106 protein-coding genes, 3 tRNA genes and 1 other RNA gene (2 of these 110 cut by a window edge) are annotated in these 115,343 nt (G+C 56.6%); 40 read left to right on the forward strand and 70 right to left on the reverse strand.

Annotated elements, in window-relative coordinates; translation table 11 throughout:
• Window positions 1-807, reverse strand: partial view of an enolase C-terminal domain-like protein gene (locus FHW04_RS12055; RefSeq protein WP_031374728.1) — the 5' portion only. It extends 540 nt beyond the left edge of the window; 807 of the gene's 1,347 nt are visible here — the first part of the coding sequence; the start codon lies at window positions 805-807; its stop codon lies off the left edge, out of view.
• Window positions 804-2,165, reverse strand: a complete 1,362-nt coding sequence (locus FHW04_RS12060) for an MFS transporter (protein ID WP_031374727.1) — start codon at window positions 2,163-2,165, stop codon at window positions 804-806. Before FHW04_RS12060 ends, FHW04_RS12055 begins: the two co-directional genes overlap by 4 nt.
• A 610-nt stretch (window positions 2,166-2,775) precedes the next feature.
• Between FHW04_RS12060 and garD the strand changes: the two genes are divergently transcribed.
• Window positions 2,776-4,335, forward strand: a complete 1,560-nt coding sequence (gene garD, locus FHW04_RS12065) for a galactarate dehydratase (protein WP_069728888.1) — start codon at window positions 2,776-2,778, stop codon at window positions 4,333-4,335.
• 107 nt (window positions 4,336-4,442) lie between these two features.
• On the opposite strand, the gene FHW04_RS12070 is transcribed toward garD, so the two are convergent.
• The 4 genes from FHW04_RS12070 to syd form a co-directional block, all read right to left on the reverse strand.
• On the reverse strand, window positions 4,443-4,889 hold the full coding sequence (locus FHW04_RS12070) for a flavodoxin (protein ID WP_031374725.1): 447 nt from the start codon (window positions 4,887-4,889) through the stop codon (window positions 4,443-4,445).
• A gap of 12 nt (window positions 4,890-4,901) precedes the next feature.
• Window positions 4,902-5,681, reverse strand: a complete 780-nt coding sequence (gene truC, locus FHW04_RS12075) for a tRNA pseudouridine(65) synthase TruC (protein ID WP_089561194.1) — start codon at window positions 5,679-5,681, stop codon at window positions 4,902-4,904.
• Entirely contained in the window at window positions 5,681-6,010 is a 330-nt protein-coding gene (locus FHW04_RS12080) for a YqcC family protein (protein WP_031374723.1), read from the reverse strand. The genes truC and FHW04_RS12080 overlap by 1 nt, the downstream gene beginning before the upstream one ends.
• Window positions 6,011-6,599: 589 nt before the next feature.
• Window positions 6,600-7,148: a SecY-interacting protein gene (syd, locus tag FHW04_RS12085; protein WP_089561195.1), complete on the reverse strand. Its 549-nt coding sequence runs from the start codon at window positions 7,146-7,148 to the stop codon at window positions 6,600-6,602.
• Window positions 7,149-7,210: 62 nt separating this feature from the next.
• Between syd and queF the strand changes: the two genes are divergently transcribed.
• The 3 genes from queF to xni all read left to right on the forward strand — a co-directional run bounded on the left by queF (window position 7,211) and on the right by xni (window position 10,380).
• Window positions 7,211-8,056 (forward strand): NADPH-dependent 7-cyano-7-deazaguanine reductase QueF, encoded by an 846-nt coding sequence (gene queF, locus FHW04_RS12090; protein ID WP_089561196.1) that lies wholly within the window; start codon window positions 7,211-7,213, stop codon window positions 8,054-8,056.
• A gap of 169 nt (window positions 8,057-8,225) precedes the next feature.
• The gene (ppnN, locus tag FHW04_RS12095) at window positions 8,226-9,590 is read left to right on the forward strand and encodes a nucleotide 5'-monophosphate nucleosidase PpnN (protein ID WP_031374721.1); all 1,365 of its coding nucleotides are present in this window, start codon (window positions 8,226-8,228) and stop codon (window positions 9,588-9,590) included.
• Between the two features lie 34 nt (window positions 9,591-9,624).
• On the forward strand, window positions 9,625-10,380 hold the full coding sequence (gene xni, locus FHW04_RS12100; RefSeq protein ID WP_031374720.1) for a flap endonuclease Xni: 756 nt from the start codon (window positions 9,625-9,627) through the stop codon (window positions 10,378-10,380).
• A gap of 24 nt (window positions 10,381-10,404) precedes the next feature.
• Here the strand turns inward: xni and rlmM are convergent, their stop codons facing one another.
• The 4 genes from rlmM to FHW04_RS12120 all read right to left on the reverse strand — a co-directional run bounded on the left by rlmM (window position 10,405) and on the right by FHW04_RS12120 (window position 13,420).
• Entirely contained in the window at window positions 10,405-11,505 is a 1,101-nt protein-coding gene (rlmM, locus tag FHW04_RS12105) for a 23S rRNA (cytidine(2498)-2'-O)-methyltransferase RlmM (RefSeq protein ID WP_031374719.1), read from the reverse strand.
• Complete coding sequence (locus tag FHW04_RS12110) at window positions 11,498-11,893, reverse strand: DUF423 domain-containing protein (RefSeq protein ID WP_031374718.1); 396 nt, start codon at window positions 11,891-11,893, stop codon at window positions 11,498-11,500. Before FHW04_RS12110 ends, rlmM begins: the two co-directional genes overlap by 8 nt.
• A 50-nt stretch (window positions 11,894-11,943) precedes the next feature.
• Entirely contained in the window at window positions 11,944-12,861 is a 918-nt protein-coding gene (locus FHW04_RS12115; RefSeq protein ID WP_031374717.1) for a transcriptional regulator GcvA, read from the reverse strand.
• A 334-nt stretch (window positions 12,862-13,195) separates the two neighbouring features.
• Window positions 13,196-13,420: a YgdI/YgdR family lipoprotein gene (locus tag FHW04_RS12120; protein WP_031374716.1), complete on the reverse strand. Its 225-nt coding sequence runs from the start codon at window positions 13,418-13,420 to the stop codon at window positions 13,196-13,198.
• A gap of 209 nt (window positions 13,421-13,629) precedes the next feature.
• On the opposite strand from FHW04_RS12120, the gene csdA reads away from it, so the two are divergent.
• Together csdA and csdE are read left to right on the forward strand one after the other, a co-directional pair.
• On the forward strand, window positions 13,630-14,838 hold the full coding sequence (gene csdA / locus FHW04_RS12125; protein WP_031374715.1) for a cysteine desulfurase CsdA: 1,209 nt from the start codon (window positions 13,630-13,632) through the stop codon (window positions 14,836-14,838).
• Between the two features lie 2 nt (window positions 14,839-14,840).
• Window positions 14,841-15,296, forward strand: coding sequence for a cysteine desulfurase sulfur acceptor subunit CsdE (gene csdE, locus FHW04_RS12130; RefSeq protein WP_031374714.1), 456 nt, complete (start codon window positions 14,841-14,843; stop codon window positions 15,294-15,296).
• Here the strand turns inward: csdE and tcdA are convergent.
• Both tcdA and mltA read right to left on the reverse strand, forming a co-directional pair.
• Entirely contained in the window at window positions 15,287-16,087 is an 801-nt protein-coding gene (gene tcdA, locus FHW04_RS12135; protein WP_031374713.1) for a tRNA cyclic N6-threonylcarbamoyladenosine(37) synthase TcdA, read from the reverse strand. The genes csdE and tcdA overlap by 10 nt on opposite strands.
• Before the next feature lie 48 nt (window positions 16,088-16,135).
• The gene (gene mltA / locus FHW04_RS12140) at window positions 16,136-17,284 is read right to left on the reverse strand and encodes a murein transglycosylase A (RefSeq protein WP_031374712.1); all 1,149 of its coding nucleotides are present in this window, start codon (window positions 17,282-17,284) and stop codon (window positions 16,136-16,138) included.
• 203 nt (window positions 17,285-17,487) lie between these two features.
• Between mltA and FHW04_RS12145 the strand changes: the two genes are divergently transcribed.
• The 3 genes from FHW04_RS12145 to FHW04_RS12155 all read left to right on the forward strand — a co-directional run bounded on the left by FHW04_RS12145 (window position 17,488) and on the right by FHW04_RS12155 (window position 17,853).
• A tRNA-Met gene (locus FHW04_RS12145) sits at window positions 17,488-17,564 on the forward strand.
• Window positions 17,565-17,622: 58 nt separating this feature from the next.
• A tRNA-Met gene (locus FHW04_RS12150) sits at window positions 17,623-17,699 on the forward strand.
• Window positions 17,700-17,776: 77 nt separating this feature from the next.
• Window positions 17,777-17,853, forward strand: a tRNA-Met gene (locus FHW04_RS12155).
• Between the two features lie 110 nt (window positions 17,854-17,963).
• On the opposite strand, the gene amiC is transcribed toward FHW04_RS12155, so the two are convergent.
• Window positions 17,964-19,208, reverse strand: a complete 1,245-nt coding sequence (gene amiC, locus FHW04_RS12160) for an N-acetylmuramoyl-L-alanine amidase AmiC (protein ID WP_082097605.1) — start codon at window positions 19,206-19,208, stop codon at window positions 17,964-17,966.
• Between the two features lie 232 nt (window positions 19,209-19,440).
• On the opposite strand from amiC, the gene argA reads away from it, so the two are divergent.
• Window positions 19,441-20,781, forward strand: coding sequence for an amino-acid N-acetyltransferase (gene argA, locus FHW04_RS12165; protein ID WP_031374711.1), 1,341 nt, complete (start codon window positions 19,441-19,443; stop codon window positions 20,779-20,781).
• Window positions 20,782-20,831: 50 nt separating this feature from the next.
• Here the strand turns inward: argA and recD are convergent, their stop codons facing one another.
• The 12 genes from recD to rppH form a co-directional block, all read right to left on the reverse strand.
• On the reverse strand, window positions 20,832-22,673 hold the full coding sequence (gene recD / locus FHW04_RS12170) for an exodeoxyribonuclease V subunit alpha (RefSeq protein ID WP_089561197.1): 1,842 nt from the start codon (window positions 22,671-22,673) through the stop codon (window positions 20,832-20,834).
• A complete protein-coding gene (gene recB, locus FHW04_RS12175; protein ID WP_069728880.1) occupies window positions 22,670-26,209 on the reverse strand; it encodes an exodeoxyribonuclease V subunit beta in 3,540 nt (1,179 codons plus the stop codon). The genes recD and recB overlap by 4 nt, the downstream gene beginning before the upstream one ends.
• Window positions 26,206-29,097: a pitrilysin gene (gene ptrA / locus FHW04_RS12180; RefSeq protein ID WP_089561198.1), complete on the reverse strand. Its 2,892-nt coding sequence runs from the start codon at window positions 29,095-29,097 to the stop codon at window positions 26,206-26,208. Before ptrA ends, recB begins: the two co-directional genes overlap by 4 nt.
• 107 nt (window positions 29,098-29,204) lie before the next feature.
• Window positions 29,205-32,582: an exodeoxyribonuclease V subunit gamma gene (gene recC / locus FHW04_RS12185; protein WP_089561199.1), complete on the reverse strand. Its 3,378-nt coding sequence runs from the start codon at window positions 32,580-32,582 to the stop codon at window positions 29,205-29,207.
• 103 nt (window positions 32,583-32,685) lie between these two features.
• Window positions 32,686-33,021 (reverse strand): prepilin-type N-terminal cleavage/methylation domain-containing protein, encoded by a 336-nt coding sequence (locus FHW04_RS12190; RefSeq protein ID WP_089561200.1) that lies wholly within the window; start codon window positions 33,019-33,021, stop codon window positions 32,686-32,688.
• Window positions 32,972-33,376, reverse strand: a complete 405-nt coding sequence (locus tag FHW04_RS12195) for a DUF2509 family protein (RefSeq protein ID WP_031376187.1) — start codon at window positions 33,374-33,376, stop codon at window positions 32,972-32,974. The genes FHW04_RS12190 and FHW04_RS12195 overlap by 50 nt, the downstream gene beginning before the upstream one ends.
• Complete coding sequence (locus FHW04_RS12200) at window positions 33,373-33,900, reverse strand: prepilin peptidase-dependent protein (RefSeq protein WP_176035889.1); 528 nt, start codon at window positions 33,898-33,900, stop codon at window positions 33,373-33,375. The genes FHW04_RS12195 and FHW04_RS12200 overlap by 4 nt, the downstream gene beginning before the upstream one ends.
• Entirely contained in the window at window positions 33,897-34,367 is a 471-nt protein-coding gene (locus FHW04_RS12205) for a prepilin-type N-terminal cleavage/methylation domain-containing protein (protein ID WP_069728875.1), read from the reverse strand. The genes FHW04_RS12200 and FHW04_RS12205 overlap by 4 nt, the downstream gene beginning before the upstream one ends.
• 191 nt (window positions 34,368-34,558) lie before the next feature.
• Entirely contained in the window at window positions 34,559-35,353 is a 795-nt protein-coding gene (gene thyA, locus FHW04_RS12210) for a thymidylate synthase (protein ID WP_089561201.1), read from the reverse strand.
• Window positions 35,350-36,231, reverse strand: a complete 882-nt coding sequence (lgt, locus tag FHW04_RS12215) for a prolipoprotein diacylglyceryl transferase (RefSeq protein WP_031376191.1) — start codon at window positions 36,229-36,231, stop codon at window positions 35,350-35,352. Before lgt ends, thyA begins: the two co-directional genes overlap by 4 nt.
• A gap of 513 nt (window positions 36,232-36,744) precedes the next feature.
• A complete protein-coding gene (gene ptsP / locus FHW04_RS12220) occupies window positions 36,745-38,991 on the reverse strand; it encodes a phosphoenolpyruvate--protein phosphotransferase (protein ID WP_031376192.1) in 2,247 nt (748 codons plus the stop codon).
• A 12-nt stretch (window positions 38,992-39,003) separates the two neighbouring features.
• Window positions 39,004-39,531 carry an RNA pyrophosphohydrolase gene (gene rppH / locus FHW04_RS12225; protein ID WP_031376193.1) on the reverse strand — a complete coding sequence of 176 codons (528 nt, stop codon included), beginning with the start codon at window positions 39,529-39,531 and terminating at the stop codon, window positions 39,004-39,006.
• A gap of 684 nt (window positions 39,532-40,215) precedes the next feature.
• Between rppH and mutH the strand changes: the two genes are divergently transcribed.
• The 4 genes from mutH to FHW04_RS12245 all read left to right on the forward strand — a co-directional run bounded on the left by mutH (window position 40,216) and on the right by FHW04_RS12245 (window position 43,221).
• Window positions 40,216-40,893 (forward strand): DNA mismatch repair endonuclease MutH, encoded by a 678-nt coding sequence (gene mutH / locus FHW04_RS12230; protein ID WP_031376194.1) that lies wholly within the window; start codon window positions 40,216-40,218, stop codon window positions 40,891-40,893.
• A 99-nt stretch (window positions 40,894-40,992) separates the two neighbouring features.
• Complete coding sequence (locus FHW04_RS12235) at window positions 40,993-41,703, forward strand: TerC family protein (RefSeq protein ID WP_031376195.1); 711 nt, start codon at window positions 40,993-40,995, stop codon at window positions 41,701-41,703.
• Between the two features lie 118 nt (window positions 41,704-41,821).
• A complete protein-coding gene (locus tag FHW04_RS12240) occupies window positions 41,822-42,040 on the forward strand; it encodes a YgdI/YgdR family lipoprotein (protein ID WP_031376196.1) in 219 nt (72 codons plus the stop codon).
• A gap of 140 nt (window positions 42,041-42,180) precedes the next feature.
• Complete coding sequence (locus FHW04_RS12245; RefSeq protein ID WP_089561202.1) at window positions 42,181-43,221, forward strand: NADP(H)-dependent aldo-keto reductase; 1,041 nt, start codon at window positions 42,181-42,183, stop codon at window positions 43,219-43,221.
• 40 nt (window positions 43,222-43,261) lie between these two features.
• Here FHW04_RS12245 and FHW04_RS12250 read toward each other — a convergent pair whose 3' ends face one another.
• The 5 genes from FHW04_RS12250 to FHW04_RS12270 form a co-directional block, all read right to left on the reverse strand.
• Complete coding sequence (locus tag FHW04_RS12250; RefSeq protein WP_089561203.1) at window positions 43,262-43,711, reverse strand: GNAT family N-acetyltransferase; 450 nt, start codon at window positions 43,709-43,711, stop codon at window positions 43,262-43,264.
• Window positions 43,711-44,484, reverse strand: coding sequence for an FCD domain-containing protein (locus FHW04_RS12255; protein ID WP_031376199.1), 774 nt, complete (start codon window positions 44,482-44,484; stop codon window positions 43,711-43,713). The genes FHW04_RS12250 and FHW04_RS12255 overlap by 1 nt, the downstream gene beginning before the upstream one ends.
• Before the next feature lie 95 nt (window positions 44,485-44,579).
• Entirely contained in the window at window positions 44,580-44,897 is a 318-nt protein-coding gene (locus FHW04_RS12260; RefSeq protein WP_031376200.1) for a PTS sugar transporter subunit IIB, read from the reverse strand.
• Window positions 44,898-44,912: 15 nt separating this feature from the next.
• Window positions 44,913-46,340 (reverse strand): glycoside hydrolase family 1 protein, encoded by a 1,428-nt coding sequence (locus FHW04_RS12265; protein ID WP_031376201.1) that lies wholly within the window; start codon window positions 46,338-46,340, stop codon window positions 44,913-44,915.
• The gene (locus tag FHW04_RS12270) at window positions 46,337-47,686 is read right to left on the reverse strand and encodes a PTS sugar transporter subunit IIC (protein WP_031376202.1); all 1,350 of its coding nucleotides are present in this window, start codon (window positions 47,684-47,686) and stop codon (window positions 46,337-46,339) included. Before FHW04_RS12270 ends, FHW04_RS12265 begins: the two co-directional genes overlap by 4 nt.
• Before the next feature lie 179 nt (window positions 47,687-47,865).
• Between FHW04_RS12270 and FHW04_RS12275 the strand changes: the two genes are divergently transcribed.
• Window positions 47,866-48,198 carry a PTS lactose/cellobiose transporter subunit IIA gene (locus tag FHW04_RS12275; protein ID WP_069728871.1) on the forward strand — a complete coding sequence of 111 codons (333 nt, stop codon included), beginning with the start codon at window positions 47,866-47,868 and terminating at the stop codon, window positions 48,196-48,198.
• A gap of 8 nt (window positions 48,199-48,206) precedes the next feature.
• On the opposite strand, the gene lysA is transcribed toward FHW04_RS12275, so the two are convergent.
• Window positions 48,207-49,463, reverse strand: a complete 1,257-nt coding sequence (gene lysA, locus FHW04_RS12280; RefSeq protein WP_089561205.1) for a diaminopimelate decarboxylase — start codon at window positions 49,461-49,463, stop codon at window positions 48,207-48,209.
• Window positions 49,464-49,565: 102 nt separating this feature from the next.
• On the opposite strand from lysA, the gene FHW04_RS12285 reads away from it, so the two are divergent.
• A complete protein-coding gene (locus tag FHW04_RS12285; RefSeq protein ID WP_031376205.1) occupies window positions 49,566-50,486 on the forward strand; it encodes a LysR family transcriptional regulator in 921 nt (306 codons plus the stop codon).
• On the opposite strand, the gene FHW04_RS12290 is transcribed toward FHW04_RS12285, so the two are convergent.
• On the reverse strand, window positions 50,483-51,646 hold the full coding sequence (locus FHW04_RS12290; protein ID WP_089561206.1) for an MFS transporter: 1,164 nt from the start codon (window positions 51,644-51,646) through the stop codon (window positions 50,483-50,485). The two genes, FHW04_RS12285 and FHW04_RS12290, sit on opposite strands and share 4 nt — an antisense overlap.
• Window positions 51,647-52,013: 367 nt before the next feature.
• Between FHW04_RS12290 and FHW04_RS12295 the strand changes: the two genes are divergently transcribed.
• Window positions 52,014-52,640 (forward strand): serine protease, encoded by a 627-nt coding sequence (locus tag FHW04_RS12295; protein ID WP_031376207.1) that lies wholly within the window; start codon window positions 52,014-52,016, stop codon window positions 52,638-52,640.
• A gap of 82 nt (window positions 52,641-52,722) precedes the next feature.
• On the opposite strand, the gene lysS is transcribed toward FHW04_RS12295, so the two are convergent.
• From lysS to xerD, 5 genes are all read right to left on the reverse strand, one after another.
• The gene (lysS, locus tag FHW04_RS12300) at window positions 52,723-54,243 is read right to left on the reverse strand and encodes a lysine--tRNA ligase (protein ID WP_031376208.1); all 1,521 of its coding nucleotides are present in this window, start codon (window positions 54,241-54,243) and stop codon (window positions 52,723-52,725) included.
• Window positions 54,244-54,252: 9 nt separating this feature from the next.
• Window positions 54,253-55,351 (reverse strand): peptide chain release factor 2 gene (gene prfB / locus FHW04_RS12305; protein ID WP_122983627.1). Its coding sequence is split into 2 segments (ribosomal slippage): window positions 54,253-55,275 and window positions 55,277-55,351, totalling 1,098 coding nucleotides; the frame shifts between segments, so codons are not numbered across the junction.
• A 203-nt stretch (window positions 55,352-55,554) separates the two neighbouring features.
• A complete protein-coding gene (gene recJ / locus FHW04_RS12310; protein ID WP_089561207.1) occupies window positions 55,555-57,291 on the reverse strand; it encodes a single-stranded-DNA-specific exonuclease RecJ in 1,737 nt (578 codons plus the stop codon).
• Between the two features lie 3 nt (window positions 57,292-57,294).
• Window positions 57,295-58,008, reverse strand: a complete 714-nt coding sequence (dsbC, locus tag FHW04_RS12315) for a bifunctional protein-disulfide isomerase/oxidoreductase DsbC (protein WP_031376210.1) — start codon at window positions 58,006-58,008, stop codon at window positions 57,295-57,297.
• Window positions 58,009-58,029: 21 nt separating this feature from the next.
• Window positions 58,030-58,923 (reverse strand): site-specific tyrosine recombinase XerD, encoded by an 894-nt coding sequence (gene xerD, locus FHW04_RS12320; RefSeq protein ID WP_031376211.1) that lies wholly within the window; start codon window positions 58,921-58,923, stop codon window positions 58,030-58,032.
• Between the two features lie 102 nt (window positions 58,924-59,025).
• Between xerD and fldB the strand changes: the two genes are divergently transcribed.
• Window positions 59,026-59,544 carry a flavodoxin FldB gene (gene fldB / locus FHW04_RS12325; RefSeq protein WP_031376212.1) on the forward strand — a complete coding sequence of 173 codons (519 nt, stop codon included), beginning with the start codon at window positions 59,026-59,028 and terminating at the stop codon, window positions 59,542-59,544.
• A gap of 70 nt (window positions 59,545-59,614) precedes the next feature.
• On the opposite strand, the gene FHW04_RS12330 is transcribed toward fldB, so the two are convergent.
• Both FHW04_RS12330 and sdhE read right to left on the reverse strand, forming a co-directional pair.
• A complete protein-coding gene (locus tag FHW04_RS12330) occupies window positions 59,615-60,025 on the reverse strand; it encodes a protein YgfX (protein WP_031376213.1) in 411 nt (136 codons plus the stop codon).
• Window positions 60,000-60,266, reverse strand: a complete 267-nt coding sequence (gene sdhE / locus FHW04_RS12335) for an FAD assembly factor SdhE (protein WP_031376214.1) — start codon at window positions 60,264-60,266, stop codon at window positions 60,000-60,002. The genes FHW04_RS12330 and sdhE overlap by 26 nt, the downstream gene beginning before the upstream one ends.
• 226 nt (window positions 60,267-60,492) lie before the next feature.
• Between sdhE and ygfZ the strand changes: the two genes are divergently transcribed.
• Entirely contained in the window at window positions 60,493-61,479 is a 987-nt protein-coding gene (ygfZ, locus tag FHW04_RS12340; RefSeq protein WP_031376215.1) for a tRNA-modifying protein YgfZ, read from the forward strand.
• Window positions 61,480-61,523: 44 nt separating this feature from the next.
• Here the strand turns inward: ygfZ and FHW04_RS12345 are convergent, their stop codons facing one another.
• The 7 genes from FHW04_RS12345 to FHW04_RS12375 all read right to left on the reverse strand — a co-directional run bounded on the left by FHW04_RS12345 (window position 61,524) and on the right by FHW04_RS12375 (window position 68,530).
• The gene (locus FHW04_RS12345; RefSeq protein WP_046289226.1) at window positions 61,524-62,498 is read right to left on the reverse strand and encodes a sugar-binding transcriptional regulator; all 975 of its coding nucleotides are present in this window, start codon (window positions 62,496-62,498) and stop codon (window positions 61,524-61,526) included.
• Between the two features lie 122 nt (window positions 62,499-62,620).
• Entirely contained in the window at window positions 62,621-63,478 is an 858-nt protein-coding gene (locus FHW04_RS12350; RefSeq protein WP_089561208.1) for a phosphogluconate dehydrogenase C-terminal domain-containing protein, read from the reverse strand.
• A gap of 2 nt (window positions 63,479-63,480) precedes the next feature.
• Window positions 63,481-64,290 (reverse strand): sugar phosphate isomerase/epimerase family protein, encoded by an 810-nt coding sequence (locus tag FHW04_RS12355; RefSeq protein WP_089561209.1) that lies wholly within the window; start codon window positions 64,288-64,290, stop codon window positions 63,481-63,483.
• Entirely contained in the window at window positions 64,287-65,066 is a 780-nt protein-coding gene (locus FHW04_RS12360) for a triose-phosphate isomerase family protein (RefSeq protein WP_089561210.1), read from the reverse strand. The genes FHW04_RS12355 and FHW04_RS12360 overlap by 4 nt, the downstream gene beginning before the upstream one ends.
• A 2-nt stretch (window positions 65,067-65,068) precedes the next feature.
• Entirely contained in the window at window positions 65,069-66,814 is a 1,746-nt protein-coding gene (locus FHW04_RS12365) for a dihydroxyacetone kinase family protein (protein ID WP_089561211.1), read from the reverse strand.
• Window positions 66,811-68,133 (reverse strand): MFS transporter, encoded by a 1,323-nt coding sequence (locus FHW04_RS12370; protein WP_180217234.1) that lies wholly within the window; start codon window positions 68,131-68,133, stop codon window positions 66,811-66,813. Before FHW04_RS12370 ends, FHW04_RS12365 begins: the two co-directional genes overlap by 4 nt.
• A complete protein-coding gene (locus FHW04_RS12375) occupies window positions 68,102-68,530 on the reverse strand; it encodes a hypothetical protein (RefSeq protein ID WP_128088266.1) in 429 nt (142 codons plus the stop codon). The genes FHW04_RS12370 and FHW04_RS12375 overlap by 32 nt, the downstream gene beginning before the upstream one ends.
• A 54-nt stretch (window positions 68,531-68,584) precedes the next feature.
• Between FHW04_RS12375 and rpiB the strand changes: the two genes are divergently transcribed.
• A complete protein-coding gene (rpiB, locus tag FHW04_RS12380) occupies window positions 68,585-69,043 on the forward strand; it encodes a ribose 5-phosphate isomerase B (protein ID WP_031375748.1) in 459 nt (152 codons plus the stop codon).
• Between the two features lie 142 nt (window positions 69,044-69,185).
• Window positions 69,186-70,136 carry a transaldolase gene (gene tal, locus FHW04_RS12385; RefSeq protein WP_089561212.1) on the forward strand — a complete coding sequence of 317 codons (951 nt, stop codon included), beginning with the start codon at window positions 69,186-69,188 and terminating at the stop codon, window positions 70,134-70,136.
• A gap of 31 nt (window positions 70,137-70,167) precedes the next feature.
• On the opposite strand, the gene trhA is transcribed toward tal, so the two are convergent.
• Window positions 70,168-70,821 (reverse strand): PAQR family membrane homeostasis protein TrhA, encoded by a 654-nt coding sequence (gene trhA, locus FHW04_RS12390; RefSeq protein ID WP_089561213.1) that lies wholly within the window; start codon window positions 70,819-70,821, stop codon window positions 70,168-70,170.
• A 166-nt stretch (window positions 70,822-70,987) separates the two neighbouring features.
• Here trhA and FHW04_RS12395 point away from each other — a divergent pair, with 166 nt between their 5' ends.
• Entirely contained in the window at window positions 70,988-71,707 is a 720-nt protein-coding gene (locus FHW04_RS12395; protein ID WP_031375751.1) for a MurR/RpiR family transcriptional regulator, read from the forward strand.
• A 115-nt stretch (window positions 71,708-71,822) separates the two neighbouring features.
• Window positions 71,823-73,262: a 6-phospho-beta-glucosidase gene (locus FHW04_RS12400; protein ID WP_069728858.1), complete on the forward strand. Its 1,440-nt coding sequence runs from the start codon at window positions 71,823-71,825 to the stop codon at window positions 73,260-73,262.
• Window positions 73,263-73,300: 38 nt separating this feature from the next.
• On the opposite strand, the gene FHW04_RS12405 is transcribed toward FHW04_RS12400, so the two are convergent.
• From FHW04_RS12405 to FHW04_RS12440, 8 genes are all read right to left on the reverse strand, one after another.
• Window positions 73,301-74,044, reverse strand: coding sequence for an SDR family oxidoreductase (locus tag FHW04_RS12405; protein WP_046289229.1), 744 nt, complete (start codon window positions 74,042-74,044; stop codon window positions 73,301-73,303).
• A gap of 75 nt (window positions 74,045-74,119) precedes the next feature.
• On the reverse strand, window positions 74,120-76,993 hold the full coding sequence (gene gcvP, locus FHW04_RS12410) for an aminomethyl-transferring glycine dehydrogenase (RefSeq protein WP_046289230.1): 2,874 nt from the start codon (window positions 76,991-76,993) through the stop codon (window positions 74,120-74,122).
• A gap of 80 nt (window positions 76,994-77,073) precedes the next feature.
• The gene (gene gcvH / locus FHW04_RS12415) at window positions 77,074-77,460 is read right to left on the reverse strand and encodes a glycine cleavage system protein GcvH (protein ID WP_031375752.1); all 387 of its coding nucleotides are present in this window, start codon (window positions 77,458-77,460) and stop codon (window positions 77,074-77,076) included.
• Between the two features lie 23 nt (window positions 77,461-77,483).
• Entirely contained in the window at window positions 77,484-78,581 is a 1,098-nt protein-coding gene (gene gcvT, locus FHW04_RS12420) for a glycine cleavage system aminomethyltransferase GcvT (protein ID WP_089561214.1), read from the reverse strand.
• Between the two features lie 437 nt (window positions 78,582-79,018).
• Window positions 79,019-80,221 (reverse strand): FAD-dependent 2-octaprenylphenol hydroxylase, encoded by a 1,203-nt coding sequence (gene ubiI, locus FHW04_RS12425; RefSeq protein WP_089561215.1) that lies wholly within the window; start codon window positions 80,219-80,221, stop codon window positions 79,019-79,021.
• A 13-nt stretch (window positions 80,222-80,234) separates the two neighbouring features.
• Window positions 80,235-81,413 carry a 2-octaprenyl-6-methoxyphenyl hydroxylase gene (gene ubiH, locus FHW04_RS12430; protein ID WP_089561216.1) on the reverse strand — a complete coding sequence of 393 codons (1,179 nt, stop codon included), beginning with the start codon at window positions 81,411-81,413 and terminating at the stop codon, window positions 80,235-80,237.
• Entirely contained in the window at window positions 81,410-82,732 is a 1,323-nt protein-coding gene (gene pepP, locus FHW04_RS12435; protein WP_031375756.1) for a Xaa-Pro aminopeptidase, read from the reverse strand. Before pepP ends, ubiH begins: the two co-directional genes overlap by 4 nt.
• Before the next feature lie 59 nt (window positions 82,733-82,791).
• Window positions 82,792-83,370, reverse strand: coding sequence for a YecA family protein (locus FHW04_RS12440; protein WP_031375757.1), 579 nt, complete (start codon window positions 83,368-83,370; stop codon window positions 82,792-82,794).
• 170 nt (window positions 83,371-83,540) lie between these two features.
• Here FHW04_RS12440 and zapA point away from each other — a divergent pair, with 170 nt between their 5' ends.
• The 3 genes from zapA to FHW04_RS12455 all read left to right on the forward strand — a co-directional run bounded on the left by zapA (window position 83,541) and on the right by FHW04_RS12455 (window position 84,798).
• Complete coding sequence (gene zapA, locus FHW04_RS12445; RefSeq protein ID WP_031375758.1) at window positions 83,541-83,870, forward strand: cell division protein ZapA; 330 nt, start codon at window positions 83,541-83,543, stop codon at window positions 83,868-83,870.
• Between the two features lie 39 nt (window positions 83,871-83,909).
• Window positions 83,910-84,093: non-coding RNA, 6S RNA (gene ssrS / locus FHW04_RS12450), on the forward strand.
• A gap of 99 nt (window positions 84,094-84,192) precedes the next feature.
• Complete coding sequence (locus FHW04_RS12455) at window positions 84,193-84,798, forward strand: 5-formyltetrahydrofolate cyclo-ligase (protein ID WP_069728854.1); 606 nt, start codon at window positions 84,193-84,195, stop codon at window positions 84,796-84,798.
• Window positions 84,799-85,014: 216 nt separating this feature from the next.
• Here FHW04_RS12455 and serA read toward each other — a convergent pair whose 3' ends face one another.
• Both serA and rpiA read right to left on the reverse strand, forming a co-directional pair.
• On the reverse strand, window positions 85,015-86,253 hold the full coding sequence (gene serA / locus FHW04_RS12460) for a phosphoglycerate dehydrogenase (RefSeq protein ID WP_031375760.1): 1,239 nt from the start codon (window positions 86,251-86,253) through the stop codon (window positions 85,015-85,017).
• Between the two features lie 279 nt (window positions 86,254-86,532).
• Window positions 86,533-87,192 carry a ribose-5-phosphate isomerase RpiA gene (rpiA, locus tag FHW04_RS12465; RefSeq protein WP_046289231.1) on the reverse strand — a complete coding sequence of 220 codons (660 nt, stop codon included), beginning with the start codon at window positions 87,190-87,192 and terminating at the stop codon, window positions 86,533-86,535.
• Between the two features lie 182 nt (window positions 87,193-87,374).
• On the opposite strand from rpiA, the gene FHW04_RS12470 reads away from it, so the two are divergent.
• A complete protein-coding gene (locus tag FHW04_RS12470; RefSeq protein ID WP_009087111.1) occupies window positions 87,375-88,280 on the forward strand; it encodes a LysR family transcriptional regulator ArgP in 906 nt (301 codons plus the stop codon).
• A gap of 36 nt (window positions 88,281-88,316) precedes the next feature.
• Here the strand turns inward: FHW04_RS12470 and FHW04_RS12475 are convergent, their stop codons facing one another.
• The 7 genes from FHW04_RS12475 to tkt form a co-directional block, all read right to left on the reverse strand.
• Window positions 88,317-89,039 (reverse strand): oxidative stress defense protein, encoded by a 723-nt coding sequence (locus FHW04_RS12475; protein WP_031375762.1) that lies wholly within the window; start codon window positions 89,037-89,039, stop codon window positions 88,317-88,319.
• Window positions 89,040-89,183: 144 nt separating this feature from the next.
• Window positions 89,184-89,807 carry an arginine exporter ArgO gene (gene argO, locus FHW04_RS12480; RefSeq protein WP_031375763.1) on the reverse strand — a complete coding sequence of 208 codons (624 nt, stop codon included), beginning with the start codon at window positions 89,805-89,807 and terminating at the stop codon, window positions 89,184-89,186.
• A gap of 127 nt (window positions 89,808-89,934) precedes the next feature.
• On the reverse strand, window positions 89,935-90,816 hold the full coding sequence (mscS, locus tag FHW04_RS12485) for a small-conductance mechanosensitive channel MscS (RefSeq protein ID WP_069728852.1): 882 nt from the start codon (window positions 90,814-90,816) through the stop codon (window positions 89,935-89,937).
• Window positions 90,817-91,008: 192 nt separating this feature from the next.
• A complete protein-coding gene (gene fbaA / locus FHW04_RS12490) occupies window positions 91,009-92,088 on the reverse strand; it encodes a class II fructose-bisphosphate aldolase (RefSeq protein ID WP_031375765.1) in 1,080 nt (359 codons plus the stop codon).
• Between the two features lie 105 nt (window positions 92,089-92,193).
• Window positions 92,194-93,357: a phosphoglycerate kinase gene (pgk, locus tag FHW04_RS12495; RefSeq protein ID WP_031375766.1), complete on the reverse strand. Its 1,164-nt coding sequence runs from the start codon at window positions 93,355-93,357 to the stop codon at window positions 92,194-92,196.
• 51 nt (window positions 93,358-93,408) lie between these two features.
• Window positions 93,409-94,428, reverse strand: coding sequence for an erythrose-4-phosphate dehydrogenase (epd, locus tag FHW04_RS12500; protein WP_031375767.1), 1,020 nt, complete (start codon window positions 94,426-94,428; stop codon window positions 93,409-93,411).
• A 308-nt stretch (window positions 94,429-94,736) separates the two neighbouring features.
• Window positions 94,737-96,731, reverse strand: coding sequence for a transketolase (gene tkt / locus FHW04_RS12505; RefSeq protein WP_069728851.1), 1,995 nt, complete (start codon window positions 96,729-96,731; stop codon window positions 94,737-94,739).
• A gap of 271 nt (window positions 96,732-97,002) precedes the next feature.
• On the opposite strand from tkt, the gene FHW04_RS12510 reads away from it, so the two are divergent.
• Complete coding sequence (locus FHW04_RS12510) at window positions 97,003-97,758, forward strand: M48 family metallopeptidase (RefSeq protein WP_031375769.1); 756 nt, start codon at window positions 97,003-97,005, stop codon at window positions 97,756-97,758.
• 59 nt (window positions 97,759-97,817) lie between these two features.
• Here the strand turns inward: FHW04_RS12510 and FHW04_RS12515 are convergent, their stop codons facing one another.
• The 3 genes from FHW04_RS12515 to speA form a co-directional block, all read right to left on the reverse strand.
• A complete protein-coding gene (locus FHW04_RS12515) occupies window positions 97,818-98,228 on the reverse strand; it encodes a YidB family protein (RefSeq protein WP_031375770.1) in 411 nt (136 codons plus the stop codon).
• Between the two features lie 218 nt (window positions 98,229-98,446).
• Window positions 98,447-99,367 carry an agmatinase gene (speB, locus tag FHW04_RS12520; protein ID WP_031375771.1) on the reverse strand — a complete coding sequence of 307 codons (921 nt, stop codon included), beginning with the start codon at window positions 99,365-99,367 and terminating at the stop codon, window positions 98,447-98,449.
• A gap of 170 nt (window positions 99,368-99,537) precedes the next feature.
• Entirely contained in the window at window positions 99,538-101,514 is a 1,977-nt protein-coding gene (speA, locus tag FHW04_RS12525; protein WP_072051014.1) for a biosynthetic arginine decarboxylase, read from the reverse strand.
• Between the two features lie 847 nt (window positions 101,515-102,361).
• On the opposite strand from speA, the gene metK reads away from it, so the two are divergent.
• Both metK and FHW04_RS12535 read left to right on the forward strand, forming a co-directional pair.
• Window positions 102,362-103,513, forward strand: coding sequence for a methionine adenosyltransferase (gene metK / locus FHW04_RS12530; RefSeq protein WP_069728849.1), 1,152 nt, complete (start codon window positions 102,362-102,364; stop codon window positions 103,511-103,513).
• 454 nt (window positions 103,514-103,967) lie between these two features.
• Window positions 103,968-105,365, forward strand: coding sequence for a sugar porter family MFS transporter (locus tag FHW04_RS12535; protein WP_072051015.1), 1,398 nt, complete (start codon window positions 103,968-103,970; stop codon window positions 105,363-105,365).
• Between the two features lie 72 nt (window positions 105,366-105,437).
• On the opposite strand, the gene FHW04_RS12540 is transcribed toward FHW04_RS12535, so the two are convergent.
• Together FHW04_RS12540 and FHW04_RS12545 are read right to left on the reverse strand one after the other, a co-directional pair.
• Complete coding sequence (locus FHW04_RS12540) at window positions 105,438-106,697, reverse strand: O-antigen ligase family protein (protein ID WP_031375774.1); 1,260 nt, start codon at window positions 106,695-106,697, stop codon at window positions 105,438-105,440.
• Window positions 106,687-107,796, reverse strand: coding sequence for a glycosyltransferase (locus FHW04_RS12545; RefSeq protein ID WP_089561217.1), 1,110 nt, complete (start codon window positions 107,794-107,796; stop codon window positions 106,687-106,689). The genes FHW04_RS12540 and FHW04_RS12545 overlap by 11 nt, the downstream gene beginning before the upstream one ends.
• 282 nt (window positions 107,797-108,078) lie before the next feature.
• On the opposite strand from FHW04_RS12545, the gene FHW04_RS12550 reads away from it, so the two are divergent.
• The 6 genes from FHW04_RS12550 (at window position 108,079) to ruvX (ending at window position 112,312) form a co-directional block, all read left to right on the forward strand.
• Window positions 108,079-108,591, forward strand: a complete 513-nt coding sequence (locus FHW04_RS12550) for a SprT family zinc-dependent metalloprotease (RefSeq protein WP_082097610.1) — start codon at window positions 108,079-108,081, stop codon at window positions 108,589-108,591.
• A 78-nt stretch (window positions 108,592-108,669) separates the two neighbouring features.
• Window positions 108,670-109,377, forward strand: a complete 708-nt coding sequence (endA, locus tag FHW04_RS12555) for a deoxyribonuclease I (RefSeq protein WP_046289233.1) — start codon at window positions 108,670-108,672, stop codon at window positions 109,375-109,377.
• A gap of 74 nt (window positions 109,378-109,451) precedes the next feature.
• Window positions 109,452-110,183, forward strand: a complete 732-nt coding sequence (gene rsmE, locus FHW04_RS12560) for a 16S rRNA (uracil(1498)-N(3))-methyltransferase (RefSeq protein WP_069728848.1) — start codon at window positions 109,452-109,454, stop codon at window positions 110,181-110,183.
• 114 nt (window positions 110,184-110,297) lie between these two features.
• On the forward strand, window positions 110,298-111,242 hold the full coding sequence (gshB, locus tag FHW04_RS12565; protein ID WP_089561218.1) for a glutathione synthase: 945 nt from the start codon (window positions 110,298-110,300) through the stop codon (window positions 111,240-111,242).
• Between the two features lie 87 nt (window positions 111,243-111,329).
• Entirely contained in the window at window positions 111,330-111,893 is a 564-nt protein-coding gene (locus FHW04_RS12570; protein WP_069728847.1) for a YqgE/AlgH family protein, read from the forward strand.
• Window positions 111,893-112,312, forward strand: a complete 420-nt coding sequence (ruvX, locus tag FHW04_RS12575) for a Holliday junction resolvase RuvX (RefSeq protein ID WP_031375780.1) — start codon at window positions 111,893-111,895, stop codon at window positions 112,310-112,312. Before FHW04_RS12570 ends, ruvX begins: the two co-directional genes overlap by 1 nt.
• Here the strand turns inward: ruvX and FHW04_RS12580 are convergent.
• Window positions 112,306-113,301 carry a type IV pilus twitching motility protein PilT gene (locus FHW04_RS12580; protein WP_031375781.1) on the reverse strand — a complete coding sequence of 332 codons (996 nt, stop codon included), beginning with the start codon at window positions 113,299-113,301 and terminating at the stop codon, window positions 112,306-112,308. The genes ruvX and FHW04_RS12580 overlap by 7 nt on opposite strands.
• 14 nt (window positions 113,302-113,315) lie before the next feature.
• Between FHW04_RS12580 and FHW04_RS12585 the strand changes: the two genes are divergently transcribed.
• The 4 genes in view from FHW04_RS12585 to hemW are tightly spaced (at most 21 nt apart) and all read left to right on the forward strand, a layout consistent with a single transcriptional unit that may run on beyond the window.
• Window positions 113,316-114,023, forward strand: a complete 708-nt coding sequence (locus FHW04_RS12585) for a YggS family pyridoxal phosphate-dependent enzyme (protein WP_031375782.1) — start codon at window positions 113,316-113,318, stop codon at window positions 114,021-114,023.
• A gap of 12 nt (window positions 114,024-114,035) precedes the next feature.
• Window positions 114,036-114,590, forward strand: a complete 555-nt coding sequence (locus FHW04_RS12590; protein ID WP_031375783.1) for a YggT family protein — start codon at window positions 114,036-114,038, stop codon at window positions 114,588-114,590.
• Between the two features lie 21 nt (window positions 114,591-114,611).
• Window positions 114,612-115,205: an XTP/dITP diphosphatase gene (locus FHW04_RS12595; protein ID WP_069728846.1), complete on the forward strand. Its 594-nt coding sequence runs from the start codon at window positions 114,612-114,614 to the stop codon at window positions 115,203-115,205.
• A protein-coding gene (gene hemW / locus FHW04_RS12600; protein ID WP_031375785.1) for a radical SAM family heme chaperone HemW crosses the window boundary here: on the forward strand, window positions 115,198-115,343 show its beginning. Its footprint extends 994 nt past the window's final position; the window shows 146 of its 1,140 coding nt (coding positions 1-146); its start codon is at window positions 115,198-115,200; the stop codon falls past the right edge of the window. Before FHW04_RS12595 ends, hemW begins: the two co-directional genes overlap by 8 nt.

Consider the following 115,343-nt stretch of genomic DNA (forward strand, 5'->3'; position numbering starts at 1 on the left):
TGAGTAGCCCTGTTCTGCACCGCAGGGATCTTCGGCATAGCTCAGGACATCCGCCATTCCTTTGCACAGGGCGATCGCTTCATCCAGTAGCCAGGCCCCGTTGGGATCGACGGTAATGCGCGCATCCGGGAAGCGCTGCTTCAGCGCCGCGGCGGTTGCGATCTCCTGTTCGCCTGGCAGCACGCCGCCTTTGAGTTTGAAATCTTTAAAGCCATATTTGTCCTGCGCCGCCTCTGCCAGTCGCACCACCGCTTCGCTACTCAGTGCTTCCTGATGACGCAGGTGATACCACTCATGACTGGCCTGTTCACCGCTCAGATAAGGCAGATCGGTCTTGCGGCGATCGCCAAGGTAGAACAGATAGCCCAGCACCGTGACCTCATCACGCTGCTTGCCGGGCCCCAGTAACTCTGCCACCGGCACGCCGAGGCACTGTCCCAGCAGATCGAGTAGCGCCGCTTCCAGCGCCGCCACCGCATTGACCCGCAACTCAAAGGTCCAGGCACCGTTACCGAAAGTGGTGAAGTCAGCCGACTGATTGCCCTTGTGCACCTGCTGCACCAGGTGGTTCATTCGCGCAATCTGCTGGCCTTTGACCTGCGGAATCGCCTCAACCAGCGTCTGATAGATGGTGTCGCCGCCTGGCGCTTCACCGACGCCGGTGTGACCGGCGCTGTCGGTGAGTACCACAATGTTGCGGGTAAAACAGGCGTTGTGCGCACCGCCAATATTGAGCAGCATGCTGTCATAACCGGCGACCGGGATAACCTGCATCCCGGTGATCACCGGTGAACTTTGTGTATTCATGAGGCATCCTTACCGGACCAGGTTTTCAGTTCGACACGTTTGATATCGCCCGCTATCACCAGGAAGCTGAATGCGGCGACAAAGGCGTGAATACCGACATAAATCAGCGCGCCTTCAAAGGATCCACTGGTGGCGATGATGTAACCGATGGCGATAGGCGTCACGATGCCAGAAAAGTTACCAAACATGTTGAACAGACCGCCGCTCAGGCCACTGATCTCTTTCGGCGCGGTATCTGCCATCACCGCCCAGCCCAGCGCACCGATTCCTTTACCGAAGAACGCCAGCGCCATGAAGAACACTACCACCCACTCGGTATCGGTGTAGTTACACATCACCATCGAAATGGAGAGCAGCATGCCGAGCACTATCGGCGTTTTACGCGCGATATTCAGCGAGCCGGTTTTGCGCATCAGCCAGTCGGAAATCACCCCGCCCAGGACGCCGCCGAGGAAGCCGCACACCGCCGGAATCGAGGCAATAAAGCCCGCTTTAAGAATCGACATGCCGCGCGCCTGTACCAGATAGACCGGGAACCAGGTAATGAAAAAGTAGGTTAAGGCGTTAACGCAGTATTGACCGAGGTAGATGCCTAACATCATGCGTGAGGTCAGCAGCTGTTTGATCTGGAACCACTTCTCGCTCCAGCTCACTTTGCGGCTATCCTTTTTGACATCCATATTGATCAGCGCACCGCCCTGTTCCATATACTCCAGTTCGGCTTTATTCACGCCAGGGTGATCGGTGGGATCGTGGATCACTTTCAGCCAGATGAAGCTGAGGATGATGCCGAGTCCACCCATGAACCAGAATACGTGTGCCCAGCCCACTGAAGAGACCAGCCAGCCCATGATCGGCGCGAAGATGACGGTAGCGAAGTATTGTGCCGAGTTGAAGATCGCCACCGCCGTGCCGCGCTCCTGCGCCGGAAACCAGGCCGCGACAATGCGGCTGTTGCCAGGGAAGGAAGGTGCTTCGGCCAGCCCTACCAGGAAACGCAGCATAAACAATGACATGATGATACCGAAGCCGCTGAACAGGTCGACAAACCCTTGCAGGAAGGTAAATAGCGACCAGGTAAAGATGCTCCAGAAATAGACGCGTTTTGAGCCGAAGCGGTCGAGCAGCCAGCCGCCCGGAATCTGACCAATAACGTACGCCCATGAGAAGGCGGAGAAGATATAGCCAAGTCCGACTGAATCGAGGCCTATATCTTTGGACATCGCCGAACCGGCAATCGAAATGGTTGCGCGGTCACCGTAGTTGAATGAGGTAACAATAAATAACATCACCACAATCCAGTAACGGGCATTGGTGCGCTTCTGCACCGCTTCCGCTGTCTGGCTGAAACTATTCATGATGCACTCCTGAAATATAGCGTGAGCTACATTCGCTCTGACTGCATACACATCGCGTTGGGTATCAGAGAGAAATGAGGTTAAACACGGCGATCTTTTTTTTTTGGCAAATCTTTATTACCCCTTCGCTGTTTCAGCGACTGCCTGCCGGTTAACAGCACCTCATCAGCGATGGGCGGACAAGGCCGGTGCAACAGGCAACAAACCGGGTAAAGCGTCGTGACGGATAACCTGACCTGGGTTAACGAAAATCAGTATAAGAACAGCCTGCAGCGATGACATTGGAGTATCGCCCTGGAATAGAATTGATGTTTGCGGGATTATTTGGCGTTTGCACAGAATCCTGCGGCATGGCTCACGGAACCTGTAAATATCGGACGCGTAACCGGCCAGAAAGCCGGTTTCCCACGCTGTTTGTGAGGGTCTTCACTTGCTTTTGGTTAATCGACCCAAAACGGGGCTATAAATCTTTTCAAAGCCGGTCAATTGCACAATGTACAGCCCACAGCGCCTCCTTATACTGAAGCTGGCAAACAGTGAGCGACTGACAGGTAACACCACGACAACAACGCACCGCACAAGTACGGTACGACAGACGGGAAGGTGAGCGATGACCCCAACAACAACCGAACAACCGCTCTATATCAAAGTCCATGAGCACGACAACGTCGCAATTGTGGTTAACAGCCTCGGACTGCCAGCCGGCACCCGTTTTGCTGATGGCCTGACGCTGACTGAGCATGTGCCGCAAGGGCATAAAGTTGCGCTGAGCGCGATTGCGCAGGGCGCAGCAATTGTGCGCTACGGCGAAATCATTGGTTATGCGCTGCGCGATATTGCTGAGGGCAGCTGGATTGATGAGTCCCTGGTGACGCTACCGGAAGCGCCGCCGCTGGCCAGCCTGCCGCTGGCGACGCAGGTCCCTGCCGAACTGCCTGCGCTGGAAGGCTATACCTTCGAAGGCTATCGCAACGCCGATGGCAGCGTCGGAACGCGTAACCTGCTCGGCATCACCACCAGCGTGCACTGCGTGGCGGGCGTGGTGGATCATGTTGTGCAATTGATTGAGCGTGATTTGCTGCCGCGCTATCCCAACGTCGATGGCGTTGTCGCCCTGAATCATCTTTATGGCTGCGGCGTGGCGATCAATGCCCCGGCGGCTGTAGTGCCGATTCGCACCATCCACAACCTGGCGCTGAACGCCAATTTCGGCGGCGAAGTGATGATTGTGAGTCTGGGCTGCGAAAAATTACAGCCGGAACGGCTGCTGACCGGCACGCCAGACGTACAGCCGATCTCGCTGGAGGAGCATGACATTGTGCGTCTGCAGGATGAAAAGCTGGTGGGCTTTGGTGCAATGGTTGACGAAATATTGCAGGTCGCCGAGCGCCACCTTAAGCGACTGAATCAGCGCCAGCGCGAAACCTGTCCCGCCTCAGAGCTGATCGTCGGCATGCAGTGCGGCGGCAGCGATGCCTTCTCTGGCGTGACCGCCAATCCCGCCGTGGGCTTTGCCTCAGATCTGCTGGTGCGTTGTGGTGCCACGGTGATGTTCTCTGAAGTCACGGAAGTTCGTGATGCGATTCATCTGCTGACGCCGCGGGTGATTAATGAAGAGGTTGGTAAGCGCTTACTGGAGGAGATGGCCTGGTATGACGACTATCTCAACCAGGGTCAGACTGACCGCAGCGCTAACCCTTCGCCCGGCAATAAAAAAGGCGGGCTGGCCAACGTGGTCGAAAAAGCGCTCGGCTCCATTGCGAAATCGGGCCGCAGCGCGATTGTAGAAGTGCTGTCACCGGGACAGCGCCCTACCCGTCGCGGATTAATTTACGCCGCCACCCCCGCCAGTGATTTCGTCTGCGGGACCCAACAGATGGCCTCCGGCATTACCCTGCAGGTGTTTACCACCGGGCGCGGTACGCCGTACGGACTGGCGGCCATTCCGGTGATCAAGATGGCAACGCGTAATGCGCTGGCCGAACGCTGGCACGATCTGATGGATATTAATGCCGGGACTATCGCAACCGGCGAGGAGAGTATTGAGCAGGTTGGCTGGCGACTGTTTGAGTTGATTCTGGATATTGCCAGCGGCCGCAAACAGACCTGGTCAGATCGCTGGGGAATACGTAACCAGCTGGCGGTGTTTAACCCGGCACCGATTACCTGATCACAGGCTGCGCCCGGATTGCCACGGCGGCGATCCGGGCCGGTTCTCGTCCGCTACCACGGCAATAAAACGCCTGAGGCCGGCGCAGGGCGCAAAGCAGTTACGGATTACAGCAGCGCGCCCCAAGCCTCAACCCACGGAGAAGTGACCGCTTCCGGCTCGGGATTTTCACTGGCATCAACCAGCAGGACTTCACCCACCCGTTGGGCACTCTGCTCCTGCAGCAACGCATCAAAGGTTTTACCCGCGCCACAAAAATGATCATAACTGCTGTCACCCAGTGCAATGACGCCATAACGCAGCGTCGGCTGATGACCCAGCTTATCTTTTACCGCGTGGAACAGCCCCGAAATGGTATCGGGAAAATCGCCGTGTCCGGTGGTAGAGGTGACAATCAACGCTACATCACTGGCGTAGGCCTGCCAGTCTGCCAGCGTCGGATCTTCAAACACCGTCACGCTGTGGCCCTGCTGTTGCAGAATCGGCTCTGCCTCTTCCGCCACCAGCAACGCATTGCCGTATACCGTGCCCACAAAAATGCCAATCTTTGCCATCTGCCTTCTCCCTTATTCTGAAACGTTATCCTGTCCTGGCGCCGCCGCAAACTCAACCCGCGGCACCTCAGGAATGCGATCCTGCCAGCCAAACTGTGTCATCAGATTCTGCCAGACACTATCCAGCCCGGCACGGATCAGCAACGGCTCGCCGGTGACCGGATGGGACAGCGCCAGGCTGCTGGCATGCAGCATCAGGCGGTTAGCGCCGAAGTGCTGCGCTGCGCCGCGGTTCTGCCGCAGATCGCCGTGTGCAGAGTCGCCGATGATCGGATGACGCAGGTGCGACATGTGCCGGCGCAGCTGATGTTTGCGACCGCTTTTCGGAGACAGTTCAACCAGGCTATAGCGCGATGTCGCATAGCGGCCAATACCCACCGGCATCTCCACCGTGGCCAGTGACTGATAGTCGGTGACCGCCGGCTGCGCCGTACGTTCTTCAGTGGCATGCTTATCGGCTATTTTGTCCAGCTCTTCTACCAGCGGATAATCCAGCGTACCGCTGGTTTCCAGCCAGCCGCGTACTACCGCATGGTAGGTTTTTTGCATCTGATGTTGCTCAAACTGCTGCGACAGCAGCCGTCCGGCTTCGCTGGACAATCCCATCAGCAGCACGCCGGAGGTAGGACGATCCAGACGATGCGCGGTAAACACATGCTGACCGATCTGATCGCGCACCGTCTGCATGACAAACACCGTCTCATGCCGATCCAGCCAGCTACGATGCACCAGCCAGCCGCTCGGTTTGTTCACCGCCACCAGCCAGCGGTCCTGATAAATAATTTCCAGCATCAGACCGCCGCATCCTTCAGTAACGCATCAAGCTGACGCAGCGTCAGTAACAGCGGCGCAACACCGGGCTGGTCAGGCACCAGCGCCACTTCATAATAGGGGGCAACAGCGAAGTTTTGCGGCAGTGGATGCCGGGCCGCAATCAGGGCGTGCATTCGGGGAATCAACACCCATTGCAGCCATTGCAGCGGTTCGAGCGTATCAAGGCAAAACGGCTCGCGGCTGTCGAAAGCGCTGGCATCAGGGGGTGTGCTTTGCCAGAGATCGTGCTCACGCAACACCGCTTCAACCTGCTCCAGCCGCTGCGTAATCAATTGTTCGGGCGTCATGCGCCACCTCCAGCGGACAGTAAAAAAACGGGCGGCAAGCATATCACTTGTTGGCGCAGGCACAAAAAAAGGGAGCACTGTAAAAACAGTGCTCCCGGTTCGTTTGCAGCCATCCCGCTACGTTAATGCTCCCTGCTCTTCCGTGACAACTTGTCCAGTGCGAACTCCTGTCGCGCATCATCCTGATGAATCCTTAGCCTCCTGGCCCACCACCTCTTCTGAGGGGCTCTCATTCTCCATCCTGGAGGTGTCCCTTGCTCAATCCTGAGCGGTCCTGTTTCAGCCTGAAACCTTCCGTGTGCCGTAAACTCCGTTACGTTCCCGCCTCCTGGCTTATCCTCATCCTGACGATATCTTTGTCCCCAGCATCCTGCCAGTGCGAGATATTCTGACAGAACTAATTGTGCATACAAGTGACTAAAAGCGTAAGTTCAGCATCTTAGCGAAACAATTTCAGACTAATGCCATTAAGTCGATGATTCACAATATTTTTACATCCCGGCCATCCAGAAGTCTCAAGCTACATCTGACGATCTCGCACACGCCTTGTAAGAGATATCTCACAAGCAAGCCAGGCGATCACTGCAAGTCACTCGGTAACCGGCTGTAATAACTTAAGAAATATCTCAATATTTCCGGCTAAAACTTCACGCTGTTTACGGCCCGGCTGCTCCAGAACCACTTCCCCGCTGAGGTTCGATAAAGAGACGATCTCCTGTTCTGATTCCGTGGTGGCGATAAACAGCGTTGGCGACTGGCGCAGGCGGCGCTGCATCAGTAAATGGCCAATCAGATTCTCCTGCAGTCGCAGGAAATCCTCTTCACTCCACACCTGCAAAAGCGTCAGCTTCCGTTGCTGGAAACGGGCCTGCATGTCTCCGGCGAACTGAGTGGTGTAAAACGTGGTGATCTGCGGTTGCAACTGGAGGTCGATCGCCCGTCCTACCGCGTCGAGACTGGGCGGCAGGCTAAAGGGCTGTGGCTGCCACAGGACACGCTGGTCACGATCTTCCAGCGCACAAGGCGACGGCACGCCATACAGATCGCTGCTGGCTGGCGCATGGCCCGTGTGCTGCTGCCAGTGCTGGCAATAGCGGTTAGTAAAGTCGCGCAGTGCGGCGGCAGTTTGCTGCGTCATTCATATTCTCACTTCTGATAGGTTACACTTAGCCACTTTGATTAATTTTGGTGGTAACCGCAATGACTACTCACGAACAGGATCAGGCCCTCAGCAACCTGACGCTGGGCAAACCCACAGCCTATCACGATCGCTATGACAACAGTTTGTTGCAGGCGGTGCCGCGTAGCCTGAACCGTGAACCGCTCGGCCTGTATCCTGATAGCCTGCCGTTTACCGGTGGTGACATCTGGACCTTATATGAACTGTCGTGGCTTAACAGCAAAGGGCTGCCACAGGTCGCCGTCGGTGAAGTGGTGCTGGATGCGCAGAGCCGCAATCTGATCGAATCGAAAAGCTTTAAGCTCTATCTTAACAGTTTCAACCAGACCCGCTTCGCCGACTGGGGCGAAGTACGCCAGACGCTGGAGCGCGATCTGAGCGCCTGCGCTGAAGGTGAGGTGCGGGTCGCGCTGTTCCGGCTGAATGAAGTCGAAGGACAGCCGATCGGCCATTTCGACGGCTACTGCATCGATGAGCAGGATATCGCGATTGACGATTACCGCTTCAATGCCGACTACCTGGCCGATGCCACCGGCAGCGAGATCGTCGAAGAGACGCTGGTCAGCCATCTGCTCAAATCGAACTGCCTGATCACCCATCAGCCTGACTGGGGTTCAGTGATGATTCGTTATAAAGGCCCGCGTATCGACCGTGAAGCGCTGCTGCGCTATCTGGTGTCGTTCCGTCAGCACAACGAATTCCATGAACAGTGCGTCGAACGCATCTTTAATGACGTGCTGCGTTTCTGCCACCCTGAGGCGCTGACGGTCTATGCGCGCTATACGCGCCGTGGCGGACTCGATATTAACCCGTGGCGGAGCAATGTGCCCTTCACTCCGGGCTATTCGCGTCTGGTTCGCCAGTAGTTTGCGAGATCTCTCGCAGGCTGTGCGCTGCAGGCGCGGTTCCACTTGAGCTACGCTGGCCGACAAGGCTACTCTGGAGATGGCGGCAATCTGCGGGTTGCCGACCAGGGATTTTCGTCACTGCGATTGCAGTGTCAACTGTCACCCAGGCGGGTGTAAAGGAGTTCATTTGATTACCCATATCAGCCCTCTTGGCTCAATGGATCTGCTCTCGCAGCTGGAAGTCGATATGCTGAAACGCACGGCCAGCAGCGACCTGTACCAACTGTTTCGCAACTGCTCGCTGGCGGTGCTGAACTCTGGCAGCCAGACCGACAGCAGCCACGAATTACTCTCCCGCTTTGAGAATTTTGATATCAACGTGCTGCGTCGTGAACGCGGCGTCAAACTGGAGCTGATCAATCCACCGGAAGAGGCGTTTGTTGATGGACGCATCATCCGTTCGCTGCAGGCCAACCTGTTTGCGGTGCTGCGCGATATTCTGTTTGTCAGCGGCCAGCTCAACGCTCCAGGCCGTTTAAGCGCAGCCGAAGAGAATGATTCCGCCGCTATCACCAATACCGTCTTTTCAATTCTGCGTAATGCCCGGGCGTTGCACATTGGCGAGTATCCCAACACCGTGGTGTGCTGGGGTGGCCACTCGATCAACGCCGTTGAATATCAGTATTGCCGTAACGTCGGCACCCAGCTGGGGCTGCGTGAACTGAACATCTGTACCGGCTGCGGACCGGGCGTAATGGAAGCGCCAATGAAAGGAGCGGCGGTAGGCCACGCTCAGCAGCGCTACCGTGACAGCCGTTTTATTGGTCTGACAGAACCGTCAATCATTGCTGCCGAGCCGCCGAATCCGCTGGTGAATGAGCTGATCATTATGCCGGACATCGAAAAGCGTCTTGAGGCGTTTGTCCGCATCGCGCACGGCATCATTATCTTCCCAGGCGGGGTCGGTACCGCAGAAGAACTGCTCTATCTGCTCGGCATCATGATGAATCCGCACAACAGCGATCAAGTGTTACCGCTGATCCTGACCGGACCTGAAGAGAGTGCGGATTACTTCCGGGTGCTGGATGACTTCATCGTCAGTACGCTGGGCGAGCAGGCGCGCAAGCACTATCAGATCATCATTAACGATGCCGCTGAAGTGGCGCGTCTGATGAAGCAGGCGATGCCGCAGGTTAAAGAGTATCGACGCGAAACCGGCGACGCCTACAGCTTTAACTGGTCGATTCGTATTGCGCCGGATCTGCAGGTACCCTTCCTGCCGACCCATGAAAATATGGCCAACCTCAACCTCTACACCAACCAGCCGCCGGAAAAACTGGCCGCCGATTTGCGTCGCGCCTTTTCAGGCATCGTGGCCGGTAACGTGAAAGAGATGGGTATCCGCGAAATTCGCGAGAAAGGCCGCTATAAGCTGCATGGCGACGCCGACATCATGCATCGCATGGACGAACTGCTACAGGGATTTGTCGCGCAGCAACGTATGAAGCTGCCGGGTACCGCCTACATCCCCTGCTACGAAATCATCAAATAAACCAGGAGGCAGCCATTGGGCTGCCGATATTCTCATGGCTTTTCATCTTCTTATCGTAGATGCGTTAAACCTGATACGCCGTCTGCATGCGGTACAAGGATCGCCGTGCGTCGATGGCTGCGTGGCGGCACTGCGTCAACTATTGGGGCATACCCGCCCGACCCACGTAGTGGCGGTGTTTGATGGTGAAACCCGGCATCAGGGCTGGCGTCACCAGTTATTACCGGATTACAAAAGCGGCCGTCCGCCGATGCCGGAAGATTTACAGGCGGAGATGCCGGCGCTGCAACAGGCTTTTCGCGCCGCAGGCGTCAGCTGCTGGATTGCCGATCAGGATGAGGCGGATGATTTAGCCGCGACGCTGGCGGTAAAAATGGCGCAGGCCGGACATCAGGCCACCATCGTGTCAACGGACAAAGGCTACTGTCAGCTACTGGCGCCGGAAATCCGTATTCGTGACTACTTCCAGAAGCGCTGGCTCGATCTGCCGTTTATCGAAGCTGAATATGGCGTTGCGCCGCAGCTGTTACCCGATTTTTGGGGATTGTGTGGCATCAGCAGCAGTAAGATCCCAGGCATTGCTGGTATCGGCCCTAAAAGCGCAAAACAACTGCTGGCAGAGTTTCATTCGCTGGACGGGATCTATCAGCAACTGGATCAGGTGCCGACAAAATGGCGTGACAAATTAGCCAGCGGCCAGCGGATGGCTGAGATCAGTCGCCAGGTGGCCACGCTGAAGCGGGATTTAGTGTTGCAGGGTAATCTGAATACGTTGCGTTACAGCGGCTGAGTGCCGAAACACTCAGCCGTTTGATCAGCGTTCGTCGCGACGACCACCGACTGCCGCCCAGATACGACGAATGTGTACCGTGACCTCTTCGCGATCGTGATAGAGCTGACGCGCCCGGATCTGCGCATTGATGCCGTTCTCACTGAGTCGCTCTTCAATCATCGCCAGATTCTGCGTCACCTCTTCGTAACGCTTTTTCATTGGCAACTTGAGGTTGAAGATCGCCTCGCGGCACCAGCCGTTGACCAGCCAGTCGGTCATCAGGTTCGCTACCCGTACCGGTTTCTCAACCATGTCACACACCAGCCAGCTAATGTTGGTGCGCGGCGGGCGGAATTTGAATCCATCAACGCGTTCATGCATCACCTGCCCGGTCTCCATCAGGCTCGGCGCCATCGGACCGTTATCGACCGCATACACCATCATGCTGCGCTGCACCAGTTGGTAGGTCCAGCCGCCAGGACAGGCACCGAGATCGACAGCATACATGCCGCTGGCCAGACGCTCATCCCATTCGTCCGCCGGGATAAAGACGTGAAACGCCTCTTCCAGCTTAAGGGTTGAACGGCTCGGCGCATCGGACGGGAACTTAAGCCGCGGAATGCCCATATAAAAAGACGAACTGTTTTCTGGCAATGAATAGCCCACGTAACAGGTACCCGGCGCAATGAAAAATACGTGCACCACCGGACGTTTCGGGCTTTCGTAGTTCAACAGAATTTTGCTTTCACGCAGCGCGGAACGCAGCGGCACGGTGAACTTGCGGCAGAATTTGGTCAGCTCTTTCGCTTCGTTGGTGTCTGGCACCTCAACGCGCAGTTCGCCGCCCTTTTCGACCACGCCGGTCAGCATGCCGACGATTGGCGTGATCCGATCTTCCTGCGGCAGGTCGCGCAGCAGCTCGCCGACCACCAGCATCTGACGCGCAAAGATCAGGTCGTCAAACGGCAACTCACGCACCAGTCGTTCGGCGTCCTCAAACTGATAACACTCAAACAGCACATAGCCCGAGTCATCTTTAACCCGCGGGAAACCGTAGACTTCGCGTTCAGCGGCTTTCGCACTGATTTCTGCCGCACACTCTTTTTCAAAACCGGGACGGCAATAGAGTAAAACTTTATTCATGGCGTTCTGCCCTTCGTTTAAGACGCAGCGCGCCAATCAACATCAATACCCAACCCGCAAGGAAGCATAATCCTCCCACTGGCGTGATAAAAACCCAAAATTTCAGATGTGACAGCGCCAGACAGTAGAGACTGCCGCTGAACAGTACGGTGCCGAGCGCCATCAGCGCACTGCTCCAGTAAAACCAGATATTGGCGCGGCGTAACATTGCCGCACCCAGCCCCATCACCGCTAAGGTGTGGTAAGCCTGATATTCCAGCCCGGTATGAATCCAGGCCATTTCCGCCGGTCCGAGCGATTTACTCAATACGTGGGCACCAAAAGCGCCAAACGCCACCAGCAAAAATCCGCTAATGGCAGCAAAAATAAACATGGCACGACTGGACATGAAACGATCCTCAGAGTGCGTTTGCATCGCAATGCAATTAAATCAAGACGTTATTGTTGATATCGAAAGCGGAATTTTTCTTGTTCGGTTGCAGCTTTTGCCAGGATCCACTGTCGAAAGGCGGCTATTTTACCCAGTTCTGCCTGACTGTCATGACAAACCAGATAAAAAGCGTTTTTACTGACTAATACGTCGTTGAACGGACAGATCAATCGGCCAGCTTCAATTTCGCTCTGCGCCATCACATTATTGGCCAGCGCTACGCCCTGCCCGTGGATGGCCGCCTGCAGTACCATGGCACTGTGGCTGAAGATAGGACCTTGCTGAACGTTGATGTGCTGCAGGCCAAGCTGGCGGATATACGATTGCCAGTCACGTCGTGAAGCATCGTGCAGCAGCGTAAATCGCGACAGATCCATTGGCGTTTTAAGTGGGTTTTCGCCGGTCATCAACGAAGGCGAGCAGACCGGCAATAAATATTCTGCATAGAGCTTCTCAACCCGCAGGCCTGGCCAGTTACCGCGGCCATAAAAAATCGCCACATCGACATCATCGGCCAGCTTCTCTTCATCACGGTCGACAGCCTGAATACGCACGTCGATCCCCGGATAAGCCATATTAAAGCTGGAGAGGCGTGGCACCAGCCACTGAATCGCAAAGCTGGGCAGTAAGCTGACGGTCAGCGCACCCTTGGCACTGCGTGCCTGTAGTTTGCGGGTGGCTTCATTGAGCGCCGAGAAGATCTCTTTAATATCCAGATAGTAGCTTTGCCCTTCTTCGGTCAACAAAAGCGAACGATTCCTCCGGCGAAACAGCTTAAGACCGAGAAAATCTTCCAGAGATTTAATCTGATGGCTTACAGCTGCCTGGGTGACGAAAAGCTCTTCAGCGGCTTTGGTAAAGCTTAAATGGCGCGCGGCGGCATCAAATACCCGCAGTGCGTTGAGAGGAGGAAGGCGTTTCGACATGGTTTTCCGTATCCGGATCGGCGAAAAATACGCGGGCTTATATGCAGCCTTTACGTATTAGAATTTTTAATCCGAGGCATTATAATTTGTCCGTTGAGGAACCTCCAGCAAATACCTATAGTTGCCGCACTTCCTGAGCCGGAACGAAAAGTTTTTAGAGTTGTGAGTGAGTTCGCAGATTTTCTGAAAGCTTTTGGCTTGTGGTCGTGATGTTGTGTTTGCAATTTTTGATCCGACTGTTGCGGATCAAGCTCTTAATTCCTGTAGATTTACCCTGTCTGTCCATAGTGATTTTTAAATAGCACCGCAAATTGCGGTGCTTTTTTTTGCTTAATTACTGACCCATCTCAACCATTTCTTTGACATCGGTGCGGTTGATCTGCTGCTCGTTGCCATTGGCATCTTTATAGCTGATCATACCGGTTTCATCGTCTACCTTAGGTTTGCCGTCGGCAACAATGGTGCGTCCATCATTGGTGTGCATGACATAGTTGCTGGAACAGGCAGTCAGGGTAAAGGCCAGAGTACACACGGCCAGCACTGCGGTGAGTTTTTTCATCTTCTATCTCCTTGCAGATTGATTGCATCAAACCACCCGCGTTACGCTAACCATAGGCAGCAGATAAGTGTGATCGACCAAATATTGTTCGATCGTTGTGCGGGTTTGGTTCAAACCTTGCAATAATCAGCATAACGCGCTTTTCCAGCTTTGCCAGACAGAGACCACTCTTTCAGTCTGGTCCTATTTATTCTCATCATGGGCCGCGTATGACCGTATTTAACCCAACCGCGTTTCGCCAGCAGTTTCCCGCACTGGCCGATGCTGGCGTCTACCTCGACAGCGCAGCGACAACGCTGAAGCCGCAGGCGGTGATCGACAGCATTCAGCAGTTCTACAGCCTGAGCGCCGGTACCGTGCACCGCAGTCAGTTTGCGGCCGCACGTGCCTTAACCGAGCGTTATGAGCAGGCGCGTAGTCAGGTGGCGCGCTGGCTGAACGCCGCTGATGGCCATCAGATTGTCTGGACGCGGGGTACCACTGAAGCCATTAATCTGGTGGCGAACAGCTGGCTGCGACCTCGCTTACAGCCAGGCGATGAGATCGTGGTGAGCGAAGCAGAACACCACGCGAATCTGGTGCCGTGGCTGATGGCGGCGCAGGCCTGCGGCGCCCGGGTAGTTAAATGGCCGTTGGGTGCCGATCGGTTACCGGATATCGCCCGGCTGCCGGCGTTGCTGAACGGCCGTACCCGCTTGCTGGCGGTGAGTCAGATGTCCAACGTTACCGGCGGCTGCCCCGATATCGCTCAGGCCATTCAGCTGGCGCATGCGGTCGGTGCCAAAGTGATGGTGGATGGCGCGCAGGGCGTGGTGCACTGCCCACCCGATGTGCAGGCGCTGGATATCGACTTCTACGCCTTCTCCGGTCATAAAATCTATGGTCCGATGGGAATTGGCGTGTTGTATGGCAAAGCTGCGCTGCTGGAGGAGATGGTGCCGTGGCAGGGTGGCGGCAAGATGCTGACTGAAGTCGATTTCAACGGTTTTACCCCTCAGCCGGTACCGTGGCGCTTCGAAGCGGGAACGCCTAACGTGGCGGGTGTGGTGGGATTAAGCGCAGCGCTAAGCTGGCTGGGCCAGCACGATCGGGCCAAAGCGGAGAGCTGGAGCCAGCAACTCGCCAGTCTGGCAGAGGAGCAGTTGGCTGAATTACCCGGCTTTCGCAGTTTCCGCTGCGGCCATGCCAGCCTGTTAGCCTTTGAATTCACCGGCCTGCACCACAGCGATATCGTCACTCTGCTGGCTGAGCAGGGTATCGCTTTACGTGCCGGTCAGCACTGCGCTCAGCCGCTGCTGGCGGCGCTCGGCGTTAGCGGGACGCTTCGCGCCTCATTTGCGCCCTATAATAATTTGCAGGATGTTGATGCCCTGGTGCGCGCTATGCGCAGCGCCATTTCGCTGTTATCGGAGTTTTAATCATGAGTTCACCGCTGTTAGCGCCACACCCGTTTGGCGATCTGATTACGGTTGCCAGCCTGAAGGAGACGTTTAGCCGCTTTCATCAGTGGGAGGATCGCTATCGTCAGCTGATTCAGCTGAGCCGCCAGCTCCCGGCATTACCCGAAGCGCTAAAAAAAGCGGAGATTGAGCTGAGTGGCTGCGAAAATCGGGTCTGGCTGAGCAGCCAGTTGCGTCCGGATGGCACCCTGCACTTCTATGGCGACAGTGAAGGCCGCATCGTGCGCGGTCTGCTGGCCGTGCTGCTAACCGCGGTGGAAGGCCAGACACCGCAAGCGCTGCTTGAAAACGATCCGCTGGCGCTGTTCGATCAGCTGGGCCTGCGCGCCCAGCTCAGCGCCTCGCGCAGCAGTGGTTTGCAGGCGCTCTCTACGGCGGTACAGCAGGCGGCGCGTCAGGCGCGCGATCAGGCCTGACGGGCAGCGCGCGCCAGATATTTTTTCAGCGCGTGAGAGACGGCAACAAAGCCGAAGGTGGCGGTCACCATGGTGGCCGCGCCAAAACCGGCGGCACAGTCCATTCTTTTCGGCCCTTCTGCCGTACTGCGTGAGGCACAAACGCTGCCGTCCGGCTGCGGATAGACCAGCGCCTCGGTAGAAAAGACGCAGTCGATACCGAGTTTGCCCTTACTGTTTTTCACCACACCAAAAGTTTTCAGCCGCTCACGCAGCTTTGCTGCCAGCGGATCCTGAATAGTTTTAGCCAGATCGGCGACCTGGATCTGGGTGGGATCGATCTGACCGCCCGCGCCACCGGTAGTGATCAGCGGGATCTTGTTACGGCGGCACCAGGCGATCAGCGCCGCTTTAGGCCGCACGCTATCGATAGCATCGATCACATAATCGAATCCGGCCGCCATCAGCTCTGCAGTATTGTCCGGCGTAATAAAATCGTCGATGCAGATCACGTCACAATCGGGATTAATCGCGCGCAGACGTTCCGCCATCACCTCGGTTTTAGCTTTGCCGACGTTGCCATTGAGCGCGTGAATCTGTCGGTTGGTATTGGTGATGCAAACATCGTCCATATCGATCAGGGTGATTTTGCCAATACCGGTGCGCACCAGCGCTTCAGCCGCCCAGGAGCCGACGCCGCCAATGCCGATGACACAGAAATGCGCATCCGCAAAACGCTGCAACGCATCCTGACCATACAGACGCGCCGTGCCACCAAACCGCTGGTGCCAGGCGTCATTTAACACTTTCATAGTTGAACCTGTAACGTCGTGCGGGCCAGCAGGCCCGCAGAGAAGAAATTAGTTGGAACCGAGTAGCAGTGAACCATTATTACCGTTTTGCGGGCTGGAGAACAGCGGTTGTCCGGCACCCGGTGCGGCTTTCAGCACCCAGACGCGGCCATAGTGGTTATAGAAACCGGCCAGATGGGCGGCATCCGGCCCAATCCCCTGATAGATGTCGAAGTGCTGGCCTTTAATCGCCCCACCCACATCCAGCGCGACCATCAGGCGCATCTCATATTTGCCGTTGAATTTGCCTTTCTCATTTAACTGCGGCACTTCCGCCAGCAGGGCCGTACCGGCCGGAATGATTGAGCGGTCAGACGCAACCGACGCTTTTGCCACCAGCGGCACCGCGCTGGCACCCCGTACTGGCGCAAACGGCTCTGGCTTAAAGAAGACGAATGACGGATTGGTTTCCAGCAGTGCACGAACTTCCTGCGGCGAGTGTTCCTGCGCCCACTGGCGAATCGCCTGCATCGACATATCTTCACGCTTCACTTCGCCACGATCGATCAGCTCTTTGCCGATACTGTGGTAGCCCCAGCCATTTTTGCCAGCGTAACCAAAGAAGCTCATCGGGCGACCATCGCCAAAGTCGACGTAACCACTGCCCTGCACATCCATCATGAAATTATCAATCAGCGAGTTGCTGTAGGCGATGACGTAACGATCGTCGAGGCCGCCACTATAGATAGAAGCGCGGCTCGGGAGTTTTTCTCCGCGCTTACGCGGCGGCATGCGGTAAATCGGGTACTGGAATTCGCCCTGGCGGGTATAGCGCGCTTCAACCACCGGCGTGTAGTAGCCGGTGAACTGCACGTTACCGTAGTTATCGGTTCCTTCCATCTGCCAGGCATTCAGGCCAAACTGCTGCAGCTGACGGGTATCCGCACCGGCCATCAGCCAGCTTTCGATGGCGCTGTAGGTGCCATTCTGACGACTGTACAGCCCTGACGAGGCGGTCTGGATCTGGCGCACCTGCTCGCCAAAGTCCCGGCCATTCACCGGGCTGCCTTTGGCATTCGGCTGATTAACCAGCGCCAGCGGCTGTTCCAGTTTGCCATCTTTATATTGCTGACCGCGATCGGTCGGTTTAGAACTACAGCTCGCCAGCAGCGCGATCAATGCGCCGGTCAGTGCAATCCTGGCCCAGTGTGCTTTCATTGTTGTCTCTTTTTATAAATGTTCGTCCCGCGACGATAGCAAAGCGCCCGACAGAATGAAATCCATCCGCTTTCTCCTCTTTGCCATCAGTTCAATAATTCGCCAGATGGTTGATTCCTTCAGCAACTGACTGTAAATTTGACCTTTATGTGCAAAAAGGGGTTGCATCAAATAACGCGCGGAGTATAGTGCGCATCCACGGACGCGGGGTGGAGCAGCCTGGTAGCTCGTCGGGCTCATAACCCGAAGGTCGTCGGTTCAAATCCGGCCCCCGCAACCAATACTTCTGCAGCAGTTTACAGAAGTGACAATGTGAAAGTCGCTAAGCGCAATACGGACGCGGGGTGGAGCAGCCTGGTAGCTCGTCGGGCTCATAACCCGAAGGTCGTCGGTTCAAATCCGGCCCCCGCAACCAATACTTCTGTAGCAGTTTACCGAAGTAGAAATATGAAAGACGCTAAGCGCAAAAATAAGTGCAAAGAGTAATACGGACGCGGGGTGGAGCAGCCTGGTAGCTCGTCGGGCTCATAACCCGAAGGTCGTCGGTTCAAATCCGGCCCCCGCAACCACTCATTTAAACACCTGAAAGGGTGTTTTTTTGTTTCTGCCGTTCCTGATTTCATCTTCATCGCTGCCTGACATTAAGCAGCAGCGGATAGCACAGGCTACCCGCAAACCTTTATCGGTGCGCCAGCGCCGCCCCACTCTGCACGTATGCCTTGATTCCCTGCAAAATCGCCTCTGCCACCTGATGCTGATAACGGGTGGTGCGCAACTTACGCTCTTCTTCCACGTTACTGATAAAAGCCGTTTCCACCAGGATAGATGGAATATCCGGCGCTTTCAGAACCGCAAACCCGGCCTGATCCACCGTACGCTTGTGCAGATGGTTGATCCGCCCCATACGGTGCAGCACCTCTTTGCCGAACTTCAGGCTGTCATGGATGGTCTGCCGCTGCACCATATCGAACATGGTATGGTCGAGATAACGATCGCCGCTCTTACTGACGCCGCCAATCAGGTCAGATTCATTCTGGGTCTGAGCCAGGAAACGGGCCGCGGCTGAGGTCGCGCCGCTGGTAGAGAGTGCAAATACCGAGGAACCACGCGCCGCCCGGCTGGTGAACGCATCGGCATGAATTGAGACGAACAGATCGGCGCGCTGCTTGCGGGCTTTGGCCACTCTGACGCGCAACGGAATAAACACATCTTCATTGCGCGTCATGTAGGCCTTCATGTTGGCCTCTTTATCGATTAACGCTTTCAGCCGCCGGCCGATCTTCAGCACAATATCTTTCTCACGGGTTTTATATTTGCCGTGCGCGCCCGGATCTTCGCCGCCATGGCCGGGATCGATCATGATAATGATCGGACGATCGCGCCCGGCTTTACCCGGTAGCGGTGCCTGCACCGTTTCATCTTTCTCAAGATCGCCCTGGTTATAATCCCTCAGCAACGCCAGCAGCGGATCGTCTTCAACCTGATCCTTGCTCGGATAGAGATCCACCACCAGCCGGTGATTGATCCCCGCCACCGGCGACAGGTTAAAGATCTTCGGCGCTACGCTGCGCTTTAGCTCCAGCACCACCCGCACCGTATTGCTGTCAAACTGGCCGACACGCGCATTTTTGATGAAGGGGTCATCCACCCTCACCTGCTTATCGACGCCTTTCAGTACCGTATTGAGATGCAGACCTTCAATATCGATCACCAGCCGTTCCGGATGACTCAGGGCAAACTGCTTGTACTTCAATGCCACATTCGATTCCAGCGTCATACGGGAATAGGTTGATGACGGCCAGATGCGTACCGCGACGATATGGTTTTTAGCGGCCATACCGACCCGGCTGACGCTTAACAACAGTAACGCGCCGGTTCCTTGTAAAAATCGTCTGCGTGAAAAGTGGGAATTAAAATCCGACATGCCGCTCCAGCTGCTGTGTAATGTCTAAAAAAGCGCCAGTTAATCAAATGGCGGCGAAAACTTTATCCAATCCAGAAGGTGATGTCACCCCGGAAACCCTAAATAATGCAGGCTGTTAGCGGCTTTGACACCCGAAAAAACGTAAATTTTCGTCAGGATTAGCGCTTGCAAAATTGCAGCGAAAAGAATAAAAATACAAAAAATCCGAATAAACATTCACTGAGGGCTGGCTGTGAAGGAACGTAGTACTGAACTGGTTCAGGGTTTTCGCCATACCGTTCCCTATATCAATGCCCACCGGGGTAAGACGTTTGTCATCATGCTGGGCGGCGAAGCGATCGAGCATGAGAACTTCTCGGGCATCGTTAACGATATAGGCCTGCTGCACAGCCTCGGTATCCGCCTGGTCGTGGTCTATGGCGCCCGTCCGCAAATTGATGCCAGCCTCGCTGAACACCAGCTTGAGCCGGTCTACCACAAGTTTACCCGGGTCACCGACGCGCAATCGCTGGAGCTGGTGAAGCAGGCGGCCGGTCGTCTGCAGTTAGATATCACCGCCCGTCTTTCGATGAGTCTCAACAACACCCCGTTGCAGGGCGCGCATATCAATGTGGTCAGCGGCAACTTCATTATTGCCCAGCCGCTGGGTGTCGATGATGGCGTCGATTATTGTCACAGCGGGCGTATTCGTCGTATCGATGAAGAGGCGATTCATCGTCAGCTGGATAACGATGCGATTGTGCTGCTTGGTCCGGTGGCGGTGTCAGTGACCGGTGAGAGTTTCAACCTCACTTCGGAAGAGGTCGCGACCCAACTGGCGATTAAACTCAAAGCGGAAAAGATGATCGGCTTCTGCTCTGAACAGGGTGCACTGGACAGCGAAGGGAATATCATCTCCGAACTGTTCCCGAATGATGCCCAGGCGCGCATTGACGAGATTGAAAGCAGCGGTGATTACCTTTCCGGCACCGTCCGCTTCCTGCGCGGCGCGGTTAAAGCCTGCCGCAGCGGCGTGCGTCGCAGCCATCTGATCAGCTATCAGGAAGATGGCGCGCTGTTACAGGAACTGTTCTCACGCGACGGTATCGGCACCCAGATTGTGATGGAGTCAGCTGAGCAAATCCGTCGCGCCAATATCAATGATATCGGCGGCATCCTCGAACTGATCCGGCCGCTGGAGCAACAGGGCATTCTGGTGCGTCGCTCACGCGAACAGCTGGAAATGGAGATTGATAAATTCACCATCATTCAGCGCGACAATCTGACTATCGCCTGTGCCGCGCTCTATCCCTTTATGGATGAGAAGATCGGTGAGATGGCCTGCGTGGCGGTCCATCCCGACTATCGCAGTTCATCGCGTGGTGAAATGTTGCTGCAGCGCGTGGCGTTGCAGGCGCGTCAGATGGGGCTGCAAAAGCTGTTTGTGTTAACCACCCGCAGTATTCACTGGTTCCAGGAACGCGGCTTTACGCCGGTTGATATTGAGTCGCTGCCGGAGAGTAAAAAAGAGATGTACAACTATCAGCGCCGCTCAAAAGTCCTGATGGCCGATCTGAGCCGAAACACGCTGTAATCGCCAGCAGGGCCGGACGGTTAATACCGCCGGCCCTGTTTGCCTGCCGGTTATCCTGCCTCGCCCAGCCGCTCAACCAGACCGCTACGCCGCTGCGTTTGCAGCTGTACGGCTCGCTGGAACACTCCAGGATCGCTGTAGAGCGTCAGCTGTTTGCGGGCGCGAGTAATCGCGGTATAGACCAGCTCACGGGTCAATACCGGCAAAAACTGGGTTGGCATCACCAGCGCAGTATGTTCAAACTCCGACCCCTGCGATTTGTGTACCGTCATCACCCAGGCAGTTTCATGCGAGGGCAAGCGGCTCGGCTGAATCGCTTTGATGCTGCCATCCGGCAACGGGAAAAAGACTTTCAGGTTGCCTTCTTCGTCGCGCAGCGTAATGCCGATATCGCCGTTGAACAGCCCCAGCGCACTGTCGTTACGGGTGATCATCACCGGTCGTCCGGCATACCAGCGCCCGCCGATCGCGGGGCGACGGATTCGCTGCAGCTGCATCAGCCGTTGTTCAACCCGCTGGTTAAGACCCTGAACGCCAAAGGGCCCGTCTCGTAACGCACACAGCAGCTGATAGCGGCCAAAGGCGGCCAGCACCTCGGCCGGTGATGCCTGTTGCCGGATCAGCTGCAAATAAGGCTGATAGCCCTGCGCCACATCATCCAGCATCGCCTGATAGGCTTCGCCACTGGTTAACGGCTGATAGCTGAGATCCTGATAGCCCGCGGCGAACACCGCTTTCACCTGCTGTGCATCGCCGAGGTTAATTGCCTGAGCCAGCTGGCCAATGCCCGATTTTGCGTCAAAACGGTAACTTTTTTGCAGCAGGCAGATACTGTCGCGAACGGCAGGCGCCAGCCGATCGTCACTGCCCTGCAGCGCACACCCGGTCAGCAATGCGAGCTGTTCCGCACGTGCCAGACTGTAGCCGCTTTCGGTACAGCGACAGATATCGCCCAGCACGGCCCCCGCCTCGACCGAAGCCAGCTGGTCACGATCGCCAAGGAAGACTACCCGCGCATGGGCCGGCAGTGCGGCAATCAGCTTCGCCATCATCGACAGATCGACCATTGAGGCTTCATCGACCACCAGCACATCGAGATGCAGCCGGTTACCGGCGTGATAGCGCAGACGCTGGGTATCCGGCTGCGCGCCCAGCAGGCGATGCAGCGTGGTCGCCTCCGTCGGAAAGCGCTGACGTTCTTCCTCGCTGACGGCTAAATTTTGCAACGCGTTGCCAAGCGATTCGGTGAGCCGCGCCGCGGCTTTGCCGGTTGGAGCGGCTAACTGAATCCGTAAGTTGCCGGGATTAAGCCGTATCAGTGCGGCGAGTAGTTTGGCCACCGTAGTGGTTTTTCCGGTGCCGGGCCCGCCGGAAATAACGGCGGTCTTGCGGGTCAGCGCTACAGCAGCGGCGATTTTCTGCCAGTCATCCGGACGATTGCCAAACAGGGTATTCAGCACCTCACTGGCCGCCTCGGCGTCAAACGCCGATTTCACTTCCTGCAGGGCAAAGAAGCTCGCCACTCTGCCCTCGCTGTGCCACAGACGATGCAGATAGAGACGGCGGTTACTGAGTACCAGGGGGGTAATCAGGCTGCCGTCACTGACCGCAGACCAGCCGGCCAGCAGCGATGGCCAGTCATCCGGCGCGCCGGCAGCCTGCCACAGAGCCTGCGCCAGCGCGGGCTGACGGCCCGCAAACAGGCCCGCTTCGCTCAGGTTATCCAGCGGCAGACAGACATGACCTTCTCCCGCTTCCGCACTAACGCAGGCCGCCGCGAGCAGCAACACCGGTTGTGATTCATCCGCCAGCAGGCGGGCAAACTGAATATCTAACGGCCGCAGGAGACGCTTTTCTACCGCCTGAAGCAGTAAGCTCAGCATTTCACTCATGACATCTCCCTGGTATGACCAAACAACGCATCTATCTCTTCAATAAAGGCTTCGCTGGGACGGGTGGCGAAAATACCGTTATCCGGCGAACTGCCATCCATCCCGCGTAAAAACAGATAAAACACCCCGCCGAAGTGGCGCTGATAATCATAATCCTGCAGACGGTGCTGAAGATAGCGATGCAGCGCCAGGGTATACAGCTGATACTGTAAATCGTAGCGGTGGTCGATCATTGCCTGCGCCATCGCCTGTGGGGTATACGCGGCGTGGCTCTCTCCCAGCCAGTTCGACTTATAGTCGAGCAGATAATATTTTCCCTGCCAGCGGAACACCAGATCGATAAAGCCTTTTAGCATGCCCTGCACCTGACGAAAATCGAGTGCCGCCGCCTGTTGTGATAGCGGGTCGTGACGGCGCAGCAGATCGTCAAGCTCGGCAGCGGTCAGCAGATTATTGATAGGCAGATAGAACTCCATCTCGATCAGCCGGTCACTGCTGTTTATCGCCGACAGCGTCAGGCCGTCATCATTGAGCGGCGTATGCAGTACCCGCTCAATCCACTGCTGGATCACCGGTAACCAGCTCAGCGGATAGCCATGATGCTGCAACTGATCTTCCAGCCAGAACGCATCCGGCGGTTCGGCAAAGTCGATCGATTCAAACAGACCGTGCAAAAAGGTTCCCGGTGCGGCACCGCGTGGAAAGTGGTGAGGCGTGAGAGCCGCTTCTTCGCCGCTCTCCTCTTCGCCTGCCGCATCAATATCGAAATTCGGCAGCGCATCCAGCAGTGCGGAGCTGTGGTGCTGTTGCAGGCCCGAGTAACTGGTGACCCGCCAGGCATCGGCCAGCGCGCGCGTCACCTCACGACTGCTTAAGGCTTCATCGCCGGTCGGCCGATCCTGCCAGACTTCACCCGGCCGCAGATCGTCAGCGATCACCTCGATCCCGTTGCCGCTTAACGCCGCTAACCGCTGGCTGAGCTGTTGCGCATCGGCCGCTTCGCCCCGCTGCACCAGATAACCGAGCGCGCTCTTGTGCAGATCGCTGTCGCCCTCTTTTTTACGCGTTCCTTTGATCAACGGCGCAATACCGACGCTGCAGTGATAAACCGAACGGGTCAGCGCCACATAAAGCAGTCGCAAGTCCTCTGCCAGTCGCTCCTCTTCAGCCAGTTCCATGCTCTGTGCATCACCCTGCACATCCAGCAAGGCGGCAAAACTTTCACGATCGTGATAAAGCGCACTGGCCGCCTCACGGTAGCCGGCGGCAAACGGCAGCCAGACCAGCGGATATTGCAGCCCTTTCGATTTATGGATGGTGACGATTTGCACCAGATGGCGATCGCTTTCCAGCCGCAGCTGCTGGCTGGCCGCCTGGCTATTGGGCCGCGCAATCTGCTGGGCCAGAAAGCGCACCAGCGCATGCGGACTGTCGAGCTGCACTGAGGCTTCCTGTAACAGTTCGCCCAGATGCATCAGATCGGTCAGGCGGCGCTCACCGTTTTCGGAGGCCAGCATATTTTCAGCCAGCTGACGCTTGATCATCACGTCGCGCAGCATCGGCAACACACCACGCTGGTGCCAGAGCTGCTGCCAGACGGCAAACTGCTCGACCAGCGCATCCCATTCGCGCTCATTTTGGGTCAGTGCATCGAGCGTGGCGGCGTCAATGGCGAAGATAGAGGTCGCCAGCGCACTGCGCACCAGTCGCTCCTGCTCCGGTGCCTGGATCGCCTGCAGCAGCCACAGCAGTTCCCGCGCTTCAGGCGTGGTATAGACGCTGTCGCGACTGGAGAGATAGACCGAGGGAATCGACAGTGCATTGAGCGCATCGCGGATCAAACCCGCTTCGTTACGACTACGCACCAGCACGGTGATATCGGATGCGCGCACCGGACGCAGCGAGTCACCCTTTCCTAAGCAGGCGCGTCCCTGCTGTCCGGCCACCAGCCAGCGGCTGATATCCGCCGCACACTGACGCGCCATAAACTGCTGATAATCGCTGCTGCCGACGCCTGCACCGGGTTGTAACCAGAAACGCAGCGCCGGTTGCGGCCGATCGTCATAGATCAGTTTCAGCGCCTGATTCGGTGCCGCCGGTTTGACCTGCAGGAAAGGAATAGCGGAGAACAGAAATGGGGATTCCAGCTGAGAAAACAGCCGGTTAACGCTATCGACCATTTCCGGCGACGAGCGCCAGTTAGTATCGAGCGTGTAGTGAGCGCTAACTTCACTTCGCGCGCGCAGATAAGTAAAAATATCCGCGCCGCGGAAGGCATAAATCGCCTGCTTAGGGTCACCGATTAGCAATAGCGCCTGTTCTGGCTGGTTGATATAGAGCGTGCGGAAAATGCGGTACTGCTGCGGATCGGTATCCTGAAACTCATCGATCAGGGCGACCGGGAACCGTGCCCGAATGGTGTCAGCCAGCAGGGTGCCGCCCGGTTGCTGCAACGCCTCATCCAGCTTGCTCAGCAGATCATCAAAGCCTAACAGCGCCCGCAGCCGTTTCTCACGCTGGACGGTGGCGCGCACGTCAGTCAGCGCCTGTGCAATGATCACATCCCGCAGCGACAGCGGTTCCGCCAGAAACTGATCGATTGCGTCAAACACCGGATGGCGCGGGGCTTCACCTTTTTTGGTTTTCTCCTCCAGCACCTGCTGACCAAAACGCTCCAGCTCTTTCGGCAGTTGGTAATCCAGCGTTTCGCTGTTGGCCCACTGCGTGACTTTCGCCACCCAGACCGGCAGGTTTTTACTGCTGTAGCTGCGCTTATCAACGCCGGACGCGCTGATGATGCCTTCCACGTCGGCACTGAGCGACTGCCACTGCTGCTTGATTGACGTAATGCGCGCCAGATTGCGGGCGTGACGTGACGCCAGAGTCTCATCGGCAGCAGGTGGCCGCTTCAGGCTGGGCGATTCACCCTGTAGCCAGGGGCGCAGCGTGGTCAGCAGGCTGTCCGGCCCGCTCCATTCCGCCGCAATTACCCGCGCCACATCAAGCGACAGCGGATAGCACTGCCGCCGCCAGAAATCGGCGGTCGACTGCTTCAGCAGCGCCTGCTCATCTTCAATCAGCTCCTGCTCAAACAGCATGCCCGATTCAAACGCGTTGAGGTTGAGCATCCGCTGGCAGAAACCGTGGATAGTAAAGATCGCCGCTTCATCCATCTGCCGCTCGGCCGCCAGCAGTTGCGCTGCGGCGTGCGCTAAATCCGGTATCTGGTCAAGCAGCAGCTGATGCATCGGATCGCCGCTGCTACCGCGAATACAGGCCAGCCGCAGCTGATGAATATTCTCGCGGATACGTCCGCGCAGTTCAGCGGTCGCGGCCTCGGTGAAGGTCACCACTAAAATTTCTTCAACCGACAGCGGCCGGCTGTAAGCATTTTCGCCGCCCAATCCCAACAGCAGACGAAGATAGAGCAAACCAATGGTAAAGGTTTTTCCGGTCCCCGCTGAGGCCTCAATCAGCCGCTCACCTCTGAGCGGCAGCGTTAAGGGATTCAGGGATTCGGCAGGTAACTGCGTCATTGGGTCTCACTCTTTACCGGCAGCGACTGCTGCAACTGCGCCACTTCATTCCAGGTTTTCCAGCCTGGCAGCTGGGCAAAGGCCACTTTTTCGTTGCTGTTTCCCGCGATCTGCGAGGTCATCACCATACCGGTGTGTTGTATCACCGCATGCTGGAAGAAATCAGCCAGGCTGGCTGGAGTCAGCTGTTTAATCTGCGCAATCACTTTCTGGCGCGTGTCAAAGTCGTCATTCTGGCGGTCAAAGTCGCGGCTATAGCGATCCGCCTCCTCATCCAGTGTCTGAGGACGCTGCTGCAGATCATTGATCATCGCCTGCTGATACTGGGCAAAATCGGCCTGACTCATCGTGCGTAAGCGTTTCTCCGCCTGCGGATAGAAGGCCTGATAGCGCTGCAGCAGCCAGGCCGGTTGTTTGCTGTTGCTCTGCAGCAGGAAACCGATCCCCCACTGACGGCCTACCGGCATCTGGAAGGCAAACACCGCATAGCCAAGTTGCTCTTCAGTGCGTAGCTGGTTGTAGAACCACGGCTGCACAATCTGACTCAGCATCGAGCTGTTCGCCATACTCTGGTATTCGCCATAGCCGAGCGGTATATAGAGCGCCGCTAAGGCAGAATCGGTGCTGCTGCCCTTCTGTTGCAGGTTGGCTTTAAGCGGTTTTTCGAACGTCACATACTTACTGCGCCAGGTGTCAGTGCCGGTGCTCTGCATCTGCTGCTTCAGTTCACGCCCCAGCTGGATCACGCTGTCGGCACTCAGGTTACCCACCACCATCATTTCCGGCGTTGCCGCGCGGAACAGTTCATCGCGATAGGCGGTGACATCCTTAAGTGTGATAGCACTGACCAACTTGCGACGCGTTTCCCGCTGGGTGTAGGGCAACTGCGACAGCAACTGCATCGGCTGAATCGCCTGTTCAAAAGCTTTACCTTTGTCCGCTGCCTCCAGCCGTTCCAGATACCAGGATTTGGCCTGCTCCAGCTGCTGTTGCGTCGGCTGGAAGTGAGCATAGCCTTCAACCAGCTTCTTCAGCAGGGTTGGCAGGCGCTGAGTAAAGCCGCTGGCGCTAAACACCAGCCCCTCATTTTCGCCGGTTGAAAAACTGATGCCACCGACCGATGCCTGCGAGTTCAGCTCATCCAGCGCCAGGCTGGAGAGGTAGTCATTGAGGCCAAACAGTACCTGCTGGCGCGCATCACTGATGGCGTTCTTGTTACGCAGCGCCAGGGTAATCGCAGCTTTTGGCTCGCTGGCGTAAAACTGACTGGGCATCCAGTAGATACGCATACCGGCATCATTTTCCAGCCTGACCGGATGTGAATAGTGTTTATCGTCCGCCGGCAGCAGGGTGAAGTCATCCGGAATATAAGGATTCAGCGTGGGCATCGAAAGCGCAATCTGGCTGCTGCGTTGTTGCCAGTCGGCAAAGGTCGCCGGCGTAATTTTTTCAACCTGATACGGCGCATCAACAAAGTACGCCTGTTTATTGTGCGGTTCCTGCGGGCTGATATACCAGATACGCGCCTGCTGTGGCGTCATCTGATCCAGCCGTGCCTTGATGGCCGCGACATCATACTGATCCGCCAGATAAGGCGCATCCAGCGCGTGCTCAACCGGCACCCTCAGCATGGTATCTGCCAGCCATTCGATGTAATCCATATCCCGGGTAATTGAGGGATAGCGGAAGTCGAGCGCCAGCACGTGAGAGACCTCATCGAAATAGCGCTTATCATCTGCCTGCTCACGCAGCAGGTTGATGTAGCTAAAAATGGCTGCGACCACTTCATCGCGCTGCGCCAGACCTTTGTCGGTCAGCGAGGCGGTAATCGCAAACACGCCGCCGTTGCGATCGGTCATCGGGTCAGCCCCGGCATTCACCCCGTCGGCTAAGCCCTGTTTTTGCAGCCAGTCGGTCAGGGTATTTTTACTGCGGTTGCTGATCAGGTAGCTAATCAGGGTGTCGGTTTTGCTGCGAAAACGGTCGCTGTTATTAGCAATGCGAAACTCAATCTTAAGCTGTTTGCGTGGCTGAGCCGGAACGTAATGGATCAGAATGCCCTGCTGCTCAGCCGTCACCACCGGTACGCTGATTGCCGGTACGCTGGCGTTATGGTTAGCCACCCGACCAAAGGTTTTGGCCGCAATTGACGCCATCTCCGGCAAGGTTTTGTTGCTGTAGATCACCGCTTTCATCAGATTGGCGGAGTAATGGGTATGGTAGAAATCCAGCAGCGCCTGGTGCAGTTTGCTGTCGGGTTTGTCTTTGAGCGTATCGAGATTACCGCCGGAAAAACGCGACGCCGGGTGGGCCGGGTTGAGCGTTTCTGCCCCGACCTGCGCCATGCGTAACCCGTCGCGCGAGCGCGCCATCGTCAGTTCAGCGTTGACCGCATGGCGTTCCCGATCGGCGTTGACCGGATCAAGTAGCGGCGCGGCAACCGCATCTGCCAGACGATCCACCGCCGGCTCCAGCGAAGCATTTTCCACTTCCAGATAAAAGGCGGTGCGGTAAGAGGCGGTACTGGCATTGTGGCTGCCACCGTGCTTTTTCAGGAACTCAGCCAGATTGTCCGGCTGAGGGTAATGGGTTGATCCCATCAGCACCATATGCTCCAGATAGTGCGCCAGGCCGAGCTGCTGGTCAGGATCGTCCAGTGAGCCAATCGGTAAGGTCAGTGCCGCCAGCGATTTGGGGGCAACCGGATCGGAAACCAGTAATACCGTCATGCCATTGTCGAGCCGGATAGCCTGATACTGACGGGGATCGTGTTCACTCTTGCGAATGATGTCGTTAATTGGTTGCCAGCCCGATTCGGTCTGCGCTATGGCAGTACAAGCCACCAGGCCTATCAGAAGCGCCGCAAACCAGCGTGCGTATGTCCGCATGTAAACCCCTTACGTTACCCAATAAACCGCCAGTGCCTGACACCGCGGCTCAAAGCAGAGCAAACTTTCTATGTAATTGGCCAGTGAGCAAATTGCTGTCTGGCCTGCTATTCATCATCCTGATGTGCAGCCAGCACCGGTAAATACCAGCGTTGTGCCGCCTCAGTTATCTGTTGTAGCTGTGTTTCATCCAGCACGCGGCACAGGCGTTGCAGGTAAGGATCGCTGCCTTCTCCCTCAACCTGATAACTGCCTGACCACGCAGTCAGCAGGCGATTGCGCGCTTTAAGCTGGGTCGCTTCATCGGTCAGTAGCTGCTGACTTTTTTTGTCATAGCTGGCCGTTAACCAGGCACCGCCGCTTTTGTTGAGCAGCATCAGCGGCTGACGCATGCCGGCGAAATAGCCCGCCACATAGTCATTCAGTGCCGCGACGGCCGCCGGCGGGTTTACCGCCAGAAAGCGCCAGCGACTCTGCTGTCGGCCAAACATCCGGCTGCTGCCGGTGCCGCCCAGTGCGCAATAGACCAGATGTTCCAGCCAGAGCAGCAGCCCGTCGTTCATGTTCAGCACCCCAGGCCGCCAGCGCAACAGGCCGTCATCCTGCACCTGGGTGAGCCAGCCGGTCAGGCTGACCTGTTCCAGTTGCAGATTGACTTCCCAGCTCTCGCCTTCACTGCGCTGCGTCACCACTTCTGCCGCCACTTCCTGCATCTCATCACGCTGCGCCTGCCAGAACAGTTCGCCAAATGCGCCGTAAGGCAGATTACCCGCCGCACGGTGATGCGCATAGAGCCGCTGGGTATCCTCCCCTTCCACCAGCGCATTCAGCAACTGCGCGTTAATCTGATAACGCTCCAGATTGTCGAGAGCGAACGGTTCGCTGTCGGGCAGTTCGTTCTCTTCCAGCCAGAAATTTACCCCGAGCCGCTGATGAAACCACGCCCGCACCGGATGGCGCCAGAAGCGCAGAAACGCCTCCAGCGTCAACGCCTCAATCGACGGCGCTTCCAGCGGCTGAACAAAATCGGGTTGCGGTTGGCCTGCGCCCTGTGCGGCAGGTAACCATTCGCGGGCAAAGCTCTGCAGCCTGGCGGCAGGCTGGAAATTCTCGGCAGCAAACGGCATCCGGCTGTGCAGATGTTGCAGATGGTCCCGTACCCGCGCAGCGCTCTCATCCAGATCGCGCTCTTCATCGCCGTCCAGATAAAAACTCTGCCCGATATAATCCAGCAGTTCTGTGACCAGCACCGACGGGTAGCGTTCCGTATTATCCTGAATTGCCCGGCCGATATAGCTGATGTAGAGCTGCTGTTGTGCAGAAATCAGCGCCTCAAGAAACAGATAACGGTCATCATCACGGCGGCTGCGATCGCCTTTACGTGATTGCTGCTGCATCAGATCGAAACCTAACGGCGCTAAAGTGCGCGGATAGACGCCATCATTCATGCCTAGTAAACAGACCACTTTGAACGGGATCGAACGCATCGGCATCAGGGTACAGAAGTTGATCTGCCCGGCCAGGAATCGCTGGCTGATACGCTGCTGATCCAGCCGGCTGCGAAGATCGTCACGCAGCAGCGTGATCGGAATCGCCTCTTCAAACCTGGCGTCCATGCCATATTCAATCAGTGTCTGCCACTGCTCTTCCACCAGCAGCAGCGCCGCTTCGGTTTCGGCATCGGGGCTTAAAAATGCGTTCAGCAATTCCCGACACAACGGCAGCCACGCCTGCAGTGGCCGCGGCTCGGCCAGCAGTTGCCGCCAGTGGTTAAGCCGGGACAACAGCTCCGCCAGATGGCCAGCCAGTTCACCCACCAGGCCGCTTGATTCATCGTACGGCAGAATCCCTTCCCAGTCCCCGTTGTGGCTCTCCATCGCGTAGCCCAGCAGCATGCGTTGCAGACCAAAACGCCAGGTATGCTGGCCGGTTATCGGTAATGATAAAGCTTCTACGCTGGCGTCATCCAGCCCCCAGCGTACGCCCGATTCACTGACCCAGCGCCGCAACAGACGCAGCCCGCTTTCATCAATGGCGAAATGGCTGGCCAGCGCCGGCACATCCAGCAGCGCCAGCACATCCTCGGAGACAAACCGACTGTCCGGCAGCGCCAGCAAATGCAGGAATGCCACAATGGCCGGATGCGCCTGACTGGCGCGGCGGTCTGAAATGGCGAAGGGTAAATAACGGTCTGCGGAGGCATTGGCGAAAACCGCCTGAATAAACGGCGCATAGGCGTCGATATCGGCCACCATGACAATAATGTCACGCGCTTTCAGCGTCGGGTCAGCCTCCATCAGCGCTAACAGATGATCCTGTAATACTTCGACTTCACGCTGAGCACTGTGGCATACCTGCACCGCCACCGAACGATCCTGCGGATCGAGCCGGCGTTTCTGATCGCTGTGCGCCAGTTGCGCGGCGTCGAGCCCGATCACGGCGTTGTCCTGCAGATTAAGCAGATCGGACTGCAGGCAGTGCAGCAGGTTGTCTTCTTCCACCTCAACAAAGGCGTCAATGTCGTCATTGGCCTCCATCTGGCTGAGCAGAAACAGATTATCGCGTCCCAGCTTGCCCCATGAGGCGAGCAGTGGATTGGTCAGCTGTTGTTCACCAGCATCATTGAATAACGCGGGCGCCTGCTCCACATCGCGGAATAATCCGCGCTGCTCATCCGCACCATGACGCCGACGCTGGCGGCTTTGCAGCTTAGCCAGAAAGGCATAATCCTGAATATCGCCCCAGTAATCGCGGCAGGGATTGGTAAACAGCAAATGAATATCTATGTGGCGTCCCAGCGCCTGCAACGCCTGTAAATAGACCGGCGGCAGCGCGGAGATGCCGCAAATGAATACCCGTTTCGGCAGATTTTCCGGCGTGTGTTGCGCCTGCTCCAGCGTCTGGATAAATCGCGCATAGAGATTGGCACGGTGCCATTTTGGCTGACGCAGCGTTTCGGTATAACTGACCAGATCGCGCCACAGCGCCGCCTGCCAGCGCTGTGCCTCACCCAGCCCGTCAATGGTTTCACCGCGCTCCCAGCTGTTGAGCCAGTCGGCGCGATAGACCAGATACTGGTCAAACAGATCCGCCACTCGTGAGCTCAGCTGGAACAGTTTTCGCTTATCGCCATCGTCGTGCAGATAGTGGCGCAGCGAGATAAACTCCTCGTGTTCCAGCATCACCGGCAAACGATGCATCAGCTTCCAGCTCATGCTGGCTTTGCTGAACGCACTCTCGACCGGAATATCGGGCAGCACCCGGACAAACATCTCCCAGATGAAACTGGCCGGCAACGGGAATTCGATGTTGGCCGCGATACCAAAGGTCTGCGCCAGCTCCATTTGCAGCCACTGCGCCATACCCGGACTTTGCACCAGCACCATTTCAGAGGCGAAAGGATCATCCAGAGGATCATGTTTAATCACCGCAGCCGCCAGAATCTTCAGCACATCAAGCTGATTAGAGTGATAAACGTGAAACATGAAAACTCCTGTGGCGACTCATAACATAACTGCGGTATTGCGGCCCGGTAACTCTACCGCGTATCGCGGTTGAAGCCCATCAAAAGGGCGTCATTCGGGCGGTTTAACAGCGTAATCGCGTCAGGCTGGCGCTGCGCTGCTGCGGTCCCAGCACGTCGGCGCGTTCCAGCCGGCAGCCCGCCGGGCCGTTCTGGATTTGCAGGGTGGTGCGCCAGCCAGCACTCTCATGCCCAATCAGCCGTTGTTCCGCCACCCGCCACGCCTCTCGCTGATTCCACTGCTGGCTGAACCCGAACGTGAGCGCGCGATGATACTGCAGCAGCGCGCTGCTGCTTAATGCCATTAACAGCAGAGCAAATAACGCTTCCGGCAGGCTGAATCCCGCCGCCTCACAGACAGTCGTCCGTTCTGGCTCGCGGGCAGTAGTCGATCCAGCCATGCGGTAGCGGCTGAATACGACTCTGATGGAGCGAGACCCACTGCCACACTGCCGTTCCGCTGCCACTGGCTTCACCTTTAAGCAGACCTTCTCCATCTTCACCTCGCTGTAAGCAACTGCGCCATCCCTGACGTTCATCATGCTGACAACCGACCGTTTCGCCCGCAGACCAGCTAAGGGAGAGGCCCCATTGCAGCGCCGACTGCGCCCGCCAGAAATCCTGAATAAACTGCTGCTCATCAGCCAGTAGCAGCATCCCCTGCTCTAACATTTTTCGGCTGGCGTGCAGCGTGAGGCTGCCGATGACTAACAGCATCAACACCATACCCAGCGTACTGCTGCCGTGCTGCCTCACAGATTTTCAGCCTCCACCCAGCTCTCTACCGTTTCCAGCCAGCGCCCGGCACGTCCCTGCAGCCGCAAATGGATCTGCCTCTGCTGGCGGGTCACACTGAACTGCTCCAGCGTCAGGAAAGCCGGATCGGAGAGCCGTTCCCAGCCACCCGCGCGACAGTCATTAACCCCGCGCTGCATCTCCAGTTGCTGCAACCGCAGGCGATAACCATAGTAATCGCTAGCCGCCTGGTTAACGCCGTCCCACTGACCGTTGCTGTTTTCATCCCAGCGCAGCAGCAGGCAGTTTTCACTGAGGGTGAGCGCGCTGTTGCCGCACTCACCGTGACAATAGCCTGCGCGTCGCACCGCCTTTTCCAGCGTGGCGATAATCTGCTGCAGCTCCTGGCGCAGCTGCGCCCGCTGCAGCAACCCGACATTCTCGCCGAGCAGCAGCGGTAAAAAACGTCCGGCACTGACCATCAGGACGGCGCCGATCGCCATCGCCATCAGCATTTCCAGCAGGCTGAACCCGGCGGTTTTCAACGGCACGCTCCGGCGTCGGTAAAACAAAAGCGGATCCGGGCCCGGGTGGAAATAATCAGCCGCAGCTCTCCTGCCTCATTCCTTAGCTCAATGCTGCCTGCCCGGGCGACGTTGCGACGGCCGTAAAAGCCCGGCTCACCGCGTAGCCCGTTTAACATCACCCCAGCATGGGGTGCAATGAAATGCAGACGCTTTCCTGACTGACACGCCCCGAGCGGCAGACTGCCGCCGCCAATACACCAGGGCTTTCCCGGACGTGACCACAGGACCAGGTCGCGATTTTGCCGGTAAGCCTGCGCACGAAGCCGCAACAGAAAACCCTGCAGTTGCTGGGCAGTGTCGCGTAGCTGCTGCCGTTGCTGCCAGCGCTGCCAGCCGTGAAGTGCGCCAAGGCTCAGTATTCCGGCAATCACCATCACCACCAGCAGTTCCGGCAGGGTAAAGCCGCGTAACAAGTGTGTTTTCATCGGGCTAGCGTGCCGGGTGGAGAAAGCGGGGACAAGCGGGTTGTTATGCGGCTGGAAAAAGGGTCACAGAGAGGACGATCATCGGACATCTGGTGGCATGACGCTGCGAGCCATGCCGCATATTTTGACGCAGACAGGTAAAAAAAAGCCCCGGCGTGCAGGGCAGCACCGGGGCTTTTTCACAGCAGGTATCAGATTGCGACAGGCGCTTTGATCGCCGGATGCGGATCGTAACCTTCAATTTCGAAGTCATCAAACTGGTAGTCAAACAGCGAGGCTGGCTTGCGCTTGATCACCAGCTTCGGCAGCGGACGCGGCTCGCGGGTCAGTTGCAGGCGTGCCTGCTCCAGATGATTACTGTAGAGATGGGTATCGCCACCGGTCCAGACAAAGTCACCGACCTGCAGGTCGCACTGCTGCGCCACCATATGTACCAGCAGCGCGTAGCTGGCAATATTAAACGGCAGGCCGAGGAAGATATCGCAGGAGCGCTGGTAAAGCTGACAGGAGAGTTTGCCGTCAGCCACATAGAACTGGAAGAACGCGTGGCACGGTGCCAGCGCCATCTGATCCAGTTCACCGACGTTCCAGGCTGAAACGATAATCCGGCGTGAGTCGGGGTCGCTTTTCAGCTGCGCGATCACCTTGCTGATCTGGTCGATCTGCTCGCCGCTGGCCGTGCCCCAGCTGCGCCACTGTTTGCCATAAACCGGGCCAAGATCGCCCCTTTCATCAGCCCACTCATCCCAGATTGAGACGTTATTTTCCTTCAGGTAACCGATGTTGGTATCACCTTTCAGGAACCACAGCAGTTCATGAATGATTGAACGGATGTGGCATTTTTTAGTGGTGACCAGAGGGAAACCCTCCTGCAGATTGAAACGCATCTGGTGACCAAAAATTGAAAGCGTGCCGGTACCGGTGCGGTCAGCTTTTGGCGTGCCTTCATTCAGCACATGTTGCATCAGGTCCAGATACTGTTTCATTTTTCCTCGCGAAATTGTGGCTGTGGACGACGACGATAGGCCCAAATCATCATGGCAATACCGGCGATAATCATCGGAACGGAGAGAATCTGTCCCATACTGATCCCGCCTTCAAACAGGCCAAGCTGGGCGTCCGGCTGGCGGAAGAACTCGACGATGATACGGAATGCACCGTAACCGATCAGGAACAGGCCAGAGACGCTGCCCATCGGACGCGGCTTACGGATAAACAGGTTAAGGATGATGAACAGCACCACCCCTTCCAGGATCAGTTCATAAAGCTGCGAAGGATGACGCGGCAGGACGCCGTAGGTATTGAGCAGCGCCTGATACTGTGGGTTAGTGGCAGCCAGCGCCACATCTTCGCTGCGTGATCCCGGGAACAGCATGGCAAACGGGAAGCCCGGATCGACACGGCCCCACAGCTCGCCGTTAATGAAGTTGCCGAGACGGCCCGCACCCAGACCAAACGGGATCAGTGGCGCGATGAAATCAGCCACCTGGAAGAAGTTACGTTTGGTACGGCGAGCGAACACCAGCATCACCACAATCACCCCGATCAGGCCACCGTGGAATGACATGCCGCCATCCCAGACTTTGAACAGATAGAGCGGGTTTTCGAGGAACAGCGGTAAATTGTAGAACAGCACGTAACCGATACGCCCGCCCAGAAACACGCCGAGGAAACCGGCATACAGCAGGTTTTCCACTTCCTCTTTTTTCCAGCCGCTGCCAGGCTGATTGGCACGGCGCACCGCCAGCCACATGGCGAAAACGAAGCCTACCAGATACATCAGACCGTACCAGTGCAGCGAAACCGGTCCGATCGAGAAGATCACCGGATCGAACTGCGGAAATGCAATATAGCCGTTATTCATCATTCACCGTCTATTTTTCAACCCTAAAAAGGGGCGTTGTCAGGCACATAAATTAAGGCTGCGCATCATAGCACAGCCGGTTTTGTGAATTGTCCCGCAAATGTAAACGCGGATAACGCCCAGAGTCTGACCCTTCAGGCGTACATTGTTGTAGCCAGACTGGTCATGTACAGCGCGCAACAACCGGAGCGTACACCTGGTACGTGAGGATTGTGAGCACTGCCCGGGGCCAGAATGGCAAATAAAATAGTCTGACCCTTCAGGCGTACATTGTTGCAGCCAGACTGGTCACGGACAGCGCGCAACAACCGGAGCGTACACCTGGTACGTGAGGATTGTGAGCACTGCCCGGGGCCAGAATGGCAAATAAAATAGCCTGACCCGTCAGGCGTACATTGTTGCAGCCAGTCTGGTCATGTACAGCGCGCAACAACCGGAGCGTACACCTGGTACGTGAGGATTGTGAGCACTGCCCAGGACCAGAATGGCAAATAAAATAGCCTGAAGTGGCGCTTAGCGGCCTCCCCGAATCAGCCCGCCCAGTCCACGACGCTCCATAAAGGTCGAAACCAGATGACGAACCTCGGTGGCGGTATGCGCATTCATTCCCTGCTCACTCAACTTTTGCGCTTCTTCATGATCCAGATGGCGCAGCAGGTATTTTACCCGCGGAACGTTTTTACCGTTCATGCTGAGGTGGTGATAACCCATGCCCACCAGCAGCGCGACGCACATCGGATCGCCCGCCATTTCACCACACAGGCAGAGTTCCAGATTGGCCAGACGGGCTTCATGCGCAATGGCATGCAGCGCGCGCAGCATCGCCGGGTGCAGCGAGTCGTAAAGATTGGCCACGCGGGTGTTATTGCGGTCCACCGCCAGCAGATACTGGGTCAAATCGTTGGTGCCGACTGAAACAAAGTCTACGCGCGACGCCAGATGCGGGATCATAAACAGCATCGACGGCACTTCGATCATGATGCCTATGCGCGGCGCGGGAATTGCATAGCCCAGCATCTCTTCCACTTCACGACCGGCGCGATCGATCAGCCGTTTCGCTTCGTCGATTTCATCAATATGACTGATCATCGGCAGCAGAATACTGAGGTTGCCGGATGCTGCATTCGCCCGCAGCATCGCCCGGACCTGCACCAGAAAAATCTCCGGCTGGTCAAGCGTCAGGCGGATACCGCGCCAGCCCAGGCAGGGATTCTCTTCGCTGATCGGCATGTACGGCAGCTGTTTATCTGCTCCGACATCGAGGGTGCGCAGCGTGACGGGCTTGTTGTGAAACAGCTGCAACATGCCCTGATACTGCGCCACCTGCTCCTCTTCTGACGGAAAGCCATTTTGCAGCATGAAGGGAATTTCAGTGCGGTAGAGACCGATGCCGTCAACCCAGCTGCCCAGCGCCTGCTCATGTTCCGGACTTAAACCGGCATTGAGCATCACCTGTACGCGCTCGCCGCTTTTCAGCTCACCCGGTTGATCGACTACTCCTTCCGCCATCTTGCTCAGCGCATTTTCTTCGCTGATCAGACGCTGGTACTCCTGCACCAGCACCGGTTCGGGATCGATTAACAGCTCGCCACGGTAACCATCGACGATCAGCAGCCGTTTATTCAGCTGATGCGGCAGAATATCCGCACCCATCACCGTCGGGATACCCATAGCGCGCGTCAGGATCGCCGCGTGGGAGTTGGCGGCACCATCGCGCACCACCACCCCGGCCAGCCGTTCGTGCGGCAGCTCGGCCAGAGAGGTGGCGGTCAGCTCATCGGCCACCAGCACGAAGCGCTCCGGCCAGGCATTGGTGCCCACTAGCGAATCATCGAGGTGAAATAACAGCCGCTGACCCAGCACCCGCAGATCGCCTGCGCGTTCGCGCAGATAGCTGTCGGTCAGCCGGGCGAACTGTTCGGCAAACTTCTCGATTACCTGTTTAACCGCCCACTCTGCCACCGATCCACGTTCGATCTCATCGAACAGATCTTTCTTCAGTCGGGCATCGGTTAACAGGTGCGAGTAAAGGTCGAAGATCGCCGCGCTCTCTTTCTGCACGCTGGCGCTAAACCGTTTGCTGAAGCGGCGGAACTCACTGGCAGCTTCGCTCATGGCGAGCGACAGGCGTTCACGTTCACGCTGAACATCCAGCGTTGACGCGGCGGAAACCTGATCGAGCAGCGGCTGCGTCTCATCGACCCAGCCCGGTGCCACTGCCACACCGGGTGCTGCCGCAATCGCGCGCACCCGGGTCTGGCGGAACTGGCCAAACAGCTGGCCCATCTGCGATTGCGACAGCAGCGCCGCCATCTGTGTGGCCAGCGTCACCAGAAACGATTCTTCACTCTCATCGAACTGGCGATGTTCACGCTGCTGGACCACCAGCACGCCAAGCAACTGGCGACGGCTGATAACAGGCACGCCGAGGAAGGAGCGATAGCGCTCCTCTTTAACTGCGGGGATATATTTAAAGCTGGGGTGACTCTGCGCGTCGGCAAGGTTGATCGGTTCGGCCAGACGGCCGACTAACCCGACAATGCCTTCGTCAAACGCCAGCGTTACGGTGCGACCACGCGGCTTTTTCAGCCCGCGCGTCGCCATCAGGTAATAGCAGCGACGATCGTGATCGGCGAGGTAAACGGAACAGACTTCCGTTTCCATCGCCAGACAGATCTCATTGACCAGAATGTCGAGTGCTTCATTCAGACGCGGCGCACTCGCCACTTTTTCTACAATTTCGCGCAACTGAGTGAGCATAAAGGGCGTGGCCTATCCTCTCTTACGTCGATGGGCAGGATTGTTTCGCTGCCCCGCACTCTCCTGCATAGACATCACCACGCCAGCGAATTCCTTCATTACCCGACGATAGACGTCGCGCTTGAAGGAGACAACCTGACGCACCGGATACCAGAAGCTCACCCAGCGCCAGCCGTCGAACTCAGGCGTGCTGCTGTGCTGCACATTGATATCCGCGTCATTAGACATTAACTGCAGAAGAAACCACTTTTGTTTCTGGCCGATACATACCGGCTTTGTGTCCCAACGCACCAAACGTTTTGGCAACTTGTAGCGCAACCAGTTACGGGTAGATGCAAGTATTCGAACATCTTTACGGTGTAACCCAACTTCCTCGAACAGTTCGCGATACATCGCCTGTTCAGCGGTTTCACCGGGATTGATGCCTCCCTGAGGAAATTGCCAGGAGTGCTGTCCAAAGCGCCTGGCCCATAACACTTGTCCTTGCCTGTTACAAATTACGATACCAACATTCGGGCGGTAGCCATCATCATCGATCACCGGACTACCTCAAAGCTAAATTTGAATAGCCTGATTGTTTCACACTCCTTACAGGCGGTAAACCACTGGATTCACGGGGTGTTAAGCGTAAAACTTCGGGATAACTCACAGAGAAGCCATTAGTTATAAACAATCGGGGTCAGAAAAGCCGATCTTATTCACCTTTTCTGTGGATAGCTTTGTGCAGAACGCGGGAGTTAACTGAATAACCCTGTCAGGCGCGTCTGCATCGTCAAAAAGCGATAATTAACTATCACTATGATTATAAAGACAAAAATAGATGAGTTAACAAAATACGCTCAGGTTAAATGGCCGATTAAACTGTCCACTCTTTACAGTTGGGCGAATTTTAACCACCCAGCATGTTATCCACAACGAATCGTTCAGCCTTAGGCCAGAGCGGGCAAATTATGGTCAAAAGTGGGAAAGTCAAGGCTGTAAATGGAACCAGTACCGCACAGTCAGGCCGGTTATCCCATTTTTCTGTGGATAACCCGGTATGAGATCCTGTTCATTGTTGCGAGTAAGTTGGGATAACCTGAAGCGTCCGATAATATTGCCAGGGCCAATCGGTAAAAAAAGCACGATCTATCATGTTATTATCCCCACTCAGCACGGTGAATATTTCGGGTAAACCCACTGTGCAACATACTGTATATTTTTTGAGCAATGCGAGTCTTCACTATGAACTACCTGCCAGCACCGCCTGAAGATGAAGCCACCCTGTTAGCCCGGGCAGAGGATTTAGCCGGGTTAACGCTGGAAACGTTGGCCGAACGGGCAGGTCTGACGATGCCTGCCGATCTTAAACGCGATAAAGGCTGGGTGGGTATGCTGCTGGAATGGCATCTCGGGGCCAGCGCCGGTAGCAAAGCCGAACAGGATTTCGCCCATCTCGGCATTGAGCTGAAAACCATCCCGATTGATGCCAGTGGCAAACCGCTGGAAACCACCTTTGTCTGCGTCGCGCCGCTCACCGGTAACAGTGGTGTTACCTGGCAGACCAGCCACGTGCGACACAAACTGGCGCGGGTGTTGTGGATCCCGGTCGAGGGTCAGCGGGACATTCCGCTGCGCCAGCGCCGGGTCGGCGCGCCGCTACTCTGGAGCCCCGACGCGGAGGAAGATGAGATGCTGCGGCAGGACTGGGAAGAGCTGATGGACATGATCGTGCTGGGTCGGGTTGAGCAGATCACGGCACGGCACGGTGCCTGGCTACAAATCCGCCCCAAAGCGGCCAACAGTAAAGCCCTGACCGAAGGAATTGGCGATCGCGGCCAACCGATCCTAACCTTACCGCGCGGTTTCTACCTGAAAAAGAGTTTTACCGGACCGCTGCTGGCGCGCCACTTCCTGCTTTAACAATGACATTCTGATCTGACGTGGCGCAATTTTGTGGGAGAGAAGCAAATTCAGTGCGTATAATCCCCGTTTAATTTTCGTTTAGGATTGAATGTAGGTATGTTTGAGTGGATTGCCGATCCCAATGCCTGGCTGGCACTGGGAACCCTGACCATCCTTGAGGTGGTGCTGGGTATTGATAACATTATTTTCCTGTCGTTAGTGGTCGCTAAACTGCCAAAGCATCAACAAGCCAGCGCGCGCCGTATCGGTTTGTTAGGCGCAATGTTAATGCGTCTGGCCCTGCTGGCCTCTATTGCCTGGGTCGCCCGACTGACGAATCCGCTGTTTACCCTGATGGACCATGCGTTCTCTGCCCGCGATCTGATCCTGCTGTCTGGGGGTCTGTTCCTGCTGTGGAAATCGAGCATGGAGATCCACGAAACCATTGAAGGTAACGAAGCGGAACAAAAATCTAACGTCCATTCGTTCCTTGGTGCAATCGTGCAGATCATGCTGCTGGATATTATTTTCAGCCTCGATTCGGTGATTACCGCCATCGGCCTCTCCGATCATCTGTTTATCATGATGGCTGCGGTAGTGATCGCGGTGCTGATGATGATGTTCGCAGCCCGTAGCATTGGTGAGTTCGTTGAGCGCCATCCGTCGGTCAAAATGCTGGCATTAGCCTTCCTGATTCTGGTCGGTTTCACCCTGATTCTGGAGAGTTTCGCGGTTCATGTACCAAAAGGTTACATTTATTTCGCGATGTTCTTCTCAATGGCGGTTGAATGCCTTAACCTGATGCGCAGTAAGAAAAAAACCGCATAGAAAAGTCAAGGGCGAGCGTGCTCGCCCGCAAATTTTCAGATTCCTACGATTAACCCGGCCGGCAAAACGATTTATTACTACACTTTTTGCAGTCGATGATGTGTGGAGATGAGGCGTGATGAAAGGATGGGCAGGTATCGCCATTGTGGCACTAACCGCAGCGATGTTAAGCGGATGCAGTTCTGATTATGTAATGGCAACGAAAGATGGCCGGATGATTATGACCGAAGGTAAGCCGACCATTGATAAAGAGACCGGGCTGGTGCAGTACACCGATCAGTCGGGTCACGCAGTACAGATTAACGGCGATGAGGTCTCGACCATCATTGAACGCTAAGTGCGAAATTGTCTCGCCTGCCACAGATTCCCCGCTGGCAGGCGATTTCCCCGACTTTTCCCCCTTCCTTCCCCGCCATTGCTCGCGCTATAGTCCCTGAGGACACAACATTCCATTCCATAAAGAAAAGGAAGCTGGCAATGCACTATCATCGTATTCCCCATAGCACGCTGGAAGTGAGTCAGCTGGGGTTGGGCACCATGACGTTTGGCGAGCAGAACAGTGAAGCCGACGCCCATGCCCAACTGGATTTGGCTATTCGTTCCGGCATTAATTTTATTGATACCGCCGAAATGTATCCGGTACCACCGCGTCCGGAAACCCAGGGTCTGACCGAACAGTACATTGGCAGCTGGCTGAAGCAGCGCGGCAGCCGTGACAAAATCATTCTGGCCAGCAAAGTGTCGGGCCCGTCGCACGGTAATGATGCGTCGATTCGCCCTAACATGGCGCTGGATCGCAAGAACATCCGTGAAGCGCTGGATGCCAGCCTGAAACGCCTGAATACCGACTATCTCGATCTTTATCAGCTGCACTGGCCGCAGCGTCAGACCAACTATTTTGGCAAGCTGGGCTATCAGTACAGTGAAACCACCGCCCAGGTGACGCTGCTGGAGACGCTGGAAGCGCTGACCGAGCAGGTTCGCGCCGGTAAGATTCGCTATATCGGGGTGTCGAATGAAACCGCATGGGGCGTAATGCGCTATCTGCAACTGGCGGAGAAGCATGAACTGCCGCGCATCATCAGCATCCAGAACCCCTACAGCCTGCTGAACCGCAGCTTTGAAGTGGGCCTGGCCGAAATCAGCCAGCATGAAGGGGTTGAGTTGCTGGCTTACTCCAGCCTGGCGTTCGGTACTCTGAGCGGTAAGTATCTGAATGGCGCGCAGCCTGCCGGTGCCCGTAATACCCTGTTCAGTCGCTTTACCCGCTACAGCGGCGAGCAGTCGCAGCAGGCGATTGCCGAGTATGTGGCGTTAGCCCGCCAGCACCAGATTGATCCGTCACAGATGGCATTGGCTTATGTGCGTCAGCAGCCGTTTGTTGCCAGCACCCTGCTCGGTGCGACCACGCTTGAGCAGCTGCAGACCAATATCGACAGCTTCAATCTGACGTTAAATGCAGAGATTCTGGAAGGCATTGAGGCGATCCACCGCCGTTATACCTATCCGGCACCCTGAGTCCTCCGCTGCCGGCCGCCACGAGTGCGGCTGGCACACCTTATATATCCCGATAATAGAGCTGCACGCGCTTATCGGGATACTCCAGCGCCTCGCCCTGCGGCTGCCAGCCAAAACGGTCATAGTAGCCGCTGAAGGTCGACCATAACCACAACCGCGAATACCCCTGATCCTGGGCGTGTGCAATCACCCGCTGCTGCAACGCGTCGCTGACGCCTTTGCCGCGCGCGGGCGCATCGACATACAGTGCGGCCAGCCACGGGAACAGATCCTGACGGCTGATCAGATCGCATCGCCAGAAACCTGCCGTGCCGATCGCCTTGCCTGCCTCAACGGCGACAAAAGTGACCGGGAAATCGGCGCCGCTCAGGCTGCTGGCGACGATGCTGGCGAAGAAGTCACGGCTGTTGGGTTCGCCGAAAGCGCGCCACTGCCATTCGGTAATCTGATCGGCAAAATGGGGCACGGCGCTGAGCGGCACAATCTCCATTACATCAGTTTCCCCTGGAAGATCGGCACTGAATCAAATAGGTAACCGTCGAAGTCAGGCGCATCCGCATCGGACAGCTCAAGCAGCGTATTCTTCACATTCTCAAGATGCTGCCAGGTGGCCTGCCATGCGCCCATCACATCGCGACGACGCAGAGCGGCCAGAATGGTCTGGTGATCGCCCAGCCATTTCAGGCGGTAGGCGCGGGTTTCAAACTGGGGGCGCAGTTGCTGCCACAGCGGACTGCTGTCGTGATGACGCCAGATACTGGTGACGGTGTCGAGCAGCATCTGATTCTGACTGGCTCCCGCCAGCAGCAGATGAAATAACTTGTCGTTATCCTGACTGCTGTCGTTGGCGGCGATGGCCCGCTGCTCCTGCTCCAGCGTGCGGCGCAGATTTTCAATATCCGCTTTGGTGGCCATTTTAGCGGCAAACGCGGCGATGTTGCTTTCCAGCAACTGGCGCGCCTGCAGCATTTCAAACGGACCGACATCGCTGCGGAAAAAGGCCTCTTCTTCATCATCGCTGGCGGAGGGAATGCGCATCACGTAGACGCCGGAACTCTGGCGAATATCCACCGTTCCTTCCAGCTCCAGCATTAATAGCGCTTCGCGGACGATGGTCCGGCTGACGCCCCAGGTTTCAGCCAGCTGGCGTTCAGGCGGCAGGCGCGATCCCACCGGATAGTGTCCGTCGCAGATTTGCTGGCGCAGATGCTGACCAATTTCCTGATACTGTTTTTTTTCTTGCGGCGCTTCGGCTTTGTCCACGCTGTCACCCTTTGCAATCATTGCGCTAACGGCATTGCCGCCGTTCCCTGCGCGACAATGCCCGCGAGCCAGAGAAGTGACCCGCAAACTGAGACTCAGTGTATCAAAGCCAGCGCCTGATCGAGTACCTTTGCGCCATTCAGGGTGCCATAGGCAACAGAATCGATTACCGCAATCGGCAACTGATAGCTGTCGGTCAGTTTTTTGTTCGCTTCCAGCTTAAAGCGCACCTGCGGCCCCAGCAGCACCGCCACCACCTCGTGGCCGTAATTTTGCAGCTCCTCTTGCAGGTTCTGCTCGGGAATGGCGTAGATGTGGAAGGCTAATCCACGCGCGGCGGCCTCTTTTTCCATCCGCGTTACCACCATTGAGGTCGACATGCCTGCGGCACAGGCCAGCACAATACGTTTCATCCTCGCTTCCTCTTGTTATTTCGGCTCATCATCAAGCCACAGGGTAAATTGCTGACTGTCGCGCAGCGCCCGGAACCAGTGGGCGGATTTCTTCATGCGACGCTGACGCTGGTTATCTAAGTCGATTTCGATCAGGCCATAGCGGTTTTTGAAGGCGTTCATCGGCGAGACGTTGTCGGTGAAGGCCCACAGCATATAGCCCTGACAGTTGATGCCCGCCTGATGCGCACGGACCGCCTGATGCAGGTGCTCGCTGATAAAGTGAATGCGGTAGTCGTCCTGAATTTCCCCCTCAGCGTTTTTAAATTGCGCTTCGTTTTCGACGCCCATTCCGCTCTCGGCGACAAACCACGGGATGTTGCCGTACTCATCACGCATCCGCTGCGCCATATCCCAGATGATTTCCGGCTGAATTTCCCAGCCGCGTGAACGGTTCATCCGCCGGCCCGGCAATTCAAAGTGCTCGTAATAGCAGGCAGGATGGAACGGCGTATCGGGATGCCAGGCACGGGACGGCGCCTTCACGCGGTGCGGATAGTAAAGGTTAAGCCCGACCTCATCGACGGTATTGGCGGCGATGATCGCCAGCTCCTCCGCTGTGGCCTGCCACTCAATCTGATGTTTATCCAGCAGCGCCAGCAGCTCCGCCGGGTACTCGCCTTTGATAGCCGGATCGAGAAACACCCGGTTATAGAACAGGTCGTAGATCTGCGCCGCCTTCTGGTCATGCGCGGCCGACGAGCGTGGATAGGTCACCTCCGGGTTGAGGATGGTCCCGATACGACCGGCATAGCCTTGCTGGCGAAACAGCTGCACCACCCGCGCGGTGGCGAGATTTTTGTGGTGGTTCCACTGCATCCATTTATGGGTGTTCTGCTCGTACGGCCAGCGCAGCGCGTCGAGATAGACCCGGGTCTGCACCACAATCGGCTCATTAAACACAAACCAGCGCGTTACCCGGCCGGCATAGCGTTTAAATACCTGCTCGACGTAACGGATAAACAGTTCAACCACGTGCTTTGACTGCCAGCCGCCATACTGCTCCAGCAGCGTAGCGGGCAGCTCGTAATGCTCCAGACAGAGCATCAGTTCAATGCCCTGGCGCTGCATTTCATCAATCAGCCGGTCATAGTAAGCCGCGTACTCCTCATCCACCGTGGCGCTTTCATAATCGGTGAGAAAGCGCGACCAGTTGATTGAGGTGCGGTAGTGGGTCAGCCCGCTGGCCTTCATCAGCGCTACATCTTCAGCAAAGCGGTTAATGAAGTCGGTCGCCACGGCCGGACCATAGCCCTGATGCCAGACGTGCCGATCCTGCTGATACCAGGCATCCGGCCACGAATCCTGCCCGGCTTTTTTGCCACTCCAGCCCTCGGTTTGCCAGGCTGACGCGGCGGCGCCAAGGATAAAATTCTGCGGGATCTGAATAAGCTGGCGACTCATAACACCTCCGATTGGTTTCGGGCCAGTTCAGGTTGTTGATTCTTCGCTTCGGCGGCATCGGCGCGACGGGCTGCCACTTTGACAAACGGCAGGTAGATCAGCACCGACACCATAATGCAGATAATCTGGGTCACCACCGCGCCCATCGATCCCGCAGTCGACAGCCAGGCGTTAATGATCGGCGGCGTGGTCCACGGCACCATCACCACCGCTTTGCCGGCAAACCCCATCACTGTGGCGAAATAGCCGATTGAGCCGGTTACCAGCGGCGTGATGATGAACGGGATCGCCAGGATCGGATTGAGCATAATCGGCATGCCAAATATTACCGGCTCATTGATATTGAAAATGCCGGGACCGAACGAGAGCTTGGCGATTTCGCGCATCTCTTTACGGCGCGTCGCCAGCATCACCGCGGTCAGCAGGCCGATAGTCAGGCCGGACCCGCCAATGCTCATATAGACATCCCAGAACGGCATGGTGATGATATTCGGCGCCTCTTTACCCTGCTCAAAGGCGGTCATATTGACCATAATCGCCCCCAGCAGCAGCGGTTCACGAATCGGTTTCACCATCTGATTACCGTGAATGCCGATCACCCAAAATAGCTGGGCGACGAACATCAGAATCAGAATTCCCCACAGGCTCTGTACCACCGACTCCAGCGGTTGCTGCACCACCTGATAGACCGCGTCATACAGATACATGCCGGTAACGCGATGGAAAATAAAGCCAAAGGTGGCGACCAGCGTCACGGTGATAATTGACGGGATCAGCGCGGAGAAAGAGGCGGCAACGTTGGGCGGCACGGTGTCCGGCATCTTAATTTTCAGCCGCTCAACCTGCTCGAGCCGGCAATAGATCTCTACCGACAGGATGGCGATAAACATGCCGAGAAACAGGCTCTTGGTATCGGAGAATTGTTTAGCCAGCACGTCGGTGACCAGATGCATCTGACCGTCGACCATCATCTGTAAAGTGGTCGGCGTCACGGACACAAAGCAAATGATCGCCAGCAGGCCAGGGAACAAGGTTTTGATGCCGTTGATGCGGCCAAGCTCGATGCCAATCAGGAACACCGCGCCAATGTTGAGGAAGCTGAGCGTGGCGTAGTTAATGCTGCTGGTGATCGGTTTCAGGTCGGCTAAAAATCCCAGTGCAGCAAAGCTGGCGAGGCCATTTTTACTGTCCAGCACCATGTTAGAGATCAGCACTGAGAAAGCGCCAACGATGATCACCGGCATCAGGGTGATGAACGAGGCTTTGATCGCCATGATGTAGCGATAACTATTGAAGCGGGTGGCAAAGCTGCCCAGGGAATCGATAAGGCGGTCCTGTAGAGACATGGGTCAACCCTCAGAGATGTAAGATCGGCATTCCAGTAGTGGTCGGTATCTTCCCGGTTAGTGGCATACCAAAATGACGATTCTTAACCATTCTTTCTGTGACAAAGCTCCCGGAAACGTTTTTTGGCATTCCAGTATGATTAAAAAAGCCAATTTGGCATACCAATAGCGAGGATTGTATGGATTTCGAACAAACCATGATGGAATTGCTGATCAATGCGGGTGAAGCACGATCGTCAGCGATGATGGCGATCCAGTCTGCGCGTCAGCGTGACTGGTCGGCTGCCGACGCGGCGCTGACCGCCTCCGATGCCGCAGCAAAACAGGCGCACAAGATTCAGACGCAGTTGATTGGCGCGGATGAAGGCAGCGGCAAACTGCCGGTGACGCTGATCCTGGTGCATGCTCAGGATCACTTAATGAATGCGATGCTGTGTCGCGATCTGGCGGAGGAGATGGTGATGCTGCGTAAAGAGCTGTTTAACGCACAGGCGGCAGCAGGTACCGCCTGAGCAAGCGGTTAGCCGCCTTCCAGCGCCAGTAATTCCTGGATAGTCTGCGCGCGACGGATCTCGCGCGGCTGCCCCTGTTCGAACAGCACTTCCGGGATCAGTGGACGGCTGTTGTAGTTCGATGACATAGATGCGCCATACGCGCCGGTGTCATGAAATACCAGATAATCACCGACCTGCGCAGCCGGAATCGCACGGGTATCGACTTTGCCGCCTTCCAGCTGGGTAAAGACGTCGCCCGACTCACACAGCGGCCCCGCCACTACGCTGTCGAGGGTCTGCTGCTCATCAATCTGACGCCCGTCGTCCGCCATCAGCGAGATATGGTGATAGCTGCCATACATTGATGGGCGCATTAAATCGTTGAATCCGGCGTCGACCAGCACAAAGTGGCGGCTGCCCATCGCTTTGACCGCCCGCACCTGCGACACCAGCACGCCCGATTCGGCCACCAGAAAACGGCCCGGCTCAATCTCCAGTTTGACGGCGTGGCCCAGATGCTGAGCAATGCGCTGACGCGCAGCATCCCACAGGCCAAAATAGTGATCGGTATCGATCGCCTCTTCACCGTAGCGATAAGGAATCGACAGGCCGCCGCCCGCTGAGATCGCCGTCAGATCCTGACCAAACTCCACCACCAGACTGACCATCGCATCACACACCTGTTGCAGATGGGCGTAATCGACCCCGGAACCGATGTGCATATGAATCCCCACCAGCCGCAGACCGTACTGCTGGATCGCCGCCAGCGCTAAAGCCAGATCGCCATGCCAGATTCCGTGCTTGCTGTTTTCGCCGCCGGTATTGGTTTTCTGACTGTGGCCGTGCCCGAAACCGGGATTAACCCGCAGCCATACCGCATGACCCGGCGAGACAGCGCCCAGCTGATGCAGCATATCGACCGAACCGGCATTAACCGGCACCTGCAGCGCCGCAACCCGCTCCAGCGTCGGCTGATCAAACAGATCAGCGGTAAAGACGATCTCATCTCCGCCCGGCTGATACCCCGCCACCAGCGCACGTTCAATCTCACCCAGCGATACCGAGTCTACCTTTACTCCGGCCGCCCGCATCAGGCGCAGGATATGAATATTTGAACAGGATTTCTGGGCGAAACGCACCACATCAAACGCCTGTAACTGGGCGATGCGTGCCTGAATGATCTGCGCATCGTAGGCCCAGAAAGGCCCGGCATAGCGGCGTGCCAGCGGCAGCAGATGCGTGACGTTGAGCGCGGTTTCGGTGGTCTGTAAGGAACGGGGCATGAGGGATCTCCTGTGGCAATAACCGCATTAAGCCAGAATCGTGTCATAGCGAAAAATATCTGTTTTAATAGCATCTATGCAAAACTGATATGGCATCACCTGATGGCGAACATTAACTGGCGACACATCGAAATTTTTCACGCGGTGATGACCAGCGGTAACCTGACGCAGGCCGCGACGCTGCTGCACACCTCTCAGCCTACGGTCAGTCGGGAACTGGCGCGGCTGGAGCAGCAATTGGGGCTACAGCTGTTTGGTCGGGTACGCGGACGTCTGCAGCCTACGGTACAGGGGCTGCGCCTGTTTGAAGAGGTTCAGCGTTCCTGGTACGGGCTGGATCGCATTATGGAGGCGGCTGATAATCTGCGTCAGTTTCGTCAGGGTGAGCTTTCTGTCGCCTGTCTGCCGGTGTTTTCGCAGTCGCTGCTGCCGCCGCTGTGTCAGCCTTTTTTGCAGCGCTACCCGGATGTCAGCCTGAATGTGATTCCGCAGGAGTCGCCACTGCTGGAGGAGTGGTTATCGGCGCAGCGCTATGACCTCGGCTTAACCGAAACTCAGCATGCGCCGGCCGGCACTGACCGCCATGCGCTCTTAACCTGCGATGAAGTCTGCGTGTTGCCGCCTCAGCATCCACTGAGCCAGCGGGCCGTGCTGACGCCGCAGGATTTTGCCGGTGAGAATTATGTCAGCCTGTCGCGCACCGACAGTTATCGCCAGCTGCTGGATGCGTTGTTTCATGAGCAGGATGTTGAGCGTCGTCTGGTGCTGGAGACCCACAGCGCCGCCTCCGTCTGTGCGATGGTCAGGGCGGGCGTCGGGGTATCGATCGTTAATCCGCTGACGGCGCTCGATTATGCCGACAGCGGTGTGGTGATGCGGCGATTCAGCGTTTCGGTACCGTTTACCGTCAGCCTGGTCAGACCGCATCACCGCCCCGCCTCGGCGCTGGTCGATGCGTTTGTCAGACATCTGCAGCAGCAGGTGGCTGACTTCCCGGCGCGCATCGCCGCCCGCTTAGCTTAAGCGCGCACCGCAGACGTTGCGCCACCCGATTTGCGGAAGGTGATCAGGCAAACCAGCAGACCGATCAGTGCCAGCACGGCGGCGGCAACCGGCACCGCCGTCAGGCCGTAGCCCCGACCAATCACTGCCCCACCGACCCAGGCACCCAGCGCATTACCAACGTTGAACGCTGAAATGTTCAGGGTCGACACCAGATTGGGAGCCTCTTTACCGTGGCGTACCACGTTAATCTGCAGACCCGGCACGGTAGCAAAGGTGGCCATCGCCCACAAGAACAGAGTGATCTCCGCCAGCCACAGCGCATGGCTGGTCCAGCTAAACAGCAGGGAGAAGATCGCAATCAGCGAGAAGCTAAGGATCAGGCTGAAGGAGACTTTCCAGTCCGCCATCTTGCCGCCCAGAATATTGCCGACCGTCAGGCCTGCGCCAATCAGGAACAGCGTCCAGCTGACGCCACGGTCGCTGATGCCGGTCACCTGTAACAGCAGCGGCGCGATATAACTGAACAAGGCAAACATTGCCGCGGCAAAAAACACCGTCATCAGCAGCGACAGCCACAGTTTACCGTTGGCCAGCGCGCTCACTTCACTCGCCAGGTCGACCGGTTTTTCCTGCTTGTTATTCGGCAGGCTGACAATCAGGGCGATGAAGGCCAGTACGCCGATGACCGCTACGCCCCAGAAGGTAGCACGCCAGCCAAACAGCTGACCAAACCAGGTGCCAAGCGGCACGCCCAGCACGTTCGCCAGCGTGAGACCGGTAAACATCAGCGCCACGGCAGAAGCCTGACGACCTGGTGCTACCAGACTGGCTGCGACCACCGCACCAATGCCAAAGAAAGCACCGTGACACAGCGCGGTTACAATGCGCGCCAGCATCAGCAGGTTATAGTTGTACGCCAGCGCGCACAGCAGGTTGCCGACGATGAAGATCACCATCAGCAGCGTCAGCGTCTTTTTACGCGGCAACCGGGCGGTCAGCAGCGCCATAATCGGTGCGCCAATCGCCACGCCCAACGCATAGCCGCTGATTAACCAGCCCGCTGACGGAATCGACACCTGAAGATCGGCCGCCACGTCCGGCAGCAGCCCCATAATGACGAACTCGGTGGTGCCGATGGCGAACGCACTCAACGCCAGCGCCAGTAACGCTACAGGCATAACATTTCTCCCAATACCATGAAAATGCAGGTGAACCGCGCGAACGCGTGGCCCAATCGACGCTTATTAAAATTTGATCTGCGTCACGCTGGCTATTACAGCACAGCCGCTGGAGCCCATATACCCCAATAGCAGCAAAGGATTATTGCCACACCAGCAATAATTTCTGTCATCAATCCGCCAGACGCTCATCTCCGGCATGGTGGAAAAATCCAGGAATCACCGCCGCAGGCAATCTCTGGTTGTCATTTGCCCGTCACCCGTTACCCTTTTTAATGTGTCAGCAATAAATAAAATTTTAGCGTTGCCGATAACCCCATTATGAAACGCCAGGTGATGTGATCGAATTCTGACGCGGGGAGAAAGAATGCAACGGCTCATTGCCTTGATGGTTTTTGCTTTAACCGGCTGCTCGGTTGGCCACTATGAGTACAGTAAAGAGGCCGAAAAGCGGGTCGATATGACCGTGACCGGCATTCCTACCGTGCTCGGCTTAGGCACGCTGGGTACCACGATTCCGCTGACGGCGGAATACAGTCTGACCGCCGCGCACGTGGCGAAATTTTCACTTTACCGGGTCAAAGCCTGGCATCCGCAATGCGATCTGGCGGTGGTCTACCACAAAAACAGCGAGGCAAGCCTGCCACCCAGCTTTCGCAACAGTCATATCGGCGATCGGGTCAATCTGTACGGCTACAGCTTTATTTCGGCGATGCCGGTCAGTTCCAGCGGCCAGAACCTGATCAATACCACGCTGGCGAACAGCTGGAACAAGGCGGACTGCGTGGTGGTGGCGGCCAATGCTGGAGTGGTGAAAGGGATGTCGGGCGGCGCGGTGTATAACGCCTCTGACGATACGCTGGCGGGAGTAATCATCGGCTACAGCGACCGTATTAATGACAATACCAGCGGCAAAACTCTGTATAAGAACGTGGCGCTGTATGTACCTTATGCGCGGTTTCAGCAGTGGCTGGATGGCGTAGTGAAGTCGTGACCGCCGTTGTCTGAACCGGACAGCGACGAAAAAAAAGGCCGGAGTCTCCGGCCTTTCTGCATTCTGCTTAACGCAAAGTGACTTACTTGCTGCCCGGACGCAGCGCCGGGAACAGGATCACGTCGCGGATGGTGTGGCTGTTGGTAAACAGCATGACCATACGGTCGATACCGATACCGAGACCCGCAGTAGGCGGCAGACCGTGTTCCAGCGCAGTGACGTAATCTTCGTCGTAGAACATCGCTTCGTCATCGCCCGCATCTTTGGCATTCACCTGCTGCAGGAAACGCTCAGCCTGATCTTCCGCATCGTTCAGCTCGGAGAAGCCGTTACCGATTTCACGGCCGCCGATGAAGAACTCAAAGCGATCGGTGATCTCTGGATTCTGATCGTTACGACGCGCCAGCGGTGATACTTCAGCCGGATATTCGGTGATGAAGGTTGGCTGAATCAGATGCGCTTCTGCCGTCTCTTCGAAGATCTCGGTGACCACACGGCCCAGTCCCCAGCTCTTCTCGACTTTAATGTGCAGCGATTCAGCGATCGCTACCGCTTTATCAAAGTCTTCCAGATCGGCCAGGTCGGTTTCCGGACGGTATTTCTTGATCGCTTCGCGCATCGTCAGTTTTTCAAACGGCTTACCGAAATCGAACTGATGTTCGCCATACGGCACCACGGTGGTACCCAACACATCCTGTGCCAGCGTACGGAACAGGCTTTCGGTCAGCTCGATCAGATCTTTGTAATCCGCATACGCCATATAGAGTTCCATCATGGTGAACTCAGGGTTATGACGTGGCGAAATGCCTTCGTTACGGAAGTTACGGTTGATCTCGAACACCCGATCAAAGCCCCCTACCACCAGACGCTTCAGATAGAGTTCCGGGGCAATACGCAGGTACATATCGATGTCCAGCGCATTGTGATGGGTGATAAACGGACGCGCCGATGCGCCGCCTGGGATCACCTGCATCATCGGAGTTTCCACTTCCATAAAGTCGCGGCTGACCATGAACTGGCGGATACCGGCCATGATTTGCGAGCGAATTTTGAAGGTGTTACGGGATTCATCGTTGGCGATCAGATCGAGGTAGCGCTGACGATAACGGGTTTCCTGATCGGCCAGGCCGTGGAACTTATCCGGTAACGGACGCAGGGCTTTGGTCAGCAGACGCAGCTCAGAACAGTGAATCGACAGTTCGCCGGTTTTGGTTTTGAACAGCTTGCCGCGCGCGCCAAGGATATCGCCGAGGTCCCACTTTTTGAACTGCTCGTTGTAGATCCCTTCGGCCAGATCGTCACGCGAGACATAGAGCTGAATGCGTCCGCCAACGTCCTGCAGGGTAACGAATGACGCTTTACCCATGATACGACGGGTCATCATGCGTCCGGCAACGCTGACTTCAATGCCCAGATCTTCCAGTTCTTCGTTGCTCTTCTCGTCATAGCGTTCATGCAGCTGGTTCGAGAGGGTGTCACGACGGAAATCGTTAGGAAACGCCACGCCATTTGCACGCAGCGCGCTCAGCTTTTCGCGACGCGTTTTCAGTTCGTTGTTTAACTCAAGTGCGGCGTCAGCGCTCTGCGGTTGTTGTTCAGACATGTCGGTTCCTTATAACCCTGCTTTTAAACTAGCTTCAATGAATCGATCCAGATCGCCGTCCAGCACCGCCTGGGTGTTGCGCGTTTCCACACCGGTACGCAGATCTTTAATGCGCGAATCGTCGAGCACGTAAGAACGGATCTGGCTGCCCCAGCCGATGTCGGACTTGTTGTCCTCCAGCGCCTGTTTCTCAGCATTTTTCTTTTGCATCTCAAGCTCGTACAGCTTCGCCTTCATCTGCTTCATCGCCTGATCTTTGTTCTTGTGCTGAGAACGGTCGTTCTGGCACTGGGTCACGGTGCCGGTCGGAATATGGGTAATACGTACCGCAGATTCCGTCCGGTTAACGTGCTGGCCGCCGGCACCGGAGGCGCGATAGACGTCAATGCGCAGATCGGCGGGGTTGATGTCGATATCAATATCGTCATCCACTTCCGGATAGATAAAGGCTGAGCTGAAGGAGGTGTGACGACGACCGCCGGAGTCGAACGGGCTCTTACGCACCAGGCGATGCACGCCGGTTTCGGTACGCAACCAGCCAAAGGCGTAATCGCCTGACACACGAATGGTCACGGATTTAATACCCGCCACTTCGCCTTCAGACTCTTCAATAATTTCAGTTTTGAAGCCACGGGCTTCAGCCCAACGCAGATACATACGCATCAGCATGCTGGCCCAGTCCTGCGCTTCGGTACCGCCGGAGCCCGCCTGCAGATCGATATAACAGTCGGCGCTGTCGTACTCACCGGAGAACATGCGGCGGAATTCGAGTTCGCCCAGTTTGCTTTCGAGGCCATCCAGCTCGGCCACCGCTTCGTTGAACGTCTCTTCGTCGTCCGCTTCGACTGCCAGCTCCAGCAGACCCTGGACATCTTCCAGGCCTTGCGTCATCTGATCGAGAGTGTCAACAATCGCTTCAAGCGAGGAGCGCTCTTTGCCCAGTGCCTGGGCGCGTTCCGGTTCGTTCCACACGTCTGGCTGTTCCAGCTCGGCGTTTACTTCTTCGAGGCGTTCTTTCTTGGCATCGTAGTCAAAGATACCCCCGAAGAACGTCGCTGCGCTCACTGAGGTCCTGAATACGGTTTTTGACCGGGTTGATTTCAAACATGGCTTTAGCGTCTTTTTTGCGTTCGATGGGACAGGAAAATTAACGCATAAGTTTACCCGAAACTGACGACAGTTTGTAGCGCTGATGCGGTGGTGGCGCGGCGATCGATTAACCGCGTGGCGAGTGGTGTTTCACCAGAGGAAAAGAAGGCGGTCCTGAGCCCGGCGGGCGGCCGCGCGCTGCCGCACGACCGCCGCCAGAGGTCAGTTAATCGGCCAGAGATGATCAATGATCAGCTGCACCGAACGGTTCCCGCGATATTCATTGATATCCAGTTTGTAGGCCAGCTCGACCTGACGTACGCTGGTGTCGGGCCACAGTGTGGTATCGACATTGAAGGCGATGCCATCAATCAGCGGGCCGCCGCCCAGCGGTTCCACCATCACTTTCAGATGCCGCTCGCCGACCAGCCGCTGCTGTAACAGCTTAAATTTGCCGTCGAACGCTGGCTCCGGGAACGCCTGGCCCCAGGGACCCGCTTCACGCAGCATCTCAGCGGTCTGCAGGGAAAATTCCTGCGGCTGCAGCGCGCCATCGGACCAGATGATGCCCTGCAGCGAGTCGCCATCCAGCCATTCGCCGACCAGTTCGGCAAAACGCTGGCGAAACTCCTCATAGCGTGCGGTTTCCAGCGACAGTCCCGCCGCCATTGCATGGCCGCCAAACTTCAGCATCAGCCCTGGATTCAGCGTATCGAGCCGCTCCAGCGCATCACGCAGATGCAGACCGGCAATCGAGCGGCCGGAGCCTTTCAGCGTGCCGTCACCGGCTGGCGCAAAGGCAATCACCGGGCGATGGAAGCGCTCTTTCAGCCGCGAGGCCAGAATCCCGACCACGCCCTGATGCCACTCCGGATGATAAAACGCCAGCCCCAGCGGCAGGTCGCTCTGTTCACGTTCCAGCGCCTGACACAGTGCCAGCGCTTCGCTCTGCATGCCCTGCTCAATCTCTTTACGCGTCTGATTCAGCGCATCCAGTTCGCTGGCTAACATCCGCGCCTGGCTGAGATCGTCGGTCATCAGTAACGCCACCCCGACTGACATATCATCCAGCCGCCCTGCCGCATTGAGCCGTGGTCCAAGCGCAAAGCCGAGATCGCTGGCCGCCAGCTGGCGCGCATCGCGGTTGGCAATCTCCAGCAGCGCACGAATGCCGGGACGGCATTTACCGGCGCGAATCCGGCTCAGTCCCTGCCACACCAGAATGCGGTTATTGACGTCGAGCGGCACCACATCGGCTACCGTGCCAAGCGCCACCAGATCCAGCAGTTCAGCCAGATTGGGTTCGCTGCGGGTTGTGCCAAACCAGCCCTGCGTCCGCAGATAAGCGCGCAGGGCCAGCATCAGATAGAAGGCGACGCCGACACCGGCCAGCGCGCGGGAAGGAAAATTGCAGTCCGCCAGGTTAGGATTGACGATCGCTTCCGCCGCCGGCAGGGTCTCACCCGGCAGGTGGTGATCGGTGATCAGCACCGGAATGCCGTGCTGATGTGCACATTTCACGCCAGCATGCGACGAGATGCCGTTATCCACCGTCAGGATCATCGCCGCACCGCGCGCACGCGCCTGTTCAACCACTTCCGGGCTGAGACCATAGCCATCTTCGAAGCGGTTCGGCACCAGATACTGCACGTTGCTGCCGCCCATGCTGCGCAGCGCCATCACCGTCAGCGCGGTACTGGTCGCGCCGTCGGCATCAAAATCGCCCACCACCATAATGCGACGGCCATCGAGCAGCGCCTGATGCAGCAACGCTACCGCGCTATCGATTCCGCTCAGCGCCTGGAACGGCAGCAGGTTTTTCGCGCCGCGCTCCAGCTCAGCCGCGTCGCGTACCCCGCGCTGCAGATAAAGACGTTTCAGCAGCGGCGGCAGGGTTGCCGGCAGCGCATCTTCGACCGTCACCTCACGGCGACGCAGTTCCACTTCGTTTTTTACCACCGATTAACCACCACGTTTTTGATTATCCAGTACCTGCTTCAGCTCCTGCGGACCCTGATAGCCCGGAATCATCATGCCGCTGTCGGTCAGGATGGCTGGCGTGCCCTGAATGCCAAACAGCACCCCGAGCTTGTAATGCTGTTCAATATTGATTTTGCAGCTGTCAGGCGCGGTCATTTTCGGCGCATCGCCCTTCATCGCATCATCAAAGGCTTTATTACGATCGGCGCTGCACCAGATCGCTTTCATCGCGCCTTCAATCTGACCATGCAGTCCTTCACGTGGGAACGCCAGGTAGCGCACGGTGATACCCAGCGCATTGTAGTCCGCCATCTGCTCATGCAGTTTGCGGCAGTAGCCACAGGTAATGTCGGTAAACACCGTCACCACATGCTGCTCTTTCGGCGCTTTGTAGACGATCATTTCCGGCACCAGCGCCTCGACTTTTTTATCGAGCAGCTTATTGGTTACGTTGACCGGTTGCGCACCGCTGACGTCATACAGCGGGCCCTGAATCATGTGTTTGCCATCATCGGTCACGTAGAGCACGCCGCTTTCCGACAGCACGGTTTTAAAGCCCGGCAGCGGCGATGAGGTAATCTCAGTCTGATTTAAGCCGAGCTTTTTCAATGATTGCTGAATGGCGCTGTCATCGGCCTGTGCCAGACCGGAAAAGGCACTGGCTAACAGCGCCAGCATGGCAAAATGCTTGTTCATCTCTTTCCTTATTCCCGCAGATCAGGCCCGCGGATGATGTTGTTGATGCAACTGACGCAGGCGCTCGGTGGCGACATGCGTATAAATTTGGGTGGTGGAGAGATCGCTGTGTCCCAGCAACATCTGTACGACACGCAGATCGGCACCGTGGTTCAGCAGATGGGTAGCAAACGCATGGCGCATCACATGGGGCGACAATTTTTCACTGTCGATGCCGGCCAGCGTGGCGTAATGCTTGATGCGGTGCCAGAAGGTCTGCCGCGTCATCTGCTGCGCCCGGTTGCTCGGGAACATCACGTCCAGCGTCTGTCCGTTGAGCAACCACGGACGCCCATGTTCCAGATAATGCTCCAGCCAGTAAACCGCTTCTTCACCTAACGGCACAAGTCGCTCTTTATCGCCTTTGCCGATTACCCGCACCACACCCTGGCGCAGGCTGATATCACTCAGCGTCAGGCCGACCAGCTCAGAAACACGCAAACCGGTGGCGTAGAGTAACTCCAGCATCGCTTTGTCGCGCAGCTCCAGCGGGATGTCGATATTTGGTGCCTGTAGCAAGCGTTCAACCTGCGCTTCACTGAGATCTTTCGGCAGCCGCTGCGGCAGTTTTGGTGCCGATAACAGCGCACTGGGATCGTCAGCGCGCAGCTTCTCGCGGTAGAGGTATTGAAACAGGCGGCGCATAGCGCTCAGCAGCCGGGCTGAACTGGTCGCCTTGTAACCGCCCTCCAGCCGCTCGGCCAGAAACTGCTGCAGATCCAGCGGCATCACGCTGAGCAGCGTCAGGTTATGATGCGCCAGCCAGCTGGTCAGCGTCTGGAGATCCTGGCGATAGGAGGAGAGAGTATTCTGCGCCAGATTGCGTTCAATCCAGAGCGCATCGAGAAACTGTTCAGTCAGTTCGCTGTCTTGCACGTTATCCCCGCCGTTCGCTGTAAAATCATGCTCATTATGCCTGATTCAACGGCGCTTCTGGTACAATTGCGCCAAAGTCAGTATTTACAGAGTGTTATCTGCATGAAAATCGGCCTTTTTTACGGTTCCAGCACCTGTTACACCGAAATCGTAGCGGAGAAAATTCGCGATTTTATTGGCGAAGAGCTGGTCACCCTGCACAACGTCAAAGATGACGATCCGCGCCTGATGGAACAGTACGATCTGCTAATCATGGGCATCCCGACCTGGGATTTTGGCGAGTTGCAGGAGGACTGGGAAGCGATCTGGCCACAGCTGTCGACCCTGAATCTGCGCAATAAGATTGTGGCGCTGTATGGTATGGGCGATCAGATTGGCTACGGTGAATGGTTCCTTGATGCGCTCGGTATGCTGCATGAGCTATTGCAGCCGATGGGGGTGCGTTTTGTGGGTTACTGGCCGCTGGAAGGGTATGAGTTCACCAGCCCGAAACCGCTCAGTGCCGATGGGAAGCAGTTTGTCGGTCTGGCGCTCGATGATGTGAATCAGTTTGAGGTCACCGACGAGCGCGTCGAGCAGTGGTGCGAGCAGGTGTTAACGGAAACCGCCGAACTGCTGTAATCGCAAAACGGTGTGGTCCGGCAGGTGGCTTTTGGCCCTGACGCCGCAACTGATGCCGCTAGTGACGCCGTCAGTGTTGCACCTCGCTGAAACAGCAGGCGCGTAACGCCCGCCATTCGCCAGGCTGCATATTGTCCTGCATCAGCCACCAGCGCAGCGTCTTGCCCTGCTCGCTTTTCGCCACCAGCAGCACGCCAAACGGCAACCAGCGCAGCGGCTGAGTCGGCCGCCAGCGTGTACCCTGCCAGCACCAGATTTGCGCACTTTCCCGTTGAAGCGAACCGCGCCGCTGACTGAGCCGTCGATGATTACGCCAGCCTTCGGCCAGCAGCAGTCCGATCATCGCCAGTTTAATCAGCCATCCGCTGACCGGCAACGTCAGCAGCAATAGAGCCGTTACCGTCACCCCCAGCCAGACGCCCAGCAGGCCGCGCGCCAGGCGGGATGGCCGCAGCTTACATTGCCACGGGGCCGCGTTCACGGTTACGCTGCTGAATCAGGTTAACCATCCGCTTCAGTTCAGGATCGCTGGGTTCACCGTGGTTCATCAACCAGTTAAACAGGTCGGGATCGTCACTCTTCAGCAGCGCGATAAACACCTGCTTATCGGTGTCGTTCAGGCTGTCATATTCATATTTAAAGAACGGCATAATAGCGACATCCAGCTCCAGCATGCCACGGCGGCAGGCCCACTGAATACGTGATTTATCATTGATATCCATGCGTCAGTTTCCACAGTTCACAACATGGCGGCTAGTGTAACCTGGATTGTGGCGGGCTGCAGGCGCAGCGCAACACACTGTGCAATCGGCCGCAAAGCAAGCCGCATTTTTTCAGGGTTATCACGCGATTTGTGCGCCGTTATCGGTAAACAGGTTGCATTGCCAGTCGGCTCTTTTAACATTGAGGATATCTTTTCGGATGAACCCTCTTACTCAGGATATCTCCATGCCAACCTTTACCTTACCGCCGCGCCAGCCTGCAGCCTCGTCCCGTCTGCCGTTAACGCTGATTTCACTGGATGCCTGGGCGCTGGTTTCCGTCTTCGGTCCCGACAGCACCTCCTACCTGCAGGGTCAGCTGACGCTGGACGTCGCCGCGCTGGATGCTGCGCACCATCTGCCCGCCGCCCACTGTGATGCTAAAGGCAAGATGTGGAGCAACCTGCGTCTGTTCCATCGTGGCGAAGGCTACGCCTACCTGGTTCGTCGTGAACTGCGCGACACCCAACTGAGCGAATTAAAGAAATATGCGGTGTTCTCTAAAGTGACGCTGGCGGCCGACGATGAGGCAGTGTTACTCGGCGTGGCTGGTTTTCAGGCACGCGCTGCGCTGGCCAACCTGTTTGAACAGCTGCCCGACAGCGAAACCCCGGTGGTGCAACAGGGAGAAACGACGCTGCTGTGGTTCGCGCATCCGGCAGAGCGTTTCCTGATCGTTACCTCGCTGGCCCAGGCCGAATCACTGCAGCAGAAACTGGCGGATGATGCACAGTTAAATGATAGTCAGCAGTGGCTGGCGCTGGACATTGAAGCCGGCATTCCGGTGATTGATCCCGCCACCAGCGTGCAGTTTATTCCCCAGGCCACCAACCTGCAGGCGCTGGACGCCATCAGCTTTAAAAAAGGCTGCTATACCGGTCAGGAGATGGTGGCGCGGGCCAAATACCGCGGTGCGAACAAACGCGCGCTCTACTGGCTGGCGGGCCAGGCCAGCCATCTGCCAGCGGCAAATACGGCGCTGGAACTCCGGATGGGTGAGCGCTGGCGTCGTACCGGCAGCGTGCTGGCGGCAGTGCAGCTGGATGACGGTGTCAGTTGGGTGCAGGTGGTGATGAATAACGATCTGGAGCCGGATAGCGTGCTGCGGGTTGAGGGTGATGAAGGCGGACAGCTGACGATTCAGCCGCTGCCCTACTCGCTGCAGGAAGAGTAACCACTCAGGCACGCAGCCGCATAAGCTGCGTGCCTGCCCGGCGATTACTCCGTTTTCTGCGTCATGTTCAGCAGGGTGCGGATGTTTTGCGCCGTGGTGGCGATAATGTCGATGGCACCGGTACGCAACGCACCGAGAATCGCCATGGCTTTGGTGTTCTCTGAGGCGATGGCGATAACGCAGGGGATCTTGCGCAGCTCATCAATGCTCAGACCAATCACCCGATCGTTCATTACGGTATCGACGTGCTGTCCCTGCGAATTGAAAAAATCGTAGCCGGCAATATCGCCCGTCACGCCCTGATTCAGACTGGCGTCGATAATTTCATGCGGCGTAAACCAGCCTAATTTCACCATATAGCTGTTTTCATTCATGTCGCCAATGCCGACCAGGGCAAAGTCGGCTTTGCGCGCCCGATCCAGCGTCTCTTTAATCGTGCCGTTTTGCATAAACGCCTCTTTCAGCGCCCGATCTTCAACATAAGCCGGGGCGTAGAGCGTTTCGCTGATGCCACCAAATTTTTTCGCCAGACGACGGCTGATATGGTCGGCATTGATCGCATCACCGGGGCGGTGCGTGCCGCCGATACCGCTGATAAAGTGACAGTTACGCGTCGGTACCTGACCCGGATGGTCGGCGACAGCCGCCACATTGCGTCCCTGCCCGACCGCCACGACCGAATTCTCTTTAAGTGATTGCTCCAGCCAGGAGGAGACCAGCGCCGCCACCTGACGTCGCTGCTCATCGTTGTCCTGCAGGTCGAGGGCGATCAGCGCGCGCTGTAAGTGGGGGAAGCGGTCAAGCAGCTGTTGCTCAAGACGGGTACTGAACACCGGGTGATAACGCACGTTGATTTCAACAATGCCCTCTTCCCTGGCGCGCTTCAGCAGCCGTCCGACTTTGATGCGTGAAATGCCAAACTTACGCGCAATCTCTTCCTGGGTAATTTCGTCCTGATAATAGGCGACTGCGATTTCGGTCAGCAGTTCGGAGTCCTGAGAAAGCGTGTGTTTTTCCATGCGTTATCTGTCTCGCAGTGAGTTACCTGACTAAGCACAGGCGTTTCAGGAGGGAATTTATACCATTGATACGGCTCACCTCGCCAGGCATTGACGCGGCGAGCCGCTAGCAGTGTCACAGATTAGCGACGAATCGCGTCGATTTTCAGCATGCGGGCAATCACGATATCCAGCTCTTTCTGCTCGAAAATCTGCTTCCAGTCAGGCTTCACAATCTTCTCGCGTCCATACTCCATGGCGATCATGCAGGCATCAGAGAACGGATTGGTGGCGCGGAACGCCACCGCCAACGCAATCTGGATATGCCCGTAGAGCATCGCCTTTGCGGCCTCTTCCGGTACGCCACTGTGCTTAACCGTTTCGTCCAGCGCCTCTTTCATAAAGGCCCCGACCATGCAGGCAACGGTCTCCACCAGCGTCGGCTCAAGGTAGGCCAGCTGCGTTACGGTCACCCAGTGCACCTGCTCCACCGGACCATACATCACGCGGATAACCTTGCTGAGTTCGTCACGCTGCGCATCACTGCCCGCTTCCCAGGCGGCGGCCACATGCTGAATAGCTGCAATTCCGCCAAACGCGTCGGCGTGCTCTTCTTTGGTGTAGCGCTCAAGGAAGACGGACGGGTGACACGGATGCGCCACCGCATAGTCGATATCGTCACGCTGGAAGATCAGGTTGGCATAAGCGGCCGCCGGATCGAGCGTTAACAGTACCGCGCCTGGCTTCATTTGCGGCACGACCGCTTCAGAGACCTTACCCAGCACGATGTCCGGCACCGCCAGAATGACGACGTCGCTTAACGGCACCACCGAATCGGCATCCGAAAGCTCACGGCCCTGTTGAGTAACCTGCTGCTGTGCAGCGGGTGAATTCTCACAGTAAAAGACCTGGTAATCGCTTTTCTGGAAGTTGGCTGAAATGCGCATGCCCATTTTGCCGCCGGCGCCAATCACAGTAAGGGTTTTCAGTTGATTCATTATTATTACTCCCGATTTTGTTTACTACGTAAGAATTCCACGCTGCGCGCTGTCCACTCCGCCTCACGCTGACAGGTGGTAGCGGCGTCCTCCTGCCATGGCAACCAGTGTTCAATAATCTGGTTAATGCCCCTTTCGGCCGGGCGCACGCTGGCGATCATCTGGTCATAATCCAGTAAGCCTTCGCCCATCGGGCAACCGGCATAGGTAAAGCCAACCCAGCCGTCACGCCGGGTAAAGGCAAAGTCTTTGATGTGAAGATTGCCGACACGTGCCGCAGTCTGCGCGATAACCTGTTCAGGTAACTCCAGCCCGGCGACGCAGTTGGCCGGATCGAGACAGACCGCCAGCCACGGCGATGAAAAGCGGTTAATCACTGACATCAGGTCAGCGGTTTTGACCTGCTCGTAGGTTTCAAGACATAGGCGCACCTGCTGACGTGCATAGTCCGGCAGCACGCTGGCGATCAGCTGTGCCGCTTGCTCAAGCGACGGCCGATGGCTGGCGGTATAAAACATGGAGCGCACCACCTGCGCGTCGAGCAGCTGTGCCAGCTGCAGATAGCGTTGCAGATGGGCGGTATCCAGCCCGCGAGTCCCCAGCTCCAGCGTGATGCCCAGCGCATCAGCCCGCTGACGCAACCGTTGCAGGTCAGCATCCGACCAGCTCTCAATCGCCGGATAATCACAAATCTGGAACAGCGACAAATCCAGCGCGGCGGTCTGCTCCAGCATCTGCTCCAGCGTCAGCGGCTGCGGGACACGCTCTGACATGCGCCAGAAAAAGGCATAGGTGCTGAGTCCGATCTGGCTCATGAGAGACGCTCCGCCAGCAACGCGCTGGCCTCATCGATAATCTGCGCCAGCGCGGCAGGATCATGGGCAAAGCGGCCGAGGAACAGGCCGTCAACCGCGCCGCCAAGGCGCTGAATCAAGCCGGGGCCGGCGCTGCCGCCGTAGATCACCTGCAGGGTAATACCCGCAGGCGACGGCAGCTCGCGTAACCCTTCACAGACCGCGCGGATGTAGTGATCCGGAGCCGGTTGCGGTGCGCCAATCGCCCACTGTGGTTCCCAGGCGAAAAATAGCGTACCGGTCAGCCCCTGCTGCTGCGCCAGCGACAGCGCCTCGGCCAGCTGCTGCTGACACAGGGCGATCGCCTGTGACGGCTCACCCTGTTGCGTTTCACCGATGCACAACACCGGGGTCAGGCCGTGGCGGAGCGACATCGCCACCTTGGCGGCAATCTGCGCGGCATCTTCATGGAAATGGCGGCGGCGTTCGGCGTGACCAATCTCAGCCAGGCTGCAGCCGAGTTCCTGCAACATGCTGGCACTGACTTCGCCGGTCCAGGCACCGTTTTCGGCCTGGCAAACATCCTGGCCGCCAACGCGCACCGGGGTATCGGCAAAGATAGCGGCAACCGCCGGAATCGCCGGATAGGCAGGCAGGACGAACAGCCCGATATCGCCACGCTGAATCGCCGGATGTCGACGCGCCAGCGCGGCGACTTCGTGGCACCAGTCGAGAGTTTGCTGGTAGCTGAAGTACATTTTCAGGCTGACACCCAGCCACAGAGCAGGTTGTGTCATGCTCAGACTCCCTGCCCGGCGGTCGCGTGATCTTTCAACAAATCAGCCACCGTATTAACAATCATTGCCAGCGAAATGGCGCCTGCATCGGGCGTACCGAGACTTTTTTCGGCCAGCGGACGGGCGCGACCCATTTTAGGCAGCAGTTGTGCCGTGGCCTGCGCCGCCTGGTCAGCCACGCGCGCAGCTTCGTGCCAGGCGTCCGTCAGCGAGGCACCGCGTGCGACGGCCGCATTCAGGCTGTCGCTGAACGGCACCAGCACATCAACCATGGTCTTGTCGCCGACCCGCGCTTTACCAAAGTGCTGAATCCCTTCCTGCGCCTGTCGTACGCCTCTGGCGATTCGCGCAGCGTCCGGCGTCTGATTATCACCGATAGCGGTTCCGATGGCGGTCAGCGCTACGCCCCACAGTGCGCCAGAGGTGCCGCCCGCTTTGTCTGCCCAGGCATCCGCAGCACGGCATAACAGCGTGCCGGCACCGGCGCCCCGGGCTGCGACCTGACGCGCCTTTTCCACCGCGCCCAACACGCCGCGTTCCATGCCGATGCCGTGATCGCCATCGCCGGCGACCGCATCAATATCTCCCAGTTTTTCGGCGTTGCGTTGCAGCATCGTGGCCACCGCCTCCAGCAGTTGCAGCACCTGTTGTGCGCTCTGCTGTGAGACGGCGCTGGCGACAGGCAAACTCTCTTCCGCCTGCGCCTGCGTGGCCTCCTGACCCAGCGGTTCGGCAACGATAACGCTGCCTTTGCGATAGGCCGGCGCATTCGCCGGGGCGCGCCAGAAGGTTTCCAGCTCATCATCCAGCCACATCAAGGTCAGTGAGGCACCGGCCATATTGAAGCTGGTGACGAATTCACCGACGTCCGGCTCGACGATCTGCAGCCGCGCCGCCTCAAGCAGTTGCGCCACCCGCCGGTAGACCACAAACAGCTCTTCATATTTCACCGTGCCGAGACCGTTAAGAATTACCGCCACCCGCTGTCCCGCCGTCTGGCTGACGCCCGGCGGCAGTTCGCTGAGCAGCCGGCTGACAAAGATGTCAGCCATCTCATCGGCGGTTGGCACCTCCGTCTCTTTGATGCCCGGTTCGCCATGAATCCCCAGGCCCAGCGCCATCCGCCCTTTTTCAACTTCAAACAGCGGATGTGATGCGCCGGGTAAGGTACAGCCAGAAAATGCCACGCCAAATGAACGGGTGCGGTTATTGGCATGCTGCGCCACCCGCAGCACCTCCGGCAGCGCATAGCCTGCTTCTGCGGCGGCACAGGCGACTTTGAATACCGTCAGATCCCCCGCCACCCCGCGCCGCTTTTCAATCTCGTCGATGCCGGCGCTGGAAATGTCGTCGGTGACCGCCAGAATGTCGCACGGAATACCCTCGCCGCGCAGACGCTCACAGGCCTGACCGAAATGCAGCACGTCACCGGCGTAGTTGCCGAACATCAGTAATACGCCGCCGCCATTGTTTGCCGCGCGGGCCACATTATAAATTTGCTGCGCCGACGGCGAGGCGAACAGGTTGCCCATTGCCGCGCCGTGCGCCAGACCCTGCCCAACCAACCCGGCGAACGCCGGATAGTGGCCGGAGCCACCGCCGACCACCACCGCCACGCTGCCCGGCTGGCTGCGGGTGTTGCGTACCACTCCGCCAGGCACCTGACGCACTTTATCGGCATTGGCGGCCACAAAGCCTTCGATCAGTTCAGCCGCGAAGGCTGAAGGTTGGTTAAACAGGTAAGTCATGGTAATTGCTCCTGTGCTAGAGAGGTCGGTTCCTGCTGGCGACTGCGATTCAGCAACAGCATCAGCACCGCTGACAGCAGCATAAATCCGCCCACCACAAACATCGGTACGGTGTAGCTGCTGGTTGCATCGTGCAGCGCGCCAGTGATATAGCCCGCCGAGAAGCCTGCGACATTGCCCAGCGTATTGATCAGGGCGATAGCGGCCGCGGCAGAGGCACCGGTCAGAAACTGCGTCGGTAAGGTCCAGAAATTGGGTAAGGCGGCAAAGATCGAGCTGGCGGTAATCGCAATCACCATGATGGTGGTGAACGGTGAGTCCATGAACAGCGCCAGCGGCACGCTGATACCACCTGCCACCGCCGGGATAGCGATATGCCAGGTTTTGCAGCCACGACGTGAGGCGTCACGGGACCAGAAGAACATCACGACCGCCGCAATCAGATAAGGGACGCCGGTGATCAACCCTTTCTGCATCACATTGAAGGTGGTGCCGAACTGCTGCTGGAAGCCGCCGATGATAGTCGGCAGGAAGAAAGCCAGCGCGTACAGGCCATAGATAAAACCGAAGTAGATCAGACACAGCATCCAGACCCGACCATTACCCAGAATGCTGCGGACGCCCTGGTGTCCGGTGTGCTGCTTGGCCTGATGCTCAGCATCCAGCTCACGGGTCAGCCAGTTTTTCTCATCCGCCGTCAGCCATTTCGCCTGCCGCGGTGAATCCACCAGCCAGAACAGCGCCACAATGCCGATCAAAATCGCCGGAATCGAGACGCCGAGGAACATCACGCGCCAGCCAGCCAGTCCAAACAGGCCATGCTGTTCAATGAAGGACGCTGCCAGCGGTGCGCCAAATACCACGGTCAGCGGCTGCGCCAGGTAAAAAAGTGACAGGATTTTGCTGCGATGGCGCGCCGGTACCCACATGCTGAGATAGAGGATTGCGCCCGGGAAAAAGCCCGCCTCGGCGATGCCCAGCAGCAGGCGCAGGGTATAGAGCCCATTAATGCTGCTGACCCAGGTGAACAGCAGCGACACGATGCCCCAGCTGATCATGATGCGCGCCAGCCATCTGCGGGCACCAAAGCGATGCAGGGCCAGGTTGCTCGGCACTTCCAGCAGGATATAGCCGATGAAAAAGATACCGGAGGCGAGGCCGAACTGTACGGCAGTCAGGCCGAGGTCCTGCGTCATGCCATTCGGCCCGGCGAACGAAATTGCCGTACGGTCGAGGAAGTTGATAAAAAACATCAGGGCGACGAACGGCACCAGTCGCCAGGAGATCTTACGAATCGCGGATTGCTCCACTGCGGTCATTGTGGTTTGGGTCACGACGCACCTCCGGTCCGGGCGCGATGAAAGAGAGTGTCAGGTGTTGGCAACGCACGCGGTGCATTGTCGAAGCAGGTGCAAAAAACAGAGCCTGGGTAATCCATGTGCGAGTCCTCGATGGGTCTTCTTGTACATTGGTATCACTACGCGAACAAATGAACAGTACACGTATAATTGAGCAGCTCTCAACTGCAACAATGAGATCTGTGATCCTCTTCAAACGAATTAAATCTGGTGCACTTTTCAGATAAAACGCCGAAAGCGCCGCGCTGTGCGGCGTGAAGGCCGCCTTTGCCTGCGCTTCACGGTCGAATTGCCTTTCCAAACAAATGAAATAGACTTGAACATATGAACAGAAGTGTGTCAGGCTGATGCTGAACATTTTTGCGCCTGCTGTTGCATGGCGGGCTGAGCGGGTAACTTGCTGGAGAAGACGATGAAAACGATCGCGATTGGCGCCGATGATGCGGCGATTGAGCTGAAAAACCTGATTAAACGTCATCTGGAAGAGAAGCAGTACGAAGTGGTGGATTACAGCAATGACGCCCGTAATGACCGGCCGATGTATCCGGATGTGGCGTTTGCGCTGGCAACCGCTATCCAGCAGGGGAAATATGAGCGTGGAATTCTGCTGTGCGGCACCGGAATCGGGGTGGCGATTGTCGCCAACAAAGTCCCCGGCGTCCGTGCGGCCCAGTGCCACGACACCTTCTCTGCTGAGCGCGCCCGTAAAAGTAACAATGCCCAGGTGATGACGATGGGCGCACGCGTGGTCGGGCCGGAGCTGGCGAAAAGTATCGTCAACGCCTGGCTGGCGTCAGAATTTGAAGCCGGCGGCTCGAGCGCTAAAGTCGATAAAATTGAGTACTACGAGCAGGCCAGCCTGAATAAGTAAGCCGCCTTTGCTGTGCGGGCGAAGTCAGTCAACTCAGGGCTTCGCCCGATCCCCCTTACCGACACCACCAGAAATGCGACGCTGCTTTCGCAGGGAAAAGTGTGCCCGCCATGGCGCTGCAGACCTGATTATGGAGTGAAAAATGAACCCCTTAGAGGCGTTGAAACAGTACACCACCGTGGTCGCCGACAGCGGCGATATCGAGGCGATACGTCGCTATCATCCGCAGGATGCCACCACTAATCCGTCACTGATTCTGAAAGCGGCGACCCTGAGCCGCTACCAGCCACTGATTGAAGAGGCGGTGAATTACGCCAGAACACAGGGCGGCAGTAAACAGACGCAGATCATCAATGCCTGCGATCGGGTGGCGGTCAATCTGGGCGTGGAGATCCTGAAAAGCGTGCCGGGCCGGGTTTCGACCGAGGTCGATGCGCGGCTCTCATTTGACCGCGGCATGTGCGTCACCCGGGCTGAAAAGCTGGTGCGGATGTATGAACAGCAAGGCGTCGACCGCTCACGTATTCTGATTAAGCTGGCATCAACCTGGGAAGGGATCCGTGCGGCTGAAACGCTGGAGCGCAACGGCATTCAGTGCAACCTGACGCTACTGTTTTCCTTCGCTCAGGCGCAGGCCTGTGCCGAAGCCGGGGTGTTCCTGATTTCGCCGTTTGTCGGACGCATCTCTGACTGGCATCACAGCCGCAATCCGCAGGCGGAATACACAGCGCAGCACGATCCGGGCGTGGTATCGGTTCGCAATATTTACCACTACTACAAATCTCACCGCTATCAGACGGTGATTATGGGGGCCAGCTTTCGTAAAACCGAACAGATCCTGGCCCTGGCCGGTTGCGATCGGCTGACCATCTCGCCTGAGCTGCTGCAGAGCCTGGAAAGCAGTAATTTGCCGGTGACGCGCCAGCTGACGCCTTCGACTGCGGTGTCGAATCCGCCCTCGCCTCTGACGGAAGCGCAATTTCGCTGGCTGCATAATCAGGACGCGATGGCGGTCGATAAGCTGGCAGAAGGCATCCGCCAGTTCGCACTCGATCAGCAAAAGCTGGAAGATATGCTCGCGTCACAGCTCTGATCGCGGCCAGGCGGAGGATCGCTCCGCCTGGCTATCCGACATAAAAGTAAATCGCGCAGAAGTGACAGACACAGCCGCCCAGTACAAACCCGTGCCAGATAGCATGATTGAATGGAATGCGGCGCGCGACGTAGAAAATGACCCCAAGCGAATAGATGATGCCGCCGATTGCCAGCAGCCAGATACCGCCGGGTGCCAGCGTCATCGCCAGCTGATACACCACGATCAGCGACAGCCAACCCATGCAGAGATAGGTTACCAGCGACAGCACTTTAAAGCGGTGCGCAATGGTCAGCTTAAAGATGATGCCGGCCAGTGCCAGGCTCCAGATCACCACCATCAGACCGTAGGCCAGCGGCGACCTCAGGCCCACCAGCAGGAAAGGCGTATAGGTGCCGGCAATCAACAGGTAGATAGCGCAGTGGTCCAGCTTTTTCAGCCAGGGTCTGGCCCGTCCGTTGGGAATGGCGTGATAGAGCGTTGAGGCCAGGAACAGCAAAATCATGCTGCCGCCGTACAGGCTGTAGCTGGTGATCGCCATGGCATCTGCGCCCGTATCCCTCGCCTGGTTAAGCATTAATACCAGTGCGACAACGCCAAACAGACAGCCCAGCCCATGACTGATGCTATTGGCAATTTCCTCGGTCAGTGAGTAGCCCGTTGAGGGTAAACGCGTGGTGGTCATAAGGTGTCCTGAAAGTGAAGCGATAAAAAAAACCTTATCCAGAGTAGCCAACATCGGTTTCGGTGTACACATGTACGCTGAAATTAATCTGTGAAACCTTGTAACGGGCAAACCAGCCGATGAATCTGGTAAACTGCGGGCTGGTCAACTGTACAATGAGCCACCCATGTTTTCGCACCGCGATCTCGCCCGCCTTAACGACCTGGAAATGCAGGTTTATCAGTTCATCATCAAACATCGTGAACGTGTCAGCTATATGACCATTCGCGAGCTGGCCGAGCAGGCCGCGGTCTCCACCACTACCGTGCTGCGATTTTGCCGCAAGATGCACTGTGAAGGCTGGTCGGAATTCCGTATCCGGCTACGGTTAACCGAGCAGCAGACTGCGCCGCAGGTTAATACCGCCAGCGTCAATGAGATGCTGAGTTTTTTTAAAAGTATTAATAACCCGGAGTTCGAGCAGATCATTGCCCAGGCGGCGCAAAAGATTAATCGGGCGGAGCGGGTATTTTTTATTGGCGTCGGCACCTCAGGCAGCCTGGCAAAATATGGCGCCCGTTTCTTTTCCAATTTGGGTAAATTCAGCCACGCGATTGACGATCCCTATTATCCGGTCAGCCCTGATCTGTATGAAAATGCGATTGCGATTATTTTATCCGTCTCCGGCGAGACCGAAGAGATCCTGCGCATTGCCAGCCAGTTCAGCCTCAACAAGTGCAAAATCATTGCCATCACTAACACCGAGAGCTGCTCGCTGGCGAAAATGAGTGATTTCAGCCTCTGCTATCACGTCCCGATTATTCGGATGGCTGATAATTCAGACATTACGACGCAGGTGCCGGTCACCTATATTATTGAAGCGATTGGCCGCCAACTGGGTAAATAAAACAGCCTGTTTTTCTGATGTAACAGATCACATTACTGGCGCGCTGTTATATCGTGACTTTCATTATTGCCTTGCTAAACTCATTCCAATTTCAATATCCGTAATGGGGTGAAGCATGAGTGCAGAATTGCAGTTACCAAAAGGGTTTCTTTGGGGCGGAGCGGTGGCAGCGCATCAGGTTGAAGGCGGCTGGGATCAGGGCGGCAAAGGCGTCAGCATCGCTGATGTGCTGACCGGCGGTTCACACGGCGTCGATCGGGTGATTACCGACGGTGTCCAGCCCGGCAATTTCTATCCTAACCATCAGGCCGTTGAGTTCTACTCACACTATAAACAGGATGTCGCGCTGTTTGCCGAAATGGGCTTCAAATGCTTCCGCACCTCAATTGCCTGGACCCGCATCTTCCCGAATGGCGACGAGCAACAGCCAAACGAGGCTGGCCTGCAATTCTACGACGATCTGTTTGATGAACTGCTGAAGTACGGCATTGAACCGGTCATCACCCTCTCCCACTTCGAAATGCCCTATCACCTGGTGAAACAGTACGGCGGCTGGCACAACCGCAAAGTGGTCGATTTCTTTGTGCGTTTCAGCGAAGTAGTGCTGAATCGCTATAAAAACAAAGTGAAATACTGGATGACCTTTAACGAGATCAATAACCAGCGCAACTGGCAATATCCGCTGTTTGGTTACTGCTGCTCTGGGGTGATCTTTACCGAGCATGAGAAGCCTGAGCAGGCGATGTATCAGGTAATGCACCACCAGTTTGTCGCCAGCGCTAAGGTGGTCAAACTCGGTCATGCTATTAATCCTGACTTCCGGATTGGCTGTATGATCGCCATGGTGCCGGTCTACCCATTCTCCTGTCATCCTGATGATGTGGTGCTGGCGCAGGAAGCGATGCATCAGCGTTACGTGTTCAGTGATGTGCAGATGCGCGGCTACTATCCGACCTACACGCTGAAAGAGTGGGCGCGTAAAGGCTATGAGATCCAGATGGAAGCGGAGGACGCCGACACGCTGCGTGAAGGCTGTGCGGACTACGTCGGTTTCAGCTATTACATGAGTAATGCCGTGAAGACTGATGCCAGCGGCGTGGACGATCCGATCACCGGTTTCGAAGGCGTGGTAAAAAATCCACACGTTAAAGCGTCAGACTGGGGCTGGCAGATTGACCCGGTCGGCCTGCGTTACGCGCTTAACGAGCTGTATGAGCGTTATCAGAAACCGCTGTTTATCGTAGAAAACGGTTTTGGCGCAATCGACAAGCCAAACGACGCGGGCGTGATTGAAGATGATTACCGTATCGATTATCTGCGCGCCCACATCGAAGAGATGAAAAAGGCGGTGACGCACGACGGCGTGGAATTAATGGGCTATACGCCGTGGGGCTGCCTGGATTGCGTCTCCTTTACCACCGGCCAGTACGATAAGCGTTACGGCTTTATTCACGTCAATAAAAACGACGACGGCAGCGGCGATTTCTCCCGTTCGAAGAAGAAAAGCTTTAACTGGTATCAGCAGGTCATCGCCAGCAACGGCGAAAACCTGTAACGGATGACGCCGCGGCTGAAAAGCGGCGGCGCTGTCGGTTAGCGTCCGCCGGCGGCATCAATGATGCTGCCGGTGACATAAGAGGCCGCCTCGCTGGCCAGCCAGACGATCGCTTCTGCCACCTCCTCTGCCTGCCCGCCGCGGCCCATCGGGATTACACTGGCGAGGCGATCAACCCGGCCTGCTTCACCCCCGTCGGCATGCATCTCGGTATAAATGAATCCCGGACGAACCCCATTTACCCGAATCCCCTGCTGCGCGACTTCCAGCGATAACCCTTTGGTCAGCGTATCCATCGCCCCTTTAGAGGCGGCGTAATCGACGTACTCTCCCGGTGCGCCAAGCCGTGAGGCGGCTGACGAGACGTTAACAATCGCGCCGCCCTGACCGCCGTGATGGGTGCCCATACGTTTTACTGCTTCGCGGCTGCAGAGAAAGGTGCCGATGACGTTAGTGGCAAACACTTTGTGCAGGCGTGCTGCATCCAGCTGCTCGACCCGGCACTGCTGAAACAGAATCCCGGCGTTATTGACCAGCAGCGTCAGCGGCGCTGGCTGTTGATCGAGCTGCGCAAACATCGCCATCACCTGGGCTTCATCAGCAATATCTGCCTGCAGCGCAAAGGCCTCGCCGCCCTGCTGCTGAATCTCTGTCACCACCTGCTGTGCTTCTGCCTCGCGCTGGCGATAATTGACCGCCACCCGATAGCCTCTGGCCGCCAGTAATAACGCCGTGGCGCGTCCGATACCGCGGCTGCCGCCGGTAACCAGTGCTAATTTCATTTCGCCTCCAGATAAAAAAGGGCCGACGAATCGGCCCTGCTCAGGTTTGTTTAGCGGCTATGCGATTGGCGTGAGTTACTGATAATCGCTCATCGGTACGCAGGAGCAGAACAGATTGCGGTCACCAAACACATCATCCAGACGTTTTACCGTCGGCCAGTATTTGTTGTGGCTGCCCGCCGGGAAAACCGCCAGTTCACGGCTGTAAGGATGCGTCCACTCGCTGACGATTTCCAGTTGGGTATGCGGCGCATTCACCAGTGGGTTGTCTTCCAGCGGCCATTCGCCCGCCGCGACCCGGTCGATCTCCATACGAATAGAGAGCATCGCATCAATAAAGCGGTCCAGCTCGATTTTGCTTTCCGATTCGGTCGGCTCCACCATCAGCGTGCCCGCGACCGGGAACGACATGGTTGGCGCATGGAAACCGTAGTCGATCAGGCGTTTGGCAATATCCAGTTCGCTGATGCCGGTCTGCTCTTTCAGTGGCCGGATATCAAGAATACATTCGTGCGCCACCCGACCATCACGGCCGGTATAGAGCACCGGATAGGCGGACTGCAAACGACTGGCAATATAGTTGGCATTCAGGATCGCGACTGAACTGGCCTGCTTCAGCCCTTCTGCTCCCATCATGCGGATGTACATCCAGCTGATCGGCAGAATAGAGGCGCTGCCAAACGGGGCCGCTGACACCGCTCCCTGCTGGGTTAATACGCCATCGATCTGCACCACGCTATGGCCCGGAACAAACGGTGCCAGATGCGCTTTTACGCCAATCGGCCCCATTCCCGGTCCGCCGCCGCCGTGCGGGATACAGAAGGTTTTATGCAGGTTAAGGTGCGAGACATCCGCGCCAATATAGCCTGGCGTGGTGATACCGACCTGGGCATTCATGTTTGCGCCGTCGAGATAAACCTGACCGCCGTACTGATGCACAATCTGGCAGACTTCGCGGATGGTCTCTTCATAAACGCCGTGTGTTGACGGATAGGTCACCATGATGCAGGAGAGTTTATCGCCCGCCTGTGCCGCTTTCTCACGCAGATCGCCGAGGTCGATGTTGCCCTGTTTGTCACAGGCCACCACTACCACATCCATGCCGGCCATCTGGGCCGACGCCGGATTGGTGCCGTGCGCCGAGCTGGGGATCAGGCAGAGGTGACGGTCGCCCTGATTGCGGCTTTCATGATAACGACGAATTGCCAGCAGACCGGCATATTCGCCCTGTGCACCAGAGTTCGGCTGCATGCAAAGCGCATCGTAACCGGTGAGCTGCACCAGCCACTGTGACAGCTGACCGATCATCTGCAGATAACCGCTGGCCTGTTCTGCCGGGCAGAACGGGTGCAGTTCGGCAAATTCCGGCCAGGTAATCGGGATCATTTCTGCCGCGGCGTTGAGCTTCATGGTGCAGGAGCCCAGAGGGATCATCGCCTGATTCAGCGCCAGATCCTTTTTCTCCAGGCTGTGCATGTAGCGCATCATCTCTGTTTCACTGTGATGACGGTTGAACACCGGATGGGTCAGAATATCGCTGTGGCGCTGCAAACCGGCTGGAATCGACTGGCTCTCCAGTGCGACTTCGCTGTCGAGCTTATCCAGATCCAGGCCGTGCGCATCGCCCAGCAGAATGGCGAACAGCGCCAGAATATCTTCACGACGGGTGGTTTCATCCAGCGTGATGCCAACAGCATGGTGAATATCGCTTCGCAGGTTGACGCCAAAGCTCTGAGCGCGGTTCAGGACCGCCGCTTTGTCTGTTACTTCAACCGTCAGCGTATCGAACCAGTGCTGATGACGCAGCGTCAGGCCGCCTTGTTGCAAGCCCGCCGCCAGAATGTTGGTAAAACGATGAATACGTGAGGCAATGCGTTTCAGTCCGGCCGGACCGTGGAATACCGCATACAGGCCAGCGATATTCGCCAGCAGCACCTGTGAGGTACAGATGTTGGAGTTGGCCTTTTCACGACGGATATGCTGTTCACGGGTCTGCATCGCCATGCGCAGCGCGGTATTACCGGCGGCATCGCGGGAGACGCCGATGATGCGCCCCGGCATTGAACGTTTATGCTCATCGCGGCTGGCGAAGAAGGCCGCATGAGGGCCACCGTACCCCATCGGCACGCCGAAGCGTTGTGCCGAGCCAAAGACAATATCGGCACCCTGCTTGCCTGGCGCTTCCAGCAGGACCAGCGACATGAAATCCGCTGCGACGCTGACCACCACTTTGCGGGCTTTCAGTCCGGCAATCAGCGCGCTGTAATCGTGCGCTTCACCGGTGGTGCCAACCTGTTGCAGCAGCACGCCAAACAGATCGTCATGATCCTGCGCTTTTTCAGCCCGATCGATAATCAGTTCAAAGCCAAAAGTTTCGGCACGGGTCCGCACCACATCCAGCGTTTGCGGATGAATATCATCGGCAATAAAGAATTTGTTGGCATTTTTCAGCTTGCTGACGCGTCTGGCCATCGCCATCGCTTCTGCCGCAGCGGTCGCTTCGTCCAGCAGCGAGGCCGAGGCGATATCCATGCCGGTCAGATCGAGGGTCACCTGCTGGAAGTTTAACAACGCCTCCAGTCGTCCCTGCGAAACTTCCGGCTGATACGGAGTATACGCGGTGTACCAGCCTGGGTTTTCCAGCATATTGCGCAGGATAACCGGTGGGGTGATCACCGCGCTATATCCCATCCCGATCCAGGATTTGTAACGCAGATTCTGGCTGGCAATCGCTTTCAGTTCAGCCAGCGCCTGTTGTTCCGTCGCCGCTTCACCCACGGCTGGCGGGCCGGGCAACTGAATGTCGGCCGGGACAATCGTGCCGATTAACGCCTCCAGCGAGGGGGCGCCAATCGCCTCAAGCATCATCGCTTGCTGCTCGGGTGAAGGACCGATATGGCGCTCAATGAATGCACCGTTGTGTTCAAGCTGGCTGAGAGTCTGAGTCATTAGCAGTAAATCCTGAATCGGGCTGGGGAACAGAGAGTGCAAACAGAAATCTGCGGCCTCTGCGCGAGGCCGCCTGACGATTACTCGTCGATAGAGGCTTTGTAAGCATCCGCGTCCAGCAGCGTGTCAATTTCAGACTCGTCGCTGGCTTTGATTTTGAATAACCAGCCGCCGTCATAAGGTTCGCTGTTGACCTGCTCTGGCGAATCGGACAGAAGATCGTTAACCGCAACAATCTCACCGCTGATCGGTGCATAGATGTCGGAGGCCGCTTTGACTGATTCGGCGACTGCACACTCTTCACCAGCAGCAAAGGTTGCGCCGACTTCAGGCAGATCGACAAACACCATGTCACCCAGCAGTTCCTGCGCATGTTCGGTGATGCCTACGGTATAAGAACCATCTTCTTCTTTGCGCACCCACTCGTGGCTGTCGCGGTACTTCAACGTATTTGGCACATTGCTCATTGGCCATTTCTCCTGAATAAAATTTACTGGGCGACCGGTTTACCGGCGCGGACAAAAATCGGTCGGGTAACCTTTACCGGCATCTGGCGGTTACGGATCTCAACGATGGCGGTGTCGCCGATACTGGCTGGCACGCGTGCCAGGGCAATGCTGTAACCCAGAGTGGGCGAAAACGAACCGCTGGTGATGATCCCTTCCTGTGGCTCGCCCTGATCGTCGGTAAAGCGCACGGGCAAGCCGTTACGCAGCACGCCTTTTTCGGTCAGGATCAGCCCGACCAGTTTTTCGGTGCCGCGTTCACGCTGTAACGTCAGCGCTTCACGTCCGATGAAGGCCCGATCGGCCGGCTCCCAGCTCACCGTCCAGCCCATGTTGGCAGCCAGCGGTGAAACGCTTTCATCCATTTCCTGACCGTACAGGTTCATGCCGGCTTCCAGCCGCAGCGTGTCACGTGCACCGAGACCCGCAGGTTTTACTCCGGCGGCCAGCAACCGCTGCCAGAAATCGGCCGCCTCGTCTGCCGGTAACGCAATCTCATATCCCGCTTCGCCGGTGTAGCCGGTGGTGGCAATAAACAGCGCCTCCGCCTGTACGCCGAAGAACGGCTTCATCCCGGATACCGCCTGCCGTTGTGTCTTGCTGAACAGCGTCTGCGCTTTCTGCTGGGCCTGCGGCCCCTGTACGGCAATCAGCGCCAGATCGTCACGTTCGGTCAGCGTAATGCCGTAGCCCTGCGCATGTTCAGCGATCCAGGCGAGGTCTTTCTCCCGCGTTGCGGAATTCACCACCAGCCGGAAAAAGTCTTCGCTCATAAAGTAAACAATCAAATCATCAATGACGCCACCTGATGCATTCAGCATGCCGGTATAGAGCGCCTTGCCGGGCTGAGTCAGTTTTGCCACGTCATTTGCCAGCAGGTAGCGCAGAAATTCGCGGGTACGCGGGCCTTTCAGGTCAACAATGGTCATGTGGGAGACATCAAACATGCCGGCGTCATTACGCACCGCATGATGCTCATCCATCTGGGAGCCATAGTGCAGCGGCATCATCCAGCCATGAAAATCCACCATGCGAGCGCCGCAGGCCTGATGCTGTTCAAACAGAGGTGTTTGCTGAGTCATAACCATCCTGTGCAGAAGCGAGTGAGTACCAAAGCGCGCCGCAAACCCTGCCGACGCAAACGTTCTCTTTAGGCTGACGTTACCACCGAATCTGGCGATTAACCATAAGCAAACCGGGGTCGAAAGCTGATGCACAGCCTAACCAGGATTAATCACCGACAGGATAAAAAACTGCAATTTTGTGATTAATCACGCAATAAATGTAGGAAGGTTAAATAAACGCAGCAAATTTATGCGAGAAGCCGTTCAGGATGTTAAAAAAATGCGGTGTTCGCCGATGCACCGAATAAGAAAAAGTAATGCGAATTGAGCGGCAAAATTAGAATAAATCAAACGAGGGGCGATAGTGGTGCGGCGCTGCCTTGTGATGGTGCAGAGTGGGTTTCGGACAGAAAAAAAGCCAGCAAATGCTGGCTCGGGAGCGGGTCAGTGCGGGTTCAGCGTAGCCACGCCGGCAGGTCATTCAGGCCCATCGCCTGCTTCAGCATCAGCGGTTTAACGCCCGGCAGGCTGTCTGCCAGCTTCAGGCCGACATCGCGCAGCAGTTTTTTTGCCGGGTTGTTACCGGCAAACATCTCACGGAAGCCCTGCATGCCGGCCAGCATCAGCGCGGCGCTGTGCTTACGGCTGCGTTCGTAGCGGCGCAGATAGAGGTGCTGTCCGATATCTTTGCCTTGCTGATGCAGCCGGCGAATTTCACCGATCAGTTCAGCCGCGTCCATAAAGCCCAGGTTCACGCCCTGTCCTGCCAGCGGATGAATGGTGTGGGCCGCATCCCCGACCAGCGCCAGGCGGTGCGCGGCAAAATTTCGGGCATAGCGCGCCGTCAGAGGAAACGATTTGCGCTCGCTTTCCAGCTGGCACAGACCAAGCCGCATATCAAACGCCACCGACAGCTGCTGATTGAATAACGCTTCCGGCATACTTTCCAGCCGGCTCGCCTCCTGCGGTGACAGCGACCAGACAATCGAACTCAGATGCGGGTCCTGCATCGGCAGGAAAGCCAGAATACCGTCGCCATGGAACACCTGACGCGCTACCGCATCGTGCGGCATCCCGGTGCGGACGTTAGCGACCAGCGCGTGATGATCGTAATCCCAGAAAGTCAGCGGGATATCGGCTTTGTTACGCAGCCAGGAGTTGGCTCCGTCAGCCGCAATCATCAGACGCGCGGTTAACATATTGCCATCCTGCAGGGTAATAAAGGCTTCGTTATCGCCAAACGCCACCTGCTGCAGCTCGGCGGATGCCATCAGCGTCACGTCGCTGCAGGCGCTGGCGCGTTGCCACAGGGCGCGATGAATCACCGGATTTTCAATAATATGGCCCAAGTGAGACAGCCCCTGCTGCTGATCGTCAAAGGCGATGGTACCGAAACTGTCCTTATCCCACACTTCCATACCGTGATACGCACTGGCACGCAGCGAGAGAATGGTCGACCAGACATCCAGCTTCTGTAGCAGACGCTCACTGGCCGCATTGATAGCCGAGACGCGAATCGAGGGTGTATCACTCAGGCTGACTGGCGGCTCGGGAGATTTTTCCAGTACCGCGATGCGCAGTCCGCTGCCCTGCAGGCCACAAGCCACTGCCAGTCCGACCATACCGCCACCGGCAATCACCACATCAAAAGTTTGCATCAAAGCCTCTTTATTAACGCTTAACCCAGCCAAGCGTGCGCTCAGCCAGTTGATTTCGTAGCCACGGCAGATGATCCATCGCCAGCAGACCCAGATTACGCCCGATGACCAACGGCGTATGACGGTTGGCAAAGATACGCACTAAGCCGTCGGTAATACCGATGGTCGCGGCGCGATCCTGCTCGCGGCGCTGCTGATAATGTTGCAGTACCGCATAGCTGCCGGGGTCCTGTTGCTGTTGATGGGCTGACGCCAGCGTCTCGGCCAGCGACATTACGTCACGCAGGCCAAGGTTAAAGCCCTGTCCGGCAATCGGGTGCAGCGTCTGCGCCGCATTGCCGACCACCGCCACACGATGCATGACCGGCTGCACCGCCCGTTGCAGCGCCAGCGGGTAGTATTCCCGCTGACCGGCATGGGTAAATTTGCCCAGCCGCCAGCCAAACGCCCGCTGCAGTTCACTGAGGAATTCGGCTTCGCTCCAGCGCGTGAGCGCATCACGCTGTGACAGCGGATGGCACCACACCAGCGACAGGCGATGATCTGACATCGGCAACAGGGCCAGCGGACCGTGCTCGGTGAAGCGTTCAAACGCCTGCCCCTGATGTGGCAACGCCGTAGTGACGTTGGCAATCAACGCCAGCTGCTGATAGTCATCGGTTTGCCACTGAATGCCGCAGGAGGCGGCCAGCGCAGAGCGTGAGCCGTCTGCCGCCACCAGCAGATCGCCATTTAGCTGCTCGCCATTATCAAGCGTTACCGTTACCTGTTGCTCGCTGCGGCTGGCCTGAGTAACGCGAGCCGGACAGCGCAGAGTGACGCCCGGCGCTTTCTTCAGTTCAGTAAACAGACGCTGTCCGACATCAAACAGCTCTACCACCTGCCCCAGCGCCGGAATGTCGTAATCAGCTGCCGCCAGCGAAACAAAGCCCGCATGACCGCGATCGGAAACATGAATCCGGGTAATTGGCGTGGCGCAACCGGCAATGCGCTGCCACAGGTTGATATCGGCCAGTTGCTGGCAGGTGCCCGCCGCCAGCGCAATGGCGCGACCATCATAGCCGGGGTGTGCCCGGCTGGCGGGTTCGCTGCTTTCAATCAGCGTCACCGGCAACCGGCCCTGGGTCAGATGGGATATTGCCAGCGCCAGCGTCGCGCCGGTCATGCCGCCACCGGCAATCAGAATGCTCATGCTGTTTTTGCCGCCGCCATTAATGCTTCGATCGCTGCGGCATCCTTCACCACGCTGTCGGTAAGATTTTCATTGCCGGTTTCGGTGATCAGAATGTCATCTTCGATACGAATACCAATGCCGCGATATTCTGCCGGTACATCGGCATCCGGGCCGATGTAAAGCCCTGGCTCAATGGTCAGGACCATGCCTGGCTCAAGCACGCGATCGCGGCTGGGCGTGCCATAGTGACCGACATCATGCACATCTAACCCCAGCCAGTGGCTGAGGCCATGCATATAGAACTGACGATGGGCCTCTTCGGCAATCAGTGTGTCGACCTCCCCCTGCAGTACACCCAGCTCTACCAGACCGCTGACCATAATCTGCACCACTTCATCATTCACTTCGCGGATGCTGATCCCCGGACGGAACAGGCTGAGCGCGGTATACAACGATGTCAGTACGATGTCATAGAGTGCGCGCTGCGGGGCACTGAATTTGCCGTTAACCGGGAAGGTGCGGGTAATGTCACCGGCATAGCCGTGGAATTCGCAGCCAGCGTCGATCAGCACCAAATCGCCATCACGCAGTTCGCTTTCATTCTCGGTGTAGTGCAGGATGCAGCCGTTTTCACCGGCGCCAACGATGGTGTTGTAGGCGGGAAAGCGCGCCCCGTGGCGATTAAATTCGTGATGGATTTCGCCTTCGAGCTGATATTCAAACATCCCTGGGCGGCAGGCCTGCATCGCGCGGGTATGGGCCAGCGCGCTGATTTCGCCAGCACGGCGTAACAGCGCAATCTCATCCGCATCTTTGAACAGGCGCATCTCATGCACCCATGGACGCCAGTCTGTCACCGTGGCCGGTGCGCTAAGATTCTGGCGGAAACCGCGGCGCAGTTTATCCAGCGCGTTAAACACCAGCGTGTCAGCTTCCGCATATTCACCCTGCGCGTGGTAAACCACATCCAGACCGTTGAGCAGCAGGTGCAGTTGCTCGCCAATATCGTTCCACGGCAGGGCGCGATCGACACCCAACGTTGCCGGTGCCGCATCCTGACCCAGACGACGCCCGAACCAGACTTCTGCTGTCAGATCGCGCACCCGGTTAAACAGGACGCTATGGTTGTGCGTTTCATCACTTTTAATCAGCACCAGCAGCGCCTGCGGCTCGTTGAAGCCGGTGAAATACCAGAAGTCGCTGTTTTGACGGAATGAGTATTCAGTGTCGTTGCTGCGCGTCACTTCAGGCGCGGCAAACAGCAACGCGGCGCTGCCAGGAACCATTTTCGCTAACAGCGCCTGTCGACGCTGCTGGAATCTGTCCAGTGAAATCATCTCTGCACTCCCTGTAATCTGACCTGTTTAAACTGACCGGGTGACCCGTTATCGTAAGCTTAGTGTAGCGTCGGTTTCTGGACTTCTGGCGCGGTCGGCTGTGGACGGGTAAAGGTATCGTGGCACAGCAGCGCTGCAACACGGACATACTCAATCACCTCTTCCAGCGACTGCTCCAGCTCTTCCTGATCTTCATCTTCTTCGTAACCCAACTGGGCGATGGTGCGTAAATCATCAATCGCCTCACCGGTTTCGCCAGTGACTTTATCCAGTTTAGGCTGTGTCACGCCAAGGCCGAGCAGAAAATGATTCACCCAGCCGGCCAGCGCGTCGGCGCGATCGAATACCGTGATGTCATCATCGCTGGGTAACAGCAGCTGAAACAGGAATCCCTCATCTTCCAGGGTGGTGGCGATATTTTCATGCAGTGCCTGTAACGGCATCGACAGGCTTTGTGAAAACGCCATGCCTTCATTGGCCAGATCGTGCACCAGAGTCTTCCAGCTGGGGTCCTGATTGCCGCCGCACAGGATGCCGCTCAGCAAGCCATGCATTTCTGCGGGGGTCATTCCTACGCCCTGCTGTGAGAGCGCCGCCGCCAGCGCGTTGTAATCGGGGGTTGCGTTCTGTAAGGACATAAGTTTTCATCGTCGTTGGCAGAATAAGTTCGTGTTATGCTACCACTAGCTGCCTCAAGGTTTCCAGAAAAGGGGTTGTAACTTATTTCGCGGGTCTATATAGTTGCCCGCCTCCCAAGCCATTGACTGCTAAGGGAGTTGCGGGCGAAGTAATCAGTCAGGAAGGTGGCATGTCTGCACAACCGGTAGATTTACAAATTTTTGGTCGTTCGTTGAGAGTGAATTGTCCGCCTGAACAGCAAGATGCGCTGAATGCAGCGGCTGAAGATCTCAATCAACGGTTGCAAGATCTAAAAGTTCGCACTAGAGTCACCAATACAGAACAACTGGTGTTCATCGCCGCGTTAAACGTCTGCCACGAGCTGGCGCAAGAGAAAGTGAAAACGCGCGATTATGCTGCTAATATGGAACAGCGTATCCGTATGTTGCAGCAGACGATTGAACAGGCACTGGTTGAGCAAGGTCGCATCTCTGAGCGTGAGGGTGCGAAGTTCGAATAAAACTTCATGGTTGCTATAATCAGGTAACGGTGAGGTAAATTTTCTCTGAGATGTTTGCATGTGGGCCAGTCCCCTGAGCCGATATTTCGAAAAAACAGAATGTGACGCTCTGTAACCTGTGTGCATGCTCGGTTCGTCCGAGAAGCCTGATGGTTACGACGGCATGTTCACCTTGAACCAAGGGTTCAAGGGTTACAGCCTACGGCGGCATCTCGGAGATCTCTCTTCTGTAGTTCCCAGCGCGTCCTCTTGTGGTCCCGGTATTTTTCCCCAACTGTCATGTTATAGTTGCTTCAACAGCGACTTATCCGGCGGGGAAACCATGTCTGACTCTTCTCAGCTCCAGCTTCAAGGCCAGCGCCAGGCGATTCGCCAGCACGTCCGTCATCTGCGGCACGCACTGACCGATGAGCAGCAGGAACAGGCGGCAGAGCAACTCGCTGAACACGCCCTCAATTACGCCCCGATCACTGCCGCACAAAACGTTGCACTATTTCTGTCGGTCGATGGCGAACTCAACACCCGCCCGCTGATTGCCCGACTGTGGCAGCAGAAAAAGCAGGTCTTCCTGCCGGTTTTACACCCTTTCTCGCCCGGCAACTTACTGTTTCTGCGCTACTCAACCGAAACCCAACTGGTGCGCAATAAGCTGCGCATTCCCGAGCCGCCGCTGGACATCCGGCAGTTGATTACCCTGGATCAGCTTGATGTGATGATGGTGCCGCTGGTGGCTTTCGACCAGTATGGACAGCGGCTGGGGATGGGTGGCGGTTTTTACGATCGCACCCTGCAAAACTGGCGGCAGCACGGTTTCCTGCCGGTGGGCCTGGCGCACGACTGTCAGCGCGTCGATAGCCTGCCGGTGGCCGACTGGGATGTGCCTTTGCCAGCAATAATGACGCCGTCAAAACTCTGGCAGTGGGAGTAGACGTTTGGAATGAAGGAGGCGCGATGAAGCGCCTGATATTTCTGGCAAGGTCTGTCTGATGAGTGGTGAGATCGGGCCAGCGCAGGGAACACGGCCAGATCGGAAAGACGCAAAAGCTGCCATCCATGACACGCCGGCCCGCGCGATTACGCACCTCATCCCTGAGGTGCGCCCGTAGCCGGGCCAACGCGTTGCGTTACCTGCGGTGCAGTTTGCTTAGTAAAGCAGGCGGGCGCGGATGGTGCCCGGAATCGCTTTCATCAGCTGTAACGCTTTGTCAGCCAGCTCTGGCTCAGCATCGATATCAATCACCACGTAGCCCATAAATGGCGATGTCTGCAGATACTGCGCCGCAATGTTGATGCCCTGCTCAGCAAAAATCTGGTTGATCGCCGTCAGCACGCCAGGACGGTTTTCATGGATGTGCAGCAGACGGCTGGCGCTGACGCCATGCATCGGCAGTGACACTTCCGGGAAGTTAACCGCTGACAGCGTGGAGCCGTTATCGGAGTATTTCGCCAGCTTACCGGCCACTTCAATACCGATATTCTCCTGCGCTTCTTCCGTCGATCCGCCAATGTGCGGCGTCAGGATCACGTTATCAAACTCACTAAGCGGCGAGATGAACGGATCGCTGTTAGTCGCAGGCTCAACCGGGAAGACGTCGATCGCGGCGCCGCCAACCTGTTTACTGGCCAGCGCCTCGCACAGCGCCGGAATATCCACCACCGTACCGCGTGAGGCGTTAATCAGCAGTGCGCCAGGCTTCATCTGCGCCAGCTGCTCAGCACCGATCATATTCTGGGTGGAGACCGTCTCCGGCACGTGCAGGCTGACCACATCGCTCATGTTAAGCAGATCCGCCATATGGCGTACCTGAGTCGCATTACCCAGCGGCAGTTTGTTTTCGATATCGTAGAAGAAAACGTGCATCCCCAGGCTTTCAGCCAGCACGCCCAGCTGCATGCCGATATGGCCGTAACCGATGATGCCCAGCTTTTTGCCACGCGCTTCAAACGAGCCTTTGGCATTCTTGTTCCAGATACCGCGGTGGGCTTTGGCATTGGCTTCCGGGATGCCGCGCAGCATCAGCAGCATTTCGCCAATCACCAGTTCCGCCACCGAGCGGGTGTTGGAGAACGGGGCGTTAAACACCGGGATACCACGGCTGGCAGCAGCCTGCAGATCAACCTGGTTAGTCCCGATGCAGAAACAGCCGACCGCGACCAGCTTCTCAGCTGCGGCAAAGATCTCTTCGGTGAGTTGGGAGCGGGAACGGATACCAATAAAGTGTGCATCACGGATCGATGCTTTTAACGCGTCGGAGTCCAGCGCGCCCTTGTGGAATTCGATGTTGGTGTAGCCTGCAGCCCGCAGGTTTTCCACCGCGCTCTGATGGACACCTTCCACCAGCAGGAACTTAATCTTGTCTTTTTCCAGTGATACCTTTGCCATTTCCCGACCCTATTCAGAATTCATTGAGGACTGCCATAAGCCAGCCTTCTGTCAAAATATCAAAAAATACGCGTCCGGCAATACAAACGATTGCCTGCCCGACAGCACGGCAAGGCTCAGCAACAGCACATTGCCGTACAAAATCGTGATGTCTGCGATGAAGGGAGAACGAACCCGCTGTGGATGACGCTAATGTGACATAAGTCACCAAATTTCACCCTGGCGAGAAAAGATGTTTTGCGGGCAGAAATAACCGGCGCCGTAATGACGCCGGACAGATCATTTTTTGATGGTTTTAACCCCGTCAGGCCCGCCAATCAGTGCGATATCGGCACCCCGAGCGGCAAAAAGACCGACGGTGACCACGCCGGGCAAGGCGTTGATGGTTTTTTCCAGCGCAATAGGATCGAGAATGCGCAGATTATGCACGTCGAGAATAATGTTGCCGTTATCGGTGACCACGTTCTGACGGTATTCCGGTAATCCTCCGAGTTTAACCAGCTGACGCGCCACATAGCTGCGCGCCATCGGGATCACTTCAACCGGCAGCGGAAAACGGCCCAGCACGTCGACCTCTTTGGAGGCGTCAGCAATGCAGATAAAGGTTTCAGCCACCGCGGCGACGATTTTCTCACGCGTCAGCGCGGCTCCCCCGCCTTTGATCATCTGCATCTGCGGATTGATCTCATCGGCACCGTCGACGTAAACCGACAGAATGTCGATCTCATTCAGATCGAACACCTGAATCCCCAGGCTTTTCAGCTTCTGGGTTGAGGCGTCGGAACTGGAGACCGCGCCCTCAATCTGATGCCTGACCGTCGCGAGCGCATCAATAAAGTGGGCCGCGGTCGATCCGGTGCCAACGCCGACAACCGTACCAGGCTGCACATAATCGAGTGCAGCCCAGCCTACGGCTTTTTTCAGTTCATCCTGGGTCATGGTATGTTTAAAACCTGTGCGACAACGAAGTGCGCGTAGTATAAAACAAGGCTGACTGAAAATGCTCGGGTGACAGACGCGGATTTATCGCTTTGGAAGCCAGACCACAAAAAACACGCGGTCGCTCACAGGTGACACTTTTGTGGCATAGTAACGTCCACCCTGAAGGAGAGAAAATAACAATGAAACGCCCGGATTATCGTACGCTTCAGGCGCTGGATTCAGTGATTCGTGAACGCGGTTTCGAACGCGCCGCACAGAAATTATGTATCACGCAGTCGGCGGTTTCACAGCGTATCAAGCAGCTGGAGAATCTGTTTGGTCAGCCACTGCTGGTGCGTACCGTCCCGCCTCGCCCGACCGAACAGGGCCAGAAACTGCTGGCGCTGTTGCATCAGGTAGAGCTGCTGGAAGAGGAGTGGCTGGGCGATGAAAACAGCGGTACTACACCGCTGCTGTTGTCGCTGGCGGTCAACGCCGACAGTCTGGCAACCTGGCTGCTGCCTGCGCTGAAAGATGTGCTGGCCGACTCACCGGTACGGCTGAATTTGCAGGTAGAAGATGAAACCCGTACCCAGGAGCGTTTACGCCGTGGTGAAGTGGTCGGTGCCGTGAGTATTCAGCCCCAGCCGTTACCGAGTTGCCTGGTGGATCAACTGGGTGCGCTCGACTATCTGTTCGTCGCATCACGTGACTTTGCCGACCGCTTCTTCCCGAACGGCGTCACCCGTTCTGCCCTGCTGAAAGCGCCTGCCGTGGCGTTTGACCATCTGGATGATATGCATCAGGCGTTTCTGCAGCAAAACTTCGATCTGTCGCCGGGCAGCGTGCCCTGCCATATCGTCAATTCATCGGAAGCTTTTGTGCAGATGGCGCGACAGGGTTCGACCTGCTGTATGATCCCGCACTTGCAGATTGAGCGCGAGCTGGCGAGCGGTGAGCTGATTGATTTGACGCCCGGCCTCTATCAGCGCCGGATGCTCTACTGGCATCGCTTCGCGCCGGAGAGCCGTCTGATGCGGCGGGTGACCGATGCGCTGATCGCGCACGGACATCGCGTGCTGCGTCAGGATGACGTCGCCGCGTAACCACAAAAGAAAACGGGGCGCAGGCCCCGTTTTTCATTATGGCGTGTTCGGTTTGATCTCGAACACCACATCGACCTGATCGTCAAAGTTGATGCTTTGCTGATCGTAGGTTTCCTGAGCCGACGTATCGGCAGCAGCGGCGGCCTTATACATACGGTTCATCGGCATCGGCTGGTAGTTGGCGACCTGATAGCGAATGCTGTAGATCGAGCCCAGCTGGGCGTTGAAACCGGCTGCCAGCTCTGAAGCTTGCTGAGTAGCATTTTTGATTGCCGCTTTGCGGGCCTGCTGCTTATAACTCTCCGGATTGGCCACGCCTAACTCAACGCTGCGAACCTCATTCAGGCCGGACTTCAGCGCGCCATCCAGCAGATCGTTGAGTTTGTCCAGCTGACGCAGAGTCACCTGCACCTGACGCACGGCACGATAGCCTTTCAGTACCGATTTACCCTCTTTGGTGTAATCGTATTCTGGCTGGGTACTCAGGTTAGCAGCATCGATATCTTTCTTCTCAATGCCATTTTTCTGCAGAAAATCGAAATACTGCGCAACCCGGCTATCGGCCTGCTTTTTCGCATCGGCGGCATCTTTTGATGACACGTTAACCACGATGGATAAGGTAGCGATGTCCGGACGGGCATCGACCGTGGCCTTACCCGAGGTCACGACGTGCGGCCCATTCGGCAACTCATCAGCTTGTACGCCGGGCAGTGCCCCTGCGCTCATTATTGCGGCCAAAGCCAATGCTTTCAGTTTCATGAAAGTCCTCCTTGAAAAGGTCAATATGACGGCTTCCAACCGGCGAAGCCCAAAAGCGCATCGGTATGCGCCATGCTTTGAGTGGTCATTATGGCAAAAGTTCGCCCTCAGCGCGGCAATTACCGCAGCCTGTTCGGGTGAAGTTTAAAAACCGGCGAGTCCCTGACGCGCCAGTTGCAGGGCAATAAACCACATCACCACCCCGACCAGCAGGTTAATAATGCGCTGTGCTCTGGCGGTGCGCAGCCGTGGTGATAGCCAGGCGGCCAGCAGCGCCAGGCCAAAAAACCACAGGATAGAGGCGCTGATGGTGCCCATGGCGAACCACTGGCGGGCGGTCGTGGTGGGTAGCTGACCGCCCAGACTTCCCAGTACCACGAAGGTATCGAGATAGACGTGCGGATTCAGCCAGGTCACTGCCAGCAGCGTGGCGATAATCCGCGCCCTTCCCTGCTTCAGCGGCTGGCCGTCGGCTAAATCAACGCTGCCGCTAAAAGCAGTACGCAGCGCGCCCCAGCCATACCACAGCAGAAAAGCCACCCCGGCCCAGGTGATCAGCATCAACAGCAATGGCGACTGGTTCAGCAAGGCGCTGCCGCCGAAGATACCACCGCAGATCAGCACAATATCGCTCAGTGCGCACAGTGAGGCGGTCATCAAATGATACTGGCGTTTTACGCCCTGATTCATCACGAACGCGTTTTGAGGCCCCAGCGGCAGGATGAGCGCAGCACCAAGAGCAAGCCCTTGAAAATAGAGAGTCAGCACCGGATTAAGTCCCGAGAAAGTTAAGATGGGACGCAGTATAAAGAGGCTGGATGATTAGCGGAAATAGAAAGAATTAATCTGTGATTAGACAAATTAATGGGCGACGGTGGCCGCCCATTGAGAGAGATTACTGTGGCTGAGCCGGAGATGACACTGCGTCAGACGGTGTTTGCTGATGCAGATGCACATCCAGCTGCGGATAAGGAATGCCGATCTCTTTGGCATCCAGCGCCCGCTTGAAGTTCTTCAGCAGGTCCCAGTAGACGTTCTGCAGATCGCCGCTGTTGCTCCAGCAACGCACCACAAAGTTCATTGAAGAGGCAGCCAGCTCGTTCAGGCCAATCTGAATGCCCATCTCTTTCAGCACCCGGCTATCGGCTTCAACTACCTGCTGCAGTAATGCGATCACCTCATCAACATCCGCATCGTAAGCAACGCCAATGATGAACTCATTACGGCGGATCGGTTCACGAGAGAAGTTGACGATGTTCCCACTGATAATCTTGCCGTTCGGCACCACCACCACTTTGCCATCGGCCGTTTTCAGGGTGGTTGAGAAGATCTGCACCTGCTGTACCGTGCCCATTACGCCGCCCAGATCGACGAACTCGCCGGTGCGGAACGGACGGAAAGTCACCAGCAATACGCCGGCTGCCAGGTTAGAGAGCGATCCCTGCAGCGCCAGACCAACGGCCAGACCCGCCGCACCCAGTACCGCAATCACCGAAGCGGTCTGGACCCCAATCCGTCCCAATGCCGCGATAATGGTGAAGGCAATCACCCCGTAGCGGACCAGCGCAGAGAGAAAGTCAGCCACGGTGGCATCAATGTGTCGTGCGCGCAGCAGACGGTTTACGGTGTTAGAAATGATGCGGGCGATGATCATCCCGACGATAATGATGGCGATAGCCGCCACAATATTAACGGCATAGCTTAGGATCAGCGCCTGATTGCGCACCAGCCAGCTGCCTGCGTTCGTTAAGCCATCGACGACGTGTAAATCTTCCATTAATAAGCCCTGTAATTGGATTCCCGCCGGGAATAAACAAAAACTGCCAGATGTAATCCGACACCCCGTGATCTAGGGTAATCAATTATTGTTTGAAGCGCCAAACAGCGGGTCGTTTAACCGCAATTTTCTGCCGCAGATGCATAAAAAAAGGCCCTTTCGGGCCTTTTTTGTACGCTAACTCACTGACTATTACAGTACGTCGACAGCGTTAAGCTCTTTGAAAGCCTGCTCCAGACGGACCACCATAGAGGCCTGGGCTGAACGCAGCCAGACGCGTGGGTCGTAGTATTTTTTGTTCGGCTTGTCAGCGCCTTCCGGGTTACCCAGCTGCGACTGCAGATAGCCTTCGTTCTTTTTGTAATACTGCAGGATGCCGTCCCAGGTCGCCCATTGGGTATCGGTATCGATGTTCATCTTGATCACGCCGTAGCTGATAGACTCTTCGATTTCTGCAGCAGAAGAACCTGAACCACCGTGGAAAACGAAGTCCAGCGCGTTGTGCGGCAGACCGTGTTTTTCACACACGTATTTCTGCGAATCACGCAGAATGGTTGGGGTCAGTTTCACGTTGCCTGGCTTGTAAACGCCGTGCACGTTACCGAATGATGCCGCGATGGTGAAGCGCGGGCTGATGGCATTCAGTTTTTCGTAGGCGTAGTTAACATCTTCTGGCTGGGTGTAAAGTGCAGACGCGTCCATGTGGCTGTTGTCGACGCCATCTTCTTCACCACCGGTGCAGCCCAGTTCGATTTCCAGCGTCATGTCGATTTTCGCCATGCGCGCCAGGTACTTGCTGCTGATTTCGATGTTTTCTTCCAGTGATTCTTCAGACAGGTCGATCATGTGAGAAGAGAACAGTGGCTTACCGGTTTTCTTGAAGTGCTCTTCGCCTGCGTCCAGCAGACCGTCGATCCACGGCAGCAGTTTCTTGGCACAGTGGTCAGTATGCAGGATAACCGGCACGCCGTACTGTTCTGCCATCAGGTGCACGTGGTGTGCGCCAGCGATAGCACCGAAAATGGCCGCGCCCTGTGGTTTGTCAGTCTTGAAACCTTTACCGGCGATAAACGCGGCACCGCCGTTAGAGAACTGGATGATGATCGGCGCTTTCACTTTCGCCGCTGCTTCCAGTGCCGCATTGATTGAGTCGCTACCGACGCAGTTTACCGCTGGCAGTGCGAATTTGTTCTCTTTCGCAACTTTGAAGATCTTCTGTACGTCATCACCAGTGACAACGCCGGGTTTTACGAAATCAAAAATTTTAGACATGATTGTGTCCTGTTTCGTGACCGTTGATCCCCTGTGGGGACCTCGATTTAAACGCCCTGACGGGCAAGACTTCAGGCGATGCCACCCGGCATCGCCCCCAAAGGATTACTGCTTCGCACGCTCTTCCAGCATGGCAACGGCTGGCAGTTTTTTGCCTTCCACGAACTCGAGGAACGCGCCGCCGCCGGTCGAGATGTAGGAAATTTTATCTTCGATACCGAACAGGTCGATGGCCGCTAAGGTGTCACCGCCGCCTGCGACAGAGAACGCTTCGCTGTCGGCAATCGCGTTCGCCACGATTTCGGTGCCTTTACGGAAGTTCGGGAACTCAAAGACGCCAACCGGACCGTTCCACAGGATGGTTTTTGCCTCCTTCAGAATGGCGGCCATTGCCTGAGCGGTTTCATCACCGAAGTCCATAATCTCTTCGTTATCCGCCACTTCCGAAACCTTTTTCACGGTTGCCGGGGCAGTTTCAGAGAATTCCGTGCCAACGCGTGAATCGGTTGGAACCGGGATGCCGTACTGGTCACGCAGGCCTTTAGCCGCTTCAACGAAGTCTGGCTCATACAGCGATTTACCGACGTTGTTGTCGATAGCCACGAAGGTGTTAGCGATACCGCCACCGACGATGACGGTGTCAGCAATTTTCACCAGCGACTGCAGTACGTCGAATTTAGTCGACACTTTAGAACCGCCCACTACAGCGACCAGCGGACGCTCCGGGTTGCTCATCACTTTACCCAGTGCTTCCAGTTCTGCAGACAGCAGCGGACCGGCACAGGCGATTGGGGCAAATTTGCCGACGCCGTGGGTAGAAGCCTGCGCACGGTGTGCGGTACCGAACGCATCCATCACGAACACGTCGCACAGGGCTGCGTATTTTTTAGACAGTGCTTCGTCATCTTTCTTTTCGCCTTTGTTAAAGCGAACGTTTTCCAGCACCACCAGTTCGCCAGCGCCGACTTCAACGCCGTCGAGGTAATCTTTTGCCAGGGTCACATTGGTGCCGCTCAGCTTCTCTTTCAGGTAGTTAACTACCGGCAGCAGCGAGAACTCTTCAGTGTATTCACCTTCGGTCGGACGACCCAGGTGAGAGGTAACCATCACTTTCGCGCCCTGTTTCAACGCCGCTTCGATGGTAGGCAGAGAAGCACGGATACGTGCATCTGACGTCACTTTCCCTTCTTTCACTGGTACGTTGAGATCGGCGCGGATCAGAACGCGTTTGCCAGCAAGATCCAGATCGGTCATCTTAATTACAGACATGGTGAACCCTCTCGTTGATTCTCATAAGTTTTGCCAGGCGCAAACCGCGCCCTACCTGAAACCGCTTGCGGCCATTGCTAACGTCGTGTCGAGCATTCGGTTAGCAAAGCCCCATTCGTTATCACACCAGACCAGGGTCTTGATCAGGTGTTGACCACTGACCCGCGTTTGGGTGCCGTCCACAATGGCACTGTGCGGATCATGGTTAAAATCGACTGAGACTAACGGTAATTCCGTATAGTCAACTATACCACGAAATGCCCCTTCTGCCGCGCTTTGCAACAAGGCGTTAACTTCGCACGCCCTGACCGACTGGCGTACAGAAACGCTGAGATCAATCGCCGTCACGTTAATCGTTGGCACGCGCACGGCAATCGCCTCAAAGCGATCGTTGAATTTCGGAAAAATACGGGTAATGCCGGCCGCCAGACGGGTATCCACCGGAATGATCGATTGGCTGGCAGCCCGGGTACGACGCAGATCGCTGTGATAGGCATCGATCACCTGCTGATCGTGCATCGCTGAATGGATGGTAGTCACGGTGCCGGACTCAATGCCAAACGCGTCATCCAGCAGTTTGATCACCGGAATAATGCAGTTGGTGGTGCAGGAGGCGTTCGAGACGATGCAGTCAGTCGCTTTCAGCCACTGCTGGTTGACGCCATACACCACCGTGGCATCGAGATCGTTGCCGCCCGGATGCGAGAACAGCACTTTTTTCGCGCCCGCCTGCAGATGCGCTTCGCCATCGGCGCGCGAACCGTAGACACCAGTACAATCCAGCACCACGTCGACGTCGAGTTCGCGCCACGGCAGATCGGCAATCTCAGCACGGTGTAAAATGCGCAGGGTATCGCCGCCGACCCACATCACGTCGCGTTCCTGCCGCACATCAAAGGCAAAACGGCCGTGGCTGGTGTCATATTTCAGCAGATGCGCCATACCGGTCGCTTCGGCCAGCTCATTGATGGCAACGACGGTGATCTCAGCACGACGGCCGGTTTCATACAGCGCACGCAATACGTTGCGTCCAATACGGCCAAAACCATTTATTGCTACCCGTATGGTCATCTCTCTCCTGCCACGTCAGACGGAAAAAACGTGCCGTTAGCCTGAGCGCTTCGCTGTAGTTTGTACAGGAGATTCTTACCCGGCATTGTCTGAAACCGGGGCGATCTGCCCGGCAACTGAAACGGTTCAGCCACAATAAAGGATGGGAGGAATAACAGGAATGATTGTGATCAATCGGACTGCGTATATTTGGATCTGTGTCACAAAACGACGCAAAAGATAGTTATTACTACAGGAATAAAAACGAAAGGGACGCCTGAGGCATCCCCTGATTTGAATCAGGCGGGTGTGAACCCGCCTGACTGATGTTACGCCAGCAGCGCTTTCGCTTTGGCGACAACGTTATCGACGGTGAAGCCGAACATTTCGAACAGCTGATCGGCCGGTGCTGATTCGCCGAAGCTGGTCATGCCGACGATAGCGCCGTTCAGACCGGTATATTTGAACCAGTAATCAGCGATACCCGCTTCGATAGCTACGCGTGCGCTGACCGCTTTCGGCAGCACAGATTCACGGTAAGCATCGCTCTGCTTGTCGAACGCATCGGTTGATGGCATAGAGACCACGCGCACCTGACGACCTTCGCTGGTGAGTTTATCCCAGGCACCGACCGCCAGTTCAACTTCTGAACCGGTAGCGATCAGGATCAGTTCAGGCGTCGCGTCGCAATCTTTCAGTACGTAGCCACCGCGCGCCACGTTAGCCAGTTGCTCAGTGCTGCGCTCCTGCTGCGCCAGATTCTGACGCGAGAAGATCAGCGCTGTCGGGCCATCTTTACGCTCAATGGCATATTTCCATGCCACCGCCGATTCAACCTGGTCACACGGACGCCACAGGCTCATGTTCGGCGTGGTGCGCAGGCTGGCCATCTGCTCTACCGGCTGGTGAGTCGGGCCATCTTCGCCCAGACCGATTGAGTCGTGGGTGTAAACCATGATCTGACGGATCTTCATCAGTGCCGCCATACGCGCCGCGTTACGCGCATATTCAACGAACATCAGGAAAGTAGCGGTGTACGGCAGGAAACCGCCGTGCAGTGCCAGACCGTTAGCAATCGCGGTCATACCGAATTCACGCACGCCGTAGTGGATGTAGTTACCCGCGGCGTCTTCGTTGATCGGCTTAGAGCCAGACCAGATAGTCAGGTTGCTTGGCGCCAGATCGGCTGATCCACCCAGATATTCTGGCAGGATTTTACCAAAGGCTTCGATGGCATTCTGTGACGCTTTACGGCTGGCGATTTTAGCCGGGTTAGCCTGCAGTTGTTCGATAAACTTCTGCGACTCCTGCTGCCAGTTAGCCGGCAGCTCATTGCTGACGCGACGTTTGAACTCGGCAGCCAGCTCAGGGTGTGCCTGAGCGTAAGCGGCGAATTTCTTATCCCAGGCCGCTTCTTTTGCCTGGCCCGCTTCTTTAGCGTCCCACTCGGCGTAGATATCAGAGGGAATAACGAAAGGAGCATGTTCCCAGCCCAGCTGTTTGCGGGTCAGTGCCACTTCATCATCGCCCAGCGGGGCACCGTGCGAGTCATGGGTGCCCGCTTTGTTCGGTGAACCGAAACCAATAACGGTTTTGCACATCAGCAGCGACGGCTTATCGCTGACGCTTTTCGCTTCGTCGATCGCTTTAGCAATCGCATCAGCATCATGACCATCTACACCACGCACCACGTGCCAGCCGTAGGCTTCAAAGCGTTTTGCCGTGTCATCAGTGAACCAGCCATCAATATGACCGTCGATAGAGATACCGTTGTCATCATAAAACGCCACCAGTTTGCCCAGTTTAAGGGTACCGGCCAGTGAGCAGACTTCGTGTGAAATACCTTCCATCATGCAGCCATCACCCATGAAGACATAGGTATTGTGGTCTACGATGTCATGGCCCGGACGGTTGAACTGTGCCGCCAGCGTGCGCTCAGCAATGGCGAAACCGACCGCGTTAGCGATGCCCTGCCCCAGCGGACCGGTGGTAGTTTCAACGCCTGCGGTGTAGCCATATTCTGGATGACCTGGAGTTTTTGAGTGCAGCTGACGGAAGTTTTCCAGCTCGCTGATCGGCAGATCGTAGCCGGTGAGGTGCAGCAGGCTATAAATCAGCATGGAGCCGTGACCGTTGGAGAGCACGAAGCGGTCGCGGTCGGCCCACAGCGGATTAGTTGGGTTGTGATTCAGGTAGCCGCGCCACAGAACTTCAGCGATGTCCGCCATGCCCATCGGGGCACCCGGATGTCCCGATTTAGCTTTCTGTACTGCATCCATACTTAACGCGCGAATGGCGTTGGCAAGCTCTTTACGAGAGGGCATTTTCTACTCCAGGTCGGATTAATGCTTCGCGCCTTAACTTATTGTTATTAATCAGTTATCGGGCAAAACAAGGAAAAAGTTGCAGATCAATGTACATGAAAAACATGGCAAAAGTACATGCTGTAAAACGCTAAATGTGCCCGCTTCGTCTGGCTTTTCCGGCGATGTCTGCTAGCAAAGCGCTGAGTGGCGCGCTATAACCGAAGGGTTTAATCACCTGGCAGTGTTTCAGGTGTTTGTTTTTCTTACCTTGTTATGAATGGGATACGGAATGAAAATCCAAAAAACGGTAGTAGCTCTTGGGCTGGCAACGCTGCTGAGTGGCTGTCAGGGTTTAGATAATAACGCGTTGATGCAGTCGGGCGCCCAGGCCTATCAGGCCTACACCCTGAGCGATGATCAGGTGAAGCAGCTGAGCGATCAATCCTGTGAGCAGATGGACAAAGAGAATCAGGTTGCACCCGCCAACAGTGAATATCAGCAGCGTCTGAATAAAATTGCCGCCGCGCTGGGCGATAACATCAATGGCGTGCCGGCTAACTACAAGGTTTATCAGACCAAAGACGTTAACGCCTGGGCGATGGCCAATGGCTGTATTCGCGTCTATAGCGGCCTGATGGATATGATGGATGATAATGAAGTGGAAGGCGTGCTGGGCCATGAGATGGGCCACGTGGCGCTGGGCCATACCCGCAAAGCGATGCAGCTGGCGTATGCCACCACCGCCGCCCGCACGGCTGCGGCCTCTGTCGGTGGTGTGATCGGTTCGCTGTCGCAGTCGCAGCTCGGCGAACTGGGCGAAAAACTGGTCAATGCTCAGTTCTCACAGACGCAGGAAAGCCAGGCTGATGATTACTCTTATGATCTGATGAAGAAGCGCAACATCGATCCAATGGGTCTGGCGACCAGTTTCGAGAAGCTGGCAAAACTTGAGCAGGGACGCCAGAGCTCGATGTTTGATTCGCACCCGGCGTCTGAGGCGCGCGCCCAGCACATCCGCGAGCGCATTGCAGCAGACAGCAAATAATCTTCACCTGCGGAGCGCGTACCCGGTGCGCGCTTTCGCCCGCTGAGTCAGGCAGATCGCTAACGCTTGAATATCTGATCCACCATCGAGCCTAAATCCAGCTTATTGTCGTGCAGCGCCTGCTCATCCATCCGTCCCTGCGGCGACATTTTATCGATCAACTGTGGCAGCAGCGCCGCCAGCGTGCCCGATGCGCCTTTGACGTCGGTGCCAAGCTTATCCGCCAGTGACTGCAGTTCCTCCTGACCAAAGGCCGACTGAATCTCGCTGTGGCCCACCGGATGATTATCGCCGGTGCCGATCCACGAGCTGAATATCTCGCCTAATCCCCCCTGCTGGAACTTATGCAGCAGTACCTCAATACCGCCCTGCTCCTGCACCCAGTGCCAGACCGCCTGCAACTGCCCGGGCGGGTGCCCTTCACTCTGACCGCCGTCCAGTGCGCCTGCCAGTTCATCAAGAAAGCCCATGATCATCTCCACTCTGCGATTTTTACGCTGTAAGTTTAGTTGCAGATAGCGGTTCGCGCCTGGCGGACCTGAAGGGGATCATCGGGGTTTAAAGCGGGGGATGGTGCAGAGGGCGTGACGTGTGGTGACGATCAAAGCGGCGTCCACCCGACAGGCAGAACGCCGCTTTCAGTGCTGACAAGCTGGCCGGGCTTACGCAGTCCGGCCAGCGTGGCGCATCAGCCTTTATTTACCGCCTGCACGTGCAGCATATCCAGTGCCAGAGTGGCCGCGGCCAGCGCAGTCAGGTCGGCGTGATCGTAGCCTGGCGCCACTTCCACCAGATCCATACCGACGATGTTCATGCCCTGCAGACCGCGAATCAGCTTGGTGGCTTTATCGGTGGTCAGTCCGCCAATGACCGGCGTACCGGTGCCCGGCGCGTGTGCCGGATCGAGGCAGTCGATATCGAAGGTCAGATAGACCGGCAGATCGCCCACGGTGCGTTTCACTTCGGCCAGAATGTCATCGACACTGCGATCGTTAACCTGCGCCGCATCCAGCACGTTGAAGCCAAGGCTCTTATCAAACTCGGTACGGATACCGATCTGAACTGAGTGCTGTGGATCGATCAGACCTTCTTTCGGCGCGGTGAAGAACATGGTGCCGTGGTCAAAGGTCGGGCCGTTGGAATAGGTATCGGTATGCGCATCAAAGTGAACCAGCGCCATCTTACCGAAGTGCTTCGCATGCGCGCGCAGCAGCGGCAGTGTCACGTAGTGGTCGCCGCCAAAGGTCATCATGCGTTTGCCGTTCGCCAGCAGTTTTTCGGCATGCGCCTGCAGTTTGTCAGAAAGATCCTGCGAGTCACCAAAGGCATAGACCAGATCGCCACAGTCAACCACCTTCAGGCGCTGACGCAGATCGAAATCCCACGGCCAGCGGCAGCCTTCCCACGCAAGGTTGGTTGAGATCTGACGGATAGCGCCTGGGCCCAGACGGCTGCCTGGACGGCCCGATGTGGCGGCGTCAAATGGAACGCCGGTGATCACCCACTCTGCATCGCTGTCGTAAGGCTGGAAGTTGAGCGGGAAGCGCATGAAACCAAAGGCGTTTGAGACCAGGGAGTTGTCGTACTGGTTGCCGAGGGTATTGTACATAGATCGTCCTCTCTGTTGGCATCAGTCGGGCCAGGCCCGCGAGCCATTAAGCTATAGATGAAAAAAATCCCCTCCGCGTCGTTAGGCCCGACGAGGAAGGGATTGTATGCGTCAGATTATCGACATTTCACCGGCAACTGCAATATGAGATTGCCGGCGATCTGAGCCGATTACTCGTCTTCCAGATAGGTGTAACCGTACAGGCCGCTCTCGAATTCTTCGAGGAACTGCGCACGCAACTCGTCATCCAGATCGGAGGCCTGCACCTGATGACGGAACAGTGCCATCAGTTCGTTCGGATCGAGCTGCACGTAGCGCAGCATATCCGCCACGGTGTCGCCTTCGTCCGACAGCTGAACTTCGACGTCGCCATTCTCACGGGCATAGACATCCACCGCTTCGGTATCACCGAACAGATTGTGCATGTTGCCCAGAATTTCCTGGTAAGCGCCGACCATAAAGAAGCCCAGCATCGGCGGATTATCCACGTCATATTCTGGCATCGGCATGGTGGTGGCGATGCCGTCACCATCAACGTAGTGATCGATGGTGCCATCGGAATCACAGGTGATGTCGAGCAGCACGGCGCGGCGCTCCGGCTTCTTGTTCAGCCCTTCCAGCGGCAGTACCGGGAACAGCTGATCGATACCCCAGGCATCCGGCATCGACTGGAACAGCGAGAAGTTAACGTAGATCTTATCCGCCATCCGTTCCTGCAGTTCATCGATAATCGGACGGTGCGCACGGTTGCTCGGATCAAGATGCTGCTGAATGTAGTGGCAGATGCTCAGATAGAGCTGCTCAGCCCAGGCGCGCTGTTTCAGATCGTAGGTGCCGGACGAATAACCGGTATGGATATCAAACAGATCCATCTGGCTGTCGTGCAGCCATTCACGCAGCGAACGACGGGTGTTCGGCTCGTGCATCTCCTGCCAGGTTTCCCACATGCTGACAATCGGGCGCGGTGCATCAGCATCCGGCGTTTCCGGGTTACTGAACTCGTTACGCTCAACACCGATGATGTTAGAAACCAGAACCGTGTGGTGCGCGGTTACCGCACGTCCCGACTCGGTGATCACCGTAGGATGCTCCAGGCCGTGCTCATCACAGGCATCACCAATCGCCCAGATGACGTTGTTGGCATACTCGTTCAGGCCGTAGTTGACTGAGCAGTCAGACTGCGAGCGCGTTCCTTCGTAATCCACGCCCAGACCGCCGCCCACGTCGAAACACTTGATGTTAACGCCGAGCTTCGCCAGCTCCACGTAGAAGCGCGCCGACTCACGCACGCCTGTGGCGATGTCGCGAATGTTGGCCATCTGCGAACCGAGATGGAAGTGCAGCAGCTGCAGGCTGTCGATGCGGCCCGCTTCACGCATAATCTCTACCAGCTTCAGTACCTGGGTCGCCGACAGGCCGAATTTCGACTTTTCGCCGCCGCTCGACTGCCATTTACCCGAGCCCTGAGAGGCCAGACGGGCGCGGATGCCAAGACGCGGCACCACGTTCAGACGCTCCGCCTCTTCCAGCACCAGCCGGACTTCGGTCATTTTTTCCAGCACCAGATAGACCTTGTGGCCCATCTTCTCGCCGATCAGCGCCAGACGAATGTACTCGCGATCTTTATAGCCGTTACAGACGATCACGGTACGGGTCTGACCAGCGTGCGCCAGTACCGCCATCAGCTCAGCTTTCGAGCCTGCTTCCAGTCCCAGCGGTTCGCCAGAGTGGATCAGCGATTCGATCACGCGTTTGTGCTGGTTCACCTTGATCGGATAAACCAGGAAGTAATCACCGGTGTAGCCGTAGGATTCACGCGCACGCTTAAAGGCGGCGTTAATTGAGCGCAGACGGTGTTGCAGGATCTGCGGGAAACAAAACAGTGCAGGCAGACGCTGGCCCTGCGCTTCGCGCTCTTTGACCAGCCTGGCTAAATCGACGCGCACGTCCGGGCGATCCGGATCGGGGCAGACACTGATGTGACCCAGTTCGTTGACGTCGTAATAGTTGTTGCCCCACCAGGCAATGTTGTAGGTACGCAACATTTTGCTCGCATCCTGATCGTTCATTGCTACCTCCTGCATTGAGCGGAGTGCACCCTGTTCGCCAGCTGACGAACCCTTGATATTCTTTATGTCGTCAGACATCGCGAACCTCAATTTTCCGTTGAAAGATGAAACTGTTAACCGGCTTTCTGGCCGCTAATCTGGAAATTCGTTGCCACATTAAACGCAATGTCCTGTTCACCTGACGTTGCCGTCAGCGCGATTCACGCATGAGAGTTAAGTGTAAAACACCCTGGCCATATCCGTTGAAACCGAACGCATTTAACAGATTTGTATAAGAGGACCACGGATAACGTGCGTCGTTCAGCTGCGCACGCGCAGAGAAGAGACAAAACCGTAAGGATAGTGGTACAGATTAACCGGCGCTCGTGTCGGTAAAATTACCGCATCGAACATATTGTCGGCAGGACAGAGAAAGAGATGGGAGGCAGGAGACAGCCAGCGCAGCGCCGCAGCGCGCAGAACCGCAAGAAGAGAAAACGTGGTTCATTACTCGTATCACCTCCACACATGCCAGCGGCACATGGAACACAACTGGGTGAAAGCCAGACGCGAGTCTGACGGGCGCGACGCGATCTGTGGCGTCATCCTGATTGCTGCTACCAAAGCAGCGGCGTTTTATACAGTTTACAGCTGCAAAAAGCAAAAAGATTATCGGGGAAATGCGTGGAGTGTCAGGAAATTATGCCGATAGGCCCAACAGGTAAAATGCTGAAACAGAAAAAGGGCTGGTAATTCGCTCATCCTGTAACCTAAAATAGCCGTCCAGATGGTTTTCCATCTAAACAGGTTAATATCCAGGCGGTGTTGGCCTGCTGTGCTGACACAACCTCACTGCTCGCGGCTTTGCCTGAAGGGGCGTTAAGTCAGATGATACTCACTTGCGCTATGCAGTCGAATTCAAACCATTTGTAAGGTAAAGAACAGAATGGCTAAACACCTTTTTACGTCTGAGTCCGTATCAGAAGGACATCCTGATAAAATCGCCGACCAAATCTCCGATGCGGTGCTGGATGCGATCCTCGAACAGGATCCTAAAGCACGCGTGGCCTGCGAAACTTACGTTAAAACCGGTATGGTTCTGGTTGGCGGTGAAATCACCACCAGCGCCTGGGTCGATATCGAAGAGATCACCCGTAACACCGTACGTGAAATCGGCTATGTTCATTCCGATATGGGCTTTGATGCCAACTCTTGCGCAGTATTAAGCGCGATTGGTAAACAGTCTCAGGATATCAACCAGGGCGTCGACCGCAGCGATCCGCTGGAGCAAGGCGCCGGTGACCAGGGTCTGATGTTCGGTTACGCCACCAATGAAACCGACGTGCTGATGCCTGCGCCGGTGACCTATGCGCACCGTCTGGTGCAGCGTCAGGCTGAAGTGCGTAAAAACGGCACCCTGCCGTGGCTGCGTCCGGATGCTAAGAGCCAGGTCACTTTCCAGTATGACGACGGCAAAATTGTGGGCATCGATGCGGTGGTGCTTTCGACTCAGCACGCCGAATCCATCAGCCAGAAAGATCTGCAGGAAGCGGTGATGGAAGAGATCATCAAGCCGGTTCTGCCTGCAGAATGGCTGAGCGCCTCGACCAAATATCACATCAACCCGACTGGCCGTTTTGTTATCGGTGGCCCGATGGGCGATTGCGGCCTGACCGGTCGTAAAATCATCGTTGATACCTACGGCGGCATGGCACGTCACGGCGGCGGCGCGTTCTCAGGCAAAGACCCGTCAAAAGTGGACCGTTCAGCAGCCTACGCAGCCCGTTACGTCGCGAAGAACATCGTGGCGGCCGGTCTGGCAGATCGTTGTGAAATCCAGGTCTCTTACGCGATTGGCGTGGCGGAACCTACTTCCATCATGGTTGAAACCTTCGGCACTGAGAAAGTTTCAACTGAGCAGCTGACTCTGCTGGTGCGTGAGTTCTTCGATCTGCGTCCGTATGGTCTGATTCAGATGCTCGATCTGCTGCACCCAATCTACAAAGAGACCGCTGCTTACGGTCACTTTGGTCGTGAACATTTCCCATGGGAAAAAACCGACAAAGCGGCACAGCTGCGCGAAGCCGCTGGCCTCTGATTTAAGCCGGAATGATCAAAACCCTGCCGCCGTGGCAGGGTTTTTTTTATGCCTGATGCCGTTCAGTCAGCCTCAAATCCACTGTTACGCGCCCTGCCTGCAGCAAATTTTCTGATCTCAGCTACACTTCTTTTCGCCTTTTCTGACAACAAAATGTTAACGATTACAATTTGAAACGCTTTGTTTATCTGCTATTTAGGATTTACTCTACGTAGTTATTCTGCTGAAAATGCGTTATTTTCAGCGTCGTCTGATAGCCAATAAATAGAGCCTTGTCAGAAACTTAATGAGTGCTATACCTCACTGGTTAATTAACCTTTCCGGGCAAAAAATGCTGAATTTCAGGGTTTCAGCGTGTGTAAACGATTACACTGATGTGATCGGACTCACTTTTTTCGCGCAAAGAGTTTTTTAACATTGATAAAAACAATGATGGATAAACCTGGAGGCTAAAATGCCTGGCAATACACACAAGAGCAGAACATCAAATAAGGCGATGACCTTATTTGTCTGCTTTCTGGCGGCCCTTGCGGGTCTGCTGTTCGGTCTGGATATCGGCGTGATTGCCGGTGCACTGCCGTTTATCGCAAAAGACTTTAACGTTACCGCCCATCAGCAGGAGTGGATCGTCAGTTCCATGATGTTTGGTGCCGCGGTGGGTGCTATCGGCAGCGGCTGGATGTCCTCCCGCCTGGGCCGTAAAAAAAGCCTGATGGCCGGTGCGATTCTGTTCGTGATTGGTTCACTCTGGTCGGCAATGTCACCTAACCCGGAAATGCTGATCAGCGCCCGCGTCCTGCTGGGTCTGGCTGTCGGTATCGCGTCTTACACCGCCCCGCTTTACCTTTCTGAAATTGCACCAGAAAAAATTCGCGGCAGTATGATTTCGCTTTATCAGCTGATGATCACTATCGGTATCCTGGGCGCTTACCTGTCCGATACCGCATTCAGCTTTACCGGCAACTGGCGCTGGATGCTGGGCATCATCACCATTCCTGCTCTGCTGCTGCTGGTTGGCGTCTTCTTCCTGCCAAACAGCCCACGCTGGCTGGCGGCGAAAGGCAATTTCCGCGATGCGCAACGGGTGCTGGATCGTCTGCGTGATACCAGCGAACAGGCGAAGCGTGAACTGGACGAGATTCGTGAAAGCCTGAAGATTAAGCAGTCTGGCTGGGGTCTGTTTACCAGCAGCAGCCACTTCCGTCGTGCGGTCTACCTCGGCATTCTGTTGCAGGTCATGCAGCAGTTTACCGGCATGAACGTCATCATGTATTACGCACCGAAAATCTTCGAAATCGCCGGCTTTACCAATACCACTGAGCAGATGTGGGGCACGGTAATTGTTGGTCTGATCAACGTACTGGCAACCTTTATCGCTATCGGTCTGGTCGATCGCTGGGGTCGTAAACCAACCCTGATCCTCGGCTTTATGGTGATGGCAGCCGGTATGGGCGTGCTGGGTACCATGTTGCATTTCGGCATCCATTCACCGGGCGCGCAGTACTTCGCCGTGGGTATGCTGCTGATGTTTATCATTGGTTTTGCGATGTCAGCCGGTCCGTTGATTTGGGTGCTGTGTTCCGAAATTCAGCCGCTGAAAGGCCGCGACTTCGGTATCACCGTTTCCACCACCACCAACTGGATCGCTAACATGATTGTCGGTGCGACCTTCCTGACAATGCTGAACACGCTGGGCAACGCTAATACCTTCTGGGTCTACGCGCTGCTGAACCTGTTCTTCATTCTGCTGACGGTGATGCTGATTCCTGAGACCAAAAACGTCTCGCTGGAGCACATCGAACGTAACCTGATGGCCGGTAAAAAACTGCGCGACATCGGTTCACAGAATTAATCATCAAGCGTAAAAAAAACGGCGGGGTTTCTCTGGAAACCCCGCCGTTTTTATTTTATCCCTCGCCTCACGCTAGATCCGCGATGGTGCTACCGGTAGCCGTAAACAGCAGAGCGCCAGCGCCATAATGAAAATGGTGGCGGTCTGGTTATAGGGCAGCACCGAATCGGTCAGTCCGGCGACAAACAGCGCCAGCAGCGGCAGCGCCACCCCACGCAGATCGCAGCGCTTTAATCCCCCCGCCAGTGCCACCAGGTACAGCAACGCCAGCGACGCGGTCCCGAGCCATCCCTGCAAGGTGGTAACTTCCAGGAACTCGTTGTGCATGTTGTATTTAACGTTGGTGTAGCCTTCAAGGTTATTCGGGTAGTGCGCGGTAATAAACTGACGCGCCTGAGTAGTCCGCTCATCCGGGGTCGCAAAACCGGAATGATGCTGAATAAAGTTAACTGCCCCGCCCCAGATCGCGACCCGCGCGCCCAGCGACGTTGAACTATTGGAACCGTAGTTCTCAATATCCTGCACCCCTTCCACCCAGCGATTGCTGGTCATCAGCACCAGAACAGCCAGCAAACCCACCACCAGCACGCTGATGCGCCAGTTTTTCAGCATCGACAGACGATAGGTCTGTAACAGGAACAGCAGGCCAACCGCCACCAGGGCGATAATGGTGACCCGGGTGCCGCACAGATAGAGCAACGCAAAGGTGACGAGTAAGGCGGCCACGTCAGCAATCTTCCAGTAAGCCTGGGTCTCAAAGCGACTCAGCCAGAGCCAGGCGCAGTAGATAAACAGAATCATGTAGGAGGACATTGACGCCGCTTCGGTGGTGAGCTTAATCCGCACGTTGGCGGTATAGAGATGCTCATGAATGCCGAAGCCCAGGGAGATCAGCAATCCCAGCAGGATCAAAACTTTCCCTGCCCGCAGCGTATTGAGCGACACCTGCTGGCCGTAAATCGCCAGGCTCAACAGGACAAATGCGCCAAGCAGCAGGCGCTTAGCGCCCAGCAGATAGTTGCTGATGTTGGTGATACTGTCGCCCGAAGGGGCTGTCTCAATCGCTTTGACCTGAATCGCCCAGACCAGGCGAATCAGTGAAAAGATAATCAGCACGATAAACAGGGCGATAAAAAAGCGGTTTGGCTGAAAAGCGATTTTCCGGCGCACCAGGCCATAGGCTATCGACGCCACGGACAGGTAAGAGACAATGTAGAAGATTTTTTGTGGCAGGCCGGTGACGAACATATTCAGCGCCAGCGCCAGGCAGAGCGCGATGACAGAAAAATTCACCGCTAAGGACAATCCGTTGAGTTCGGTCTTATTCGTCATGCTTAACCTCTGAGAGGCGGTTAAGCACGTCCTTCAGATGCTTCATATAATTCTCCTCATAAAAACCGGTAATGCTCTGTTTAATAAGCTGGTGATCGGGAAAGTGAACCTCCCCGCTCAGGGCATTGAGAATGGCAGCCAGCGCTACGCTGTCATTTTTTTGGTACAGTTGACCGTTGATGCCTGGCTTAATGATTTCCGCCGGTCCACTGACGCAGTCAGAGGAGACGCAGTAAACGCCGCGTGACATCGCTTCCAGCAGGATCAGCGGGAAGCCTTCAAAGTTGGAGGTCATCACCAGGCAGGTGACCTGTTTAATCTCGCGGATCACGTAATCCCAGGCATTCTCCTGCCAGCCATGCCAGGTGATGCGATCCTGAATTCCCCGCTGCGCCACATACGCCTGGCAACGCGCCAGATCCTCTCCGTCGCCGACAATCTCCAGCGTCCACGGCACCTCAAGCAGGCTGAGCGCATCAAACAGATCTTTAAGCTGCTTCTGACGCTCGAAATGGACCCGGCCGATATATAAAAATTTCAGTTCCGCCGGCCTGCCGATCACGCTGTCGTTGCGTTTTACCGGGTTATAAATCACGTCAATATCCGCCGCGCTGGCACCCAGCTCGACCAGCTGCTGCCGGATCTGCTGACTGATGGCAAAATGGTGATCGGCGCGCAACAGATAGTGAGGACGATAACGCTCACGCGGCGGCAGGTGCATCCAGCTCGACAGCACGATTTTGCGGCCGGAGAGGGTAATCGCCCGGCGCGTCATCAGGCAGGGAATGGTGTTTAAGGTAATGACGTGATCGGGCTGGTAGCGACGAAAAAAAGCCGCCATTCGCAGCGTATGAATGAAGTTCTTTATTTTTTTATTACGCAGGGTGCAGACGCTTTCCTGTAACACCGCATTGGCGGTCCAGGCGCGTGAATGACTTTCTTCGCCGCTGTTGATGATAAACAGCCCGGCCTCGCATTCCGCATCGGCATTCAGCGCCGTGATCAGCTGACCGGTCACGTTCTCCATCCCACCGCGTCCCGCCATCAAATCAGTGACCAGCACAATCCGTTGTTTCTTTAGGTTATTATTATCTTTCATCGCTTTATCCGTGCCCTGTGCCTTTCACCTGACCTCCATCCACCCTGCGGCGAATTTTAACCATAGGATATTCTAAAAAAGAGCATAACAATATTTAAACCAAAATTATCACCTGACAGCCGATGCGGGCGGTAGCGCCGGTTTCAGCCCGGCCGTCGCGGTGCGCACAGGCCTGACGAAGCAGCATCCGTCTACCGGCCGCCGGCGCATAAACGGCATCGGTAAGCGGCGATCTGTTCTGCCCGGTTGAGTTCCCGCGTGACGCCGATTATTCTGAGCGCCATGAAAACACCTCGTCTCCCCATTGCTCTGCAACAGGCCGTGATGCGCGCGCTGCGTCAGGCGCTGGAGCGCGCCAATCTGGCACTGAAAACGAACTATCCTGAACCGACGTTGCTCTATCAGCAGCGCGGCACCGCTGCGGGCACCGCCTGGCTGGAGCCGTGGGAAATCCGCCTTAATCCGATCCTGCTGCTGGAAAACCAGCAGGCGTTCATTGAGGAGGTGATTCCGCACGAACTGGCGCATCTGCTGGTGTGGAAGAAATTCGGTCGCGTGGCGCCGCATGGCAAAGAGTGGAAGTGGATGATGGAGCAGGTGCTGGGCGTACCGGCGCGACGTACCCATCAGTTCGAGGTGCAGTCCGTCCGTAGCCGCACCTTTGCTTATCGCTGCCAGTGCCAGCAGCATCAGCTCACGGTACGCCGTCACAATCGGATATTGCGCGGCGAGAGCGAATATCGCTGCGTTCACTGCGGCAGCCTGCTGAAAGCCGGTGAGTTTGTGCCCGCCTGAGCCGATTTCCCATTCCGCGTTATTCCGCATTCTGTTACCCTGCCGCCCTTTTTAGAGCACTGAGTAGAAATCTGGAATATGTCTCGCATAATTAGTCTGGCCGTTGCGCTGTTATGGGTTCCTTTTGCGGCTGACGCCCTGAACCTGAATAATTACCATCAAAACAATTTCCAGCAGGCCAAAGCCTTTGCCGCTGAAATCAACGCCGATGCGCCGGGATCCTTTTACTGCGGCTGTAAAATTAACTGGCAGGGAAAAAAAGGCGTGCCGGACCTGAACAGCTGTGGCTATCAGGCGCGTAAAAACGCCAATCGTGCGGCGCGCATTGAGTGGGAACACGTTATGCCGGCGTGGGAATTTGGTCATCAGCGTCAATGCTGGCAAAACGGCGGCCGTAAAAATTGCAGTAAAGATCCGGACTATCGTCGCATCGAAACCGATCTGCACAACCTGCAACCGGCTATCGGCGAAGTGAATGGCGACCGCGGCAACTTCGCCTACAGTCAATGGAATGGCAGTGAAAAGCAGTATGGTCAGTGTGAGATGAAGGTGGATTTTAAACTTAAGCAGGCAGAGCCACCGGCGCGCGCACGCGGCGCCATTGCCCGCACCTACTTCTATATGCGTGACCAGTATCATCTGCGAATTTCGCGCCAGCAAACCCAGCTGTTTACCGCCTGGGATAAGCTCTATCCGGTGACGAAATGGGAGTGTGAACGTGACCAGCGTATCGCGCGGGTACAGGGCAATCACAATCCTTATGTGCAGCAGGCTTGCCAGCGCTAAAAAGCCTGCCCTAAACTAGCTCTTTTCCCGATGACGCCGTGTCATTCCACACGGCGCTTAGTTCCAGGAACCTTATGCGCATACCTCGCATCTATCACGCCGGGCCGTTGAGCGTTGGCAGTGACATTACGCTGGATGAAGATGCATCCAATCACGTCGGCCGGGTGCTTCGCATGTCGCCGGGACAGCATCTGGAACTCTTTGATGGCACTAATCTGACTTTTGCAGCAGAGATCACGCATGTTGATAAAAAGCGTGTAAAAGTATCGGTCACAGAGAGCCAGCCGGACGATCGCGAGTCGCCGTTGCACCTGCATTTGGGTCAGGTGATGTCGCGCGGTGAAAAAATGGAGTTCACTATCCAGAAATCAATTGAGCTGGGAGTGAACGTCATTACGCCGCTATTTTCCGAGCGCTGTGGCGTGAAGCTGGACGCTGAACGCCTGGCTAAAAAGATTCAGCAGTGGCAGAAGATTGCTATTGCCGCCTGCGAGCAGTGCGGCCGTAATCGCGTGCCGGAAATCCGTCCGGCGATGACGCTGGAAGCCTGGTGCGCTGAAGCGGAGAGCGGATTGAAGCTTAATCTGCATCCGCGCGCCAGCCACAGTATCAATACGCTGCCGCAGCCGGTCGAACGGGTGCGGTTGCTGATTGGTCCTGAAGGCGGGCTTTCCGCTGACGAAATCGCCATGACGGCGCAGCACGAATTTACTGACATCCTGCTTGGCCCACGGGTTTTGCGTACCGAAACCACCGCGCTGACCGCCATTACGGCACTTCAGGTGAGGTTTGGCGACCTGGGTTAAGCGATACTGCCAGCGGGCAGTCACAGACGCCAGTTCTCTGACGTGCTGACTGAACGGCCCACTGCTGACCGAACGAGACGAGACGGTAACCGCCGCCTCCCTGAGGAGATAATAATGATTGAACTTGGCATCGTGATGGACCCCATTTCGTCCATCAATATTAAAAAAGACACCAGCTTCGCCATGTTGCTGGAAGCACAGCGCCGTGGTTATGAAATTCACTACATGGAGATGCGCGATCTCTCCCTGCGCGGTGGTGTGGCGTTTGCCCGCACCCGTCTGTTAAGCGTTGAGCAGAATCCGGATAGCTGGTATCAGTTTGGCAGCGAGCAGGAGATCCCCCTCGCCGACCTGAACGTAGTACTGATGCGTAAAGATCCGCCATTCGATACCGAATTCATCTACGCGACCTACATTCTGGAGCGCGCAGAAGAACTGGGCACGCTGATCGTGAACAAACCGCAGAGCCTGCGCGACTGTAACGAAAAGCTTTATACCGCCTGGTTTGCAGAGTTCACGCCGGACACGCTGGTGACCCGCAGCAAAGAGAAACTGCGTGCCTTCTGGCAGGAGCATGGCGACATCATCATGAAGCCGCTGGACGGCATGGGTGGCGCCTCTATTTTCCGCGTGAAGAAAGACGATCCGAACTTTGGCGTCATCACCGAAACCCTGACCGAGCATGAAAGCCTGTTTTGCATGGCGCAGAACTATATTCCGGCGATCAAAGAAGGCGACAAACGCGTGCTGGTGGTGGATGGCGAACCGGTGCCTTACTGCCTGGCCCGTATTCCGCAGGGCGGTGAAACCCGGGGTAACCTGGCAGCAGGTGGCCGCGGTGAAGCCCGTCCGCTGAGTGAGAGTGACTGGGAAATCGCCCGTCGCGTCGGCCCGACCCTGAAAGCAAAAGGGCTGATTTTTGTCGGACTGGACATCATCGGTGATAAACTGACAGAAGTTAACGTGACCAGCCCGACCTGCGTGCGTGAAATTGAGGCAGCCTTCCCCATCTCCATCACCGGCATGTTGATGGATGCCATTGAGAAGCGCCTGGGCTGAGCATGACGCCGGGGCCATGCTCCGAGATCAACCCAATACCGGTGCGGCCGTCGCGTGCCGGTTATTTTTTTGGTACATCGTGTGAGAATGAATTTACAGCATCACTTTTTGATTGCCATGCCTTCACTGCAGGACCCTTTCTTCAAACGTTCCGTGGTCTATCTCTGCGAACATAACGAAGAAGGCGCAATGGGTCTGATCATCAACAAACCGATGGAAAATCTGACGGTTGAAGGCATTCTGAAGAAGCTCAAAATCTCTGCCGAGGATCGCGATCCAACGATCAAACTGGATAAGCCGGTATTTACCGGTGGCCCGCTGGCGGAAGATCGCGGCTTTATCCTGCATTCGGCTCAACGCACGTTTACCTCCAGCATCCGTATTTCAGACAATACGGTGATCACTACCTCCCGCGACGTACTGGAGTCGATTGGCACCGCCTCTCAGCCGAGCAACGTGCTGGTGGCGCTGGGTTACTGCGCCTGGGAAAAAGATCAGCTGGAGAATGAGCTGATGGAAAATGCCTGGCTGACCACGCCGGCCAACAGCAACATTCTGTTCCAGACGCCGATTTCAGAGCGCTGGCGCGAAGCGGCGCGCAGTATTGGCGTCGATATTCACAACATGGCCAGCGACGCCGGACACGCCTGATGTCAACACAAACTCTGTTAGGTTTCGACTTCGGCACCAAAAGTATTGGTGTCGCGGTAGGTCAGCAACTGACCGGTACCGCTCGTCCGCTGACGGCCCTCAAGGCGCAGGACGGCGTGCCGGACTGGCTGCAAATCGAAAAGCTGCTGAAAGAGTGGCAACCCGATTTTGTGGTAGTGGGTTTACCGCTGAATATGGATGGCACCGAGCAGCCGCTGACTGCCAGGGCACGCAAATTCGCTAACCGGTTGCACGGCCGCTTCGGTATCCAGGTCGAGCTGCAGGATGAGCGTCTCAGCACGGTCGAAGCGCGGGCCGGACTGTTCGAACGCGGCGGCTATCGCGCGTTAAACAAAGGTTCGGTCGACTCACAATCTGCCGCCATCATTCTGCAGGACTGGTTCGAGAACCATTACTGAAGCCACCCTTCTGCCTGGCGGGCCAGCCGGCTCTGCTCAAAGGTCTGCATACCGGCCTGTGCGCCGGTCTGCAACAGCGCCGGGATCTGGTGCATCTTGCCTTCACGGATCAGGTTAGCGATGGCGGGCGTCGCCACCAGCACCTCAAACAGGCCGATGCGTTTCTCATCGGTCGACGGCACCAGCCGCTGGGCAATCACCGCTTTCAGGCTGCCCGCCAGCTGGCTGCGCACCAGCGGTTTCTCTTCTGCCGGAAACACATCGACCAGCCGATCGACCGCCTGTGCCGCGCCGCGGGTGTGCAGCGTCGCCAGCACCAGATGACCGGTTTCTGCCGCGGTTAGCGCCTGACGGATGGTTTCGCTGTCGCGCAGTTCGCCCAGCAGAATCACATCAGGATCTTCCCGCAGCGCTGCTTTGACCCCGAGGCTGAAAGAGCTGCAGTGCAGCCCTATTTCGCGCTGCTGAATCAGTGACTGCTGGCTGTGATGGATAAACTCAATCGGATCTTCCAGCGTAATAATATGGCGCGCCTGCTGGCGGTTCAGCGCATCTACCAGCGCCGCCAGCGTGGTTGATTTGCCGCTGCCGGTCGCGCCGGTGATCAGGATCAACCCATCGCGCTGCTCCAGCAACGCCGGCACTATCGGCGGCAGCCGCAGGCTTTCCAGCGTCGGGCACTGCGCGGCAATGATGCGTAGCGCCAGTGACAGGCCGTTACGCTGCATAAACAGGCTGGCACGAATTCGCTGCCCGTTTGACAGCGTCAGGGCAAAATCGAGCTGCCGGTCGCGCTCCAGCTGCTGGCGCTGCGGGTCATCGAGCCGGTGGTCAATAAACTGCGCCATCCACGCGGCCGACAGCCTGGCCTGCTGCGGCATCGTCTCCAGCTTTCCCTGACGTCGCCAGTAGGGCAAATGTCCGCTGCAAAGGTGCAGATCGGCGGCATTATGCTTTACACTAAGCTCCACCATTTCATCCAGATTCATAATTTCTCCTGACTATGACCTCAATCCAGCACAACCTACAGCAAGTGCGGCAGCGAATCGCCGCCGCCGCCGCGCGTTGCGGCCGCGCACCAGAAGAAATTACGCTGCTTGCAGTCAGTAAAACCAAACCTGCGAGCGCAGTCGAAGAAGCTGCCGCTGCCGGTCAGATCGCCTTTGGCGAAAATTACGTTCAGGAAGGGGTTGAAAAGGTTCAGGCACTGACCGCACATCCTCAGCTGGAGTGGCACTTCATCGGCCCGCTGCAGTCGAACAAGAGTCGTCTGGTCGCGGAAAACTTTGCCTGGTGTCACACCATTGACCGTCAGCGCATTGCACAGCGGCTCAACGATCAGCGTCCGGTGACGCTGCCGCCGCTTAATGTGTTAATTCAGGTAAATATCAGTGACGAGAACAGCAAATCTGGCATCATGCTGGATGCCGTTTCCGGGCTGGCACAGCAAATCGCTGCGCTGCCGCAGTTGCGCCTGCGCGGACTAATGGCGATACCGGCAGCGGAAAGTGACTATGACCGGCAACTGGCGGTGTGCCAGCAGATGGCTGAGGCCTTCCGGCAGTTGCAGCAGGACTATCCGGCTATCGACACGCTCTCGCTGGGAATGAGCGATGACATGGAGGCGGCAATCGCCGCAGGCAGTACGATGGTGCGCATCGGCACCGCCATTTTTGGCGCACGCGATTATGCGCGCAATTCACAACAATAATAGAGGAACTTCATGTTAACAATGACGTTTTTAGTAAAAACGCTGATCGATCTCTACGTCATGGTGCTGCTGTTACGCATCTGGATGCAGTGGTCCCGCTGCGATTTTTATAACCCGCTGGCACAGTTCGTGGTGAAAGTGACACAGCCGATCGTCAAGCCGCTGCGTCGCGTGCTGCCGGCGCTGGGTCCGATCGATACCGCCTCGCTGCTGCTGGCGTTTGTCCTGACGACGCTGAAATATCCGATTCTGTTGCTGATTCAGGTCGGGGTGTTCTCGGTCGATCCGACCAACCTGCTGGTCGGCTTGTTGTCGCTGGTTAAATCCGCCGGCTATCTGGTGTTCTGGGTCATCATTATCCGTTCACTGATGAGCTGGATCAGTCAGGGTCGCGGCCCGATTGATTATGTGCTGATCCAGCTGACCGAACCGCTGATGGCACCGATTCGCCGCGTGCTGCCGGCGATGGGCGGCATCGATTTCTCCGCCATGATCGTCATCCTGGTACTGTATGCCCTGAATTTCCTCGGCATGGACCTGTTCCCGGGTCTCTGGTATCTGCTGTAAATGAACCAAACTGGAACTGTTATGCAAAAAGTTGTCCTCGCAACCGGCAATCCCGGCAAAGTGCGTGAACTGGCGGATCTGCTCTCCGCCTTCGGCCTGGATATCGTCGCCCAGACCGAGCTCGGGGTGGAATCGGCTGAAGAAACCGGCCTGACTTTTATTGAGAATGCCCTTCTCAAAGCACGTCACGCGGCGCAGATCACTGGTTTACCGGCGATCGCTGATGATTCCGGCCTGGCGGTGGATGCGCTGGGCGGCGCGCCGGGTATCTACTCTGCGCGTTACGCCGGTGAAGAGGCCAGCGATCAGCAGAACCTGGAGAAGCTGCTGCAGGCGCTGGAAAACGTGCCAGACGGCCAGCGTCAGGCGCAGTTCCACTGCGTGCTGGTCTATCTGCGTCACGCCGACGATCCGACGCCACTGGTGTTCCACGGCAGCTGGCAGGGTGAGATCACCCGTGCGGCGGCCGGCGCAGGTGGCTTTGGTTATGACCCGATTTTCTACGTTCCGGCGCTGGGTAAAACCGCAGCCGAACTGAGCAAAGCGGAAAAAGGTGAAGTTTCTCACCGGGGTAAAGCATTGACGCTGTTGCTGGAAGCGATGCGTAATGCCTAATCTGCCGCCGTTAAGTCTGTATATCCACATTCCGTGGTGCGTACAGAAATGTCCCTACTGTGATTTTAACTCCCACGCGCTGAAAGATGAGGTGCCGCACGTTGAGTATGTGCAGCACCTGCTGCGCGATCTGGAGCA

Source organism: Pantoea sp. AN62 (assembly GCF_050432985.1).
GTDB classification, from domain to species: Bacteria; Pseudomonadota; Gammaproteobacteria; order Enterobacterales; family Enterobacteriaceae; genus Pantoea; species Pantoea brenneri.

Excerpts from the sequence above, each read along its gene's own strand:
- csdA (WP_031374715.1), top strand. The coding sequence starts at position 13,630 with ATGACCGTATTTAACCCAACCGCGTTTCGCCAGCAGTTTCCCGCACTG.
- thyA (WP_089561201.1), bottom strand. The coding sequence starts at position 35,353 with ATGAAACAGTATCTGGACCTGATGCAACATGTGCTGAATGAAGGCACG.
- rsmE (WP_069728848.1), top strand. The coding sequence starts at position 109,452 with ATGCGCATACCTCGCATCTATCACGCCGGGCCGTTGAGCGTTGGCAGT.
- tal (WP_089561212.1), top strand. The coding sequence starts at position 69,186 with ATGAACCCCTTAGAGGCGTTGAAACAGTACACCACCGTGGTCGCCGAC.
- FHW04_RS12515 (WP_031375770.1), bottom strand. The coding sequence starts at position 98,228 with ATGGGCTTTCTTGATGAACTGGCAGGCGCACTGGACGGCGGTCAGAGT.
- FHW04_RS12360 (WP_089561210.1), bottom strand. The coding sequence starts at position 65,066 with ATGACACAACCTGCTCTGTGGCTGGGTGTCAGCCTGAAAATGTACTTC.
- FHW04_RS12260 (WP_031376200.1), bottom strand. The coding sequence starts at position 44,897 with ATGAAACGTATTGTGCTGGCCTGTGCCGCAGGCATGTCGACCTCAATG.
- FHW04_RS12115 (WP_031374717.1), bottom strand. The coding sequence starts at position 12,861 with ATGTCGAAACGCCTTCCTCCTCTCAACGCACTGCGGGTATTTGATGCC.
- FHW04_RS12440 (WP_031375757.1), bottom strand. The coding sequence starts at position 83,370 with ATGTCCTTACAGAACGCAACCCCCGATTACAACGCGCTGGCGGCGGCG.
- FHW04_RS12190 (WP_089561200.1), bottom strand. The coding sequence starts at position 33,021 with ATGGCTGGATCGACTACTGCCCGCGAGCCAGAACGGACGACTGTCTGT.
- gcvT (WP_089561214.1), bottom strand. The coding sequence starts at position 78,581 with ATGACTCAGCAAACACCTCTGTTTGAACAGCATCAGGCCTGCGGCGCT.
- ruvX (WP_031375780.1), top strand. The coding sequence starts at position 111,893 with ATGTCAACACAAACTCTGTTAGGTTTCGACTTCGGCACCAAAAGTATT.
- FHW04_RS12545 (WP_089561217.1), bottom strand. The coding sequence starts at position 107,796 with ATGAAAGATAATAATAACCTAAAGAAACAACGGATTGTGCTGGTCACT.
- syd (WP_089561195.1), bottom strand. The coding sequence starts at position 7,148 with ATGACGCAGCAAACTGCCGCCGCACTGCGCGACTTTACTAACCGCTAT.
- FHW04_RS12265 (WP_031376201.1), bottom strand. The coding sequence starts at position 46,340 with ATGAGTCGCCAGCTTATTCAGATCCCGCAGAATTTTATCCTTGGCGCC.
- FHW04_RS12080 (WP_031374723.1), bottom strand. The coding sequence starts at position 6,010 with ATGACGCCCGAACAATTGATTACGCAGCGGCTGGAGCAGGTTGAAGCG.
- ubiH (WP_089561216.1), bottom strand. The coding sequence starts at position 81,413 with ATGAGCATTCTGATTGCCGGTGGCGGCATGACCGGCGCGACGCTGGCG.
- FHW04_RS12540 (WP_031375774.1), bottom strand. The coding sequence starts at position 106,697 with ATGACGAATAAGACCGAACTCAACGGATTGTCCTTAGCGGTGAATTTT.
- metK (WP_069728849.1), top strand. The coding sequence starts at position 102,362 with ATGGCTAAACACCTTTTTACGTCTGAGTCCGTATCAGAAGGACATCCT.
- FHW04_RS12295 (WP_031376207.1), top strand. The coding sequence starts at position 52,014 with ATGCAACGGCTCATTGCCTTGATGGTTTTTGCTTTAACCGGCTGCTCG.
- FHW04_RS12120 (WP_031374716.1), bottom strand. The coding sequence starts at position 13,420 with ATGAAAAAACTCACCGCAGTGCTGGCCGTGTGTACTCTGGCCTTTACC.
- pgk (WP_031375766.1), bottom strand. The coding sequence starts at position 93,357 with ATGTCTGTAATTAAGATGACCGATCTGGATCTTGCTGGCAAACGCGTT.
- FHW04_RS12475 (WP_031375762.1), bottom strand. The coding sequence starts at position 89,039 with ATGAAACTGAAAGCATTGGCTTTGGCCGCAATAATGAGCGCAGGGGCA.
- fbaA (WP_031375765.1), bottom strand. The coding sequence starts at position 92,088 with ATGTCTAAAATTTTTGATTTCGTAAAACCCGGCGTTGTCACTGGTGAT.
- rlmM (WP_031374719.1), bottom strand. The coding sequence starts at position 11,505 with ATGAATAAAGTTTTACTCTATTGCCGTCCCGGTTTTGAAAAAGAGTGT.
- pepP (WP_031375756.1), bottom strand. The coding sequence starts at position 82,732 with ATGATTTCACTGGACAGATTCCAGCAGCGTCGACAGGCGCTGTTAGCG.
- FHW04_RS12455 (WP_069728854.1), top strand. The coding sequence starts at position 84,193 with ATGTCTGACTCTTCTCAGCTCCAGCTTCAAGGCCAGCGCCAGGCGATT.
- FHW04_RS12370 (WP_180217234.1), bottom strand. The coding sequence starts at position 68,133 with ATGACCGCAGTGGAGCAATCCGCGATTCGTAAGATCTCCTGGCGACTG.
- mutH (WP_031376194.1), top strand. The coding sequence starts at position 40,216 with ATGAACTACCTGCCAGCACCGCCTGAAGATGAAGCCACCCTGTTAGCC.
- tkt (WP_069728851.1), bottom strand. The coding sequence starts at position 96,731 with ATGCCCTCTCGTAAAGAGCTTGCCAACGCCATTCGCGCGTTAAGTATG.
- dsbC (WP_031376210.1), bottom strand. The coding sequence starts at position 58,008 with ATGAACAAGCATTTTGCCATGCTGGCGCTGTTAGCCAGTGCCTTTTCC.
- gcvP (WP_046289230.1), bottom strand. The coding sequence starts at position 76,993 with ATGACTCAGACTCTCAGCCAGCTTGAACACAACGGTGCATTCATTGAG.
- ptrA (WP_089561198.1), bottom strand. The coding sequence starts at position 29,097 with ATGCGGACATACGCACGCTGGTTTGCGGCGCTTCTGATAGGCCTGGTG.
- FHW04_RS12535 (WP_072051015.1), top strand. The coding sequence starts at position 103,968 with ATGCCTGGCAATACACACAAGAGCAGAACATCAAATAAGGCGATGACC.
- FHW04_RS12395 (WP_031375751.1), top strand. The coding sequence starts at position 70,988 with ATGTTTTCGCACCGCGATCTCGCCCGCCTTAACGACCTGGAAATGCAG.
- FHW04_RS12240 (WP_031376196.1), top strand. The coding sequence starts at position 41,822 with ATGAAAGGATGGGCAGGTATCGCCATTGTGGCACTAACCGCAGCGATG.
- FHW04_RS12285 (WP_031376205.1), top strand. The coding sequence starts at position 49,566 with ATGGCGAACATTAACTGGCGACACATCGAAATTTTTCACGCGGTGATG.
- FHW04_RS12595 (WP_069728846.1), top strand. The coding sequence starts at position 114,612 with ATGCAAAAAGTTGTCCTCGCAACCGGCAATCCCGGCAAAGTGCGTGAA.
- xni (WP_031374720.1), top strand. The coding sequence starts at position 9,625 with ATGGCTTTTCATCTTCTTATCGTAGATGCGTTAAACCTGATACGCCGT.
- mscS (WP_069728852.1), bottom strand. The coding sequence starts at position 90,816 with ATGGAAGATTTACACGTCGTCGATGGCTTAACGAACGCAGGCAGCTGG.
- FHW04_RS12245 (WP_089561202.1), top strand. The coding sequence starts at position 42,181 with ATGCACTATCATCGTATTCCCCATAGCACGCTGGAAGTGAGTCAGCTG.
- gcvH (WP_031375752.1), bottom strand. The coding sequence starts at position 77,460 with ATGAGCAATGTGCCAAATACGTTGAAGTACCGCGACAGCCACGAGTGG.
- ptsP (WP_031376192.1), bottom strand. The coding sequence starts at position 38,991 with ATGCTCACTCAGTTGCGCGAAATTGTAGAAAAAGTGGCGAGTGCGCCG.
- FHW04_RS12365 (WP_089561211.1), bottom strand. The coding sequence starts at position 66,814 with ATGACTTACCTGTTTAACCAACCTTCAGCCTTCGCGGCTGAACTGATC.
- amiC (WP_082097605.1), bottom strand. The coding sequence starts at position 19,208 with ATGTCGGATTTTAATTCCCACTTTTCACGCAGACGATTTTTACAAGGA.
- serA (WP_031375760.1), bottom strand. The coding sequence starts at position 86,253 with ATGGCAAAGGTATCACTGGAAAAAGACAAGATTAAGTTCCTGCTGGTG.
- queF (WP_089561196.1), top strand. The coding sequence starts at position 7,211 with ATGACTACTCACGAACAGGATCAGGCCCTCAGCAACCTGACGCTGGGC.
- FHW04_RS12235 (WP_031376195.1), top strand. The coding sequence starts at position 40,993 with ATGTTTGAGTGGATTGCCGATCCCAATGCCTGGCTGGCACTGGGAACC.
- gshB (WP_089561218.1), top strand. The coding sequence starts at position 110,298 with ATGATTGAACTTGGCATCGTGATGGACCCCATTTCGTCCATCAATATT.
- mltA (WP_031374712.1), bottom strand. The coding sequence starts at position 17,284 with ATGAAAGCACACTGGGCCAGGATTGCACTGACCGGCGCATTGATCGCG.
- FHW04_RS12470 (WP_009087111.1), top strand. The coding sequence starts at position 87,375 with ATGAAACGCCCGGATTATCGTACGCTTCAGGCGCTGGATTCAGTGATT.
- recC (WP_089561199.1), bottom strand. The coding sequence starts at position 32,582 with ATGTTTCACGTTTATCACTCTAATCAGCTTGATGTGCTGAAGATTCTG.
- lysS (WP_031376208.1), bottom strand. The coding sequence starts at position 54,243 with ATGTCTGAACAACAACCGCAGAGCGCTGACGCCGCACTTGAGTTAAAC.
- FHW04_RS12275 (WP_069728871.1), top strand. The coding sequence starts at position 47,866 with ATGGATTTCGAACAAACCATGATGGAATTGCTGATCAATGCGGGTGAA.
- speA (WP_072051014.1), bottom strand. The coding sequence starts at position 101,514 with ATGTCTGACGACATAAAGAATATCAAGGGTTCGTCAGCTGGCGAACAG.
- FHW04_RS12570 (WP_069728847.1), top strand. The coding sequence starts at position 111,330 with ATGAATTTACAGCATCACTTTTTGATTGCCATGCCTTCACTGCAGGAC.
- FHW04_RS12400 (WP_069728858.1), top strand. The coding sequence starts at position 71,823 with ATGAGTGCAGAATTGCAGTTACCAAAAGGGTTTCTTTGGGGCGGAGCG.
- rpiA (WP_046289231.1), bottom strand. The coding sequence starts at position 87,192 with ATGACCCAGGATGAACTGAAAAAAGCCGTAGGCTGGGCTGCACTCGAT.
- rpiB (WP_031375748.1), top strand. The coding sequence starts at position 68,585 with ATGAAAACGATCGCGATTGGCGCCGATGATGCGGCGATTGAGCTGAAA.
- FHW04_RS12290 (WP_089561206.1), bottom strand. The coding sequence starts at position 51,646 with ATGCCTGTAGCGTTACTGGCGCTGGCGTTGAGTGCGTTCGCCATCGGC.
- tcdA (WP_031374713.1), bottom strand. The coding sequence starts at position 16,087 with ATGAAAGTGTTAAATGACGCCTGGCACCAGCGGTTTGGTGGCACGGCG.
- recB (WP_069728880.1), bottom strand. The coding sequence starts at position 26,209 with ATGACGCAGTTACCTGCCGAATCCCTGAATCCCTTAACGCTGCCGCTC.
- FHW04_RS12510 (WP_031375769.1), top strand. The coding sequence starts at position 97,003 with ATGAAAATCCAAAAAACGGTAGTAGCTCTTGGGCTGGCAACGCTGCTG.
- epd (WP_031375767.1), bottom strand. The coding sequence starts at position 94,428 with ATGACCATACGGGTAGCAATAAATGGTTTTGGCCGTATTGGACGCAAC.
- FHW04_RS12205 (WP_069728875.1), bottom strand. The coding sequence starts at position 34,367 with ATGAAAACACACTTGTTACGCGGCTTTACCCTGCCGGAACTGCTGGTG.
- FHW04_RS12550 (WP_082097610.1), top strand. The coding sequence starts at position 108,079 with ATGAAAACACCTCGTCTCCCCATTGCTCTGCAACAGGCCGTGATGCGC.
- truC (WP_089561194.1), bottom strand. The coding sequence starts at position 5,681 with ATGCTGGAAATTATTTATCAGGACCGCTGGCTGGTGGCGGTGAACAAA.
- FHW04_RS12585 (WP_031375782.1), top strand. The coding sequence starts at position 113,316 with ATGACCTCAATCCAGCACAACCTACAGCAAGTGCGGCAGCGAATCGCC.
- lysA (WP_089561205.1), bottom strand. The coding sequence starts at position 49,463 with ATGCCCCGTTCCTTACAGACCACCGAAACCGCGCTCAACGTCACGCAT.
- FHW04_RS12405 (WP_046289229.1), bottom strand. The coding sequence starts at position 74,044 with ATGAAATTAGCACTGGTTACCGGCGGCAGCCGCGGTATCGGACGCGCC.
- ubiI (WP_089561215.1), bottom strand. The coding sequence starts at position 80,221 with ATGCAAACTTTTGATGTGGTGATTGCCGGTGGCGGTATGGTCGGACTG.
- FHW04_RS12060 (WP_031374727.1), bottom strand. The coding sequence starts at position 2,165 with ATGAATAGTTTCAGCCAGACAGCGGAAGCGGTGCAGAAGCGCACCAAT.
- zapA (WP_031375758.1), top strand. The coding sequence starts at position 83,541 with ATGTCTGCACAACCGGTAGATTTACAAATTTTTGGTCGTTCGTTGAGA.
- FHW04_RS12110 (WP_031374718.1), bottom strand. The coding sequence starts at position 11,893 with ATGTCCAGTCGTGCCATGTTTATTTTTGCTGCCATTAGCGGATTTTTG.
- sdhE (WP_031376214.1), bottom strand. The coding sequence starts at position 60,266 with ATGGATATCAATGATAAATCACGTATTCAGTGGGCCTGCCGCCGTGGC.
- lgt (WP_031376191.1), bottom strand. The coding sequence starts at position 36,231 with ATGAATAACGGCTATATTGCATTTCCGCAGTTCGATCCGGTGATCTTC.
- FHW04_RS12590 (WP_031375783.1), top strand. The coding sequence starts at position 114,036 with ATGTTAACAATGACGTTTTTAGTAAAAACGCTGATCGATCTCTACGTC.
- FHW04_RS12345 (WP_046289226.1), bottom strand. The coding sequence starts at position 62,498 with ATGGAAAAACACACGCTTTCTCAGGACTCCGAACTGCTGACCGAAATC.
- fldB (WP_031376212.1), top strand. The coding sequence starts at position 59,026 with ATGAAAATCGGCCTTTTTTACGGTTCCAGCACCTGTTACACCGAAATC.
- ygfZ (WP_031376215.1), top strand. The coding sequence starts at position 60,493 with ATGCCAACCTTTACCTTACCGCCGCGCCAGCCTGCAGCCTCGTCCCGT.
- recD (WP_089561197.1), bottom strand. The coding sequence starts at position 22,673 with ATGAGTGAAATGCTGAGCTTACTGCTTCAGGCGGTAGAAAAGCGTCTC.
- csdE (WP_031374714.1), top strand. The coding sequence starts at position 14,841 with ATGAGTTCACCGCTGTTAGCGCCACACCCGTTTGGCGATCTGATTACG.
- FHW04_RS12355 (WP_089561209.1), bottom strand. The coding sequence starts at position 64,290 with ATGAGCCAGATCGGACTCAGCACCTATGCCTTTTTCTGGCGCATGTCA.
- FHW04_RS12250 (WP_089561203.1), bottom strand. The coding sequence starts at position 43,711 with ATGGAGATTGTGCCGCTCAGCGCCGTGCCCCATTTTGCCGATCAGATT.
- FHW04_RS12375 (WP_128088266.1), bottom strand. The coding sequence starts at position 68,530 with ATGTTCAGCATCAGCCTGACACACTTCTGTTCATATGTTCAAGTCTAT.
- endA (WP_046289233.1), top strand. The coding sequence starts at position 108,670 with ATGTCTCGCATAATTAGTCTGGCCGTTGCGCTGTTATGGGTTCCTTTT.
- speB (WP_031375771.1), bottom strand. The coding sequence starts at position 99,367 with ATGTACAATACCCTCGGCAACCAGTACGACAACTCCCTGGTCTCAAAC.
- FHW04_RS12270 (WP_031376202.1), bottom strand. The coding sequence starts at position 47,686 with ATGTCTCTACAGGACCGCCTTATCGATTCCCTGGGCAGCTTTGCCACC.
- garD (WP_069728888.1), top strand. The coding sequence starts at position 2,776 with ATGACCCCAACAACAACCGAACAACCGCTCTATATCAAAGTCCATGAG.
- FHW04_RS12580 (WP_031375781.1), bottom strand. The coding sequence starts at position 113,301 with ATGAATCTGGATGAAATGGTGGAGCTTAGTGTAAAGCATAATGCCGCC.
- trhA (WP_089561213.1), bottom strand. The coding sequence starts at position 70,821 with ATGACCACCACGCGTTTACCCTCAACGGGCTACTCACTGACCGAGGAA.
- FHW04_RS12070 (WP_031374725.1), bottom strand. The coding sequence starts at position 4,889 with ATGGCAAAGATTGGCATTTTTGTGGGCACGGTATACGGCAATGCGTTG.